The organism is Enterobacter sp. RIT637, assembly GCF_019718755.1.
Lineage (GTDB): Bacteria > Pseudomonadota > Gammaproteobacteria > Enterobacterales > Enterobacteriaceae > Enterobacter.
Genome location: NZ_JAIHAZ010000018.1, coordinates 1 through 95,467, shown reverse-complemented (window position 1 = coordinate 95,467; position 95,467 = coordinate 1). Strand labels below are relative to the sequence as shown.

85 protein-coding genes, 1 tRNA gene, 1 pseudogene and 1 riboswitch are annotated in these 95,467 nt (G+C 55.2%); of the genes and pseudogenes, 45 read left to right on the top strand and 42 right to left on the bottom strand.

What is annotated here, in order from left to right:
* Positions 1–204 precede the first annotated feature (204 nt).
* The gene (locus tag K5E19_RS20260; protein ID WP_221552789.1) at positions 205–753 is read left to right on the top strand and encodes a recombinase family protein; all 549 of its coding nucleotides are present in this window, start codon (positions 205–207) and stop codon (positions 751–753) included.
* 48 nt (positions 754–801) lie between these two features.
* Here K5E19_RS20260 and K5E19_RS20255 read toward each other — a convergent pair whose 3' ends face one another.
* Positions 802–1,068, bottom strand: coding sequence for a DinI family protein (locus K5E19_RS20255; RefSeq protein ID WP_020690100.1), 267 nt, complete (start codon positions 1,066–1,068; stop codon positions 802–804).
* Positions 1,069–1,168: 100 nt separating this feature from the next.
* On the opposite strand from K5E19_RS20255, the gene K5E19_RS20250 reads away from it, so the two are divergent.
* Both K5E19_RS20250 and K5E19_RS20245 read left to right on the top strand, forming a co-directional pair.
* Complete coding sequence (locus tag K5E19_RS20250; RefSeq protein WP_032623296.1) at positions 1,169–1,408, top strand: hypothetical protein; 240 nt, start codon at positions 1,169–1,171, stop codon at positions 1,406–1,408.
* A complete protein-coding gene (locus K5E19_RS20245) occupies positions 1,408–1,728 on the top strand; it encodes a hypothetical protein (RefSeq protein WP_054829880.1) in 321 nt (106 codons plus the stop codon). Before K5E19_RS20250 ends, K5E19_RS20245 begins: the two co-directional genes overlap by 1 nt.
* A 105-nt stretch (positions 1,729–1,833) precedes the next feature.
* Here the strand turns inward: K5E19_RS20245 and K5E19_RS20240 are convergent.
* The 3 genes from K5E19_RS20240 to K5E19_RS20230 form a co-directional block, all read right to left on the bottom strand.
* Positions 1,834–1,910: transfer RNA gene (locus K5E19_RS20240), tRNA-Pro, on the bottom strand.
* Between the two features lie 73 nt (positions 1,911–1,983).
* Positions 1,984–3,741 carry an LPS biosynthesis-modulating metalloenzyme YejM gene (gene yejM, locus K5E19_RS20235; protein WP_221552782.1) on the bottom strand — a complete coding sequence of 586 codons (1,758 nt, stop codon included), beginning with the start codon at positions 3,739–3,741 and terminating at the stop codon, positions 1,984–1,986.
* 19 nt (positions 3,742–3,760) lie between these two features.
* Positions 3,761–3,988, bottom strand: a complete 228-nt coding sequence (locus tag K5E19_RS20230; protein ID WP_001135586.1) for a YejL family protein — start codon at positions 3,986–3,988, stop codon at positions 3,761–3,763.
* Between the two features lie 134 nt (positions 3,989–4,122).
* Between K5E19_RS20230 and yejK the strand changes: the two genes are divergently transcribed.
* Positions 4,123–5,130: a nucleoid-associated protein YejK gene (yejK, locus tag K5E19_RS20225; protein ID WP_008500957.1), complete on the top strand. Its 1,008-nt coding sequence runs from the start codon at positions 4,123–4,125 to the stop codon at positions 5,128–5,130.
* Between the two features lie 52 nt (positions 5,131–5,182).
* On the opposite strand, the gene rplY is transcribed toward yejK, so the two are convergent.
* Together rplY and K5E19_RS20215 are read right to left on the bottom strand one after the other, a co-directional pair.
* Entirely contained in the window at positions 5,183–5,467 is a 285-nt protein-coding gene (gene rplY, locus K5E19_RS20220) for a 50S ribosomal protein L25 (RefSeq protein ID WP_010433464.1), read from the bottom strand.
* A 125-nt stretch (positions 5,468–5,592) separates the two neighbouring features.
* Entirely contained in the window at positions 5,593–7,353 is a 1,761-nt protein-coding gene (locus K5E19_RS20215) for a DEAD/DEAH box helicase (RefSeq protein WP_221552781.1), read from the bottom strand.
* Between the two features lie 280 nt (positions 7,354–7,633).
* Between K5E19_RS20215 and rsuA the strand changes: the two genes are divergently transcribed.
* The 3 genes from rsuA to K5E19_RS20200 all read left to right on the top strand — a co-directional run bounded on the left by rsuA (position 7,634) and on the right by K5E19_RS20200 (position 10,178).
* A complete protein-coding gene (rsuA, locus tag K5E19_RS20210) occupies positions 7,634–8,341 on the top strand; it encodes a 16S rRNA pseudouridine(516) synthase RsuA (protein ID WP_108416614.1) in 708 nt (235 codons plus the stop codon).
* 16 nt (positions 8,342–8,357) lie between these two features.
* Positions 8,358–9,554 carry a Bcr/CflA family multidrug efflux MFS transporter gene (locus K5E19_RS20205; RefSeq protein ID WP_042714271.1) on the top strand — a complete coding sequence of 399 codons (1,197 nt, stop codon included), beginning with the start codon at positions 8,358–8,360 and terminating at the stop codon, positions 9,552–9,554.
* Between the two features lie 279 nt (positions 9,555–9,833).
* Positions 9,834–10,178 (top strand): YejG family protein, encoded by a 345-nt coding sequence (locus K5E19_RS20200; protein WP_010433471.1) that lies wholly within the window; start codon positions 9,834–9,836, stop codon positions 10,176–10,178.
* Positions 10,179–10,181: 3 nt separating this feature from the next.
* Here K5E19_RS20200 and yejF read toward each other — a convergent pair whose 3' ends face one another.
* The 9 genes from yejF to K5E19_RS20155 all read right to left on the bottom strand — a co-directional run bounded on the left by yejF (position 10,182) and on the right by K5E19_RS20155 (position 21,762).
* The gene (gene yejF, locus K5E19_RS20195) at positions 10,182–11,771 is read right to left on the bottom strand and encodes a microcin C ABC transporter ATP-binding protein YejF (RefSeq protein ID WP_221552780.1); all 1,590 of its coding nucleotides are present in this window, start codon (positions 11,769–11,771) and stop codon (positions 10,182–10,184) included.
* Positions 11,772–12,797, bottom strand: a complete 1,026-nt coding sequence (locus K5E19_RS20190) for an ABC transporter permease (protein WP_211449031.1) — start codon at positions 12,795–12,797, stop codon at positions 11,772–11,774.
* The gene (locus K5E19_RS20185) at positions 12,797–13,891 is read right to left on the bottom strand and encodes a microcin C ABC transporter permease YejB (protein ID WP_221552779.1); all 1,095 of its coding nucleotides are present in this window, start codon (positions 13,889–13,891) and stop codon (positions 12,797–12,799) included. Before K5E19_RS20185 ends, K5E19_RS20190 begins: the two co-directional genes overlap by 1 nt.
* Positions 13,892–13,900: 9 nt before the next feature.
* Positions 13,901–15,706: an extracellular solute-binding protein gene (locus tag K5E19_RS20180; RefSeq protein WP_221552777.1), complete on the bottom strand. Its 1,806-nt coding sequence runs from the start codon at positions 15,704–15,706 to the stop codon at positions 13,901–13,903.
* 64 nt (positions 15,707–15,770) lie between these two features.
* Complete coding sequence (locus K5E19_RS20175; protein WP_221552776.1) at positions 15,771–17,324, bottom strand: cyclic di-GMP phosphodiesterase; 1,554 nt, start codon at positions 17,322–17,324, stop codon at positions 15,771–15,773.
* 127 nt (positions 17,325–17,451) lie between these two features.
* Positions 17,452–18,021, bottom strand: a complete 570-nt coding sequence (mepS, locus tag K5E19_RS20170) for a bifunctional murein DD-endopeptidase/murein LD-carboxypeptidase (protein WP_010433488.1) — start codon at positions 18,019–18,021, stop codon at positions 17,452–17,454.
* 434 nt (positions 18,022–18,455) lie between these two features.
* The gene (locus K5E19_RS20165; RefSeq protein ID WP_221552775.1) at positions 18,456–19,151 is read right to left on the bottom strand and encodes a phosphatase PAP2 family protein; all 696 of its coding nucleotides are present in this window, start codon (positions 19,149–19,151) and stop codon (positions 18,456–18,458) included.
* A 33-nt stretch (positions 19,152–19,184) separates the two neighbouring features.
* Complete coding sequence (locus tag K5E19_RS20160) at positions 19,185–20,171, bottom strand: GTP-binding protein (RefSeq protein WP_221552774.1); 987 nt, start codon at positions 20,169–20,171, stop codon at positions 19,185–19,187.
* A 124-nt stretch (positions 20,172–20,295) separates the two neighbouring features.
* Positions 20,296–21,762, bottom strand: a complete 1,467-nt coding sequence (locus tag K5E19_RS20155; RefSeq protein ID WP_221552773.1) for a mannitol dehydrogenase family protein — start codon at positions 21,760–21,762, stop codon at positions 20,296–20,298.
* 205 nt (positions 21,763–21,967) lie between these two features.
* Here K5E19_RS20155 and uxuA point away from each other — a divergent pair, with 205 nt between their 5' ends.
* Complete coding sequence (gene uxuA, locus K5E19_RS20150) at positions 21,968–23,158, top strand: mannonate dehydratase (protein WP_221552772.1); 1,191 nt, start codon at positions 21,968–21,970, stop codon at positions 23,156–23,158.
* 117 nt (positions 23,159–23,275) lie between these two features.
* On the opposite strand, the gene yeiP is transcribed toward uxuA, so the two are convergent.
* A complete protein-coding gene (yeiP, locus tag K5E19_RS20145; RefSeq protein ID WP_008500940.1) occupies positions 23,276–23,848 on the bottom strand; it encodes an elongation factor P-like protein YeiP in 573 nt (190 codons plus the stop codon).
* Positions 23,849–24,012: 164 nt separating this feature from the next.
* Between yeiP and K5E19_RS20140 the strand changes: the two genes are divergently transcribed.
* A complete protein-coding gene (locus K5E19_RS20140) occupies positions 24,013–24,267 on the top strand; it encodes a YkgJ family cysteine cluster protein (protein ID WP_221552771.1) in 255 nt (84 codons plus the stop codon).
* Here K5E19_RS20140 and setB read toward each other — a convergent pair.
* Complete coding sequence (setB, locus tag K5E19_RS20135) at positions 24,264–25,445, bottom strand: sugar efflux transporter SetB (RefSeq protein ID WP_221552770.1); 1,182 nt, start codon at positions 25,443–25,445, stop codon at positions 24,264–24,266. The two genes, K5E19_RS20140 and setB, sit on opposite strands and share 4 nt — an antisense overlap.
* A 365-nt stretch (positions 25,446–25,810) precedes the next feature.
* Between setB and fruB the strand changes: the two genes are divergently transcribed.
* Genes fruB through fruA form a run of 3 tightly spaced genes read left to right on the top strand, consistent with a single transcriptional unit; the run spans position 25,811 to position 29,587 of the window.
* Positions 25,811–26,941 (top strand): fused PTS fructose transporter subunit IIA/HPr protein, encoded by a 1,131-nt coding sequence (fruB, locus tag K5E19_RS20130; RefSeq protein ID WP_221552769.1) that lies wholly within the window; start codon positions 25,811–25,813, stop codon positions 26,939–26,941.
* Positions 26,941–27,879 (top strand): 1-phosphofructokinase, encoded by a 939-nt coding sequence (fruK, locus tag K5E19_RS20125; RefSeq protein ID WP_010433510.1) that lies wholly within the window; start codon positions 26,941–26,943, stop codon positions 27,877–27,879. Before fruB ends, fruK begins: the two co-directional genes overlap by 1 nt.
* Before the next feature lie 16 nt (positions 27,880–27,895).
* Complete coding sequence (gene fruA / locus K5E19_RS20120; RefSeq protein WP_221552767.1) at positions 27,896–29,587, top strand: PTS fructose transporter subunit IIBC; 1,692 nt, start codon at positions 27,896–27,898, stop codon at positions 29,585–29,587.
* 74 nt (positions 29,588–29,661) lie between these two features.
* Here the strand turns inward: fruA and nfo are convergent, their stop codons facing one another.
* Both nfo and K5E19_RS20110 read right to left on the bottom strand, forming a co-directional pair.
* Positions 29,662–30,519 (bottom strand): deoxyribonuclease IV, encoded by an 858-nt coding sequence (nfo, locus tag K5E19_RS20115; protein ID WP_221552766.1) that lies wholly within the window; start codon positions 30,517–30,519, stop codon positions 29,662–29,664.
* A gap of 64 nt (positions 30,520–30,583) precedes the next feature.
* On the bottom strand, positions 30,584–31,630 hold the full coding sequence (locus tag K5E19_RS20110; RefSeq protein WP_221552764.1) for a YeiH family protein: 1,047 nt from the start codon (positions 31,628–31,630) through the stop codon (positions 30,584–30,586).
* A 98-nt stretch (positions 31,631–31,728) separates the two neighbouring features.
* On the opposite strand from K5E19_RS20110, the gene yieE reads away from it, so the two are divergent.
* The 3 genes from yieE to cirA all read left to right on the top strand — a co-directional run bounded on the left by yieE (position 31,729) and on the right by cirA (position 36,441).
* Positions 31,729–32,595 carry a DNA-binding transcriptional regulator YeiE gene (gene yieE / locus K5E19_RS20105; RefSeq protein ID WP_126817496.1) on the top strand — a complete coding sequence of 289 codons (867 nt, stop codon included), beginning with the start codon at positions 31,729–31,731 and terminating at the stop codon, positions 32,593–32,595.
* 180 nt (positions 32,596–32,775) lie between these two features.
* Positions 32,776–34,245 carry an amino acid permease gene (locus tag K5E19_RS20100; RefSeq protein ID WP_221552762.1) on the top strand — a complete coding sequence of 490 codons (1,470 nt, stop codon included), beginning with the start codon at positions 32,776–32,778 and terminating at the stop codon, positions 34,243–34,245.
* 225 nt (positions 34,246–34,470) lie between these two features.
* Positions 34,471–36,441: a catecholate siderophore receptor CirA gene (gene cirA, locus K5E19_RS20095; RefSeq protein WP_221552760.1), complete on the top strand. Its 1,971-nt coding sequence runs from the start codon at positions 34,471–34,473 to the stop codon at positions 36,439–36,441.
* Between the two features lie 98 nt (positions 36,442–36,539).
* Here cirA and fghA read toward each other — a convergent pair whose 3' ends face one another.
* Positions 36,540–37,367 (bottom strand): S-formylglutathione hydrolase, encoded by an 828-nt coding sequence (fghA, locus tag K5E19_RS20090; protein ID WP_221552758.1) that lies wholly within the window; start codon positions 37,365–37,367, stop codon positions 36,540–36,542.
* 138 nt (positions 37,368–37,505) lie between these two features.
* On the opposite strand from fghA, the gene K5E19_RS20085 reads away from it, so the two are divergent.
* From K5E19_RS20085 to mglC, 7 genes are all read left to right on the top strand, one after another.
* Complete coding sequence (locus K5E19_RS20085; RefSeq protein WP_221552757.1) at positions 37,506–38,654, top strand: YbfB/YjiJ family MFS transporter; 1,149 nt, start codon at positions 37,506–37,508, stop codon at positions 38,652–38,654.
* Positions 38,655–38,756: 102 nt separating this feature from the next.
* Positions 38,757–39,425 carry a GTP cyclohydrolase I FolE gene (gene folE / locus K5E19_RS20080; RefSeq protein ID WP_108416598.1) on the top strand — a complete coding sequence of 223 codons (669 nt, stop codon included), beginning with the start codon at positions 38,757–38,759 and terminating at the stop codon, positions 39,423–39,425.
* 18 nt (positions 39,426–39,443) lie between these two features.
* Complete coding sequence (yeiB, locus tag K5E19_RS20075) at positions 39,444–40,601, top strand: DUF418 domain-containing protein YeiB (RefSeq protein ID WP_221552756.1); 1,158 nt, start codon at positions 39,444–39,446, stop codon at positions 40,599–40,601.
* 155 nt (positions 40,602–40,756) lie between these two features.
* The gene (gene galS / locus K5E19_RS20070) at positions 40,757–41,779 is read left to right on the top strand and encodes an HTH-type transcriptional regulator GalS (protein WP_010433539.1); all 1,023 of its coding nucleotides are present in this window, start codon (positions 40,757–40,759) and stop codon (positions 41,777–41,779) included.
* Between the two features lie 295 nt (positions 41,780–42,074).
* Positions 42,075–43,073, top strand: a complete 999-nt coding sequence (gene mglB / locus K5E19_RS20065) for a galactose/glucose ABC transporter substrate-binding protein MglB (protein WP_010433541.1) — start codon at positions 42,075–42,077, stop codon at positions 43,071–43,073.
* Positions 43,074–43,152: 79 nt separating this feature from the next.
* Positions 43,153–44,673, top strand: a complete 1,521-nt coding sequence (gene mglA / locus K5E19_RS20060; RefSeq protein WP_221552755.1) for a galactose/methyl galactoside ABC transporter ATP-binding protein MglA — start codon at positions 43,153–43,155, stop codon at positions 44,671–44,673.
* A gap of 15 nt (positions 44,674–44,688) precedes the next feature.
* Positions 44,689–45,699, top strand: coding sequence for a galactose/methyl galactoside ABC transporter permease MglC (gene mglC, locus K5E19_RS20055; protein ID WP_010433547.1), 1,011 nt, complete (start codon positions 44,689–44,691; stop codon positions 45,697–45,699).
* A gap of 46 nt (positions 45,700–45,745) precedes the next feature.
* Here the strand turns inward: mglC and K5E19_RS20050 are convergent, their stop codons facing one another.
* The 5 genes from K5E19_RS20050 to K5E19_RS20030 form a co-directional block, all read right to left on the bottom strand.
* A complete protein-coding gene (locus tag K5E19_RS20050) occupies positions 45,746–47,134 on the bottom strand; it encodes a glutamine synthetase family protein (protein WP_221552754.1) in 1,389 nt (462 codons plus the stop codon).
* Between the two features lie 120 nt (positions 47,135–47,254).
* Positions 47,255–47,974: an outer membrane permeability protein SanA gene (gene sanA / locus K5E19_RS20045; RefSeq protein ID WP_010433553.1), complete on the bottom strand. Its 720-nt coding sequence runs from the start codon at positions 47,972–47,974 to the stop codon at positions 47,255–47,257.
* Positions 47,975–48,100: 126 nt separating this feature from the next.
* Positions 48,101–48,985: a cytidine deaminase gene (gene cdd, locus K5E19_RS20040; RefSeq protein WP_221552753.1), complete on the bottom strand. Its 885-nt coding sequence runs from the start codon at positions 48,983–48,985 to the stop codon at positions 48,101–48,103.
* Between the two features lie 129 nt (positions 48,986–49,114).
* The gene (locus tag K5E19_RS20035) at positions 49,115–49,810 is read right to left on the bottom strand and encodes a CidB/LrgB family autolysis modulator (protein WP_042715955.1); all 696 of its coding nucleotides are present in this window, start codon (positions 49,808–49,810) and stop codon (positions 49,115–49,117) included.
* The gene (locus K5E19_RS20030) at positions 49,807–50,202 is read right to left on the bottom strand and encodes a CidA/LrgA family protein (protein ID WP_042715956.1); all 396 of its coding nucleotides are present in this window, start codon (positions 50,200–50,202) and stop codon (positions 49,807–49,809) included. The genes K5E19_RS20035 and K5E19_RS20030 overlap by 4 nt, the downstream gene beginning before the upstream one ends.
* Before the next feature lie 167 nt (positions 50,203–50,369).
* Here K5E19_RS20030 and dusC point away from each other — a divergent pair, with 167 nt between their 5' ends.
* The 7 genes and pseudogenes from dusC to K5E19_RS19995 all read left to right on the top strand — a co-directional run bounded on the left by dusC (position 50,370) and on the right by K5E19_RS19995 (position 59,897).
* Positions 50,370–51,302 (top strand): tRNA dihydrouridine(16) synthase DusC, encoded by a 933-nt coding sequence (dusC, locus tag K5E19_RS20025; RefSeq protein WP_221552752.1) that lies wholly within the window; start codon positions 50,370–50,372, stop codon positions 51,300–51,302.
* Between the two features lie 339 nt (positions 51,303–51,641).
* Entirely contained in the window at positions 51,642–52,949 is a 1,308-nt protein-coding gene (locus K5E19_RS20020; RefSeq protein WP_409334610.1) for a carbohydrate porin, read from the top strand.
* A 155-nt stretch (positions 52,950–53,104) separates the two neighbouring features.
* Positions 53,105–53,938 carry a transcriptional antiterminator BglG gene (bglG, locus tag K5E19_RS20015; protein WP_221552749.1) on the top strand — a complete coding sequence of 278 codons (834 nt, stop codon included), beginning with the start codon at positions 53,105–53,107 and terminating at the stop codon, positions 53,936–53,938.
* Positions 53,939–53,962: 24 nt separating this feature from the next.
* Positions 53,963–55,929: pseudogene (gene bglF / locus K5E19_RS20010) on the top strand (PTS beta-glucoside transporter subunit IIABC).
* A 12-nt stretch (positions 55,930–55,941) separates the two neighbouring features.
* Positions 55,942–57,336 (top strand): glycoside hydrolase family 1 protein, encoded by a 1,395-nt coding sequence (locus K5E19_RS20005; RefSeq protein ID WP_221552748.1) that lies wholly within the window; start codon positions 55,942–55,944, stop codon positions 57,334–57,336.
* A gap of 327 nt (positions 57,337–57,663) precedes the next feature.
* Positions 57,664–59,082, top strand: a complete 1,419-nt coding sequence (gene mdtQ, locus K5E19_RS20000) for a multidrug resistance outer membrane protein MdtQ (protein WP_221552747.1) — start codon at positions 57,664–57,666, stop codon at positions 59,080–59,082.
* A 50-nt stretch (positions 59,083–59,132) separates the two neighbouring features.
* Positions 59,133–59,897: an SDR family oxidoreductase gene (locus K5E19_RS19995; RefSeq protein ID WP_221552746.1), complete on the top strand. Its 765-nt coding sequence runs from the start codon at positions 59,133–59,135 to the stop codon at positions 59,895–59,897.
* Positions 59,898–60,002: 105 nt separating this feature from the next.
* Here the strand turns inward: K5E19_RS19995 and K5E19_RS19990 are convergent, their stop codons facing one another.
* Positions 60,003–60,575 carry a DedA family protein gene (locus K5E19_RS19990; protein ID WP_221552745.1) on the bottom strand — a complete coding sequence of 191 codons (573 nt, stop codon included), beginning with the start codon at positions 60,573–60,575 and terminating at the stop codon, positions 60,003–60,005.
* A gap of 157 nt (positions 60,576–60,732) precedes the next feature.
* Between K5E19_RS19990 and K5E19_RS19985 the strand changes: the two genes are divergently transcribed.
* The gene (locus K5E19_RS19985; protein ID WP_010433589.1) at positions 60,733–61,320 is read left to right on the top strand and encodes a Yip1 family protein; all 588 of its coding nucleotides are present in this window, start codon (positions 60,733–60,735) and stop codon (positions 61,318–61,320) included.
* Positions 61,321–61,487: 167 nt separating this feature from the next.
* Entirely contained in the window at positions 61,488–62,411 is a 924-nt protein-coding gene (pbpG, locus tag K5E19_RS19980) for a D-alanyl-D-alanine endopeptidase (RefSeq protein ID WP_010433590.1), read from the top strand.
* A 91-nt stretch (positions 62,412–62,502) separates the two neighbouring features.
* Here the strand turns inward: pbpG and K5E19_RS19975 are convergent, their stop codons facing one another.
* Together K5E19_RS19975 and dld are read right to left on the bottom strand one after the other, a co-directional pair.
* Positions 62,503–63,057 carry a GNAT family N-acetyltransferase gene (locus tag K5E19_RS19975; RefSeq protein WP_221552744.1) on the bottom strand — a complete coding sequence of 185 codons (555 nt, stop codon included), beginning with the start codon at positions 63,055–63,057 and terminating at the stop codon, positions 62,503–62,505.
* Between the two features lie 112 nt (positions 63,058–63,169).
* On the bottom strand, positions 63,170–64,918 hold the full coding sequence (gene dld, locus K5E19_RS19970; RefSeq protein WP_221552743.1) for a D-lactate dehydrogenase: 1,749 nt from the start codon (positions 64,916–64,918) through the stop codon (positions 63,170–63,172).
* Positions 64,919–65,107: 189 nt separating this feature from the next.
* Between dld and bglX the strand changes: the two genes are divergently transcribed.
* The 5 genes from bglX (at position 65,108) to K5E19_RS19945 (ending at position 71,303) form a co-directional block, all read left to right on the top strand.
* On the top strand, positions 65,108–67,405 hold the full coding sequence (gene bglX, locus K5E19_RS19965; RefSeq protein WP_221552741.1) for a beta-glucosidase BglX: 2,298 nt from the start codon (positions 65,108–65,110) through the stop codon (positions 67,403–67,405).
* Between the two features lie 146 nt (positions 67,406–67,551).
* Positions 67,552–68,469: an ABC transporter substrate-binding protein gene (locus K5E19_RS19960; RefSeq protein WP_221552739.1), complete on the top strand. Its 918-nt coding sequence runs from the start codon at positions 67,552–67,554 to the stop codon at positions 68,467–68,469.
* A 12-nt stretch (positions 68,470–68,481) separates the two neighbouring features.
* Positions 68,482–69,639 (top strand): ABC transporter permease, encoded by a 1,158-nt coding sequence (locus K5E19_RS19955; RefSeq protein WP_221552738.1) that lies wholly within the window; start codon positions 68,482–68,484, stop codon positions 69,637–69,639.
* On the top strand, positions 69,632–70,582 hold the full coding sequence (locus K5E19_RS19950) for an ABC transporter ATP-binding protein (protein ID WP_221552737.1): 951 nt from the start codon (positions 69,632–69,634) through the stop codon (positions 70,580–70,582). Before K5E19_RS19955 ends, K5E19_RS19950 begins: the two co-directional genes overlap by 8 nt.
* On the top strand, positions 70,566–71,303 hold the full coding sequence (locus tag K5E19_RS19945; protein ID WP_221552736.1) for an ABC transporter permease: 738 nt from the start codon (positions 70,566–70,568) through the stop codon (positions 71,301–71,303). The genes K5E19_RS19950 and K5E19_RS19945 overlap by 17 nt, the downstream gene beginning before the upstream one ends.
* On the opposite strand, the gene K5E19_RS19940 is transcribed toward K5E19_RS19945, so the two are convergent.
* A complete protein-coding gene (locus tag K5E19_RS19940; protein WP_010433613.1) occupies positions 71,278–71,391 on the bottom strand; it encodes a protein YohO in 114 nt (37 codons plus the stop codon). The genes K5E19_RS19945 and K5E19_RS19940 overlap by 26 nt on opposite strands.
* A 69-nt stretch (positions 71,392–71,460) precedes the next feature.
* The gene (mlrA, locus tag K5E19_RS19935; protein ID WP_221552735.1) at positions 71,461–72,201 is read right to left on the bottom strand and encodes an HTH-type transcriptional regulator MlrA; all 741 of its coding nucleotides are present in this window, start codon (positions 72,199–72,201) and stop codon (positions 71,461–71,463) included.
* A 217-nt stretch (positions 72,202–72,418) separates the two neighbouring features.
* Between mlrA and K5E19_RS19930 the strand changes: the two genes are divergently transcribed.
* The 3 genes from K5E19_RS19930 to K5E19_RS19920 are packed head-to-tail and all read left to right on the top strand — an operon-like array spanning position 72,419 to position 75,334.
* A complete protein-coding gene (locus tag K5E19_RS19930) occupies positions 72,419–74,104 on the top strand; it encodes a sensor histidine kinase (RefSeq protein ID WP_221552734.1) in 1,686 nt (561 codons plus the stop codon).
* A complete protein-coding gene (btsR, locus tag K5E19_RS19925; protein WP_221552733.1) occupies positions 74,098–74,817 on the top strand; it encodes a two-component system response regulator BtsR in 720 nt (239 codons plus the stop codon). Before K5E19_RS19930 ends, btsR begins: the two co-directional genes overlap by 7 nt.
* 46 nt (positions 74,818–74,863) lie before the next feature.
* Positions 74,864–75,334 (top strand): DUF1456 family protein, encoded by a 471-nt coding sequence (locus K5E19_RS19920; RefSeq protein ID WP_014884542.1) that lies wholly within the window; start codon positions 74,864–74,866, stop codon positions 75,332–75,334.
* Between the two features lie 107 nt (positions 75,335–75,441).
* Here K5E19_RS19920 and metG read toward each other — a convergent pair whose 3' ends face one another.
* Positions 75,442–77,475, bottom strand: a complete 2,034-nt coding sequence (gene metG, locus K5E19_RS19915; protein ID WP_221552731.1) for a methionine--tRNA ligase — start codon at positions 77,473–77,475, stop codon at positions 75,442–75,444.
* Positions 77,476–77,612: 137 nt separating this feature from the next.
* Between metG and apbC the strand changes: the two genes are divergently transcribed.
* Positions 77,613–78,722, top strand: coding sequence for an iron-sulfur cluster carrier protein ApbC (gene apbC / locus K5E19_RS19910; RefSeq protein WP_221552730.1), 1,110 nt, complete (start codon positions 77,613–77,615; stop codon positions 78,720–78,722).
* A 95-nt stretch (positions 78,723–78,817) separates the two neighbouring features.
* Here the strand turns inward: apbC and K5E19_RS19905 are convergent, their stop codons facing one another.
* Both K5E19_RS19905 and K5E19_RS19900 read right to left on the bottom strand, forming a co-directional pair.
* Positions 78,818–79,297: a GNAT family N-acetyltransferase gene (locus tag K5E19_RS19905; RefSeq protein ID WP_221552729.1), complete on the bottom strand. Its 480-nt coding sequence runs from the start codon at positions 79,295–79,297 to the stop codon at positions 78,818–78,820.
* A complete protein-coding gene (locus tag K5E19_RS19900; RefSeq protein ID WP_126544445.1) occupies positions 79,248–79,580 on the bottom strand; it encodes an RcnB family protein in 333 nt (110 codons plus the stop codon). The genes K5E19_RS19905 and K5E19_RS19900 overlap by 50 nt, the downstream gene beginning before the upstream one ends.
* A 490-nt stretch (positions 79,581–80,070) precedes the next feature.
* Here K5E19_RS19900 and K5E19_RS19895 point away from each other — a divergent pair, with 490 nt between their 5' ends.
* From K5E19_RS19895 to K5E19_RS19885, 3 genes are read left to right on the top strand one after another with little or no spacing between them, the layout of a single operon-like run.
* Positions 80,071–81,210, top strand: coding sequence for a polysaccharide export protein (locus K5E19_RS19895; protein WP_221552728.1), 1,140 nt, complete (start codon positions 80,071–80,073; stop codon positions 81,208–81,210).
* Entirely contained in the window at positions 81,210–81,659 is a 450-nt protein-coding gene (locus tag K5E19_RS19890) for a protein tyrosine phosphatase (protein WP_311775524.1), read from the top strand. The genes K5E19_RS19895 and K5E19_RS19890 overlap by 1 nt, the downstream gene beginning before the upstream one ends.
* Positions 81,659–83,857 carry a polysaccharide biosynthesis tyrosine autokinase gene (locus K5E19_RS19885; RefSeq protein WP_221552726.1) on the top strand — a complete coding sequence of 733 codons (2,199 nt, stop codon included), beginning with the start codon at positions 81,659–81,661 and terminating at the stop codon, positions 83,855–83,857. Before K5E19_RS19890 ends, K5E19_RS19885 begins: the two co-directional genes overlap by 1 nt.
* Here K5E19_RS19885 and K5E19_RS19880 read toward each other — a convergent pair.
* Together K5E19_RS19880 and K5E19_RS19875 are read right to left on the bottom strand one after the other, a co-directional pair.
* Positions 83,854–85,197: an NCS2 family permease gene (locus tag K5E19_RS19880; RefSeq protein ID WP_221552724.1), complete on the bottom strand. Its 1,344-nt coding sequence runs from the start codon at positions 85,195–85,197 to the stop codon at positions 83,854–83,856. The genes K5E19_RS19885 and K5E19_RS19880 overlap by 4 nt on opposite strands.
* Before the next feature lie 20 nt (positions 85,198–85,217).
* Positions 85,218–86,996, bottom strand: a complete 1,779-nt coding sequence (locus K5E19_RS19875; RefSeq protein ID WP_221552723.1) for an adenine deaminase — start codon at positions 86,994–86,996, stop codon at positions 85,218–85,220.
* A gap of 122 nt (positions 86,997–87,118) precedes the next feature.
* Here K5E19_RS19875 and K5E19_RS19870 point away from each other — a divergent pair, with 122 nt between their 5' ends.
* Positions 87,119–88,039, top strand: a complete 921-nt coding sequence (locus tag K5E19_RS19870; protein WP_221552722.1) for a LysR family transcriptional regulator — start codon at positions 87,119–87,121, stop codon at positions 88,037–88,039.
* Between the two features lie 51 nt (positions 88,040–88,090).
* Here K5E19_RS19870 and K5E19_RS19865 read toward each other — a convergent pair whose 3' ends face one another.
* The 5 genes from K5E19_RS19865 to K5E19_RS19845 all read right to left on the bottom strand — a co-directional run bounded on the left by K5E19_RS19865 (position 88,091) and on the right by K5E19_RS19845 (position 94,041).
* Complete coding sequence (locus K5E19_RS19865; RefSeq protein WP_221552721.1) at positions 88,091–89,557, bottom strand: aspartate aminotransferase family protein; 1,467 nt, start codon at positions 89,555–89,557, stop codon at positions 88,091–88,093.
* A gap of 18 nt (positions 89,558–89,575) precedes the next feature.
* Positions 89,576–90,952, bottom strand: coding sequence for a diaminobutyrate--2-oxoglutarate transaminase (locus K5E19_RS19860; RefSeq protein WP_014884533.1), 1,377 nt, complete (start codon positions 90,950–90,952; stop codon positions 89,576–89,578).
* A 313-nt stretch (positions 90,953–91,265) separates the two neighbouring features.
* Positions 91,266–91,700, bottom strand: coding sequence for a hypothetical protein (locus tag K5E19_RS19855; RefSeq protein WP_221552720.1), 435 nt, complete (start codon positions 91,698–91,700; stop codon positions 91,266–91,268).
* Positions 91,701–92,378: 678 nt separating this feature from the next.
* On the bottom strand, positions 92,379–92,885 hold the full coding sequence (locus tag K5E19_RS19850) for a YrhA family protein (RefSeq protein WP_221552783.1): 507 nt from the start codon (positions 92,883–92,885) through the stop codon (positions 92,379–92,381).
* A gap of 10 nt (positions 92,886–92,895) precedes the next feature.
* Positions 92,896–94,041 (bottom strand): HNH endonuclease signature motif containing protein, encoded by a 1,146-nt coding sequence (locus K5E19_RS19845; protein WP_221552719.1) that lies wholly within the window; start codon positions 94,039–94,041, stop codon positions 92,896–92,898.
* Between the two features lie 199 nt (positions 94,042–94,240).
* Here K5E19_RS19845 and K5E19_RS19840 point away from each other — a divergent pair, with 199 nt between their 5' ends.
* Positions 94,241–94,447: a hypothetical protein gene (locus K5E19_RS19840; RefSeq protein WP_221552718.1), complete on the top strand. Its 207-nt coding sequence runs from the start codon at positions 94,241–94,243 to the stop codon at positions 94,445–94,447.
* Positions 94,448–94,455: 8 nt separating this feature from the next.
* On the opposite strand, the gene K5E19_RS24260 is transcribed toward K5E19_RS19840, so the two are convergent.
* Positions 94,456–94,632, bottom strand: coding sequence for a hypothetical protein (locus tag K5E19_RS24260; protein ID WP_260411872.1), 177 nt, complete (start codon positions 94,630–94,632; stop codon positions 94,456–94,458).
* A 37-nt stretch (positions 94,633–94,669) separates the two neighbouring features.
* Positions 94,670–95,089, bottom strand: coding sequence for a hypothetical protein (locus K5E19_RS19835; RefSeq protein WP_260411871.1), 420 nt, complete (start codon positions 95,087–95,089; stop codon positions 94,670–94,672).
* Positions 95,090–95,276: 187 nt separating this feature from the next.
* A riboswitch (TPP riboswitch) is annotated at positions 95,277–95,374 on the top strand.
* The last annotated feature ends 93 nt before the right edge of the window (positions 95,375–95,467 follow it).

Sequence of the window (95,467 nt, the reverse complement as noted above, 5' to 3'; positions counted from 1 at the left end):
CACAGGATTCGCGCGTCATAGTCGTTAGTGCCAAGAAAATGGAAATCAACGAAGCTTGCAGAAGAGGCTTTCTTCGCTCCAATTTCGAGGCTTCCAAAGTTGGCTGTGACGCTATCTCCTAAACCGACGTTTTATAGATCGCTCATGAGCGGCCTGGCTGATAACTTCACCTGATTTTTTTGCAGAAATAACTGGGTGAAAAATATGCAAATTGGCTATGTAAGGGTGTCAACAAATGACCAAAATACTGATCTTCAGCGGCAAGCACTCGAACGCGCAGGATGTGAACAGATTTTCGAAGAAAAAATGAGCGGAACAGTGGCAAACCGGCCAGCACTCAAAAAGCTTCTTAGGGCATTGAATGAGGGGGATACGCTGGTGGTCTGGAAGCTGGATCGCCTTGGGCGCAGCATGCGAAATCTGGTGCTGCTGGTGGACGAACTCCGGCAACGCGGTATCCACTTTAAGAGCCTCACGGACAGTATCGATACATCAAGCCCGATGGGGCGCTTCATCTTTCATATCATGTCAGCCCTGGCGGAAATGGAGAGGGAGTTGATTGTGGAGCGCACCCGCGCGGGTCTGGCTGCAGCGCGGGAGAAAGGGCGAATCGGTGGCAGGCGTCCGAAGCTCACCGAGGAACAATGGGCGCAGGCAGGTCGGTTGATAGCGAATGGTGTGGACAGAAAGCAGGTGGCGATAATTTATGACGTTGCAGTATGCACGCTTTATAAAAAATTTCCTGTGGGATAAATCAGCCATGGTCGGGCAGTCAGCTAATACTGTCACTGCCCGGCCATATTAGAGCCCAGCCTGGCGAACTGTCGGAAATTCAGAAACTAGCCACATATCGGCCTCTTCAAACATCTCCTCCAGCATGCGGTTCAACTTTTCCCGATCGCTTTTGCTGGCATCACTATTCAAGCCGTTCGCCTGCATTGGCTTCACCTTCACTTCTGCATCAGGAAAAATCTGGTGCACTCGCTTTGTTAGCTCGGCCAAGATGATCTCTCTGGCCCCCTGGAGCCCTTCAACATTTCGCTTGTCATAAACCAGTTCAACAAACATACCGATCCTCTTATAAGTGAAAAATTGCCTGTGCTTGATCTGTTTTTATAAAAATACTACTGTATATGTATACAGTCAATAAGTGAGTGAGGGTGTGTTCATGCCCCGTCAACCGGATATTCGTGCTGCTTTTATTGCGGCCATACAGCAAAACCCGAAGGGCTATCTCTGTCTGCATACAGACAAATTCATCGCTGAACTGCAGGAGAGGCACTGGCATTTCAGCCAAGCGGATGCAAATTCATGGATCGAGCGATACCAGCCGGACTTCGCCGATAAGACGACAAACGGAAGTGAGAACCGATACTGGATCCTGCGTAACATGGGGAGGGTTTTCTAATGGGATTTCCATCGCCAGCCATGGATTACCAGGAGCAGCGCATGACGATAGATGTTATCTGCGGTGTAGATAACAACTGCCGGGTTATTGAAACTTCATGCGGCTGGGCCGTTATTAACGTCAGTCTGAAGCCAGAAGGAGGGGATACGTTGCTGGTTAGCATGGACGGGAGAAACCAGTTCGTGAAGCTAATGGGCCACGCGCTGATCACTCAAGATGGTGAAGCGATAGAAGGGGAAGCTCTGAATGACGTAACGGTACATGGCGTTCTTACACATACACTTAACCAAGTTAAAGACGATAAATCGCCTGTAATATAGCGTGTAAATGTCGGGGGTTATTCCCCCATTTTTCCCCAATGCTTCCCCGTACAAATTTTAAACATGAAAAAACCAGCCGTAAGAGGCTGGTTTTCAATGTGTTTTTGGTCGGCACGAGAGGATTTGAACCTCCGACCCCCGACACCCCATGACGGTGCGCTACCAGGCTGCGCTACGTGCCGACGCATTAAAGGAATACTACTCGATTCCTTTCTGAATGCAAGGGGAAGAACGCGCTAACTGGTTTATTATTAATCAGTTAGCGATAAACCGTTTCTCGTCCGTCAGAACCTGCAACAGCAGGCTGAGCTGCGGTTTTTGGTCCTTCAGCTTCTCGCCCTTCAGGTTATAGGTCTGATAACTTCCGTTACTGTTCAGTACCAACGTCAGCTCAGGCGTCGTGACCGCCAGCGTATTGCCACCTGCGGCAGTCACCCAGTTGTGACGACGAGTGGCGCTAAAGAGATCTTGCCCCTGAGAGTACTCGTTAGCCGGCGTGCTGACGTGCAACAGGCGCTGCATCAATGTGGTCATCACATCTTTATGGTCGGTAAGCATATTGATGCGCTGCGCAGGGGTACCCGGCCAGTGAATGATCAGAGGCACATGCAGGTTCGGACGTGACCAGTCCATGCTCTCCATCTCGTCGCCCAGCGGTACGCCATGGCCCGCAGTGATAATCACCACCGTATTGTCCAGCTTACCCGAGTCGTTCAGGGCGGTCAGCACGCGCGCAATTTGTGCATCAACATCACCTGCCGCACGCGTGTAACGACGGGTGAAGCCTTTCTGATTGCTGTCATCCGTTGTGCCGTTAAACGCAACCCAGGAGAACCAGCGGTTATCTTCCTGAGCGTAGCGCTGCAGCCAGTTAATCCACTGATTTGCCGTCTGGGTGTCAGACTGGCTCTGCGCGGCAGGCAGTGAGAAATCAGAGAGCAGAGCCTGACGGTACAGCGAACTGTTGAAGCCATCGGACGCGAACAGCCCCAGCTGATACCCTTGCTGGTTAAGCCCGGTAATCAATGCTGCTGGCGTGCGCGAAGAGAGTACGCCATCCATGTAGCTCGGCGATATCCCATAGAACAGGCCGAAAATACCCGCGTCGGTTGAGTTGCCCGAGCTCATATGCTGCGTAAAGGTAATGTTCTTATCCGCGAACGCCGCCAGTGCGGGCATCTGCTTCTCGTAGCGCGAATAGTTGAGACCATCCACGGTGATTAGCAGAACGTTTTGCCCGCGGCCCATGTCGCGATAGCGCAAATCGCTCAGCGGATACTGCACGCTGACCGCTTCCGGATTACCTTGCTCGACCAGGCGACGCTGATACTCCTGCGCGTCCAGCAGACCGTGTTTCTCAAGGAAACGACGTGCCGTCATTGGATACGAGAGCGGCAGGTTTGCGCGCTGCATGGTGATAGGACGATAGAAGTTCGCATCCGCCCAGATATACATGAGGTGCGAACTGATGAATGAGATGAAAAAGAGCGCGGCAACGGGCTTCGCGTAATGACGCCGCCGGGTGAGGCTTCGCAGTTTCTGCCAGCTCCAGGTGGCGAACAGCATCTCAATCAGAAGAATAATGGGCACGCTGATAAACATCAGCTGCCAGTCACGTGCGGTCTCGTTCTGATCGGGGTTAATGACCAGCTCCCAGACAATAGGGTTGAGATGCAGGTGGAAACGGGTAAAGACTTCGCTGTCGATCAGCAAAAGCGTCATACCCGCGGTCGCAAGGATAGCGGACAAGAACCGCATCAGACGCTGCGACATGACGATAAACGTCAGAGGGAACAGGATGAGCAGATAGGTGGCGAATACCAGAAAACTAAAGTGACCGACCAGGCTAATCCAGGAGTAAACACGTCCGATTAGCGTGGTTGGCCAGTCCGCCACAAACAGATAACGGCAGCCGAGAACCATCGCCAACAGAATGTTGAACAGAGCAAACCAGTGCCCCCAACTGACCATCTGGGAGACTTTTTCACGGTAGCGCTGACGATTCGTCACCATAAACTGTTGTTCGTATCCCTTAGTGTGCCTGGTCGTCGCTAACCGAGGACTGCAGTGCCTGGGCGAAAGATTTGGCGATCGCCTGACGTTGAGCCGGAGCAACGCTGGTGTTGATAAGGTTGGTAACCATATTTCCCAAAACCATCAGGGAGAGATCGGTTGGCGTTTTATGTTTTTCCAGTACGTTGACCAGCTCACTGAGCAGTTGTTCAACGTGTTCGTCACTGTAGCGGGAATGTTGTGGCATAAATCAAAATCAGTTTGTTGAGAGAAGGGCGACATATTACCGTAGCAACAGCTTTTTTTCCCCTTTTTTATCTTCTGTTGCACACATGCGCTGGTGGTGGTTGAATACCGCCCGGTCTAAAAGGAGAGTTTATCATGAGTCTGGAAATCAACCAGATTGCCTTGCACCAGCTTATCAAGCGTGATGAGCAAACCCTTGAAGTGGTGCTGCGCGATTCGTTACTTGAACCCACGGCGACCGTTGTGGAAATGATGGCGGAGTTGCACCGCGTCTACAGTGCTAAAAATAAAGCCTATGGTCTGTTCAGCGAAGAGAGCGAACTGGCGGATAGCCTGCGTCTTCAGCGTCAGGGCGAAGAGGATTTCCTGGCATTCAGCCGTGCCGCAACCGGGCGTCTGCGTGACGAGCTGGCAAAATATCCGTTCGCCGATGGCGGTATCGTCCTGTTCTGCCATTACCGTTACCTGGCGGTGGAATATCTGCTGGTGACCGTGCTGAACAACTTAAGCAGCATGCGCGTCAACGAGCAGCTGGACATCAGCTCGACGCACTACCTGGATATCAACCATGCGGATATCGTGGCGCGTATCGATTTGACCGAGTGGGAAACCAATCCGGAATCGACCCGCTATCTGACTTTCCTGAAAGGGCGCGTGGGGCGCAAAGTCGCCGATTTCTTTATGGACTTCCTCGGCGCCAGCGAAGGTCTCAACGCCAAAGCGCAGAACAAAGGTTTGCTGCAGGCGGTTGATGATTTTACGGCGGAAGCGCAGCTCGATAAATCCGAGCGTCAGACCGTGCGCCAGCAGGTTTACAGCTACTGCAACGAGCAGCTGCAGGCAGGCGAAGAGATTGAGCTGGAGTCGCTGTCTAAAGAGCTGGCAGGTGTGAGCGAAGTCAGCTTCCAGGAATTTACGGCTGAAAAAGGCTATGAACTGGAAGAGAGCTTCCCGGCGGACCGCAGTACGCTGCGTCAGCTCACTAAATTTGCCGGCAGCGGCGGCGGATTAACCATCAACTTTGATGCCATGCTGTTGGGGGAACGCATCTTCTGGGATCCGGCCACCGACACGCTGACCATCAAAGGCACGCCGCCGAACCTGCGCGATCAGCTTCAGCGCCGCACCTCTGGCGGTAAATAGCAGCCATAAAAAAACCCCGCAGAAGCGGGGTTTTTATTCGACGAGTTTGCGATTACGCGCGAACGAAGTCGATGTGAGACAGTTTTGGCTTGAACGGGTGACGCTGAACAGCCTGAACCTTCACTTTTTCTTCTTTACCGCCAACAACGATGGTCAGAACTTCGCTGTAGAATTCAGCTTTGGTCTGCAGGTTCCATACTTTGTCGTGGTCCAGTTCGATTGCAACTGGAGCAGCTTCGCCACCGTAAACGATAGCTGGGAACTTGTTGGCGTTACGCAGGCGGCGGCTCGCACCCTTACCCTGCACGTTACGTACTTCTGCTTCGATAGTGAACATTGATTTCTCTCTGTATTTAAAACCCTACTACAGGCGACCCAGCAGCAGGTGAGTGTTCTGCCTCACGGATGTGAAGCGGGCGGCATTTTATACTCAAATGCCCCTCACATCAACGAAAAGTCCCGCTAACCGCGCAATTCATTTGCCCGGCGGAAGCGCCCTTCATAGTCAAAGACCTTCTCACGCACCTGCCAGAATTGGCCTTTTCGGCGGGCGACGACGAAATCAGGATGGCGCAAGAGCGCCTGCTGATGGACGATGTCAGCAACGGTTATCCAGCGTAGCGGTACGCCCGGGGTGCGGGTGTGCGGGCGGATAAAGAGCTGCTCGAAAGCCGTTCTCTGCGCCGGCGTGTGCACCCGGAAACGCTCGCTGACGTCTGCGCCATCCTCATCGTAGTAGGTGATTTTCAGCCACTCGCCTTTTTCATCCGCACCGGGCTGCAGCGCCATGCCGGAACAGCGAAGCACCAGCGCATCTTTCAGCTTCAGCGCAGCCTTAAGCATGTCATCAGGGTCGACCAGGATCGTGTCACACTCCCGGCAGCGGCGGGCGGCAATATCGTTTTCGGCGTTGCACTGCGGACAGTTTTTAAAGCGGAAACGAAAATCACACTGCTCGCGATGCCCCTCATCATCTTCAAACCAGCCCTGACAGCGGCGGCCAAAGTGTTCGATCAGCGTACCGTCAGCGGTCGTTTTCCCCCAAAAGGTATTGGCAAACCCGCAGGCGGGACAAAACACCTGGACCGGCACGTTGTCACTTTTGCCTTTCGGTGTGCCGACCTCAGGGGAGTATAGATCGTGCGGATTCCCGGCGTAATCCAGAATCAGGCAGTCGGTTTTGCCCGGCGAGAGGCGCAGGCCGCGGCCGACAATCTGCTGATAGAGACTCACCGATTCGGTCGGACGTAAAATAGCAATCAGGTCAACGTGGGGCGCATCAAACCCGGTGGTTAACACCGACACGTTGACCAGATAGCGAAACCGCTGCGCTTTGAAGGCCTCGATCAGGCTGTCGCGCTCCGGACCGGGCGTTTCGCCGGTGATCAGCGCCGCGTCGTCGGTGGGCAGCAACCCGGTAATTTCTCGGGCATGCTCAACGGTGGCCGCAAAAATCATCACCCCTTTGCGCGTCTGCGCAAACTCTTCAATCTGGCTGACGATGTGCGGGGTAATGCGCTTTTGCTTTTTCAGCTCCTGATTAAGATCGGCCTCGCTGAACAACCCATTGCTTTGCGCCTGCAGACGGCTGAAGTCGTACTGAACGACCGGCATATCCAGCCGCTCCGGCGGCGTCAGATAGCCGTGCTTAATCATGTAGCGCAGCGGAAGCTCATAAATGCAGTCGCTGAACAGGGCTTTCGCATCTCCGCGCACCATACCGTGATAATGGAAGTGATAAATCCAGCCTTTACCCAGACGAAACGGCGTGGCCGTCAGGCCAAGAAGCCGTATGTGAGGATTCACCTCTTTCAAATGCGTCAGGATTTGCTGATACTGGCTGTCGTCGTCATCGCTAATGCGGTGGCACTCGTCGATAATCAACAGTGAAAATTCGCTGCGAAACAGATCCAGGTTGCGGGCAACCGACTGCACGCTGCCGAACACCACTTTGCCGTGACTCTCTTTGCGCTTCAGCCCGGCGGCGAAAATATCTGCCTCGAGTCCAAGCGCACAATATTTGGCATGGTTTTGCGCCACCAGCTCTTTAACGTGCGCCAGCACCAGCACGCGTCCGCGCGCCAGACGCGCCAGCTCGGCGATGACAAGGCTTTTGCCTGCACCCGTCGGGAGCACGATGGCTGCCGGTTCCCGATGTTTACGGAACCAGGCGAGGGTGGCGTCGACGGCTTCTTGCTGATAGGGGCGAAGTGTAAAAGTCATAGGGTCTCGGTTTCATTATTCCGCACATATACCCGTCATACTTCAAGTTGCCTGTGCGTTGGCTGCACTCGTTCACCCCGGTCACTTACTTATGTAAGCTCCCGGGGATTCACTCCTTTGCCGCCTTTATGCAACTCGAATTATTTAGGGTATAGATAGTATGCCACGAAACTTTTTCCCTTGAGTGGCGCAACCAGACCATTATACTGAACCGTTCTTGACTGCTTCTTTTTCGGGCGCGTTGTCCGACTTCCAGCACCATTAAGGCTAAAAAGATTTCATGCGACTTGATAAGTTTATCGCTCAGCAACTCGGCGTAAGCCGCGCTATTGCCGGGCGCGAAATTCGCGCCAGCCGCGTTACCGTGGATGGCGACATTGTGAAAGACACCGCTTTCAAACTCCAGCCAGAACATCAGGTTGAGTATGATGGCAATCCGCTGACCCAGCAGCATGGTCCGCGCTATTTCATGCTCAACAAACCGGAAGGCTACGTCTGTTCAACGGACGACCCGGATCACCCGACGGTGCTCTATTTCCTCGATGAGCCAGTGGCGCACAAACTGCACGCCGCGGGCCGTCTGGATATCGATACCACCGGCCTGGTGCTGATGACCGACGACGGTCAGTGGTCGCACCGCATCACCTCACCACGTCACCACTGCGAGAAAACCTATCTGGTCACGCTGGAGTCGCCGGTGTCGGATGACACGGCAGAGCAATTCACCAAAGGCGTTCAGCTGCATAATGAAAAAGATCTGACCAAACCGGCGGTGCTTGAAGTCATCACCCCGACGGAAGTGCGTCTGACCATCAGCGAAGGTCGCTATCACCAGGTGAAACGGATGTTCGCCGCAGTGGGCAACCACGTTGTGGGCCTGCATCGTGAACGTATTGGTGCGATTGAGCTTGACCCGGAACTCGAGCCAGGCGAATACCGCCCGTTAACGGAAGAAGAGATCGCCAGCGTCGGTCTGCCTTCACGCTAAATTTCAGGAGAACTCTGTGACCACCAGGCCACACTCGTCTTTCAAGATCGTTTTCATCCTTGGCCTGCTGGCGATGCTGATGCCGCTCTCCATCGATATGTATCTGCCCGCGCTGCCGGTGATTTCCGCGCAGTTTGGCGTACCGGCGGGCAGCGCGCAGATGACGCTCAGCACCTATATTCTCGGTTTTGCTATCGGTCAGCTTCTGTATGGGCCGATGGCGGATAGCCTTGGGCGCAAGCCTGTTATCCTGGGCGGAACGCTGGTCTTTGCGGGCGCAGCCGTCGCCTGTGCGCTGGCGCAGAGTATCGATCAGCTGATTATCATGCGCTTCTTCCACGGTCTGGCCGCCGCCGCCGCGAGCGTGGTGATCAACGCCCTGATGCGCGATGTCTACCCGAAAGAAGAGTTCTCCCGCATGATGTCGTTCGTCATGCTGGTCACCACCATTGCGCCGCTGGTGGCCCCGATGGTCGGTGGTGCCGTGCTGGTGTGGTTCAGCTGGCACGCCATTTTCTGGATCCTGGCGGTTGCCGCGCTGCTGGCCTCGGCGATGATTTTCTTCTTTATTGATGAAACGCTGCCCGTCGAGCGTCGGCAGAAATTCCACATTCGTACCACTATGGGGAATTTCGCCTCGCTGTTTCGCCATAAGCGCGTGCTGAGCTACATGCTGGCGAGCGGCTTCAGCTTTGCCGGGATGTTCTCCTTCCTGAGCGCCGGGCCGTTTGTGTATATCGAACTGAACCACGTTTCGCCGCAGCACTTTGGCTATTACTTTGCGCTGAACATCGTGTTCCTGTTTGTTATGACCATCATCAACAGCCGCTTTGTTCGGCGGGTAGGGGCGATCAATATGTTCCGCGCCGGGTTGTGGATCCAGTTCGTTATGGCTATCTGGATGGTGGTGAGCGCGTTCCTGGGGATTGGCTTCTGGGCGCTGGTGGTGGGCGTGGCGGCGTTTGTCGGCTGCGTGTCGATGATCTCTTCCAACGCGATGGCGGTAATCCTTGACGAATTCCCGCATATGGCAGGCACGGCGTCGTCACTGGCGGGGACGTTCCGCTTCGGGATCGGCGCTGTCGTTGGGGCGCTGCTCTCGATGGCCACGTTTAACACCGCGTGGCCGATGCTGTGGGCTATCGCTTTCTGCGCAACCAGCTCCATTCTCTTCTATCTGTATGCCAGTCGGCCGCGTAAAGCCGCTCACTAAAGCACGCTAAAGGCCCGAATCGGGCCTTTTTGTTGATGCATATCAACCAAAACGCTGTTCGTTTACCCCGTGTTTGTTTCTTTTATGTAAAATCTATTTATGTAAAAAGTCACATCATTGTATTTAAAAAGGTTGAGTTAGATCGCAGAAACGGGTACATATAGCGCCCACGCGAGCCTGCAATGCCTATAAAAACCGCTAAATAGTGCAGGTTTGCAATCATGTGTTACTATAAATGTAAATAAATTGTGAAGTAATTTTTGCTTCCGGGGAACGAACGTGAATACATTACAACTCTCCATTGTCCATCGCTTGCCCCAGAGCTATCGCTGGTCGGCGGGTTTTGCAGGTTCGAAAGTTGAACCGATTCCGCAAAGCGGCGCAGGGTGCGAGAATTGTCTGGTTGCGCTGAAACTGCTGAGTCCGAGCGACGAAAATGCATGGCCGGTCATGGAGCGCCTCAGCCAGGCGCTGACGGATATCGAAGTGGATAGCTCCGTGCTGGAATGCGAAGGCGAGCCTTGCCTGTTTGTGAACAGCCAGGATGAATTCGCTGCCACCTGCCGTCTGAAAAACTTCGGCGTGGCGATTGCCGAGCCTTTCTCTGGTCAATATCCTTTCTGAGCGCTAGTCTGCTGACAGTAGCTGGCGCGTGTAGCTCTGCGTCGGCGCAGTGAATACGCGCTGGCACTCTCCCTGTTCGACGACTTCTCCCTGCCGCAACACAATCACCTGATGGCACAACGCCCGCACCACCTGCAAATCGTGGCTGATGAAGATATAGGCCAGCCGATGCTTTTCCTGTAACCCTTTTAACAGCGTCAGGATCTGCGCCTGTACGGTTCTGTCCAGTGAAGAGGTGGGTTCATCAAGAATGATCAACTCAGGTTTCAGGATCAGCGCGCGGGCAATCGCGATGCGCTGGCGCTGACCGCCGGAAAATTCCGCAGGATAGCGGTGACGCGTGGCGGGATCTAAACCCACTTCAGCCATGACGAGCATCACCTCTTCTTCACGTTGCTGAGCGCTCAGCGTGGGCTGATGAACGCGTAAACCCTCTTCAACAATCTGCAAAATACTCAGTCTTGGGTTAAGCGAGGAGTTGGGATCCTGAAAAACAACCTGCATGCGTGGACGCACGGGCAGCATCTGGCGACGGTTCCGGGTGTGCAGCGGCATGCCGTCAAAGAGGATCTCACCCTGCGAGGCGATTAAGCGCAGCAGCGCCAGACCGGTGGTGCTTTTGCCAGAACCCGACTCACCAACCAGCCCCAGCGACTCGCCAGGACGAAGAGAGAAGCGGATATCTTTCAGAACCGTGTTCCGATCGACAACGCGCCGTAAAATGCCTTTACGAACGGGAAATGAAACGCTCAGCCCCTCAACGCGCAGCAGCGGCTCGCTGTCGGCATCCAGGGGAACGGGATCGCCTGAGGGTTCGCTGTTGAGCAGGCGCTGCGTATAGGGGTGTTGAGGTGCCGTCAGCAGCGAGGCTGCCGTATTTTGCTCAACACATCGTCCGTTTTGCATCACCGCCACGCTGTCAGCCAGCTTTCTCACGATGCTCAGGTTGTGCGTAATAAACAGCAGGCTCATGTTCAGCTCGTCACGCAGTTCCCGCAGCAGTGTCAATATCTGCGCCTGAACCGTCACGTCCAGTGCGGTCGTCGGTTCATCGGCGATCAGCAGTTCAGGACGCGTCAGCAGCGCCATGGCGATCATCACGCGCTGACGTTCCCCGCCGGAGAGCTGGTGCGGAAAATCGGTCAGCCGTTTGGCGGCATTGCGTATGCCCGTGCGCTCAAGGCAATCGAGAATTTCACCCCGCGCCGCCTCTTTGCGCATGCCCCGGTGGAGTGACAGCACTTCGTAGAGCTGTTTTTCCAGCGTATGTAGCGGGTTGAGCGAGACCATCGGCTCCTGAAATATCATGGCAATCTTATTGCCGCGGATCCCGCGCAGGGTTTGTTCATCCGCGTGCAGCAGCGAACTGCCATGGAACAGAATGTCACCCTGCGGATAGCTGACCGGCGGGGAAGGGAGCAGACGCAGAATGGAGAGGGCCGAGACGCTCTTACCGGAACCCGATTCCCCCACCAGCGCCAGCGTTTCGCCGCGCTGGATCTGCAGTGACAGGTCATTCACCACCGTGCGGGTCTCGCCCTGCTTCGAAAAGGCGATAGACATGTTTTCAATGCTCAGAAGAGGTTGCGTCATCTATACCGCCTTGTCGGGATCAAAGGCATCGCGCACGGCTTCGCCAATAAAGATCAGCAGCGAAAGCAGCACGGCCACTGAGAGAAACGCAGTGATGCCAAGCCACGGCGCCTGAAGATTGTTTTTGCCTTGCAGCAACAGTTCGCCGAGCGATGGCGAGCCGAGCGGCAGCCCAAAGCCGAGGAAATCGAGCGAGGTGAGGGTGGTGATCGAGCTGCACAAAATAAAGGGCAGAAAGGTCAGGGTTGCGACCACGGCGTTGGGGAGCATATGGCGGAAAATAATCGCCCGATCGCTGACCCCCAGCGCCTGTGCGGCACGGATATAGTCAAAGTTCCGCGTGCGCAGAAATTCCGCGCGCACCACGCCCACCAGCGCCATCCAGCCAAACAGAACGGTGATCCCCAGCAGCCACCAGAAGCCAGGCTGCACGACGCTGGAAAGCAGGATGATCAGAAACAGCGTTGGCATACCCGACCAGACTTCAATGATGCGTTGCCCCCAGAGATCGAGCTTTCCGCCGTAATAGCCCTGAACGGCCCCCGCGACGACGCCCATCACGCTGGAAAAAAGCGTCAGCATCAGCCCGAAGAGCAGCGAGATCCGCGTGCCGTAGAGAATGCGTGCCAGCACGTCACCGCCGTTCGCGTCGGTTCCCAGCCAGTTCTGCGCGGAGGGAGGCGAAGGGAAGGGGGTTGAGGTGGCAAAGTTTATGCTATTTGCGCCAAACCGAATGGGGGCCCAGAGCGCCCAGCCGTGCGTGTCGATTTGATCGCGAAGCCACGGATCCTGATATTCAGCCGGGGTCGCAAACGGGCCGCCAAAATCACTCTCGCTGTAGTTGTTCAACACAGGCACATACCAGCGATCGTTAAAATGCACCAGCAGCGGCTTATCGTTCGCAATCAGCTCGGCGCACATACTTAAGATAAACAGCACAGCGAAGATCCACAGCGACCAGTAGCCGCGGCGGTTGTGGCGAAAGCGTGCCCAGCGGGCCTGGTTGACGGGGCTTAAACGCGGCATCAGCGGCCCTCAAAATCGATTCGGGGATCGACCAGCGTATAGCTGATATCACTGATGATATTCAGCAGCAGGCCAATCAGGGTGAAAATATAGAGTGTGCCAAACATGACCGGGTAATCGCGCGAGACGGTGGCCTCATAGCCCAGCAGTCCCAGGCCGTTCAGGGAGAACATCACCTCTATCAGCAGCGAGCCGGTAAAAAACATGCTGATGAAGGTGGCCGGGAATCCGGCGATCACCAGCAGCATCGCGTTGCGGAAAACGTGCTTCCACATGATCTGTTTTTCACCCACGCCCTTTGCCCGCGCGGTGACAACATACTGCTTGCGGATTTCATCAAGAAAGGCATTTTTGGTCAGCATCGTCAGCGCTGCAAAACCGCCAATGACCGTCGCGAGCACCGGCAGCGTGATGTGCCAGAAATAAGCGGTGATTTTTTGATACCACGGCAGGGTGCTGAAATCAGCTGACACCAACCCCCGGAGCGGGAAAATATCGAAATAGCTCCCCCCGGCGAAAAAGACGATAAGCAGAACCGCAAACAGAAACGACGGAATCGCATAGCCGATGATGATGAACGTACTGCTCCAGATATCAAAGCGGCTGCCATTGTAGACCGCTTTTCGAATGCCCAACGGAATGGAGACCAGATAGATAATCAACGTTCCCCACAGGCCAAGGGTGACGGAAACCGGCAGGCTTTGCTTAATTAACGTCAGTACGGATGCGCTGCGAAACAGACTATCGCCAAAATCAAAGCGCACGTAATCCCAGAGCATCTTGAAATAACGCTCATGCAGCGGTTTATCAAAGCCGTAGCGATGGGTGATCTCGGCGATCACCTCGGGATCCAGCCCGCGCCCGCCGCGGTAGTGGCTTTCGCTGATATTGCCCACGCCGGTCCTTGCATGGCTCGCGCCCATTCCTTCACCGCCGCCGCCGGGTATCCCCCCGCTATGGCCAAATTCCACAGCGGCGATAGCCTGATCCACCGGCCCGCCAGGGGCAATCTGGACGATGAAAAAGTTAATCGTGATGATGGCCCACAGCGTTGGGATAACCAGCAGCAAGCGGCGGATCAGATAAGCACCCATCGTTATTCCTTAACGCCGCTCTGCGGGCAGTTTGGCGGCTTTGTTCACGTCATACCACCAGGTATCGAAACCCAGCGTATAGACAGGGCGTACAGAGGGCAGCGAGAATTTGTCCCAGCGGGCGAGGCGATCTTCGCCCATGTACCACATTGGCAGCATGTAGTAGTTCCAGGTTAACACCCTGTCGAGCGCGCGGCCGAGCGGAAGCAATTTCTCTTTATCGCCCTGCGCGGCGGCGATTTTCGCAATCAGCGCATCGATAGCCGGACTCTTAACGCCGGGGGCATTGTAGGAGGAGTCGATATAGCTGGAGGCCCATGAAATCTGGAGATCTGAGCTGGGCCACGGCTGCGCGGCCCACAGGCTTTGCATCATATCGTAATCCCGGCTGCGCTTGCGGTTGGTGAGCTGCGCAATATCCACCTGGCGGATGTTCAGGGTGATCCCCAGCCGAGCGAGATTCTGCTTAAACGGCAATACCCACTGGTCATTCGCCCCTGAAGCGAGCAGGAGCTCGAAACTCAGCGGCTTGCCCGTTTGCACGTTCACCCGTTTTTGATTTTTCAGGTGCCATCCCGCCTCATCCAGCAGCGCGCTGGCTTTCAGAAGGTTGTCACGGTCAAAGCCCTTACCGTCGGATTTAGGCGGTTCAAACACGCTCGTAAAGACCTCCGGCGGGAGTTCCGCCTTCAGCGGAGCCAGCAAGACCAGCTCATCGGCATCAGGATAGTCGCGAGCGGCATATTCAGTGTTCTGGAAATAGCTGTTAGCGCGGCTGTAGGCACCGTAAAACAGCGCCTTATTCATCCACTCGAAATCGAACGCCAGGGTAATCGCCTCGCGCACCCGACGGTCGCTGAATACCGGGCGCTGGATATTAAACGCCAGCCAGCGGGTATCCTGGGCAGATTCATTTTTATGCTCGTCTTTAACGATATAACCGTTGGCAAAGTTTTTCCCGATATAGCGCGTAGCCCAGTTTTTGGCACTGCTCTCCACGCGCAAATCAAACGCTCCCGCCTTGAACGCCTCAAACGCCACGTTATCGTCAAGGTAATAATCATAGCGAAGGGTGTCAAAGTTCCAGCGTCCACGGTTTACCGGAAGATTTGCAGCCCAGTAATCTTTGACGCGGGAATAGACCACATACTGCCCCATTCGCCAGTCGGTAATGCGATACGGTCCGCCCGCCAGCGGCGGCGTGGAGAGCGGGTCGCTCAGCTTGTGGTTTTTCCAGAAGGATTCAGGCATGACGGGCAAGGAGAACAGGCTCAGCATATTCTCTTTGTTTGGTTCACTCAGTTCGATACGCACGGTCAGCGGGGCGATGGCTTTCACGGTGGTGCCTCTGTACACCAGACGGAACTGTGGGACCCCTTCGGTCATAAACTTGTGAAACGTGAAGGCTACGTCGCGGGCGCGAACCGGCGTGCCATCATGAAAACGCGCCTGCGGGTTAAGTGAAATTTCGGCCCACGCGAAGTTATCCGCGTAACGTACGTTCTCCGCCACCAGCGGGTAGTAACTGCCCGGCTCATCGTCTGACGTCACGAACAGCGTGTCATAGAGCGACTCCGTTCGCGCCGCCGCCACGCCGCGCAGGGCAAAGCGGTTAAAGTTATCGAAGGTGCCCGTGGCTGAAAGCGTTACGTTTCCGCCTTTAGGCGCGGCGGTGTTAACGTAATCGTAGTGGGTAAAATTAACCGCGTACTTAGGTTCGCCAATCACCGCGAATGCCGTGCTCTCGTTGATGGTTTGCGCCTGACTGGACAGGCTCACCACTGCCATTAACATCACTACGACGCGCATAAACATCTCGTGGCGGATCCTTCGTTCACAATAAAACTGAATAATAAGTGACGTCGCCGCCATTGTGAAATTATTCACCGGACATCATATCGGGTTGCCATGTGCGAAACTGTGCCAGCGGCATAGGGCGGCTGATCCAGTATCCCTGCAGGAAGTTAACGCCATGCTCGCGCAACCAGGCCGCCTGCTCAGGCGTTTCCACCCCTTCGGCGACGGTGGACATGTTCAGTCGCCTTGCGAGGGTCAATACGGCATCAAGTACGGGCGATGTAACGGTTTCGGTTCCAATGGCGTTGACAAAACCCCGGTCGATTTTGATGTAGTCCATTGTGAAATGCTCGAGATAAATCAGGGCGCTGTGTCCGGTCCCGAAATCATCAATCGCGATTTCAAAACCTTCATTGTGTAGCCATTCAAAAAGCTGGTTGGCCTCGCGCTGATTAATCATGTCGCGCTCGGTGATTTCCAGTACCGTCTGGAAATGATCGGGCGGCAGCGAGGCGTTGAAGCTTTGCATATCTTCTTTAAAACTCTCCGCATGCAAATGCCCGGGCGCAATGTTTATCCCCAGCTTGGCTCCCGCAGGCAATACGCTCTGTAATACGTGTGCGTCACGAATAATGAGATCAAAAAGATGCAGCGTCAGAGGAACAATCAGCTTTTGCGCTTCAGCAAAGTTAATAAACGCGTCCGGCGGGATTTCGCCCATCGTCGGGTGTTTCCAGCGCATCAGCACTTCCACGCCGCGCATTTTCAGCTCTTTAGCATCGACCACAGGCTGATACACCACATAGAACTGATTGTGCTTAATGGCGGTTAAAATTTCCTTACCCGGATTCAGGCGTATGGTCAGGATATAAAAATTGAGCGTTCCGGCGGCTATGCCGCACACCAGCCCGAAGAAGAGGGCGAAGAGGATTTCCTCGCTGGTCCAGGCTTCGGCATAGATCTTGATGGTCAGAGGAATGTCTTTCAGCGTGGCGGTGCGGGCGGCGGTTTCATGGAGATCTCCCGCCTTGACCAGCGAGCTGGACATCGTCGACAACGCGTTGTCGCCAATGATGATGGCAATACCCGCGAACTCGTCCTGACGCGCGGCATAGAGCAGGTACGGTGTCAGATTGAGATTCACCGAGGTAAAGACGCCGCCGTCCTTAACCAACGGATTACGGTACCAGATGGCAATGGCCGGTTTATTCGGCAGCATGGGCGTGCCGGACAACAGGGCAATATCGATCGGCTTATTGATGTGCAACTCGGGGATAAGCGCTTCCATCGGGGAGTTCATCGGCCCCGTGGCGGAAGAGCAGAACGCTATTTTGTCTCTGACCAGCAGGAAGGCGCGCACATTAATACTGAAGGCCGCGCGTGAAGTCAGTTCAGCGTTAACGTCATGGCAATTGTTCAGCGTCAGCGGCTGGAGCAGATCGATAGACTCTTTTAGCTCACCGAAGTAGCTCTCCATGTAGATGCTCACATCTTCAATCAGGGTATCGAATCTGACTTCCCGCTTGTGGTTACTCCAGAAAAACTGCAATGAGCCCAGGAGCAGGGCGACAATAAGCCCTGTGACAATACTGAGAAACAGTATCTTGCGATGACTGGAAAAGTAGCGGGTGAACATAGAGATCGTGATTCCTGAGTAGCCGCTGAATGTATTCAGTGTAACGGGCAAAAAAAAACACCGCCGAAGCAGTGCTTTTTTTTATTATATCGCCAGCCAAGGGATAACCAACGATACAATCATCATATTAACTGCGGGTCAAAACTCGGCGCGCTTCGTTGTAGCGCTTCTTCCAGTACGGTTCATTCATGCTGGAAATGGTCACACCGCTGCTGGTGGAAGCATGAACGAACTGGTCGTTGCCAATGTAGATGCCAACATGTCGACCCGTAGAACCCGCACGGAACAGAACTAAATCACCGGTACGCAGTTTGGAACGTGAAATCGACTTGCCCGTCTCCTGCTGTTCATAGGTTGAACGCGGAAGATCTAACCCAAATTGTTCGCGGAAGGTTCGTTGTACGAAACTGGAACAATCAATGCCTTTTTTCGTGCTGCCGCCAAGACGATAACGCACGCCTTTCCAGTCAGCATACTGGTCCATAATACGGGACTTAACGTCCAGATTACGCACCATATTCTCAAATTCATCCTGAGAGGCTTGCAGTGACGAGGAATCTTCTGTTCCCACAACACGCGTCTCAGGATGCATATTCTTAGCGGTGTTCGATGTACTACATGCCGAAAGCAGAACCGCTACTGCTATCGCCGGGATCCCCCGCATGAAATATCTCAAAATCGGTTGAGATTTGACCATTTTGTTTATTTTCCCTTGAAGTCCTTAACGATAAATATCGTTATAAAAATGCCAAACGTGACGAGACTAATTATCTGTTCACATTGAGACAATTCTTTCTGGTCAGATTTGTGGCGCAGTGCACAAATTTATTCACCATGATAATAATTATCTCAGTGGGGCAAAACGAGTTCGAGATTAACCGATTGCAAGGGGCATTGCGAGCAAAAAAGTCCGATTTTTTATAAGAAAATGTGATACCAGGAGTAAAAAAACGTAAATGCCCCAAAATGCCGTCAGAAGCGGCTCCAACTCATGCAATTGCTTCATTTTCAACATGAATGAGATGACAAGAATATGACGGCGCGGGGCAACGGAAGAGAGGGGACTATCAGGGAACGAAATGATCCCCGATAGTTTGCGTTAATTACGATGGGTTATTTGTTTAGAACTTGTTACTTATCGCCGGGCAGGTAACGATTAAAAATGGCTATTAATCGATCGCTTAACGGCGTCATCAGCACCCACGGCAAACCAATCAGCACCGCAGAGAGCGAGCCCACAACAATATCCGTCAGCCAGTGAGCGCCGATCATCACGCGCGGGAAAGCAAACACCACCACAATTACCAGCGCCGTCGCGAAGGCTTTCTTGCCAAAATAGCGCAACATGAATGCTGCAAAAATAAGCAGCATCATACCGTGATCGCCGGGGAAACTGTCCTTTGACGCATCTTTAGTCGGGATATGCAGTAATTCGCTGACGCGGTGAATATCCGGGAAATAGAGCGAAGGACTTGCGCGTTTAACCGGCATCAAATGTTGCGCCAGCTGGTTAATCACCACCGCAGTCAGCAGCATGACCAGACCTGTAATCACAATGCGGCGACGTCCTGTTTTATCTTCTTTCAGCCAGAAAGAGAGCATCAGGCAGCCCATGGCCAGCAGTGAACAGCCGTCGAAGGCGCGGTTGTTGGTAATCGCAACCAGCCACAGGAAGGTTTCACTCTTCGCCAGCGCCTGGTTGAAGAAGTGGAAAATACCGGAATCCAGCGGGAACCAGAAACCATGGTTCACCGGCAGATACCAGGATAAAAAGAGTGCCAGACCGGCAGCATTCAGCAGCAGTATTAAGGGAAATCGAGTCGTCATAACGTTCAGCATCGTTTGAAATCTGGGGCAACGTTAGCCGTCTGAACTTAAACGAAGCTTCAACAGGCTGGCCTGCAGCGTGTTCCAGTCGGTGTTAACCGCACTAATTAACTCTATCCGGCTGTCCGGGGGGGCAACATTTTGCGTTTCGATAAAGAAATCTGCGCCCTGACGATTGATGCGTACCAGCCCGTCCGGGGTTCGCATAATTCCTTTGACGCGATCGACCGGAGCAAGTCTGGCCCATTCCAGAATACCGATGGTGTCGAAAACCGTATCGGCATCAAAGATCCATCCGCAGGCCTGGTGGCCCTGACCGCTGTTGAGATTACGACGCCAGCGCTGATGTTCCGGCAGGCTCAGGGCTGCCAGACCCTGCTTCACCGCGTGGCTATGGGCGTGTTCCGCGCTGACGGGCAGTTCCGCCAGGTTCTGACGGGGGAGATCGAGCAGAGCATTATCAATTTTGCCCTGAGTGGCGTTAACCCGTTGACGATCGCCGCCGAAGCGTTGCCACCAGGCATCGAACGCGGCCTGGCTTTCAGCCGTTGCGCGATCCTCTTTGTTCGCCACGATGATATCAGCCGCGGCGAGCTGATCGCGGAAGTTTTCATTGGCCACGGCCTTCTCGTCCAGAAGCTGGCGCGGATCCAGAAGACACAGCGTGGCGCGCAGGTCGATCCACGGCTCGTAAACCGGTGCGGTCAGCAAATCGAGGATCTGCCTGGGGTGGCCCAGCCCGGTCGGTTCTATCAGCAGACGGTCCGGTTTACCCTGGCGCAGCAGCGTGTTCAGTCCGACCTGCATGGGTAAACCATTTACGCAGCACATACAGCCGCCCGGGATCTCTTTGATCATCGCCCCGCTGTCAGACAGCAATGCGCCGTCGATGCCCACTTCGCCGAATTCGTTGACCAGTACGGCCCACTTTTCTGCCGGATCTTTATTCGCGAGCAGGTGCAAAATTGAGGTGGTTTTTCCGCTGCCGAGAAAACCGGTAATGAGGTTGGTTTTGGTCACATGCGCTCCGATGACTTACTGTGATGCTATAACAATTAGCCATCATCCTGGCGAAAAAAAAGCGTCATGAGAAGGGGGAAGAGCGAACGGAGAGGTTTTCCGTTCGCCTTAACGGCAAGAATGGCTAAATATTTAACGTTTCAATAACAGCCTGACGCGCACCGCAGCGGGTGAGGCGCTGATATGCTTCGTTTACCGCATTTACAAAGACGCTGTTGTGAGGCAGATCCTGACCAAAGACTTCACTCAGCGTCAGCAGGGCGTTTACGCGATCCGCTTCGCTGCTGGACTTGACGACTGACTGGATTTTATCAATTAGCGGGTCGCGCACATCAATCTCATCACCACGCTCATCCGTGCCGCTGACGTAGCGGATCCAGCCGGCGACACCCAGCGCCAGAAGCGGCCAGGCGCTGTTACGCTCAAGATGTACGCGTATCCCGTCCAGCATGCGCTGAGGCAACTTCTGACTGCCGTCCATCGCGATTTGCCAGGTTCGATGCTGCAATGCGGGATTCGCAAAACGGTCGATCAGGCTATCGGCATAGGCCGTGAGATCCACATCTGTGATGCGCAAGGTCGGCGCCTGCTCGTTCAGCATTAAGCGGCGGGCGGCTTCGCGGAAGCTCGCGTCCTCCATGCATTCATTGATATGCGCGTATCCCGCGAGATACCCCAGATAAGCCAGAAAAGAGTGGCTACCGTTGAGCATCCGCAATTTCATTTGTTCCCACGGCAGAACATCCTTCACCATCTGCACGCCCGCAGCCTCCCACTCAGGGCGTCCGGCGACAAAGTTATCTTCGACCACCCACTGAATAAACGGCTCGCAGCTGATGGCGCAGGGATCTTCAACGCCAAGTTCCCGGGTGATTTCCGCAAGCGATGCCTCCGTTGCGGCGGGGACAATTCTGTCGACCATCGTGCCCGGAAAACTCACGTGAGTATCAATCCACCCGGCCAGCTCAGCGGAACGTTTTTGCGCCATCCCGAGCACGGCGTTTTTTACGACGTGGCCGTTGTCCGGGATATTGTCGCAGGAGAGAACGGTAAACGGCGTAAGGCCGCGTTCGCGACGGCGGTGAAGGGCTTCAACCAGGATCCCCGGCGCGGAATGCGGCTCGGTCGGGTTTTCCAGATCGTGCAGGATGCGGGTGTTGTGCATATCCAGCTTGCCGGTCGCGGGATCGATGCAATAACCTTTTTCCGTGATGGTCAGGGAGACAATCGCGACCTGCGGCTCGCAAAATTTCTCGATAATAGCCGCCAGCGAATCGAGTTTGGCATTCAGACATTCATGTACCGCGCCGACGACAATAGCCTGGTTCCCCTCCGCACCTTTCTGCATCACGGTAAAGAGATGATCCTGCGCGCGCAGCTGGCTCATCAGCACATCGCCGCTGAAAAGGCTGATTTCACAAATACCCCAGTCGCCTCCTTTTTCAGTCAGCACCCGGTTTGTTAACAACGCCTGATGCGCGCGGTGAAATGCGCCGAAGCCAAAATGGACAATGCGCGAGCGTAATTGCTGGCGATCGTAGCGAGGCTGCTGCACGCGGGCAGGAAGCGAGGTGGAGGCAATTGTCTTCATGAAATACACACCTGATTAACCATTAATTAACAATGCCAGTGTAAAGTTATATGACAACAAATTGAATTGGTAAGCCGTAAATATCCCCGTTCTGTGAGTTTGATCAATCAATGTGTGGCGCTGTGTTGACCCTTTGCGGTAAACATGTATGGTAGTCGTCATTGCAGTAACCCATATTGGTATAACAACTTGAGAGGATGAGGCAATGGAACAAACCTGGCGTTGGTACGGGCCGAACGATCCGGTTTCTCTTGATGATGTACGTCAGGCAGGCGCAACGGGCGTTGTCACGGCACTGCATCATATTCCTAACGGTCAGGTCTGGCCGGTAGAGGAAATTCAAAAGCGTCAGGCGTTGCTGGCGGAGAAGGGGTTAACCTGGTCAGTCGTGGAAAGTATTCCGGTCCACGAGGATATCAAAACCCATTCGGGTGAATACCAGACCTGGATTGCCAACTATCAGCAGAGCATCCGTAATCTGGCGGCCTGCGGCATTGATACGGTCTGCTATAACTTTATGCCTATCCTGGACTGGACGCGTACCGATCTTGAATACCAGATGGCGGATGGTTCAAAAGCGCTGCGTTTCGACCAGATCGCCTTTGCGGCGTTTGAACTGCACATTCTGAAGCGTCCTGGTGCTGAAGCGGATTACACCCCAGAAGAGCAGCAGCAGGCGCTCGCGTGGTTCAATGCGGCCAGTGCTGCCGACATCGAAAAGCTTACCTGCAACATTATTGCCGGGCTGCCGGGTGCTGAAGAAGGCTATACACTGGACCAGTTCCGCGCACGTCTGGCGGAATACGGTGATATCGATAAAAACCAGCTTCGCGAAAACATGGCGTACTTCCTGCGCGCAATTGTACCGGTGGCAGAAGAGTCGGGCGTTCGTCTGGCCGTACACCCGGACGATCCTCCGCGTCCTATCCTCGGCCTGCCGCGTATCGTGTCGACGATTGAAGATATGCAGTGGCTGAAAGAGACGGTAGACAGCATCTATAACGGCTTTACGATGTGTACCGGTTCTTACGGCGTGCGGGCGGATAACGACCTGGTACGGATGATTGAAACCTTTGGCGATCGTATTCACTTCACGCATTTGCGTGCAACCTGCCGCGAAGAGAACCCGAAAACCTTCCACGAAGCCGCGCATCTGAACGGTGACGTGAATATGGTGGCGGTGGTGGACGCCATTCTTGCGGAAGAAGTGCGCCGTAAGCACGCGGGCGATGTGCGTCCTATTCCGTTCCGTCCGGATCACGGGCACCAGATGCTGGACGATCTGCGTAAGAAAACCAACCCGGGCTATTCGGCGATTGGTCGCCTGAAAGGGATGGCGGAAGTGCGCGGCGTTGAGCTGGCGCTGAAGATGACGAAGTATCCGGAGCTTCTGTAACCGGAATTGCCGGGTGGCGGCTTCGCCTTACCCGGCCTACAAAAACACAAAAACCGGCTTCAGGGCCGGTTTTTTCGTAGGTCGGGTAAGCGTAGCGCCACCCGACAAACGCCGCAATCAGTCGGCACGACCCATATAGCGTTTTTCTTCGATATGGATGCGGATCTTCTCGCCAGCAGACAGGTATTCTGGCACCTGCACAACCAGACCGGTGGTCAGGGTAGCCGGTTTGTTACGCGCACTCGCAGACGCGCCTTTGATGCCCGGTGCGGTCTCCACGATTTCCAGATCGACGGTCTGAGGCAGCTCCAGCGCCAGCAGCACGCCGTCCCAGGTCAGCACCTGCATATCCGGCATACCGCCTTCAGGGATAAACAGCAGCTCTTCTTCGATCTGATCTTTAGTGAAGATGTACGGGGTGTAATCTTCTTTGTCCATGAACACATATTCGTTGCCGTCGATGTAGGAGAAATCAACATAGCGACGGGTCAGGGTCACGGTATCGACGATATCGTCACCTTTAAAGCGTTCTTCCACTTTCAGGCCGGTACGCACATCGGCGAAACGCATTTTATACAGCGTCGCTGCGCCACGGGCGCTAGGTGCCTGAATATCGATATCTTTCACAATCAGCAGCTTGCCGTTGTAATTCAGTACCATACCTTTCTTAATTTCGTTCGCTCTTGGCATTGCAGTAATCCTGTTTACGGGAGGTAAAAAATATCGCGCCAAATTACTCGCGCGCGGCCTTTCAGGCAAGCGGAATTCGTGGCTTTTGCTATCAATACAAAAAAGGTGTTACTGTGCGCCCGATGCCCGACTGAGCGGGCGTTCATCACTGACTGAGAGCATTTATGGATTGTCGTCCAGATTGTGGCGCGTGCTGTACTGCACCGTCCATTTCAAGCCCCATTCCAGGAATGCCGGAGGGCAAGCCTGCCAACACCCGCTGCGTTCAGCTTTCTGAGGCGAATCTCTGTATGATCTTTGGATCGCCCCTTCGCCCGAAGGTGTGCTCCGGGCTTCAGCCATCCGCGGACATGTGCGGCAGTACGCGAGCGCAGGCGATGACGTACCTGCTTGAGCTGGAAGCGCTCACCGCGCCCTAAACGTCTTTGATCCGCGTCAGACAGGTAATCGTCAGGACGCACATCACCAGGGCAATCCAGAATACCGTGTGGTAGTACCAGATCTCCGCCACGACGCCGGCCATCGAGCCCGCAATAATCCAGCCCACGCGGGTGGTATTAGTATAAAGGGTGGTGGCAGAGCCTGCCTGACCCGGCATTAAATCCTGGAAGTAGAGCATGCCAATCCCGGCGAGAATGCCGATGTAGATGGCGTTCAGCAGCTGTAAGGCCAGCAGCAGCGCGGGCGTATGCACCGTCAGCATCCCGACATAGAACAGCAGCCCGGCGACCGCCGCGATGCGCATCAAAAAACGTTTCCCAAAGCGCTTTGCGTAATAGCCAGCAATCAGCATGGTCGGGATCTCAAGGCCAGCGGCCATCCCCATCATGATGCCCGCCAGCTTCTCCGGCAGGTGCAGTTCATCAATAATAAACAGCGGCATGTTGATGATATAAAGGCTGTTTGTGCCCCACATCAGCGTACAGATAATAAAGAGGAGCAGGGCATCGCGGCGGTTACGACGCGGTGCTTCCAGCGCGCCTGTCGCCAGTTTCGGCTCTTTACGCATTGAGGGCAGGAAGAACCACACCATTGTGCCGCACACGACAAAGGCCACCGCCGCGCTCAGATACATCACCGTAAAGCCAAAGCCCATCGCCAGCGCGTATGCCAGCGGCGGACCAATAACCCATGCCAGCGATACCTGAGCGCGCAGGATTGAGCTGAACATCACCGCCTCGCGTCCGGTCTGGTCGGCATGCTCGCGGGCAAGGGCAAACATCTGCGGGTTGGCGGTAGAGCCAAAGCTGCTCAGAAACACCCCTACAAACAGCAAAATGAAATAGTTACGGTTCCAGGCAAACAGCACGCAGGCGAATACCCCCAGCAGGCAGCAAAAGACAATCAGGCTTTTGCGATCGCCCTTTCTGTCGGAACGTCCTGCCAGAAACTGGCTGACCAGGATGCCGATGATGGCGCTGCCGGTAAAGAAGAAGCCGACCATCGCCGGGCGGACGTGGACTTCATTGGTCAGAAATAAACTCAGCGTAGGCGTTTGTAAGGCCCCGGCGATCCCGGTAAGGAAAGCAACGATCAAAAACGCCGTTGACGTCAAATCAAGGGGCTTTGGTGAGGCGGCAGCGGGGGTGTTATGCATGTTTTCGTATCAGGATCAGCGTGGGTCAGAAAGACGCGGAGTTTACGCCGCCAGTCATTAAATAAACAGAGGGTGCGGTCACTTTTGCTACAAAAAATCAAAATGGCATTTCAATTTGGAAGCGCGTGCTGAACTTAGCTGAAACTGATGTGCTGAACGTCAGCAATATTCAGCTGAAGAAAGGAGAAATGTGCTGTAACTCTAAATTCTGAACAGCCAAATGTAACTTTCCTTGCAACGCTTTGCAGAAAGAGCAAGACTTTTTGAAACGTTTCAGCGCTATCTTGTTTTAACTGACGGAGCAGGTTAGCGCATTTTTTCTCATTAAGGCTGAAACGATTCAAGTTCAGCAGGAGAGGAGAACCATGTTCCAGTTATCTGTTCAGGATATTCACCCGGGCGCACAGGCCGGGACGAAAGAAGAGGCTATTCGCCAGGTTGCCGCTGCCCTCGTGCAGGCCGGTAACGTGGCAGAGGGTTACGTTGACGGCATGCTGGCCCGCGAGCAGCAGACCTCAACGTTCCTCGGCAATGGCATCGCTATTCCACACGGCACTACCGACACCCGTGATCAGGTGCTGAAAACGGGCGTGCAGGTTTATCAGTTCCCACAGGGTGTGCTCTGGGGTGACGGTCAGGTGGCCTATGTGGCTATCGGTATCGCGGCCAGCAGCGACGAACACCTGGGCCTGCTGCGCCAGCTTACGCATGTGCTGAGCGATGACTCGGTGGCTGAACAGCTGAAGTCTGTCACCACGGCTGAAGAGCTGCGCGCCTTGCTGATGGGTGAAAAACAGAGCGAAGCGCTGAAACTGGATAATGAAACCCTGACGCTGGATGTTGCAGCCTCTGACCTTGTGACCCTGCAAGCGCTGAACGCGGGTCGCCTGAAGGAAGCCGGTGCGGCCGATGCGACATTCGTGACGCGCGCTATCAATGATAAGCCGCTGAATCTGGGGCAGGGCGTCTGGCTGAACGACAGTGCTGAAGGCAATCTGCGCAGCGCAGTTGCCGTCAGCCGCGCCGCGAGTGCGTTTGACGTAGACGGTGACCGCGCCGCGATGCTGGTAACCGTGGCAATGGTCGATGACCAGCCGGTTTCCGTGCTGAAGCGCCTGAGCGACCTGCTGCTTAACAACAAAGCTGAAAAACTGCTGAACGCGGATGCGGCCACTGTGCTTGCGCTGCTGACCAGCGACGATGCGCTGACCGATGACGTGCTGAACGCAGAGTTCGTGGTGCGTAATGAACACGGCCTGCACGCTCGTCCGGGCACCATGCTGGTGAACACCATTAAACAATTTGAAAGCGAGATTACCGTGACCAACCTGGACGGTTCTGGCAAACCGGCGAATGGCCGTAGCCTGATGAAAGTTGTCGCGCTGGGCGTGAAGAAAGGCCACCGTCTGCGCTTCACCGCGCAGGGTGCCGATGCTGAACAGGCGCTGAAAGCGATTGGCGATGCCATCGCGGCAGGTCTGGGGGAGGGCGCATAATGAGCAGACGTGTTGCGACTATTACGCTGAACCCGGCTTACGATCTGGTGGGCTTTTGCCCGGAAATTGAACGCGGCGAAGTGAACCTCGTACGTACCACTGGCCTGCATGCGGCGGGTAAAGGGATTAACGTCGCGAAAGTGCTCAAAGATCTCGGCATCGACGTCACCGTTGGCGGCTTCCTCGGTAAAGATAACCAGGACGGTTTCCAGCAACTGTTCAGCGAGCTGGGCATTGCCAACCGTTTCCAGGTGGTTCAGGGCCGTACCCGTATCAACGTTAAACTGACGGAGAAAGACGGCGAAGTCACCGATCTCAACTTCTCTGGCTTCGAAGTGACGCCTGCTGACTGGGAACGCTTCGTCACTGATTCCCTGACCTGGCTGGGCCAGTTCGACATGGTGTGCGTCAGCGGCAGCCTGCCGTCCGGCGTGAGCCCGGAAGCCTTCACCGACTGGATGACGCGCCTGCGCAGCCAGTGCCCGTGCATTATTTTTGACAGCAGCCGCGATGCGCTGGTGGCGGGTCTGAAAGCCTCTCCGTGGCTGGTGAAGCCAAATCGTCGCGAACTGGAGATCTGGGCAGGCCGTAAGCTGCCAGAATTAAAGGATGTGATTGAAGCAGCTCATGCGCTGCGCGAGCAGGGCATCGCTCACGTGGTGATTTCGCTGGGTGCAGAAGGGGCGTTGTGGGTTAACGCTTCAGGTGAATGGATTGCCAAACCGCCGTCAATGGAAGTTGTCAGCACCGTTGGCGCGGGGGATTCCATGGTTGGCGGCCTTATCTACGGTCTGCTGATGCGTGAATCCAGTGAACATACGTTACGTCTTGCCACCGCCGTTGCTGCCCTGGCCGTGAGCCAGAGCAATGTCGGTATTACCGATCGTACCCAGTTAGCCGCGATGATGGCGCGCGTTGACTTAAAACCTTTTAACTAACAGCAGGAGAGGAATAATGAAAACGCTGCTGATCATTGACTCCGGTCTCGGACAGGCTCGCGCCTACATGGCGAAGACCCTGCTGGGCGCGGCGGCACAAAAAGCACACCTGGACATCATTGATAACCCGGGTGATGCCGAACTGGCGATTGTCCTGGGCGATAAAATCCCCGCAGACAGCGCGCTGAACGGCAAAAAAGTGTGGCTGGGCGATATTAATCGCGCGGTGGCACATCCTGAGCTGTTCCTGAGCGAAGCGAAAGATCACGCCGCTGTCTACAGCGCACCTGTTGCGGCGGCTCCGGCTCCGGCTGCGGCTTCCGGTCCGAAACGCGTTGTTGCGGTTACGGCTTGCCCAACAGGCGTGGCGCATACCTTTATGGCGGCTGAAGCCATTGAAACCGAAGCGAAAAAACGCGGCTGGTGGGTGAAAGTTGAAACGCGCGGCTCCGTTGGCGCGGGCAATGCGATTACCCCTGAAGAAGTGGCGGAAGCCGATCTGGTGATCGTCGCGGCTGACATCGAAGTGGATCTGGCAAAATTTGCCGGTAAGCCGATGTACCGCACCTCTACCGGCCTGGCGCTGAAAAAGACCGCACAGGAATTTGATAAGGCGCTGGTGGAAGCCAAGCCGTATCAGGCGACCGGTGCAGCGAAAACCCCGTCCGAAGGGAAGAAAGAGTCTGCGGGCGCATATCGTCACCTGCTGACCGGCGTGTCCTACATGCTGCCGATGGTGGTGGCAGGCGGTCTGTGTATCGCGCTCTCCTTCGCGTTTGGTATTACCGCGTTTAAAGAAGAAGGCACTCTGGCGGCTGCGTTAATGCAGATCGGCGGCGGCTCCGCGTTCGCATTGATGGTACCGGTACTGGCAGGCTTTATCGCCTTCTCCATTGCTGACCGTCCGGGTCTGACCCCGGGTCTTATCGGCGGTATGCTGGCGGTGAGCACCGGCTCTGGCTTTATCGGCGGTATCATTGCCGGTTTCCTGGCAGGTTACGTCGCGAAGCTGATTAGCTCTAAGCTGAAGCTGCCGCAGAGTATGGAAGCGCTGAAGCCGATCCTGATTATCCCGCTGATCTCCAGCCTGGTGGTCGGTCTGGCGATGATTTACCTGATTGGTAAGCCGGTTGCGGGCATTCTGGCGGGTCTGACCCACTGGCTGCAAACCATGGGCACTGCTAACGCGGTTCTGCTGGGCGCAATCCTCGGCGGCATGATGTGTACCGACATGGGCGGCCCGGTGAACAAAGCGGCATACGCCTTTGGCGTTGGCCTGCTGAGTACCCAGACCTACGCGCCGATGGCGGCAATCATGGCGGCAGGTATGGTGCCACCGCTGGCGCTCGGTCTGGCAACGATTATTGCCCGTCGTAAGTTCGATAAAGCGCAGCAGGAAGGCGGTAAAGCGGCGCTGGTTCTGGGCCTCTGCTTCATTACCGAAGGCGCAATTCCGTTCGCGGCGCGTGACCCAATGCGCGTTCTGCCATGCTGTATCGTTGGTGGCGCGGTAACGGGCGCAATCTCTATGGCGATTGGCGCGAAGCTGATGGCACCACACGGCGGTCTGTTCGTCCTGCTGATCCCTGGCGCCATCACGCCGGTACTGGGTTATCTGCTGGCGATTATTGCCGGTACGCTGGTGGCGGGTCTGTCTTATGCGGTGCTGAAGCGTCCGGAAGCGGAAGTTGTGGCAAAAGCCGCGTAAAAAAGGTGTCGGGTGGCGGCTTCGCCTTACCCGACCTACAAAAAAGCCGGGTTGCATTATGCACCCGGCTTTTTTTATGCCGCCTGTTCAGCGGTTTGCTGCGCCTTCAGCCAGGCAATTTCTTCCGCCCAGATATCCGGGTTGATGGTTTCGAGCACCATCGGAATACCGTCGAAGCGGGCGTCCTGCATGATAAAGCGGAACGCATCGTGGCCGATGTTGCCTTCGCCCAGGCTGTGGTGGCGGTCAACGCGGCTGCCGAACGCGCTTTTCGCATCGTTCAGGTGCATGCCGCGCAGGTACTGAAAGCCCACGATGCGCTCGAACTCTTCGAAGGTGTTTTTCGTTGCTTCGGTGGTGCGCAGGTCATACCCGGCCGCAAACGCATGGCAGGTATCAATGCACACACCCACGCGGGATTTATCTTCCACGCCGTCAATAATCGCCGCCAGATGTTCGAACCTGAAGCCGAGGTTGCTGCCCTGACCGGCGGTGTTCTCAATTACCGCGGTGACGCCTTTGGTCTTGTCCAGCGTGATGTTGATGGACTCGGCAATGCGCGCCAGGCAGGCATCTTCATCAATTTGCATCAAATGACTGCCCGGATGGAAGTTCAGCAGCGTCAGCCCCAGCTGTTCGCAGCGCTGCACTTCATCAAGGAACGCCTCGCGTGATTTTTCCAGCGCTTCCTGAACCGGATGACCGAGGTTAATCAGGTAGCTGTCGTGGGGGAGAATTTGGCCGGGCCCGTAGCGGTATTTCTCGCAGGCGGCTTTGAAGTCATCAATCACGTCAGTAGTGAGCGGTGCGGCGCGCCACTGGCGCTGGTTTTTGGTGAACAGGGCGAAAGCGGTCGCCTCGATTTCGGCGGCGCGAATGGCGGCATTCGCAAGGCCACCGGCGGCGCTAACGTGCGCTCCAACGTATTTCATAAAAAAACTCCTGCTAACCCGAAACGCTTATGATAGCGGGTTAGCAGGAGAAGGACGAGATGGTTTATGCCATCAGGCTGTGTACGGCGAGGTTAATCGCACCGCCGCCGACAATCAGCCAGATGAAGAGCACCAGCGCCATCAGCAGCGGTTTCGCACCGGCCTTTTTCAGCGCGCTGACGTGAGTGGTCACACCCAGCGCCGCCATTGCCATCGCCAGCAGCACGGTGTCCAGCGTCACCAGCATATCCACTACCGCTTTCGGCAGCAGGTGGAAGGAGTTAAAGATAGCGACCACGATGAACAGGATCGCAAACCACGGAATAGTGATTTTGCTCTTCTCGCTGCCGCCAGCCGGAGCCAGCTGTTTAACCCGCGCGGCCAGGAAAATCAGGAACGGGGCCAGCATCATGACGCGCAGCATTTTGGCAATCACCGCCGCGTTTTCGGCTTCCGGGTTAATGGCGTGTCCTGCTGCGACGACCTGAGCCACTTCGTGCATGGTCGAACCGATATAAATGCCGTAGGTTTCCGGGCTAAACCAGTGGGCGACCAGGGGATACATCGCCGGGTAGAGGAAGATCGCCAGCGTACCGAAGATCACCACCGTCGCCACCGCCACGGTCACCTTGCTGGCTTCGGCCTTAACGACGGGTTCTGTTGCCAGCACCGCTGCTGCCCCACAGATACTGCTCCCGGCACCAATCAGCCAGCTGGTGTGCTTGTCCAGGCCAAAGACTTTCTGGCCGATAAAGCAGGCCAGTAAAAAGGTGCTGGTCAGGGTCAGGACGTCGATGGCAATCCCGCTCACACCCACGTCCGCTATCTGCGAAAAGGTGAGGCGAAAGCCGTAAAGAATGATCCCGAGGCGCAGCAGATGCTGCTTGGCGAAAATCACGCCGCCATCGCAGGATTTCCAGATGTGCGGGTATAGGGTATTCCCGACCACCATGCCGAGCAAAATTGCCAGCGTTAGGGCGCTGAAACCTGCGCCTGCGATAGCCGGGATGCTGCCGCCCCATAATGCAGCGCCGGTTATCACGGCGCTGAGCGCAAGACCCGGCACGAAGTGCCACACTGTACGATGATGTTCTAAGGTGAGTTCTGACATAACCTTCTCCTTTGTCTGGCTTAAAGGTTACGGCGTGCTGGCTTAAAAATAAAATTGATTATATATTTATAATTAATCTATATAAGTGGTAAACAACCATGCACATTACATTGCGTCAACTGGAAGTCTTCGCTGAAGTGCTGAAGAGTGGATCGACGACCCAGGCCTCACAGATGCTGGCGCTCTCGCAGTCTGCGGTCAGCGCGGCGCTGACCGATCTCGAAGGACAGCTGGGCGTGCAGCTGTTCGACAGGGTAGGGAAGCGGCTGGTGGTCAACGAACATGGCCGTCTGCTTTACCCACGCGCGTTGGCATTGCTGGAACAGGCCATCGAAATTGAACAGCTGTTCCGCGAAGACAACGGCGCGATCCGCGTGTTTGCCAGCAGCACCATTGGTAACTACATCCTGCCGGAGGTGATTGCCCGCTACCGCCGTGATTTCCCGACGCTGCCTCTGGAGATGAGCGTGGGCAATAGCCAGGACGTGATTAACGCGGTGATCGATTTCCGCGTCGATATCGGCCTGATTGAAGGGCCGTGCCACAACGTGGATATCATTGCCGAACCCTGGCTGGAAGATGAACTGGTGGTGTTTGCCTCCCCGGCCTCTTCTTTATTACAGGGCGAGGTGACGCTGGAACGTCTGGCGCAGGCGCAGTGGATCCTGCGCGAGCAGGGTTCTGGCACGCGTGAAATCGTCGATTACCTGCTGCTCTCCCATCTGCCGCAGTTCCAGCTGGGGATGGAGCTGGGCAACTCAGAGGCCATCAAGCACGCGGTGCGTCATGGACTGGGCATCAGCTGCCTTTCGCGGCGCGTGATTGCTGAACAGCTCGAGGTCGGATCGCTGGTCGAAATTCCCATTCCTCTGCCGAAGCTGGTGCGCACGCTGTGGTGCATTCATCACCGCCAGAAACACCTTTCCAGTTCGCTTCAGCGTTTTCTGCGCTACTGCGCCATTTAACCTTCCCCGGTGGCGCTTCGCTTACCGGGGCTACGCGCGCCTGTCACCTAACATTTTTATGCTTTACTTATAATCCTGGCCGAGTCATGAAGCTCTCTTATAACTGGGTATTTCTGCCGGAAGGAACGGAGATCGTCTGCTACAATCGCGCCTCATTTAATAAATGGACAGCATTTTCACATGGTTTCAGAAACTAAAACCACAGAAGCGCCCGCGCTACGTCGCGAACTTAAGGCGCGTCACCTGACGATGATCGCTATCGGCGGTTCCATCGGTACAGGTCTTTTCGTTGCCTCTGGCGCAACGATTTCAGCAGCAGGCCCGGGTGGGGCACTCTTCTCTTATATCCTGATTGGCCTGATGGTCTACTTCCTGATGACCAGTCTGGGCGAACTGGCGGCTTACATGCCGGTGTCCGGCTCGTTTTCAACCTACGGGCAAAAATACGTTGAAGAAGGCTTCGGCTTCGCGCTGGGCTGGAACTACTGGTACAACTGGGCGGTCACTATCGCCGTTGACCTGGTCGCCGCGCAACTGGTGATGAACTGGTGGTTCCCGGATACGCCGGGCTGGATCTGGAGCGCCCTGTTCCTGGCCGTCATCTTCCTGCTGAACTACATCTCTGTGCGCGGTTTCGGCGAAGCAGAATACTGGTTCTCTTTAATTAAAGTGGCTACCGTCATCATCTTTATCGTTGTCGGCGTGGCGATGATCGTGGGTATTTTTAAAGGCGCTGAACCTGCCGGATGGAGTAACTGGACGATAGGCGATGCGCCGTTTGCCGGGGGCTTCTCGGCGATGATTGGCGTGGCAATGATTGTCGGCTTCTCCTTCCAGGGGACCGAGCTTATCGGTATTGCGGCCGGTGAGTCTGAAAACCCGGAGAAGAACATTCCGCGCGCGGTGCGTCAGGTGTTCTGGCGTATCCTGCTGTTCTATGTGTTCGCTATTCTGATTATCAGCCTGATTATTCCGTATACCGACCCGAGCCTGCTGCGTAACGATGTCAAAGACATCAGCGTCAGCCCGTTCACGCTGGTCTTCCAGCACGCGGGTCTGCTCTCGGCGGCGGCGGTGATGAACGCGGTGATCCTGACGGCGGTGCTGTCTGCGGGTAACTCCGGTATGTACGCATCCACCCGTATGCTGTACACCCTGGCCTGCGACGGTAAAGCTCCGCGTGTTTTCGCCAAACTGTCACGTGGCGGCGTACCGCGTAATGCGCTCTATGCAACCACGGTGATTGCCGGTCTGTGCTTCCTGACCTCGATGTTTGGCAACCAGACGGTCTACCTGTGGCTGCTGAATACCTCCGGGATGACGGGCTTTATCGCCTGGCTGGGGATTGCCATCAGCCACTACCGCTTCCGTCGCGGCTACGTGATGCAGGGCCATGACCTGAACAACCTGCCGTACCGTTCAGGGTTCTTCCCGCTGGGGCCGATTTTCGCCTTCATTCTGTGCCTGATTATTACGCTGGGGCAGAACTATGAAGCCTTCCTTGCGGATTCCATTGACTGGGGCGCCGTCACGGCCACCTACATCGGTATTCCGCTGTTCCTGATCATCTGGTTTGGCTACAAACTGACGAAAGGAACCCACTTCGTTCGCTACAGTGAAATGGATTTCCCGGAACGATTTAAACAATAACCGCACTTCCTCTCCTTTAGCCCGCTCACCTGAGCGGGCTTTTTTATCTCCACAATATGCAGAACGGATATAATTTTTAACAATTGAATTGATAATAATTATCGTTTGCTTTATCGTTACGAAATAATAAGTAAAACACCGACCCGCCGAAGATGTGGGCGGAGTGTAAAGCGTTGTGAGCAATAATTAGTTGATTTAGTTGTATTTACCTCATGGAGATATGGAATGTTTAGGTTGAATCCTTTCGTCAGGGGAGGACTTTGTGCGTCCGCAATGTCCCTGGCACTGCCTGTCATCGCTGCGGAATCTGGCGACACACTGGTTGTAACGGCATCAGCGACCGAGCAAAACCTGAAGGACGCACCGGCGAGCATCAGCGTCATTACCCAGGAAGACTTGAAGCGTAAGCCCGTTCAGAATCTTAAAGATGTGTTACAGGATGTGCCGGGCGTACAGCTCACAAACGAAGGGGACAACCGCAAAGGAGTCAGTATTCGCGGTCTGGACAGCAGCTACACGCTGATTCTGGTCGACGGCAAGCGCGTCAGCTCCCGCAACGCGGTATTCCGCCACAACGATTTTGACCTGAACTGGGTGCCTGTCGATGCCATCGAGCGGATCGAAGTGGTGCGCGGTCCGATGTCTTCCCTCTACGGTTCCGATGCGCTGGGTGGCGTGGTCAACATCATCACCAAAAAAATCGGTCAGAAATGGACCGGAACCCTGAGCGCGGATTCAACCATTCAGGAACACCGCGATCGCGGTGACACCAACAACGGTCAGTTCTACACCAGCGGCCCGCTGGTGGACGGCGTGCTGGGGCTTAAAGCCTACGGCAGCGTGTCTAAACGTGAAAAAGACGATCAGCAACAATCCTCTACCTCCGCGAGCGGTGAAACGCCGCGTATCGAAGGCTTCACCAGCCGCGACGCCAACGTCGAATTCGCCTGGACGCCGACGGAAAATCATGACTTTACCGCGGGATACGGTTTCGACCGTCAGGATCGCGACTCAGACTCCCTCGACAAAAACCGCCTTGAGCGCCAGAACTACTCCCTCAGCCACAACGGCCGCTGGGGCGTGGGCAACAGTGAACTGAAGGTGTACGGCGAGAAGGTCGACAACAAAAACCCGGGCAACAGCAGTCCGATTACCTCCGAAAGCAACGCGGTTGATGGGAAGTACGTGCTGCCGCTGGGCGAAATCAATCAGCTGCTGACCTTCGGCGGCGAGTGGCGTCACGACAAGCTGAAAGATCCAGTCAACCTGACGGGTAGCTCCAGCAGCACGACCTCGGCAAGCCAGTACGCGCTGTTCCTTGAAGACGAATGGCGTATCTTCGAGCCGCTGGCGCTGACCACCGGCATTCGTATGGATGACCATGAAACCTATGGCGACCACTGGAGCCCGCGTGCCTATCTGGTCTACAGCGCGACCGACACCGTCACGGTGAAAGGGGGCTGGGCCACCGCGTTTAAAGCGCCATCGCTGCTGCAGCTCAGCCCGGACTGGATCACCGGTTCCTGCCGTGGCGCCTGCGAGATTGTCGGTAACCCGGACCTGAAGCCGGAAACCAGCGAAAGCTTCGAGCTGGGTCTCTACTACAGCGGGGAAGAGGGCTGGTTAGAAGGCGTGCAGGCCAGCATCACTACCTTCCAGAACGACGTGGACGACCGCATCAGCATCAGCCGTACGGCTAACGTGAACCAGGCGCAAAGCTACCCGAACTATGTTGGGCTGAACGCCGACGGCGAACCCATTTTCCGCTATTACAACGTCAACAAGGCGCGTATCCGTGGGGTAGAAACCGAGCTGAAGTTCCCGATTGCGGAAGACTGGAAAGTCACGCTGAACTACACCTACAACGATGGTCGTGACATCAGCAACGGCGGCAACAAACCGCTCTCCGAACTGCCGTTCCACACCGCTAACGGAACCGTTGACTGGAAGGCAACTCAGGACTGGTCGTTCTATGTGCAGGGTAACTATAAAGGCGAGAAACGCGCGCTCACCAGCGGTGAACCTACGCCGGGCGGCTACGTCATCTGGAACACCGGTGCGGCATGGCAGGCAACGAAAGCCGTCAAGCTGCGCGCAGGCGTGCAGAACTTGCTGGATAAAGACCTGAGCCGTGACGATTACAGCTATACGGAAGATGGTCGTCGCTACTTTGTCGGTGTGGATTATACGTTCTGATGTAACCTTTATGCCCGGTGGCGCTTCGCTTACCGGGCCTACAAAAACCACGAACGTAGGCCGGGCAAGGCGAAGCCGCCACCCGGCAATCGCACGCACTATGCAAACAAATGCTCCGCATGGAAGCGAAGATGATCCTCAATAAAGGACTCGATGAAGTAATAGCTGTGGTCATACCCCGGCTGAATGCGCAGCGTCAGCGGCCAGTCCTTCTGGCGAGCCGCTTCGGCCAGCACCGCAGGTTGTAGCTGTCCGGCGAGGAACTGATCCGCATCGCCCTGATCGATAAGCGTTGGGATCGCGTCTTCTGCCTGGCTTGCCAGCATCAGCGCGCAGCTGTCCCATTCCTGCCAGGTTTCTGCGTTATCGCCCAGATAGTGCGTAAAGGCTTTTTGCCCCCACGGCACCTGCGTTGGGTTCACAATCGGCGCAAAGGCCGACACGCTGGTATATTTCCCGGGGTTTTTCAGCGCCATGATAAGCGCACCGTGACCCCCCATCGAGTGCCCGCTGATGGCGCAACGGTCATTCACTGCAAACTCTGCCTGAATCAGCGCAGGTAGCTCGTCACGAATGTAGTCATACATGCGGTAGTGGCTCGCCCACGGCTGCTCGGTCGCGTTCAGATAAAACCCGGCGCCTTTGCCTAAATCGTATCCGGCATCGTCGGCGACCTCATCCCCACGCGGGCTGGTGTCTGGCATCACCAGCGCTATGCCAAGCTCGGCCGCAATACGCTGCGCGCCCGCTTTGGTGGTGAAGTTTTCGTCGTTGCAGGTCAGGCCTGAAAGCCAGAACAGAACCGGCGGTTTTTCCGTCGGCGGCAGGAAAATGCTGAACGTCATCGCACAGTTCAGTACGGTGGAGTCGTGCCGCCAGCGCTGCTGTCGACCTTCAAAACAACGGTGCTCTTCGAGCAGTTCCATGCAAGGCTCCTTAATGAGAATACGTATTCATAAAATCCATAATACAGAGTTTTCATTGACCTGTGAGCAACTTTCACTTTCCCCTTGCGCTCAGATACTGCATCATAAATTTACTTTTCTTTAACAATCGGAGCGGTCATGGCGCTGCGTATCGCGCTCAGCGGATTTGTGGTTTTGGTGGTGGCAATGGGGATCGGGCGCTTTGCCTTTACGCCTCAGGTTCCGCTGATGATTGCCGCCGGGCAACTCACGCTGACCAGTGCGGGTCTGGTGGCGGCGATGAACTACCTGGGCTATCTGGTGGGGGCGTGGGATGCCATGCGCGCCCATCGCTTTGTGGAAACACGCCTGTGGCTGGGCATCACTGGCGCGGTTGCGCTGACGCTGCTCTCGGCTGCGGCGGATAACGCCGTGGTTCATGGCTTACTGCGCTTCGTGATTGGCTGCATGAGCGGCTGGTCTATGGTGCTGATAGCCGCCTGGACCAACGAGCGGCTGGGTCAGTTGGGCAAACCGGGGCTTAGCGCCGCTGTCTTTGCCGGGCCGGGCGCAGGCATAGCCCTGAGCGGGCTGCTCGCGGTCTATATTCAGGCGAAGGCGCTCTCTGCCGGGGCGGCATGGCAGATTTACGGCGTGCTGGCGCTGGTGCTCATTGCGCTGGTGGCACGATATCTGCCGCGTGCGGGCCAGCTTCATCGGCCAGGAACCGCACCGGAGCCGCTGGTGCTGACGTCGGATTTAAAGCGCCTGGTCTGGAGCTACAGCCTCGCGGGGTTTGGCTATATCCTCCCGGCGACCTTCCTGTCGCAAATGGCGGCGGTGCGTTTTCCCGGCAGCCTGTTTGCCCAGTTTGTCTGGCCGATTTTCGGTTTCGCTGCCGTCATCGGCATCGTGCTCAGTATCTTACTGCGCCATACATCCACGGCAAACCGCAGGCTGGCGATTGTTTTGTGGTTACAGGGCGCAGGCGTGCTGGCCGCCTGGCTGCTGCCGGGGATTGGCGGTTTGCTGACGGGCGGTCTGCTGGTCGGCGGCGGGTTCTTGTGTGCCGTGCAGCTTTCTCTGCTCTACGGTCGCGAGCTGGCACCGAACCACACGCGCTATATGGCGGGACTGCTTACCACCGGCTATGCCATCGGCCAGCTGATTGGCCCTGTGACGTCCGCGCTATCCACCTGGTTGACGCACCGGCTGGAGCCTGCGCTGGGGCTGGCAGGCATCGCACTGTTCATCGGCGGGGCGCTGGTCTGGAACCGTCAGGCTGAAAGGCAGCAGCAATTGCAATAATTATCGTCGTGAATACTGGATTATGTGCGCCGCCTCACGCACAATGAGCGCACACTTTTGCCACAACGAGGGCAAAAGACGCCACACCTGCAGGAGAAAAGAATGTCATCACTCAGTAAAGAAGCTGCTCTGGTCCATGAAGCCCTGGTTGCGCGCGGCCTTGAAACGCCACTGCGTCCACCGGTTCAGGAACTGGATAATGAAACCCGTAAACGTCTGATTTCCGGGCATATGACCGAGATCATGCAACTGCTTAATCTCGATCTGAGCGATGACAGCCTGATGGAAACGCCTCAGCGCATCGCGAAAATGTACGTAGACGAGATCTTCTCTGGTCTTGATTACGCCAATTTCCCGAAAATCACCGTCATTGAAAACAAAATGAAGGTCGATGAGATGGTGACGGTGCGCGATATCACGCTCACCAGTACCTGCGAGCACCACTTCGTGACCATCGATGGCAAAGCGACCGTGGCGTATATTCCAAAAGATACGGTCATTGGCCTGTCCAAAATCAACCGTATCGTGCGGTTCTTCTCCCAGCGTCCGCAGGTGCAGGAGCGTCTGACGCAGCAGATCCTGACCGCGCTGCAAACGCTGTTGGGCACCAATAACGTGGCGGTCTCCATCGACGCGGTGCACTATTGCGTGAAAGCGCGTGGCGTGCGTGATGCGACCAGCGCAACCACCACCACGTCGCTGGGCGGTCTGTTTAAATCGAGCCAGAACACCCGCCAGGAGTTCCTGCGCGCCGTGCGTCACCACAATTAATCAGACAGGGCAGGGACCATGGAGCGAAACGTCACGCTCGATTTTGTTCGCGGCGTCGCCATTCTCGGTATCCTGCTGCTCAATATTAGCGCCTTCGGCTTGCCGAAGGCCGCTTATCTCAATCCCGCCTGGTACGGCGATATCACCCGAAGCGATGCCTGGACATGGGCGATCCTCGATCTCTTTGCGCAGGTTAAATTCCTGACGCTGTTTGCGCTGCTTTTTGGCGCAGGTTTGCAGCTTCTGCTCAAACGCGGCACGCGCTGGATCCAGTCTCGTTTAACGCTGCTGGCGATCCTCGGCTTTATTCACGGTTTGTTCTTCTGGGATGGCGACATTCTGCTCGCCTACGGCCTGGTCGGGCTCATCTGCTGGCGACTTATCCGCGATGCGCCCAGCGTAAAAAGCCTGTTCAACACCGGCGTGATGCTCTATGTCATGGGGCTCTGCGTACTGTTTCTGCTGGGCGTTATCTCTGGCGATTCAACAAACCGCTCGTGGATCCCCGACGCGGCCAACCTGCAGTATGAGCAGTTCTGGAAGCTGAAAGGGGGGGCTGAGGCGATAGGTAATCGGGCCGATATGCTCGGTGATAATCTCCTTGCGCTGGGCGCGCAGTACGGCTGGCAGCTGGCAGGGATGATGCTGATGGGCGCGTCACTCATGCGTACCGGCTGGCTGAAGGGCGAATTCAGCCTGCGCCACTATCGCCGCACGGGCGCGGGTCTGGTCCTGCTCGGCGTGCTGTTTAATCTCCCGGCGGTGATCATGCAGTGGCATCTTCACTGGGATTACCGCTGGTGCGCCTTCCTGCTTCAGGTGCCGCGTGAGCTTAGCGCCCCGTTCCAGACCATTGGCTACGCGGCGCTGATCTATGGTTTCTGGCCGCAGCTTTCCCGCCTGTGGATTGTCAGCGCCGTGGCCTGCGTTGGCCGCATGGCGTTAAGCAATTACATCCTGCAAACGCTGATCTGCACCACGCTGTTCTACCGATTTGGCCTGTTTATGAAATTCGATCGACTCACGCTACTGGCGTTTGTTATTCCGGTCTGGATGGTTAACGTGGCGTTTTCCGTTATCTGGCTGCGTTATTTCCGCCAGGGGCCGCTGGAGTGGGTCTGGCGAAAATTAACCGCACATGCTTCGGGTGTATCATTGCGTAATACATCCGGATAACGATCTGGATCACAATCATTAACAAAACGGATGTAAGCGTTTTCATCTGTGTGAGCTTCTTCACGTAGTCCCCTTTCTCTCGCTGCCAAAATAGCCTCCTTGCTAAACACAGGGGGTGTCTGTGAGTTGCTGCAATCCTTTGAAGGATGGTGAACATGATCACCATTCGTGACGTCGCCCGCCTGGCGGGCGTTTCCGTGGCTACCGTCTCTCGCGTGCTGAACAACAGCGCGCTGGTCAGCCCTGAAACCCGTGAAACCGTAATGAAAGCCGTGACCCAGCTAGGGTACCGGCCAAACGCCAACGCGCAGGCGCTGGCGACTCAGGTGAGCGATACCATTGGCGTCGTGGTGATGGATGTGTCGGATGCCTTCTTTGGCGCGCTGGTTAAGGCGGTGGACGTTGTCGCCCAGCAGCACCAGAAGTACGTGCTGATTGGCAACAGCTATCACGAGGCGGAAAAAGAGCGTCATGCCATTGAGGTGCTGATACGCCAGCGCTGTAACGCCCTGATTGTGCATTCAAAAGCGTTAAGCGACGAAGAGCTGGCCGGGTTTATGGAGCAGATCCCCGGCATGGTATTAATCAACCGTATTGTGCCAGGCTACGCGCACCGCTGCGTTGGGTTGGATAACGTCAGCGGCGCGATGATGGCGACGCGGATGCTCATCAGCAACGGCCATCAGCGCATCGGGTATCTTGCTTCCAGCCACCAGATTGAAGACGACGGAATGCGTCGGGAAGGGTGGCAGAACGCGTTGAAAGAGCACGGCATTGTCCCGCTGGAAAGCTGGGTAGGAACCGGTACGCCGGATATGCAGGGCGGGGAAGCCGCGATGGTTGAGCTGCTGGGCCGTAATCTGCAGCTTTCCGCCGTGTTTGCCTATAACGACAGCATGGCGGCGGGAGCGCTGACTGCGCTGAAGGACAACGGAATTGCGGTGCCACAGCATTTGTCGCTGATTGGCTTCGATGATATCCCGATTGCCCGTTACACCGACCCGCAGTTAACCACTGTGCGTTACCCCATTGCCTCGATGGCGAAACTGGCGACAGAACTGGCGTTACAGGGCGCTGCAGGCCTGCTGGATCCTGACGCAACGCACTGTTTCATGCCAACTTTAGTCAGGCGGCACTCTGTATCTATTCGGCAAACTGTGGCTCCGATCACTAACTAATTATGTGGCGTGATGTAACCGTTTTCAATCTGTGAGTAAATTCACAGTATCTTAACAAGCCGCTGACTATGATGTCAGCGTTTTAGAGGCTGAAACGCTATGTAACGGTGATTAATCATTTTCACTATAGCCAGCGAGCCGAAAACAACGAATAAAACGCATTTCTGGAGCGTTACCGAACACGGAAGATAGAAATTTTATAAGTGAACTTCGGCGATCAGTAACGTTTTATTAACACCTGCCCGCCGACCGTTATTCACAAGAACTACCCTGCATAAAAAAAACCGGAGATACCATGAATAAGAAGGTGTTGACTCTGTCTGCTGTAATGGCAAGCATGCTTTTTGGTGCAGCAGCGCACGCTGCGGATACCCGTATTGGCGTGACCATCTATAAATACGACGACAACTTCATGTCCGTTGTGCGTAAAGCGATTGAGAAAGATGCGAAAGCAGCGCCAGACGTTCAGCTGCTGATGAACGACTCCCAGAATGACCAGTCCAAACAGAACGACCAGATCGACGTTCTGCTGGCGAAAGGCGTGAAAGCCCTGGCGATCAACCTGGTTGACCCGGCTGCAGCAGGCACGGTTATCGAGAAAGCGCGTGGCCAGAACGTGCCAATCGTCTTCTTCAACAAAGAACCTTCCCGTAAGGCGCTGGATAGCTACGACAAAGCGTTTTACGTCGGTACTGACTCCAAAGAGTCCGGCATTATTCAGGGCGATCTGATCGCGAAGCACTGGGCTGCGAACCCGAACTGGGACCTGAACAAAGACGGTCAAATTCAGTTCGTTCTGCTGAAAGGCGAGCCAGGCCACCCGGATGCTGAAGCCCGTACCACCTACGTTATCAAAGAGCTGAACGACAAGGGCCTGAAAACCCAGCAGCTGGCGTTAGATACCGCGATGTGGGATACCGCTCAGGCGAAAGATAAGATGGACGCGTGGCTCTCTGGCCCGAACGCCAACAAAATCGAAGTCGTGATCGCGAACAACGATGCGATGGCGATGGGTGCCGTTGAAGCGCTGAAAGCACACAACAAATCCTCCATTCCTGTATTCGGCGTAGATGCGCTGCCAGAAGCGCTGGCGCTGGTTAAATCCGGTGCGATGGCCGGTACCGTTCTGAACGATGCCAACAACCAGGCGAAAGCCACCTTCGACCTGGCGAAAAACCTGGCCGACGGTAAAGGTGCCGCTGACGGCACGACCTGGAAAATTGAAAACAAAATCGTTCGCGTGCCATACGTGGGCGTAGACCAGTCCAACCTGGCTGAGTTTATCGGTAAATAAGATCTTTGTTTTGTCTTCACTGGGCGCAATTCGTTGCGCCCTTTTATAACGCGATATGCGAGGCCAACAAGGTATAATTATGGTCAGCACAACTACTCAGTCGTCCGGTGAATACTTGTTGGAAATGACCGGTGTTAACAAGTCTTTTCCCGGTGTTAAGGCACTCGATAATGTTAATTTAAAAGTGCGTCCTCACTCTATTCATGCTTTGATGGGGGAGAACGGTGCGGGTAAATCAACGTTATTAAAATGTCTTTTTGGGATCTATCAAAAAGATTCTGGCAGCATTCTTTTTCAGGGGAAAGAGATCGATTTCCATTCAGCGAAAGAAGCGCTGGAAAACGGTATCTCGATGGTTCACCAGGAATTAAACCTGGTACTGCAACGCTCGGTAATGGATAACATGTGGTTGGGACGTTACCCAACTAAAGGTGTGTTTGTCGATCAGGATAAAATGTATCGCGACACCAAAGCGATTTTCGATGAGCTGGATATTGATATCGATCCGCGCGCCCGCGTGGGGACATTATCTGTTTCCCAGATGCAGATGATCGAAATTGCCAAAGCGTTCTCCTATGATGCGAAAATCGTCATCATGGACGAACCCACGTCGTCATTAACGGAAAAAGAGGTTAATCACCTTTTTACCATTATTCGCAAACTGAAAGATCGCGGCTGCGGCATTGTCTATATCTCGCATAAAATGGAAGAGATCTTCCAGCTGTGCGATGAAATTACTATCCTGCGCGACGGCCAGTGGATTGCCACTCAGCCGCTGGAAGGGCTGGACATGGACAAGATCATCGCCATGATGGTGGGCCGTTCCCTGAACCAGCGCTTCCCGGACAAAGAAAACAAGCCGGGCGAAGTGATTCTGGAAGTGCGCAATCTCACCTCGCTGCGCCAGCCGTCCATTCGCGACGTCTCCTTCGACCTGCACAAAGGCGAAATTCTGGGCATTGCCGGGCTGGTGGGGGCCAAACGTACCGATATCGTGGAAACCCTGTTTGGTATCCGGGAAAAATCGGGCGGCACCATTACGCTGCACGGTAAAAAAATTAACAACCATAATGCCAACGAAGCCATTAATAACGGTTTCGCGCTGGTGACGGAAGAGCGTCGCTCGACGGGTATTTATGCCTATCTCGATATTAACTTTAACTCGTTAATTTCGAACATTCGTAACTATAAAAGTAAAATCGGTCTGCTGGATAATTCCCGCATGAAGAGCGATACCCAGTGGGTAATTGACTCCATGCGCGTCAAAACACCAGGCCACCGCACGCAAATTGGTTCGCTCTCGGGTGGGAACCAGCAAAAAGTCATTATTGGCCGCTGGTTATTGACCCAGCCAGAAATTCTGATGCTGGATGAACCGACCCGCGGTATCGATGTGGGTGCAAAATTCGAAATTTATCAGTTGATTGCTGAGCTGGCTAAAAAGAATAAAGGGATCATTATTATTTCTTCCGAAATGCCGGAACTGTTAGGGATCACAGACCGTATTCTGGTTATGAGCAATGGTCTCGTTGCCGGTATTGTTGACACCAAAACGACAACGCAAAATGAAATTTTGCGTCTTGCGTCTTTGCACCTTTAAGATCAGGGGCTCCTCATGAGTGCGTTAAATAAGAAAAGTTTTCTCACTTATCTGAAAGAAGGCGGTATTTACGTTGTTCTTTTAGTATTACTGGCCATTATTATCTTCCAGGACCCAACGTTCTTAAGCCTGCTGAACCTGAGTAACATCCTGACTCAGTCCTCCGTGCGTATCATCATCGCGCTTGGCGTGGCCGGTTTGATTGTCACCCAGGGGACTGACCTGTCAGCAGGACGTCAGGTAGGGCTGGCGGCGGTTATAGCGGCAACACTGCTGCAGTCGATGGAAAACGCCAACAAGGTGTTCCCGGAAATGGCAACCATGCCGATTTTCGTGGTGATCCTGATCGTCTGCGCCATCGGTGCGGTGATCGGCCTGATCAACGGCATCATCATTGCTTACCTGAACGTGACGCCATTTATCACCACGCTGGGTACGATGATCATCGTTTACGGTATCAACTCCCTGTACTACGACTTCGTAGGCGCGTCGCCAATCTCGGGCTTTGACAGCGGCTTCTCGACCTTTACGCAAGGGTTTATCGCGCTGGGCAGCTTCCGCCTGTCCTATATCACCTTCTATGCGCTGATTGCGGTGGCCTTCGTTTGGGTGCTGTGGAACAAAACCCGCTTCGGTAAAAACATTTTTGCCATCGGCGGTAACCCGGAAGCGGCGAAAGTCTCCGGCGTTAACGTTGCCCTGAACCTGCTGATGATTTATGCGCTGTCCGGTGTGTTCTACGCCTTCGGCGGGATGCTGGAAGCGGGCCGTATCGGCTCAGCCACCAACAACCTTGGCTTCATGTACGAGCTGGATGCGATTGCGGCCTGCGTGGTGGGCGGCGTCTCCTTCAGCGGCGGCGTAGGTACCGTGCTCGGCGTGGTCACCGGTGTGATCATCTTTACCGTCATTAACTACGGTCTGACCTATATCGGCGTCAACCCGTACTGGCAGTACATCATCAAAGGCGCCATCATCATCTTCGCGGTTGCGCTGGACTCGCTGAAATACGCGCGTAAGAAATAATTGCACCTCGCATTATCCGGCCCGCTCGTTGAGCGGGCTTTTTTTTTTACGCGAGCGTGGATTCCTGCCCGGTGACAATGCTCTCGAACCAGTCAAGCTCGGAAAGCTTGCAGGCTACCCACTGTTCTGAAAAGGCTTCGCCTAAGCTGTCGGTGAGATACTGGCAGCGGGAAAATGCCTCGATTGCCTGCTGCTGGAACAGGGGCAGCTCAGGCTCATCACGCTGCGGTTCTGGTAAATCACCCTCATCGAAATTTTCCAGACCGTATAACATGCCTGTCAGGATGGTTGCCGCAACGAGATACGGGTTGGCATCAGCGCCCGCCAGGCGGTACTCAATGCGGCGGTTGTTCTCATCCGAGCAGGGGATACGCAGCGCGGCGGTGCGGGTGTTATAACCCCATGAATGGAATAACGGCTCTCTGAGGTTTTTACGAAGACGCCGGAAAGCGTTAACGCCGGGGGCCAGAATGGCGACAGAGGCGGGCATCAGCGCCAGCTGGCCTGCGATGCATAAGCGCATCATGCTATTGAGTTCATCTGCCGGTGAGGCAAATGCGTTATCACCGTGAATATCATTCAGGCTGAAATGAAAATGCAGGCCGCTGCCGGACAAGCGGCTGAACGGCTTGGCCATAAAGTTAGCCTGAAGGCCGTGCTTTTCAGCGGCAAACCGCGTTAACCGACGCAGTGCAAGGATATTGTCACATACCTCCACGATCCGATGGCTGTGCTTCAGGTTTAACTCGAACTGACCTGATTCGGCCTCTGCCACAATGCCGGTCAGCGGAATTTGCTGCTGATGCGCCAGCTGTTCCAGCTCGTCAAAGAGCGCAGCGTGAGCTGACGACGTATCCATATGAAAGCAGCCCTGATTCTGAAGATCCTGAGTGCCAGGCCCTGTCAGGTAGAACTCAATTTCCGGCGCCATTACCGGATACAGCCCGTGCTGATGAAAACGCGCCAGAACGTTCTGCAATATGACGCGTGGTTCAAGGGGACAAGGTTGCCCGTCGCTATCCTTCATCGTCAGGAGGATCTGGGCGGTATGCAGCGGATCGTGCGAAGAGGGGCGGAGGGAACCGGCAACCGGCATGCAAAGTCGGTCTGGCTCATCGTCATGTGACGCGGCGACTTTCCCTTTTTGATCCATCGAATAGACCGAGAGAGGAAAATAGCAGCCTTTCTCCAGACTCTGCATGCTGTCTACGGAAAGTCGCTTACCGCGCATAATGCCGTTGATATCGTTGAGATAGACATCGATGTGTTTGGTTTGCGGATAGCGTTCGAGATAATCCGCCACATTCACCGACAGGCTCTGCAGCAGGGTGCCAGGCTTCTCCTCAAGATAGAGGCCGGAATTGAGCGCGGTCGGCAGCGATAAGCCCGGGAAATTAAAGTACGGGCGGATACTTTTCAGGAAAAACGCGTTCATTATCGAGTTCATAGTCAGTCTTCAATGAAGCCGTAGCGGCAGTGAACTCAGCGTAAAAGGTCAGGCGTAAAGAGGTGATAAAAAGCACGACGCCCGGCGTAAAGAAACTATAAACGGAGGCTATTTTTTCTCTTTTTTCTGCAGATCGAGCAGCTGCTCCGGCGTCACCGCCGGATAACCCTGCGCATCTTCCGGCACCTCGTGCATCGCCGGAATCGGCACCAGCGGGCCTAAAAAGCGCGGTTCACGTTTGAAGATGTAGAGATCGGCCAAGGCGCCAAAGCGGGCACCGAACTCGCGCACGCGCACGCTCAGCATGTCTTTTGGCGACGGGACGGCGTAGCACTGAGCCTGGATACCCATATGCAGCGCAATAAACAGCGCGCGCTCGCAGTGGAAGCGCTGGGTAATGATGATGAAATCGTTAGTGTCGAACACCTTGCGGGTGCGTACGATGGAGTCCAGGGTGCGGAACCCGGCGTAGTCGAGCACGATATCGGCCGGATCGACGCCTGCGGCAATCAGGTCTTTACGCATCGTCACCGGCTCGTTGTAGCTTTGCAGAGCGTTATCGCCGCTCAGCAGCAGGTAATTCACCTTGCCGCTGTTATAGGCGTTCAGCGCGCCCTGAATGCGGTAGCGGTAATACTGGTTGATCACGCCGGTGCGGTAATACTTAGCGGTACCGAGCACCACGCCGACCTGACGGTAGGGCAGGTCCTGGAGGTCGTCAAAAATGTAGGGGGCGGTTTTCCAGCTCATCCAGCGGTCGAGACCGAGCACGATCAACAGCAGTATGCCGACCAGGACAGACAGGCTGTAAAAAACGCGCTTTAACATGGAGATGGCTCGTTCGTGGATGAAAGTTCACTCAGGCTACTGTACCCGCCTGGTTAGCGCAAGAAACGGTGAATCAACTGAGGGCTTTTTCAGCAAACTGGCGGGCATTTCTGCCCGCCGGAAGGTTCAGGCAAGCAGCACGCGGTCAATTGTGGTGCAGCCCAACGCTTTCAGCGTTGCGGCGGTGGCATCCCACTGAATCAGCGGCGCGTCGGCTTTTTCTGCCAGAATGGCGCGCTGAATGTCCGGATAGTCATAGCCGTTCAGGCTAAGCAGGTTAAGCGCGCCCTGCAGCGGAGGCAGCGTCGGGTTGAACGCGGCATTTTCCGCATAGCTGCCGGTAAAGATACGACCATCGCGGCACTGCAGCGCCACGCCGCTCGGCGATTTGCTGTAAGGCGTATGGCTCTTGTTGGCCGCACGAATGGCCGCTTCGCTCAGGTCATCGCCGGACAGGGCGAAACCGTGATCCTGCTCGTCCATCAGCAGCGTTTTAATCTCGAGATCTTTCGGACCAAAGGCGTCCGGCAGGTAATCCCCCAGCGTATGCGGCGCGCGGCCTGGCAGGTTGATGCGCAGCTGCAGCCCGCTGTTCAGCTCGTTCATAAACTGACGGCAGTGACCGCAGGGGGTGTAGTTAACGGTGATGGCGCTCAATGCTTTTTCACCGCGTAGCCAGGCGTGGCTGATGGCGCTCTGCTCGGCGTGGACAGTTTGCTGCATGGTCGCGCCGAGGAACTCCATGTTACCACCGAAATACCAGGTTCCGCTGACGCCGCGCGCAATGGCGCCGACGTTGAAGTGGGAAAGGTCGGCACGCGCGCAGGCAGCAGCCAGGGGCAGCAGTGCGAAAGCCAGCGCGTCTTCATCCAGTCCCGTTGCCTGTTTCAGCGTCGTGACCTGCTCCGCCGTCAGCAGGGCGGGGAAATGCGTATCCGCCAGAACCGGAGCCAGGGCTGATTGCAAATTCTCTGCAAGCTGGGCGAAAGCAGCTTGAAAACGTGGGTGCATGGCGTTTGCCTCATAAAGGTTAATGGATCGGTAGTGTACGGAGCCGCTGGGGCTTTATATGTGATCCACTTCTCATTATGTATGCAACTTATGAAAACAAAATGAAAATTGCGCGACGCATCGCAAATTTTAGCCCATCACCGCCAGAATAATCGGGAAGACAAAGGGGGCAATCAGGGAGGTGATAATCCCGCAGATCACCAGCGCCAGCGAGCTAAACGCCCCTTCCTGATAGTCCACTTCGGCGCAGCGCGCGGTGCCCAGGGCGTGAGACGCGGTCCCCATCGCCAGACCACGTGCCGCTTTGGTGCGGATCTTCATCAGATTCAGCAGGGTATGGCCAAACACCGCGCCCAGGATCCCGACGAAAATTACGCACATGGCGCTGATGGCCGGAATGCCACCGATGCTGCCGCCAACCGCCATCGCAATCGGTGTGGTGACGGACTTCGGCAGAATAGAGGCGGCAATCTGCGGCGAAGCCCCCATTAGCAGGGCCACCGAGGTACCGGTGATCATCGCCACCAGGCTACCGATAAAACAGATGGTGATGATGGACTTCCAGCGGGCGCGGATCTGGTGCAGCTGTTCATATAAAGGAAACGCCAGTGCAACAACGGCAGGCTGCAGCAGATCGTTTAAAATTTTGCTCCCTGCGAAGTAACGTTCGTAGGGAATGCCGGTGAGTAGCAGGAAAGGAATAATCACCACCATCGCCACCAGCAGCGGGTTGAGCAACGGCATTTTGAAGCGTACGGCAAGTTTACGTGCAGCGAAGAACACCGCCAGGGTTAACGGCAGCGACCACCAGATATTGGCCATCATTTTTTTGTTTTCTCCCCGACCACTTTACGTTCGCCATGCACGATGTGCGAACTCCAGCTCACCACCAGGAACACCACCAGCGTACTGACCGCGCAGGAGACGACAATCGGGCCGAACTGCGCTTTGAGCACGTCGTAATATTGCATGACGCCTACGCCGATGGGCACGAACAGCAGCGCCATGTAGCGGATAAGCACGAAGCAGCCAGGGTTGACCCACTTCGCGGGCAGCACCTGTAAAGCCAGCAGGACAAACAGGATCAGCATCCCGATAATGCTGCCGGGAATGACGATCGGCAGCAGCGAGGCGATGAAAATCCCGGCGTACAGGCAGGCGTAAATCAGGACGAATGCGCGCAGATACTGCCAGATTGTATTCAGTGATTTGCTCATGGTGAAAGTCCTTGATGAAACGCATTCATCATACAATTAAACCCAGAAATGTGCCACGGATCACATCATGAATTTTGAGCATACCAGACATTCCAGAATGGAACGCCGTGCTTTCCTCAACCATACAGAGCAGATACTATAGCGCGTCTTTTTTCACAGGTACTGCTATGCGTGTTTTACTGGCCCCTATGGAAGGCGTGCTCGACTCCCTCGTGCGCGAGCTTCTGACCGAGGTGAACGATTACGATCTCTGCGTGACGGAGTTTCTGCGCGTGGTCGATATGCTGTTGCCGGTAAAATCCTTCTACCGTCTGTGCCCCGAGCTGCACAACCAGAGTCGGACGACCTCCGGTACGCTGGTGCGCATTCAGCTGCTGGGGCAGTACCCTGAATGGCTGGCGGAGAACGCCGCCCGCGCGGTTGAGCTGGGCTCTTACGGGGTCGATCTCAACTGCGGCTGTCCGTCGAAGATGGTGAACGGCAGCGGGGGTGGGGCGACGCTGTTGAAAGATCCTGATCTCATTTATCGCGGCGCGAAGGCGATGCGTGAGGCCGTGCCGTCGCATCTGCCGGTGACGGTAAAGGTGCGCCTGGGCTGGGACAGCGACGCGCGGCAGTTTGAAATTGCCGATGCGGTGCAGCAGGCCGGAGCCACCGAGCTGGTGGTGCACGGGCGTACTAAAGAGGACGGCTACAAAGCGGACCGCATTAACTGGCAGGCAATCGGTGAGATCCGCAAACGCCTCAGCATTCCGGTTATCGCCAACGGCGAAATCTGGGACTACGAAAGTGCGCAGGCGTGCATGAAGGAGACGGGCTGTGATGCGGTGATGATAGGCCGCGGCGCGCTGAACGTGCCGAACCTCAGCCGGGTGGTGAAATATAATGAACCGCGTATGCCGTGGGCAGACGTGGTCACGCTTCTGCAAAAATACAGCCGTCTGGAAAAGCAGGGCGACACCGGTTTGTATCACGTTGCGCGTATTAAGCAGTGGCTCAGTTATTTGCGCAAGGAATATAGCGAAGCGTTAGGCTTATTTCAGGAGATCCGTACGCTACAGACCTCTGCGGATATTGCGCGCGTGATCCAGTCAAAATAATAAGCGTTAATTTGCTCACACTTTTTTAAAATATAAAACGATGCAGGTTTTCAAGGTGGCGCGACGGTGTTAAGGTGCCACTGTTTTCAACGCAGGATTGTTACTGGTTAACAGGCAAAACCTAAGCGTTTCACAGCATTAACCGCTGTGGAGCGCTTAGGTTTTTTTTTGCCTGTCATTCACGCAGGAGAACCATTTGGCCTAACGCTTTTTGCTGGAAAGAATAATGAAAACACGACGGGAAATAGAAAAATTTCCTGCGAATGGTTACGCACTAATACTCAGCTACAGGTTGCTATTATGACAAATAAAAATAATCTCTGTGCACTCGCTTTATTGATGATATCCCCTTTAACAATGGCGCAGGAGTGGAATGGAACGGTATTAGGGTTCGAAGCCCCGCCGGAGCCTGTTCTGGGCGAAATGCTCGGCATACGTAAAATCCTTAACGATAACGGTTTTACCTATAACCTCGGATACCTGAATGAAATTGGCTGGAACGGTGGTGGCGGATATAACCACGACTCCCACGTGGCCTATATTGACCAGTTCGCGCTAACCTTCAACCAGGATCTCGAGCGCTGGACGGGCATCCCGGATGCGCGTATTGAGGGGAACATCGTCAACCGCAACCACAATGACGACCTCACGACCAAGCGCGTGCAGGATCCGCGCGTGAACTTCAACGATCTGACCCAGGAGAGCTGGGGCGGACAGTCCATTACCCGTCTGGGCTGGCTGACGTTTGCCCGCAGCTTTGACGACCGACGCCTCACCTGGCGTATCGGGATGATGAACAAGGTGCAGACCTTCGATCAAATCATCCCGTGCGACTTCCAGCTGCTCTCCCAGTGCGGCGGGAAATCGGCCAACTCGCTGACCTGGAACAACTGGAACGTTCACACCTGGGGCACCACGCTGGAGTATAAGCTCACGTCAGCCGTCACGTTAAAAGGCGGCGTGATGGAGCAAAACCCGGACGCCTCCAGCCGCAGCCACGCGTGGAGCTGGTCGACGAAGGGCAGCAAAGGGGTCTTGCTCCCGGTCGAAATCGAAGCGCGTCCGCTGGTTAACGGCCAGCCGGGCGCCTATAACCTCGGCGTGGTGTTTACCAACGCCCCGCAAACCGATCTCTATCGTGGTGCATCGGGCGGAGCGGGCGCGAGCGATCCGGACGGTTACGAAAAGCATAGCCGCACGTGGTTTATGTACGCCGGGCTGAACCAGCAGATCACGCAGCACAGGGACGACCCGAATCGCGGATTGAGCACCTCGTTCAGCATGAGTCTTGCGGATCAGCGCACCAACTATATGCATCAGGTCTACGCCGCCTCGCTGCGCTACCGCGGGCTGTTTGACGCCCGGCCGGAAGACTGGATTGGCTTCGGGCTAACCTGGATTGATATGAGCAGCCAGTACGCCCGCAATCAGCGCTATATGAACAGCCTGAGCGGCGTGTCGGACTATAACGATCCGGCGTATCATCCGGTGCCGGGCCACTCTCTGAACGGTGAGTTTTACTATCGCTTCCGTCCGCTGTCGTGGCTGGAGCTGCAGCCGGGCATTCAGTACTGGCACCATCCGGGCGGCGTATCCCGGACGCAGGATGCCTGGGTGACGGAGCTGAAAACCGTCGTGACGTTCTAGCAATGTCGATCTGCGTCACGTTTTTTACCCATGATGCATTCAGGCTACGAATGAAACTGATAGAGTGCCAGAACTGGATTGTTACTGCTTCGGCAGGCAAAACCTGATTTTCTGGCTTCTGCCGGAGGTCAGGTTTTTTTGTTTCTGGGGTTCCGATGAAAATCGCCAAGATACTCAATAATAACGTGGTGGTTGTTCAGGATGAGCGCGGGCGCGAACAGGTGGTGATGGGCCGCGGGCTGGGCTTTCAGAGGCGCGCGGGTGACGCGCTGGATACCGCGTTGGTTGAAAAGGTGTTTGCGCTACAGAGCGATGAGCTGGTGCAGCGTCTCGGTGAGCTGCTAAGCCAGATCCCGCTGGAGGTGATGACCACCTGCGACCGTATCATCGGGCTGGCGGCGCAGCGGCTGGGGAAATTGCAGGAAAGTTTGTATATCACCCTGACCGACCACTGCTACTTCGCGATTGAGCGCCAGAAGAACGGGCTGGCGATCAAAAACGTGCTGCTGTGGGACATCAAGCGCCTCTATCCGAAGGAGTTTGAGCTGGGGCAGGAGGCGAGGGCCATTATCGCCAAACGCCTGCACGTCGAGCTGGCTGAGGACGAAGCGGGATTTATCGCGTTGCATCTGGTCACCGCGCAGCTGAACAGCGAAATGCCGGAAGTGATGCACGTGACAAGGGTGATGCAGGAGATCCTTCAGCTGGTGAAGTATCAGCTGCAGCTGGAATACGACGAAGAGTCGCTCAGCTATCAGCGTTTTGTCACGCATCTGAAGTTTTTTGCCCAGCGGATGCTGACCCGCACCGTGGTGGACGATGACGACGTCTCGCTGCATACCGCGGTAAAGGACAACTACGCGAAGGCGTGGAAATGCGCCGAGAAAATCGCGCAGCACCTGAACAAAAGCTATCAGCGCGAGCTGACGACAGAAGAAATTATGTTCCTCGCCATTCATATTGAACGGGTGAGAAAAGAGGGGCGTTAAGCCTCAAATCTGGATTGTTACTGCATAACGCAGGCAAAACCTGGGCGCGGCCTTCGAAAGGAGGACGTTCTCGGGTTTTTTTTATTTTTATACTCAGTCAACAGGTGCCTGCGGGCATCGGATGTAAGGAAATCGAGATGGAATACCAGGCTTTAGCGACGGATATTCTCGGCCACGTTGGCGGAAAAGAGAACATTGTTAGCCTCGTGCACTGCGCGACCCGGCTTCGCTTTAAACTGAAAGATAACCAGAAAGCGGATGCCGACGGGCTGAAGAAAAATCCGGGCGTGATTATGGTGGTCGAAAGCGGCGGCCAGTTCCAGGTGGTGATTGGCAACCACGTGCATGACGTCTGGCAGGCGGTGCGCAAAGAGGCCGGGCTCACTGACGATACGCCCGTCGTGGAAGAGAAGGGCGACAAGGGCAGCCTGCTGGGCCGCCTGATCGACATCGTCTCCGGGATTTTCACCCCATTTATCGGCATTCTGGCAGCCTCCGGTATTCTGAAAGGGCTGCTGGCGCTGGCGGTTGTGTGCGGCTGGCTCACCACCGAAAGCGGCACCTATAAAATCTGGTTCGCGGCCAGCGACGCGCTGTTCTTCTTCTTCCCGCTGGTACTGGGCTATACCGCGGGCAAGAAATTCGGCGGCAACCCCTTTATTACCATGGTGATCGGTGGGGCACTCACCCACCCGATGATGATTGCGGCGTTTAACGCCAGCCAGCAGCCGGGGGCGGTTCCCGAGGCGTTTCTCGGCATTCCTGTCACCTGGTTCAACTACAGTTCGTCGGTGATCCCGATCATTCTTGCCGCGTGGGTCAGCTGCTGGCTGGAAAAACAGAGCACCAGGCTGCTGCCGTCCTCGATGAAAAACTTCTTCGCGCCGCTGATCTGCTTAGGCGTGACCGTGCCGCTGACCTTTCTGGTGATTGGCCCGCTTGCGACCTGGCTCAGCCAGCTGCTGGCCAACGGCTACCAGTGGATTTACGTTATGGCCCCGTGGCTGGCGGGCGCGGCGATGGGCGCGCTGTGGCAGGTCTGTGTCATCTTCGGTCTGCACTGGGGGCTGGTGCCGCTGATGATCAACAACCTGGCGGTGCTGGGGCATGATTCCATGCTGCCGATGCTTTTGCCTGCGGTGTTCGGCCAGGTGGGGGCGGCGCTGGGGATCTTCCTGCGCACCCGCGATGCGCGTCAGAAAATGCTGGCCGGATCGTCCGTGACGGCAGGGATTTTCGGCATCACCGAGCCGGCGGTCTATGGCGTAAACCTTCCGCTACGCAGACCCTTTATTTTCGGCTGCGTGGCGGGGGCCATCGGCGGGGCGATTGTCGGCTTCAGCGACACCCACGTGTACTCCTTTGGCTTTGCCAACGTCTTTACTATCGCCCAGATGATCCCGCCGGGTGGCGTGGACGCCACGCTGTGGGGCGGCATTATCGGCACCGCGGTGGCGCTGGTGCTGAGCTGCGGCCTGACGCTGGCGGCGGGCGTGCCAGCACGCTCAGCGCCCGAAGCGGTTGCGCCAGCGGGTGAAAACGATGTGCTGGCACCGATGACCGGTACCGTGCTGGCGCTCGACCAGGTGCCGGATACCACCTTTGCCAGCGGTCTGCTGGGCAGCGGGGCCGCCATCATTCCCTCCGACAACCGGGTGGTTGCCCCGTTTGCGGGCGTTGTTGCCTCTCTTTTCCAGACCAAACACGCCATCGGCCTGCTCAGCGACAGCGGTATTGAAGTGTTAATCCACGTCGGGATCGACACCGTGAAGCTCGACGGCAGGCCGTTTACCGCCCACGTGAAGGTGGGCGACAGGGTGCAGCCGGGCGACCTGCTGCTGGAGTTTGATCGTCAGGCGATTATCGATGCCGGATACGACCTGGCGACGCCGATCATTATCAGTAACAGCGACGAGTATCGCGAGGTGGCGACCGTGGCGGCAACGTCCGTCAACGCCGGTGCACCGCTGCTCAGCGTAAGCCATCAATAACAGGAGAACGTGATGAAAACTTTCCCGGACGATTTTTTATGGGGCGGCGCGGTTGCCGCGAACCAGGTAGAAGGCGCTTATCTCGAGGATGGCAAAGGGCTGTCCACCTCAGATGTTCAGCCGCAGGGGGTGTTTGGCCCGGTGGTGGAGCGCGTGGAGGGCGACAGCGGCATTAAGGATGTCGCCATCGACTTCTATCACCGCTACCCGGAAGACATCAAGCTCTTTGCCGAAATGGGCTTTAGCTGCCTGCGCGTCTCTATTGCCTGGACGCGTATCTTCCCGAACGGCGACGAGCAGGCGCCCAACGAAGCGGGTCTGGCGTTTTACGACAGGCTGTTTGACGAGCTGGCCGCGCACAGCATCACGCCGCTGGTGACGCTGTCGCATTACGAAATGCCGTGGGGGCTGGTGAAGCAGTACGGCGGCTGGGGCAGCCGTCAGACGATTACCTTCTTTGAGCGCTACGCCCGCACCGTCTTTGCGCGCTACGGGGAGAAGGTGAAGCTGTGGCTGACCTTCAACGAAATCAATATGTCCCTGCATGCGCCGATGACCGGCGTGGGCCTGCCCGAAACCAGCAGCAAAGGGGAAGTGTATCAGGCGATCCACCATCAGCTGGTGGCCAGCGCGCTGGCGGTGAAAGCCTGCCACGAGATTATCCCGGATGCAAAAATTGGCAACATGCTGCTGGGCGGCCTGATGTACCCGCTGACCTGCAGGCCGGAAGACGTGCTGGAAGCGCTGCAGGAGAACCGCGCCTGGCAGTTCTTTGGCGACGTGCAGTGCCGCGGGGCGTACCCAGGCTATATGCTGCGCTTCTTCCGCGACAGCGGCATCCAGATTGATATCACCGACGCCGACCGCGAGGTGCTGAAATCCACCGTCGATTTTATCTCGTTCAGCTATTACATGACTGGCTGCGTGACAACCGATGAAGAGTTAAACCAGCAGGCGCGGGGCAACATCCTGAGCATGGTGCCAAACCCGCATCTGGCAAGCTCCGAGTGGGGCTGGCAGATTGACCCGGTGGGCCTACGCACGCTGCTGAACGTGCTCTGGGATCGCTATCAAAAGCCATTGTTTATTGTGGAAAACGGCCTTGGCGCGAAGGACACACCGGACGCCGACGGCGTGGTGCAGGATGATTACCGCATCAGCTACCTTAACGACCACCTGGTGCAGTTGCGCGAGGCCATTGACGATGGCGTCGAGGTGATGGGGTATACCAGCTGGGGGCCGATCGATCTGGTGAGCGCGTCTAAAGCGGAACTGTCCAAACGCTACGGCTTTATTTACGTGGACCGCGACGACAGCGGTAAAGGCACCCTGGCGCGCAGCCGTAAAAAGAGTTTTTACTGGTATAAAGAGGTGATTGCCACGAAGGGGGCATCGCTGAAAGCCTGAGATCAATAACATCGCCCGGCGCAGTGCCGGGCAAATAGATCAGAAAATCATTTTGAATACGCCGGTAACCACCAACAGCCCTATCAAAAATATAATTAAAATAACCCACAGTAATATTTTCATTCGCTTCTCCTGCCCTTGTATGACAATGAATAAGTGTAGCAGCCAATACATCATTGACATGAATATATTGAATTTACTCATTGTGCTTGGAAATAAATTGCCGAATATGAAAATGTATGACAATTTGCGGATTGCCACGCGTTACTAAAAAACAGAGCGGCATCAAGCGTAATTTGCGCCTTTAATTTTTTGAGTTATGGCGTAATGAAACGTTCTCTTATTTTATCTCTGAGTGCTCCTCTTGTCTTAATGCTGGCTGCCTGCGCGCCGGAACATGCCAGCGTGTCGCCGATTAAAACGCAAGCCGCTGCGGCGTCGGTGAATACACGGCTAAGTCAAACCAGCTGGCCGAAAAACGAATGGTGGAAAGACTATAACGATCCGCAGCTTAATTCGCTGATTGCGAAGGCGCTAAATGATGCGCCGGATATGCAACTCGCCCGACAGCGTATTACGCTCGCGGAAGCACAGGCGAAAGCCACCATGGCGGCAGACGGCCCACAGATTGATTTCTCCGCCGATGCGGAACGACAAAAAATGTCTGCGGAAGGGTTGATGGGACCCTTCGCCATTACCGATCCGGCCGCGGGCACCACCGGGCCGTGGTACACCAACGGAACATTTGGCCTGACAGCGGGGTGGGATCTCGATTTGTGGGGCAAAAACCGCGCGCAGGTTGAAGCCCGCATCGGCAAGGTCAACGCCCAAAAAGCCGAGATGGAGCAGACCCGTCAGCTGTTGGCCAGCAGCGTCGCGCGGCTTTACTGGGAGTGGCAGACTCAGGCCGCGGTGGGGGATGTCCTCGTGCAGATTAAACACGAGCAGGAAAATATCATCGGTGCCGACCGGGAGCTGTATCAGCACGGGATCACCTCTTCGGTAGAAGGTGTCGAAACCGATATTAATGCCAGTAAAACCGAAGAGCAGCTTGCCGGGGTAAAAGGCAAAATGAAAGCCGTTGAGGCACGTCTGCAGGCCCTGACCAACACCTCTTCAATGAAACTGACTCGCCATGCTTTACCGACAGCGGAAGCGGCGTTGCCCGCCACGCTGGGATACGAGCTGCTGGCTCGCCGTCCGGATCTGCAGGAGGCGCACTGGTACATTGAAGCTTCCCTGAACGAAGTGGATGCCGCCAAAGCCGCTTTCTATCCTGACGTGAACCTGATGGCATTCCTGCAGCAGGATGCCCTGCATCTGAGCGATCTGTTCCGCTCCTCCGCCCAGCAAATGGGCGTCACCGCCGGGCTGACGCTGCCGATCTTCGACAGCGGCAGGCTGAATGCGAATCTGGATATCGCCCAGGCGCAGAACAATCTTTCGGTGGCGAACTACAACAAGGCGGTGGTCGATGCCGTTAACCAGGTGGCGCGCACGGCCAGTGAAGTTGAAACCCTGACCGCCAAAAACCAGCAACAGCGGCAGGTCGAGAAAGATGCCGCGCGCGTGGTGGCACTGGCACAGGCGCGCTTCAGCGCCGGGATCATTGCCGGTTCCCGCGTCAGCGAGGCCAAAATTCCGGCCCTTAAGGAACATATCGCTACGCTCACCCTGAAAGGGCAGTACGTGGATGCCACGCTACAGCTGACGTCCGCGCTGGGCGGTGGCTATCATCACGGCTAAAAAAGGTCATTATCTATACTTACCTCTTTGCACATTTTCAGGAGGTGAGTATGACCCGAGTAGCAATTGTAACGGCATCGGATTCCGGTATCGGTAAAACCACCGCGCTGATGCTGGCGGAACGCGGGTTTGATATCGGCGTCACCTGGCATTCCGATGAAAGCGGCGCGCGGGAAACCTGCCGCGAGGTTGAGGCTAGGGGGCAACGTGCAGAGGCCATCCAGCTTGATCTGAGCACGTTGCCGGACGGCGCAAAGGCCATTGATACGCTGATTGCGCGTTTCGGTCGGCTTGATGTACTGGTCAACAATGCCGGGGCGATGACCAAAGCGCCATTCCTTGAGATGCCGTTTGACGACTGGCGGAACATTTTCACCGTCGACGTGGACGGCGCGTTTCTTTGTTCGCAGATTGCCGCACGGCAGATGGTGAAGCAGGGGGAAGGGGGGCGAATCGTGAACATCACCTCGGTGCATGAACACACGCCGCTGCCTGACGCCAGCGCCTACACTGCGGCAAAACATGCGCTGGGTGGCTTAACCAAATCCATGGCGCTGGAGCTGATTAAGCACAAGATTCTGGTGAACGCCGTTGCGCCCGGTGCGATAGCCACGCCGATGAACGACATGGACGATAGCGAAGTGAAAGAAGGCTCAATGCCGGAAATCCCGCTGGCAAGGCCGGGGCATACCAAAGAGATCGCCAGCCTGGTGGCGTGGCTGTGCGACAGCGACGCCAGCTACACGACCGGGCAATCCTTTATCGTTGACGGCGGATTTATGCTGGCGAATCCGCAGTTTAAGCCGGAGGGGTAGTTTTCCCCTCACCCCGGCCCTCTCCCCAAAGGGGCGAGGGTGTAAAAAGTCCCCTCTCCCCTTTGGGGAGAGGGTTAGGGTGAGGGGGCAACCGACCGCACTAAGCTACTCCTCATCCCGCCTCTTCTCCCTGTGCCGCATCCACAGCCTGACCCCAATCACTGCCACAACCACCAGAATCAGCCACGCCCAGTGTTTAATATGCTGGTCGAGATTATGCAGCCACGGCCCAATCACCTCCCCGCCGAGGTAGCCGAGCGTGGTGAAGATCAGCGCCCAGGCAATCGCGCCCACAATATTGAGCGGCAGAAATATTTTGGGCGGGAGACGGCTGGCACCGATCAGAATCGGCCCGATAATGCGAAAGCCGTACATAAAGCGGGTGCCAATGACGAACAGGTAGGGATGACGCTGAATGAGGCGCTGAGCGCGGCGGATTTTCTTTTGATGCTTTGCGAAACGCTTAAGCAGCGTCGGTCCGAAGCGCAGCCCCAAAAAGTAGAGCAGCTGATCGCCAATCATGCCGCCCAGTGCCACGGCAGCCACCACCAGCGGGAATTTCAGCAATCCCTGATGCGCCGCAACGCCGCCTAACAGCGTGATGGTTTCGCCTTCTGCCACGCTACCGATGACCAGCGCGGCATATCCATATTGTTCAATGAGTCCGTTGATATCCATTACGTCTGAGGTGTCTCCCTGTTCGTGCCTGCATTAATCATATACCCCCAGCATCAACCGCGCGGCAATCAACGGAAATTTCCCACTGTACATAAAATAATCTAAAGCCTGCATTATACTTAGGGTATCGCTGACGGGCCGACAACAAGGGGGCGCTATGAACCATGTCTGGGGACTCTTCTCCCATCCCGATCGTGAAATGCACGTAATCAGAAGCGAGAACGAAACGGTCGCGCATCATTACACGCACCATGTGCTGCTGATGGCAGCGGTGCCGGTAATCTGTGCGTTTATAGGCACAACACAAATCGGCTGGAACTTTGGTGATGGCACCGTGGTTCAGCTCTCCTGGTTTACCGGGCTGTATCTCGCCGTCATCTTTTACGGCCTGATGCTGGCGGGGGTGGCGGTGATGGGGCGCGTTATTCACTGGATGGCGCGAAACTACCCGCAGCGTCCGTCGCTGGCCCACTGTATGGTCTTTGCCGGATACGTCGCGACCCCGCTGTTTTTAAGCGGTATTGTTGCGCTCTATCCACTGGTCTGGCTGTGCGCGCTGATCGGTACTGTTGCCCTCTTTTACACCGGTTATCTGCTGTATGTGGGGGTGCCAACCTTCCTGAATATCAATAAAGAAGAGGGCCTGAGCTTCTCCAGCTCCACGCTTGCCATCGGGGTTCTGGTCCTGGAGGCGTTACTGGCCCTGACGGTTATTCTGTGGGGTTATGGATACCGTCTCTTTTAAGCTCACTGCATTGCTGGCGTAAATGCCAGCAATGCAGCATCTGTTCACGATTCTCCGCTGGCGACAACGCACGGTGACCGCTATGATGCCGATGCCAGCCTGCGTTTATCCGTTAATGCAGGCGGTGTACGTCATAACGTGCGTGAATAATTATCAGAAGTCTCACCATGCTGAAATTCCGAGTTTCATTACTGAGCCTGGCGCTGCTGCTGGGGGCGTCCGCTGCCGCGCCAGCGATCGCCAAAACGCCTGCGGTGACCTCCGCGGCGGCACAACCGCAAATTGCCTCTGGCAGCGCGATGATCGTCGATCTCAACACCAACAAAGTGATCTATGCCAGCCACCCTGATCTGGTGCGTCCGATCGCCTCCATTACCAAATTAATGACCGCGATGGTGGTGCTTGATGCACGACTGCCGCTGGATGAAAAACTGAAGGTCGATATCAGCCACACGCCGGAAATGAAAGGCGTCTACTCCCGCGTGCGTCTGAACAGTGAAATCAGCCGTAAGGACATGCTGCTGCTGGCGCTGATGTCGTCCGAAAACCGCGCGGCAGCCAGCCTGGCGCACCACTATCCGGGCGGCTATGATGCGTTTATTCGCGCGATGAATGCCAAAGCCAAATCGCTCGGCATGACCAACACCCGCTACGTGGAGCCCACCGGGCTGTCGATTCACAACGTCTCAACGGCGCGCGATCTGACGAAGATGCTGATTGCCAGCAAGCAGTACCCGCTGCTCGGCCAGCTCAGCACTACGCGGGAGGACATGGCGACGTTCTCTAACCCGTCCTACACGCTGCCGTTCCGCAACACTAACCATCTGGTGTATCGCGAGAACTGGAATATTCAGTTAACCAAAACCGGGTTTACCAATGCGGCAGGCCACTGTCTGGTGATGCGCACCGTGTTTAACGGTAAGCCGGTTGCGCTGGTGGTGATGGATGCCTTCGGCAAATATACCCACTTCGCGGATGCCAGCCGCCTGCGTACGTGGATTGAAACCGGGAAAGTGCAGCCGGTTCCGGCCGCAGCGCTGACGTATAAAAAGCAGAAAGCGGAACAGATGGCGACGGCGCAGAACGATTAGGTAAATGCAAAACGGTAACCCAGGTTACCGTTTTTTATGTTTTCTCCCTCTCCCCGTGGGCCGGGGTGAGGGCACCAGACCGCACCGCGTTTTATTCCGGCAGCGTCCAGTCACCGTCGTTGAGCGAGCGCTGCATGATTAGCGTATCCCGCCAGTCGCCTTTCTTATACCCAACGCTTCGCAATTGACCCACGACATCAAAACCGTGCTTTTTATGTAAGCGCAGCGAACCTGAATTGTTATTCCCGTCACCCACAACGGCAATCATCTGCCGCCACGGGCCCTGCTCGCAGCGTGCGATCAAGGCGCTCAGCAGCGTCGTGCCAAATCCACGGCCCGTGGTGCTGGCATCCACATAGATTGATTCTTCCAGCGTGTAGCGATAAGCCTGTCGCGGACGATACGGTGTGGCATAGCAATAGCCAATGACGATACCGCGATACAGCGCGACCAGCCACGGCAACCCGCCGTCGGTAACGTTTTTCATGCGCTTACGCATTTCGTCTACGGTGGGGGGAACTTCTTCGAAGGATGCGCGGCCATGGAGTACATGCCATGCATAAATGGCCGAGATGGCATGCGCATCGTCTGGAAGGGCATCACGCACCTCCAGTTCGGTTTCGTATAAAATATCTACAGCCGACATGATGTGCCTGCTCCTCATCGTAGAATGCCGGAGAAACGTCTCTCCGGCGACAGATCGCTACTCTAGTACGATTAAGGAGCGCTTAACAATCTCTCAAATATGGCTGTATGAATTAATCAGATGCTTGCGTTATGGGCTGCTCCGCATCTGCCTCTTCTTTCCAGTATTTCTTCCGCGTTGTCTTTCCAATGCCGGGATTCATGCTGTTTGTAGGGTCATTAGCGCGATAAAACTGCTTAAGTGCGTCAGGGGCCTTATAAAGATGCCCGACGTTATGTTCTGCAGGATATTGTGCGCCACGTTCATGTAACAGGGCGAGCATCTGCTCTTTCAGCGCATGCGCGTCGACGCCTTTTTTAACAATGTAATCCTGATGGAAGACGTAGCACATAAAGTGGCCGTAATAGAGCTTGTGCACCAGCTTGCTGTCGATCTCGGGCGGCAGGTGCTCAAACCATTCGGTATCGTTGCGTCGCAGGGCGATATCCAGCGCCAGAATATCCTCCACCTCTTCGGAATGCACCGCCTGATAGCGGATGGCGGCACCCGCCGCGGCGAAACGGTGCAGGAAAGCTTTGCTGCCTTCTTCCGGCGTGCAGGCAAAGAAATCACCCTCAGCCGTCCTGAAGAACTCGGTCAGCCAGCTCTGCGCTTCGGCAATACCGTCCCCGGCCATCTTCAGCAGCAGGTGGTGTTCGTACTTATCGCGCCAGGTTTTCATGCGCTCCGGTAAGTGCGCCGGGAAAACGTTGCCCAGCTTCTGCATAAAGCGGTCGGTGAAGTGCGGTTTGAACAGCGACACTTTATCGAGCATCGCGTCGGTGCGGCCCTTCATGGTGAAGAAGAACGGCATTTTGTCGGTGCCGAGCTTGTCGATCATCAGGAAGGTGTCTTTCCCGTAGCGCTCAGCGATGTCGTAAATATCCCGGTGCATATATTCGCCCGCGACTGGCAGGTGGGTAAATTCCCCCAGAATATGACGACGGATTTCGGTCAAAACCTCAGGCTGATTGGTGCCGATGTAAAACACCTGCTGCTTTTTCTCTGCCGGGAAGGTATCGAGGCGTACGGCAAAAACAGCGAGCTTGCCCGCGCAGCCGGAGGATTCAAACAGGCGGTCCGGGTCAGCGTTATAGCGCGCCGGGGTGTCGGCGTCGATATCCCGTACGCGGGTGACGTAATCATGATCGTGCGCGTGGCGGCCATCGTGCTGCACGTCTTCGTCCTTCACACGGTCATCGTCAAGCTTGCTCAGGATCTGCTCCGGCGTCACGCCGAGATCGATACCCAGATGGTTGACCAGCGTCAGCTTGCCGTTTTCGTCGATGCGGGCATACAGCGACATCTCGGTATACGCCGGGCCGCGCTGCACCAGCGACCCGCCGGAGTTGTTGCAGATCCCGCCGATCACCGACGCGCCAATACAGGAGGAGCCGATCACCGAGTGCGGCTCGCGTCCCAGCGGCTTAAGCGCTTTTTCGAGGGAGTAGAGCGTGGTGCCGGGGAAGGCAAGCACCTGTTCGCCTTTGTCCAGCAGGTGGAGTTTGTCGAGGCGCAGGGTGCTGATAATCACGATGTCACGATCGTAATCATTGCCGTTCGGCGTGGAGCCTTCGGTCAGGCCGGTGTTGGCGGCCTGCATTAAAATAATCTTGTCGGCGGCGACGCAGGCGCTCAGCACGCGCCACAGCTCAAGCAGCGTGCCGGGGAAGACCACCGCCAGCGCGTCGCCCTGACCGGAACGGAAACCCTTGCGGTAGCGGGCGGTTTTAGCCGGGTCAGTAAGCAGGTGAGAGTGACCAACCAGGCGCGACAGTTCGTTAATAAAAGTATTGTTATCGTCAGTTCGAACAGAAGACATCTTCCACTCCTTGTGGTGGGGCAAATTTCTCGCTGTAAAGCATAGCGCGATTAACTGTTAAGCGGTCGAGTATTCACGAGAAAAATCAGAGAATAACCCTGCAAGGTTTAAAGGGTTTGTGGCACACTGCGCTTTTCGCACGGTATGGCCGAGATCGTCCGGCGGTTATTGATGAGAGAGTATAACGACATGAAATGGCTATGTTCTGTAGGTGTCGCCGTCAGCCTGGCGCTGCAACCTGCGCTCGCAGAGGATTTGTTTGGTAATCATCCGCTCACGCCTGAAGCCCGCGACGCGTTTGTCACGGAATTGCTCAAAAAGATGACGGTTGATGAGAAAATCGGTCAGCTGCGTCTTATCAGCGTCGGCCCGGATAACCCGAAAGAGGCCATCCGTGAGATGATCAAAGAGAGCCAGGTGGGGGCGATTTTTAACACCGTCACCCGCCAGGATATCCGTAAAATGCAGGATCAGGTGATGGAGCTCAGCCGCCTGAAGATCCCTCTCTTCTTCGCCTACGACGTGCTGCACGGCCAGCGTACCGTCTTCCCGATTAGCCTCGGGTTAGCCTCCTCCTTTAACCTCGACGCGGTGAAAACCGTCGGGCGCGTGTCGGCGTATGAAGCGGCGGACGACGGCCTGAACATGACCTGGGCGCCGATGGTCGATGTCTCCCGCGATCCGCGCTGGGGCCGTGCGTCGGAAGGCTTCGGTGAAGATACGTATTTAACGGCCACAATGGGTAAAACCATGGTGGAAGCGATGCAGGGCAAAAGTCCGGCAGACCGCTACTCGGTGATGACCAGCGTGAAGCACTTCGCCGCGTATGGCGCGGTTGAAGGCGGGAAAGAGTACAACACCGTGGACATGAGCCCGCAGCGTCTGTTCAACGACTATATGCCGCCGTACAAGGCAGGGCTGGATGCGGGCAGCGGCGCGGTGATGGTGGCGCTGAACTCGCTGAACGGCACGCCAGCTACCTCCGATTCCTGGCTGCTGAAAGACGTGCTGCGCGACCAGTGGGGCTTTAAGGGCATTACCGTCTCTGACCACGGCGCGATTAAAGAGCTGATTAAACACGGCACGGCGTCCGATCCGGAAGATGCGGTGCGCGTGGCGCTCAAGTCCGGCATCAACATGAGCATGAGCGACGAATACTACAGCAAATACCTGCCGGGGCTGGTGAAGAGCGGCAAGGTGACGATGGCGGAGCTGGACGATGCAACGCGCCACGTGCTGAACGTGAAATATGACATGGGGCTGTTCAACGATCCGTACAGCCATCTGGGCCCGAAAGAATCTGACCCGGCTGACACCAATGCCGAAAGCCGCCTGCACCGCAAAGAGGCGCGTGAAGTGGCGCGCGAAAGCCTGGTGCTTCTGAAAAACCGCCTCGACACGCTGCCGCTGAAAAAATCCGGCACCATCGCCGTGGTCGGCCCGCTGGCCGACAGCAAACGCGACGTGATGGGCAGCTGGTCTGCCGCGGGCGTGGCCGATCAGTCCGTGACCGTGCTGACCGGCATTAAGAGCGCCGTCGGTGAAAACGCAAAAGTGGTGTACGCCAAAGGGGCGAACGTCACTGACGACAAAGACATCGTTACCTTCCTCAATCAGTACGAGGAAGCGGTGAAGGTGGATCCGCGTACGCCGAAAGAGATGATTGACGAAGCGGTTAACGCGGCGAAGCAGTCCGATGTGGTTGTCGCGGTCGTGGGTGAAGCGCAGGGGATGGCGCACGAGGCCTCCAGCCGTACCGATATCACCATTCCGCAAAGCCAGCGCGATCTGATCGCCGCCCTGAAAGCGACCGGCAAACCGCTGGTGCTGGTGCTGATGAACGGGCGTCCGCTGGCGCTGGTGAAAGAAGACCAGCAGGCTGACGCTATTCTGGAAACCTGGTTCGCCGGTACCGAAGGCGGTAACGCCATCGCCGACGTGCTGTTTGGCGATTACAACCCGTCGGGCAAGCTGCCGATGTCCTTCCCGCGCTCCGTCGGGCAGATCCCGGTGTACTACAGCCATCTGAACACAGGTCGTCCGTACAACGCCGATAAGCCGAACAAGTACACGTCTCGTTACTTCGACGAAGCTAACGGCCCGCTGTATCCGTTTGGTTACGGTCTGAGCTACACCACCTTTAAGGTCTCTGAAGTGAAAATGTCAGCGCCAACGATGAAGCGTGACGGCAAGGTGACCGCCAGCGTGGACGTGACCAACACCGGCAAGCGCGAAGGCGCGACGGTGATTCAGATGTACGTTCAGGATGTTACCGCGTCCATGAGCCGTCCGGTGAAGCAGCTGCGCGGATTTGAAAAGGTCAACCTGAAGCCGGGCGAAACCAAAACCGTTAGCTTCCCGATCGACGTCGATGCGCTGAAGTTCTGGAACCAGCAGATGAAATACGTTGTGGAACCGGGCAAGTTTAACGTGTTCATCGGCGTGGATTCCGCCCGCGTGAATAAAGGCGAGTTCGAACTGCAGTAATCTTCCCTTCCTTCGCATCCCCCACCTCACGGGGGATGCGTCTTACCTTATGCTAAAAAGGCATTTTGACGGGTAAACACGCCGTTTTAAGCTACGCTTTTCTCTCAAGCCTCTGAAAAAGGCGATAAAAAAATGAGGACAGCGGAATGACGATTAAAAAGGGGATGTTTGGCTCTGCGGTGCTGCTGGCCGCGCTTAGCCTGCCGCTTCAGGCGGCTGAGCCTGTCAAAGTGGGATCAAAGATTGATACCGAAGGGGCGCTGCTCGGCAATATTATTTTGCAGGTGCTTGAGAGCCACGGGGTCAAAACGGTCAATAAAGTTCAGCTCGGTACAACGCCCGTCGTGCGCGGCGCTATTACCTCCGGCGAGCTGGATATCTACCCGGAATACACCGGTAACGGCGCATTCTTCTTCAAAGATGAGAACGATCCGGCCTGGAAAAACGCCAGCGCCGGGTATGAAAAAGTCAAAAAACTGGACGCGGATCAGAACAAACTGGTCTGGTTGACGCCTGCGCCTGCGAACAATACCTGGACCATCGCGGTGCGCAAGGACGTGGCGGAGAAGGGCAAGCTGACCTCGCTCGCGGATCTCAGCCGCTACCTGAAAGAGAAGGGTGATTTCAAACTCGCTGCGTCGGCTGAATTTATCGAACGTCCTGATGCGCTGCCTGCTTTCGAAAAAGCCTACGGCTTCAAGCTTGACCAGGCGCAGCTGCTCTCGCTGGCGGGCGGTGATACGGCAGTGACCATTAAGGCCGCGGCGCAGCAAACCTCCGGCGTGAATGCCGCGATGGCCTACGGCACCGACGGCCCGGTAGCGGCCCTTGGGCTGCAAACCCTGTCCGACCCGAAAGGCGTCCAGCCGATTTACGCCCCGACCCCGGTGGTGCGCGAAGCGGTGCTGAAAGCCTACCCGGATATTGCAGAATGGCTCAAACCGGTCTTCGAAAAGCTGGATGAAAAAACGCTGCAGCAGCTGAACGCCAGTATTGCCGTTGAGGGACTGGATGCCAAAAATGTGGCGGCCGATTTCCTGAAACAACAAGGGCTTGTGAAGTAACAGGATAAAGCTGTGCCAATACAATGTCATAACCGCGTGCTGCTGCTGTTGGCCTGCGTGGCCATCGCGGCGGTCGCGTTACCCTTTGTGAACGTCGCGCCTAACCGGCTGATGTCGGGTGAAGGGCGCGCACTCTGGCAGATCTGGTCGTTTTCGCCCGTGCTGCTGGCGGTGGCGCTGGGCGCGGCCGTCGTCCTGTCGCTCTGGTCAGGACGTGCCGCGCACTGGCTGACGCTGCTCCTCTGTGAAGCCCTTTTTTTAGGGCTGTTCTGGAGCGCAGGGCAGTCGGCGACGCTCATGATTTCTGCGGAAAGCCCGCTGGCGCGTACGTCCATCGGCAGTGGTCTGTGGCTGTGGCTGGCGCTCTGCCTGCTGGCCTGTAGCGATGCCATTCGCCGCCTGACACCAGTACCCGTCTGGCGTTGGCTGCTGAACGCGCAAATCTGGCTCATCCCGCTGGTCCTCCTGTTCAGCGGTGAGCTGAATAATCTCTCGCTGTTAAAAGAGTACGCCAATCGTCAGGAGGTCTTTGACGATGCGCTCTCGCAACATCTGACGATCCTCTTCGGCACGCTTTTCCCGGCGCTGCTTCTGGGCGTTCCGCTGGGCATCTGGTGCTACCGCCATCCGGCGCGTCAGGGGAGCGTGTTCACCGTCCTCAACGTCATTCAGACGGTCCCCTCCGTGGCCCTGTTTGGATTGCTCATTGCTCCGCTGGCCGGTCTGGCGAGGTCATTTCCCGCGTTGGGGGAAATCGGCATTGCCGGTACCGGACTCACGCCCGCGCTCATCGCGCTGGTGCTGTACGCGCTGCTGCCGCTGGTGCGCGGGGTGGTGGCGGGCTTAAGCCAGGTTGCGCCGGACGTGCTGGAAAGCGCCCATGCGATGGGGATGAGCGCGCGGCAGTGCTTCTGGAAAATACAGTTACCCCTTGCGCTTCCGCTGTTAATTCGCAGCCTGCGGGTGGTGACAGTGCAAACCGTGGGTATGGCGGTGATTGCAGCGCTCATCGGCGCGGGCGGATTTGGCGCGCTGGTATTCCAGGGGCTGCTCAGCAGCGCACTGGACCTGGTCTTATTGGGCGTGGTGCCCACTATCGCGCTGGCGGTTGTTTTGGATGCGTTGTTTGCCCTGTGGCTCGCGCTGCTCGGGAGAAGAGCCAATGATTGAATTTCATGATGTCAGTAAAACTTTTGCCGGTCGTCCGGCAGCAAGCCACCTGAACCTGCATTTTGCCGAAGGGGCGTTTTCGGTATTGATCGGCACATCGGGGTCGGGAAAATCCACCACCCTGAAGATGATCAACCGGCTGGTGGAGCACGACAGCGGGATGATTCGCTTTGCGGGGGAAGAGATCCGCAGCCTGCCGGTGCTGGAGCTGCGCCGTCGTATGGGCTATGCCATTCAGTCCATCGGGCTGTTCCCCCACTGGACGGTGGCGCAGAACATCGCCACCGTGCTGCAGCTGGAGAAATGGTCGCGGGCTAAAATCGCTGACCGCGTTGATGAACTCATGTCTCTGCTGGGGCTGGAGCCCGCGCTGCGTGACCGCTACCCGCATCAGCTTTCCGGCGGACAGCAGCAGCGGGTTGGGGTCGCGCGCGCGCTGGCGGCCAATCCGCAGGTGCTGCTGATGGATGAACCTTTTGGCGCGCTGGATCCGGTCACACGCGGTGCGCTGCAGGCGGAGATGACCCGCATCCACCGCATTCTGGGGCGCACCATTATCCTTGTGACGCACGACATTGATGAGGCGCTGCGCCTGGCCGACCATCTTGTGCTGATGGATCACGGTGAGGTGGTGCAGCAGGGTACGCCGCTTGCGCTGTTGAGCCAGCCGAAGAACGACTTTGTGCGCGAATTTTTTGGTCGAAGCGAGCTGGGCGTCAGGCTGCTCTCTTTGCGCACGGTTGGCGATTACATGCGCCCACAGGATGCACCGCTAAGCGGTGAACCGTTACAGGAGCAGATGAGCCTGCGGGATGCGCTGTCTGCTTTTGTCGCCAGACAATGTGAGATCCTGCCGGTGACCAACAGCCAGGGGATAGCCTGTGGTGCATTACACTTTCGCGATCTGCTGGCCGGGGAGGTGACGCGTGAAGGTGATGCGTGATCCGCTGCTCTGGCTGGCGCTGCTCTTCGTCGGCCTGCTCTTTCTGATGCCGCACAGCGCGGCGCTGTTCAGTTCGCTCTTTCCAGGCCTGCCGCGACCGGTCTATCAGCAGGAAAGTTTTATTAACCTTGCGCTGGCGCACGCCTGGCTGGTGGCGATCTCAAGCGCCATTGCCATCGTCCTCGGCGTGGGGGCAGGGATCGCGGTAACACGGCCATCGGGACGCGAGTTTCGTCCGCTGGTGGAGACGATTGCGGCGATCGGCCAGACATTTCCGCCGGTGGCGGTGCTGGCGATAGCGGTACCGGTTATTGGCTTTGGGCAGCAGCCGGCGATTATTGCGCTGATTTTGTACGGGGTGTTGCCGATACTTCAGGGAACCCTGGCCGGTATTGCGGCGGTGCCCGCATCGGTGCTGAGCGTAGCAGAAGGGATGGGGATGAGCGCCTGGCAGCGGTTGCGCAAGGTTGAACTGCCGCTCGCGGCACCGGTCATTATCGCCGGGATCCGCACGTCGGTAATCATCAACATCGGTACGGCAACAATCGCCTCGACGGTGGGGGCAAACACGCTGGGGACGCCGATTATTATCGGCTTAAGCGGATTTAATACGGCCTACATTATTCAGGGTGCGCTACTGGTTGCGCTGGCGGCGATTGTGGTCGATCGCCTTTTCGAGCGCCTGGCGCTGTATCTCAGCCGACACCGCCACGGACGATAAACGAGTAACCCGCCAGCATCACGCCGCCGATACCGCTTACGGCCATCAGGACAAAAAGGGTAATTACCGCCAGTTTAGTTGCCTTCATCATGTGCTCCTGTTGTTAACGGAACAATTATACGGTGAAGCGCAGCTGTTAATGAACCATTAAATGCCGTTATGGCTCATCCGGACCCAGGGAATAAACCGGATAGCCATTCTCGCGCCATTCCGTCAGCAGCTGTTGCTGCGTGGCGGACGGCACTTCGCCACACCAGACCAGCAGGGTCTGGCCGTCAAAAAACTCGGGCCGTAGCTGGGCGAGCGAGTGGGCGAGCACATCCACGCGCCAGCCTTTTTGGGTGGCAATCCAGGCTTCCAGCCACAGACGCGTGGTGTCGTGCACGTTCCAGCCAACCACCAGCGCATCTTTTCCGGCCTTGTTCTTCGCCGAGGCAAGGCAGACGGCAATATAGTTGATCAGCACCCCGTCGAGCATGCTGAGCAGCGCCTGCAGGGTAGACTGCTGGCACTGGAGTCGTCGACGGAGCGGAATGAAAAGATGGGTGATCAGCGTTTGCGCGGGATAATCACGCCCTTGATCTTTTATCCACGCGCGCAGGCGCTGCAGATTACCCGCCTGCAGGAGCCGCAGCAGGGTTTCCTGTTGCTCACGCCAGAGATGCTGGGTGTCCGGATCGTCATGGCTAAGCAAGGATTTCACTTTGCCGACCTGCACACCGTTGTCGATCCAGCTTTTTATCTCGCGGATCCGGTCGATATCGGCCTCGTTGAACAGTCGATGCCCACCGTCCGTTCTCTGCGGTTTAAGTAATCCATACCGTCGCTGCCACGCCCGTAGGGTAACGGGATTGATATCACAAAGGAGTGCCACTTCACCTATTGTGTAAAGCGCCATATTCGCCCCCTGGCTTACGCGTCCCCAGCTTAACTGTAGACCCACTTTGCCGAACCAGGAAGAGTTGATCGTTTTTTGAACAAATAATGCGAAGCATGCACGATGTTCGGCAAACGCTGTGATGACGGACACGATTTACAGCTTTTTTGGCGCGCTTCAAAGAAAGTTTACCTGCATCAGTGTATGTTACGCGTTTTTAGAATGTGCGGTTTTTTGTATGTACGAGTTTAATCTGGTGCTGTTGTTGCTTCAGCAGATGTGTGTGTTTCTTGTCATCGCCTGGTTGATGAGTAAAACGCGCCTGTTCATTCCGCTGATGCAGGTCACCGTCCGTCTGCCGCACAAGCTGCTTTGCTACGTGACCTTCTCCATTTTCTGCATTATGGGGACCTACTTTGGCCTCCATATCGAAGATTCCATTGCCAATACGCGCGCCATCGGTGCGGTGATGGGCGGCCTGCTTGGCGGCCCGGTTGTCGGCGGCCTTGTTGGGCTTACCGGCGGTCTGCACCGCTATTCCATGGGCGGGATGACGGCGCTGAGCTGTATGATCTCCACGATCGTCGAAGGGTTGCTCGGCGGGCTGGTGCACAGCTATATGATCAAACGCGGCCGCCCGGACAAGGTATTTAGCCCGCTTACCGCCGGTGCCATTACCTTCGTGGCGGAAATGGCGCAAATGGCGATCATTCTGCTCATTGCCCGTCCGTTTGACGATGCGCTGCACCTGGTGAGCAATATTGCTGCTCCGATGATGGTGACCAATACCGTGGGCGCGGCGCTGTTTATGCGTATTCTGCTCGACAAGCGCGCCATGTTTGAGAAATACACCTCGGCGTTTTCCGCGACGGCCCTGAAAGTTGCAGCCTCAACGGAGGGGATCCTGCGTCAGGGATTCAACGAAGAATACAGCATGAAGGTGGCACAGGTGCTCTACAAGGAGCTGGATATTGGTGCCGTCGCCATTACCGACCGCGAAAAGCTGCTGGCGTTTACCGGTACCGGAGACGACCACCATCTGCCGGGCAAACCTATTTCATCGACCTACACCCTGCGCGCCATTGAAACCGGTGAAGTGGTGTATGCGGACGGGAATGAGATCCCCTACCGCTGTTCGCTCCATCCGCAGTGCAAGCTTGGCTCGACGCTGGTGATCCCGCTACGCGGTGAAAATCAGCGTGTGATGGGGACGATTAAGCTCTACGAAGCGAAAAACCGCCTGTTCAGCTCGATCAACCGCACGCTGGGGGAGGGGATAGCCCAGCTGCTTTCCGCGCAAATTCTGGCGGGGCAGTATGAGCGGCAGAAAGCGCTGCTGACGCAGTCTGAGATCAAACTCCTGCACGCCCAGGTCAATCCGCATTTCCTGTTTAACGCGCTTAATACACTGAAGGCGGTGATCCGCCGCGACAGCGATCAGGCCGCGCAGCTGGTGCAGTTCCTGTCGACCTTTTTCCGCAAGAACCTTAAACGGCCTTCTGAGATCGTGACCCTCGCCGACGAGATTGAGCACGTGAATGCCTATCTGCAGATTGAGCAGGCCCGTTTTCAGTCGCGCCTGCAGGTGACGCTCTCCGTTCCTGACGCGCTGGCGTATCAGCATCTTCCGGCCTTTACGCTGCAGCCTATCGTGGAAAATGCCATTAAACACGGTACATCCCAACTGCTGGGCATCGGGGAGATCGCTATTTCTGCTACCCAGTTTAACCACCATCTGGTGCTGGATATTGAAGATAACGCCGGACTCTACGTCCCTTCCGCCTCGGGTGGGTTAGGGATGAGCCTGGTGGATAAACGCCTGCGTGCGCATTTCGGTGACGACTGTGGCATTACCGTCGCCTGCGAACCCGACCGATTTACCCGTATTACCTTACGACTGCCGCTGGAGAAAAACGCATGCTGAGAGTGCTGATTGTGGATGACGAGCCGCTGGCACGGGAAAACCTGCGCGTGCTATTGCAGGAGCAGAGTGATATCGAGGTGGTGGGCGAGTGTGCAAATGCCATTGAGGCCATTGGTGCGGTGCACAAACTGCGTCCGGACGTGCTGTTCCTCGACATTCAGATGCCGCGCATCAGCGGTCTGGAGATGGTCGGGATGCTTGATCCTGAACACCGCCCCTATATTGTCTTTCTGACAGCGTTTGATGAATATGCCGTGAAGGCATTTGAAGAGCATGCCTTTGATTATCTGCTGAAACCAATTGAAGAGAAGCGGCTGGACAAAACGCTCAACCGTTTACGCCAGCAGCGCACCGTGCAGGATATGACGCTGCTGCCGGAAAACCAGCAGCCGCTGAAGTTTATCCCCTGCACCGGGCACAGCCGAATCTATCTTCTGCAGATGGATGATGTGGCGTTTGTCAGCAGCCGCCTGAGCGGGGTGTTTGTCACCAGCGCGGAGGGAAATGAAGGCTTTACCGAGCTGACCCTGCGCACGCTGGAGAGCCGCACGCCGCTGATCCGCTGCCATCGTCAGTATCTGGTGAACATGGCGCACCTGAAGGAGATCCGCCTGGAAGATAACGGCCAGGCCGAGCTGGTGCTGCGTGCCGGGCAAACGGTGCCCGTCAGCCGTCGCTATCTGAAGAGTTTGAAAGAGGCGATTGGCCTGTAAAACTGGTACACTGCGCGCCATTGCATCATCGACATTCGAAGGCTCTATGCTAAGTAACGACATTCTTCGTAGCCTGCGCTACACCCTGAAAGCAAACAACAACGACATGGTGCGCATTCTTGCGCTGTCCGACATGGAGTCCACGTCTGCGGGTTTCGATACCTGGATGACCAAAGAAGATGAAGAGGGCTTCGTTCGCTGCCCAGACATTATTCTGTCGGGTTTTCTGAACGGCCTGATTTACGACAAACGTGGCAAAGATGAGTCTGCGCCCGAGCTGGCGCTGGAGCGTCGCGTGAACAACAACACGGTGCTGAAAAAGCTGCGCATCGCGTTCTCGCTCAAAACGGACGATATTGTGGCGATCATGACCGAGCAAAAATACCGCGTATCCGTGCCGGAAGTGACCGCCATGATGCGCGCACCGGATCATAAAAACTACCGCGAGTGCGGCGACCAGTTTTTGCGTAATTTCCTGCGCGGGCTGACCCACCGGGTTCATCACCCGAAGGCGTGATTGCGGAATGGGTGCGGCCTGATGCCCTCACCCTGACCCTCTCCCACGGGGAGAGGGAGAAAACAATATGCCATAAAAAAAGCCGGAGACACTCTCCGGCTTTTTTGTTATTTCACCTGCTGACCCGGCTTCGCGCCTTCGTCTGGGCTTAACAGGAAGATATCTTTCCCGCCAGGGCCAGCGGCCATCACCATCCCTTCCGAGATGCCGAAGCGCATTTTGCGCGGCGCCAGGTTCGCCACCATCACGGTCTGACGACCGATCAGCACCTGCGGGTCCGGATACGCAGAGCGGATGCCGGAGAAGACATTACGCTTCTCGCCGCCCAGGTCCAGCGTCAGGCGCAGCAGTTTGTCAGAACCTTCCACGAACTCCGCGTTCTCGATCAGCGCCACGCGCAGGTCGACTTTCGCGAAATCATCAAAGGTGATGGTTTCCTGAATCGGATCGTCTGCCAGCGGGCCGGTGACCGGTGCCGCAGCAGCCTTAACTTCTTCTTTGGATGCTTCTACCAGAGCTTCAACCTGCTTCATTTCGATGCGGTTATACAGCGCTTTGAAGGTGTTCACCTTGTGGCCGAGCAGCGGCTGCGCCATGGCATCCCAGGTCAGTTCGGTGTTCAGGAACGCTTCAGCGCGGGCAGCCAGCTGCGGCAGAACCGGCTTCAGGTAGGTCATCAGCACGCGGAACAGGTTGATGCCCATGGAGCAGATGGCCTGAAGGTCAGCATCGCGACCTTCCTGTTTCGCGACAACCCACGGCGCCTGCTCGTCGACATAACGGTTCGCCAGGTCGGCCAGGGACATAATTTCACGTACCGCTTTGCCGAACTCGCGCGCTTCCCAGGCTTCGCCAATGGTTGCAGCCGCGTCGATAAAGGTTTGGTACAGGGCTGGGTCCGCCAGTTCAGCGGCCATCACGCCGTCAAAACGCTTGGCAATAAAGCCCGCGTTACGGGACGCCAGGTTCACCACCTTGTTGACGATGTCCGCATTCACGCGCTGCACGAAATCTTCCAGGTTCAGGTCGATATCGTCGATGCGGGAAGAGAGCTTCGCGGTGTAGTAGTAGCGCAGGCTGTCCGCGTCGAAGTGGTTCAGCCAGGTGCTGGCTTTGATGAACGTCCCGCGGGACTTGGACATCTTCGCGCCGTTCACCGTCACGTAGCCGTGTACGAACAGGTTGGTTGGCTTGCGGAAGTTGCTGCCTTCCAGCATCGCCGGCCAGAACAGGCTGTGGAAGTAAACAATGTCTTTACCGATGAAGTGATACAGCTCGGCCGTGGAATCTTTCTTCCAGTATTCGTCGAAGCTAACGGTATCGCCACGCTTGTCGCACAGGTTTTTGAAGGAGCCCATGTAGCCGATTGGCGCGTCCAGCCAGACGTAGAAGTATTTGCCCGGCGCGTTCGGGATTTCAAAGCCGAAGTACGGCGCATCGCGGGAGATATCCCACTGCTGCAGGCCGGATTCGAACCACTCCTGCATCTTATTCGCCACCTGCTCCTGCAGCGCGCCGCTGCGGGTCCACGCCTGCAGCATTTCGCTGAAGGACGGCAGGTCGAAGAAGAAGTGCTCGGAGTCACGCATCACAGGCGTTGCACCGGATACCACGGACTTCGGCTCGATAAGCTCGGTCGGGCTGTAGGTCGCGCCGCACACTTCGCAGTTATCGCCGTACTGGTCCGGGGATTTACATTTCGGACAGGTGCCTTTGACGAAGCGGTCCGGCAGGAACATGCCTTTTTCCGGATCGTACAGCTGAGAGATGGTGCGGTTTTTGATAAAACCGTTCTCTTTCAGACGGGTGTAGATCAGCTCCGACAGCTCGCGGTTTTCGTCGCTGTGCGTGGAGTGATAGTTGTCATAGCTGATGTCAAAGCCAGCAAAATCAGTCTGATGCTCCTGACTCATTTCGGTAATCATCTGCTCCGGGGAAATCCCCAGTTGCTGCGCTTTCAGCATGATCGGCGTGCCGTGGGCATCGTCCGCACAGATGAAGTTAACCTCGTGGCCGCGCATTCGCTGGTAACGGACCCAGACATCAGCCTGGATATGCTCCAGCATGTGGCCGAGGTGGATTGAGCCGTTGGCGTACGGCAGGGCGCACGTTACCAGAATTTTTTTCGCGACTTGAGTCATAGTAGGCATTACTTCTTTTAACTGTGAAAAGGGTTTTCGATATTACCAAAAGGGGCATTATTAAGTAAGCACAAACCGCGCCCTTTCAGGTAAACTTGTTCATCTAAGGTCTTATTCACAAGAACAAAGGAGTCGGGATGAGTTCTCAATCCCAGGCCAAATCACCGGAAGCCTTACGAGCAATGGTCGCCGGGACGCTGGCTAACTTTCAGCATCCAACCCTGAAGCACAATCTTACGACGCTGAAAGCGTTACACCACGTTGCCTGGCTGGACGATACGCTGCACATTGAGCTGCAGATGCCGTTCGTCTGGACCAGCGCTTTCGACGCGCTGAAAGAGCAAACCAGCTCGGAGCTGCTGCGCATTACCGGTGCGAAAGCGATCGACTGGAAGCTGAGTCACAGCGTCGCCACGCTGAAGCGCGTGAAAAACCAACCTGGCGTGAACGGCGTGAAAAACATCATCGCTGTCAGCTCTGGCAAGGGTGGGGTGGGTAAATCCTCCACGGCTGTAAACCTGGCGCTTGCGCTGGCAGCGGAAGGGGCAAAGGTCGGTATTCTGGATGCGGACATTTATGGCCCGTCCATTCCAAACATGCTGGGCGCGGAAAACCAGCGTCCAACCTCGCCGGACGGCACCCACATGGCACCAATCATGGCGCACGGTCTGGCAACCAACTCGATTGGTTATCTGGTAACCGACGATAACGCGATGGTCTGGCGCGGCCCGATGGCCAGCAAGGCGCTGATGCAGATGCTGCAGGAAACCATGTGGCCAGATCTGGATTATCTGGTGCTGGACATGCCGCCGGGCACGGGTGACATCCAGCTGACGCTGGCGCAGAACATTCCGGTAACGGGGGCGGTCGTCGTGACCACGCCGCAGGATATCGCGCTGATCGACGCCAAAAAGGGCATCGTGATGTTCGAAAAAGTGGAAGTACCGGTGCTGGGTATCGTTGAGAACATGAGCATGCATATCTGCAGCAACTGCGGACACCATGAGCCTATCTTCGGTACCGGCGGGGCAGAAAAACTGGCCGCACAGTATCACACTCAGCTGCTGGGTCAGATGCCGCTGCACATTACTCTGCGTGAAGATCTGGACAGCGGGAAACCAACAGTTGTTAGCCGTCCGGAAAGCGAGTTTGCGGAAATGTATCGCCAGCTGGCCGGGCGCGTTGCGGCGCAGCTCTACTGGCAGGGCGAAGTCATCCCGAGCGAAATCGCGTTCCGCGCGGTGTAATTCCTCAGCTCCGAATTGCCGGGTGGCGCTTCGCTTACCCGGCCTACAAATAGCACCATCACGTAGGTCGGGTAAGGCGAAGCCACCACCCGACTTTACCCAAGCCGATAGTGCATCAAATAATACTCTCCTTCCGGAGAATCACCCGTCGCCTCGATGTGCCAGCCGTGTCGCTGGTAAAACGCAACAGCTCGCGCATTCTTGACCAGACACTTCAGCGCCCCTGTACTGGTAAACGTCTTCTGTACCTGCTCCAGCAACACGCGCCCGACGCCCAGGCTCTGATACTGCGGGTCAACAAACAGGTTGTGCAGAAAGTTATCGTTCATCCAGACGGACGCAAATCCCAGACGGTGGCCATTCTGTACAGCGACCCAAATCTGTTCGTCGCGCGTTGCGGCGTCAAAGTCCTCAAGCTGCCATTCTGCACCGTTCAACCATGGCCAGGCGTCGCGCCGGGCATGCAGGTAAATCGTGCGCAGGAAAGGACGATCGCTCTCCTGCCAGGCGCGAACCAGGATCGTATTAGCGGTGATAGAAGATATCTCCATTGTAGGCTTTATGGATTTTTCCATCGGCGTCGCCAATCAGCACGTAGTTCTCACCCATGTAGGTCCAGTGTGTTCCGGCATCCGGCGCTGGCAGGTTACGCAGCTGGTACTGTTTGATGGTGTACTCGGGCGTTTGATACTGCGCTGGCGCCGTGTCGCCAATCTTGAATTTTGTGAAGTCAGCGATGAACTCTTGTTCTTCGTAGGCTTTGATGCCTGAAGGTGCTGCAGCCGGTTGCGGAGCTGAAAATGCGGAACCCGCCAGAGACAGTAGTACACCCAGAAGCAGCAATTTACGCTTAGCCATTTTTTCTCCAGTGATATCGTTACAGATACATTTCGTCTGCGGGTTTCAGTATGCGCGGCAGACGGTCCATTTTAAGTATCAAAACATGGTGTGTTTGAAAAAAAATGTAACAAAACTGGACGGTTTTGTGTAGTCGCAACACGGAAGAGATATTACGCCAGTGAATGCTATTTGTATTTTATATTTAATGTGTTTATTGATTTATTAATTAATTCTGAAAACGCATTACTACTTCAAAATTGGACCGTTAAGCGAATGCTTTCCCACGGTAGAACATTTAATATCGGCCCCGCACGACATGTTATGACGTCTGATTACCGGCTCGATATTGCGGGTCGGTTTAGACGATTCAGTACCTTGTTACTGTTCGGGAAATACGCTTTATTTACACTTTGCAATTCATTTAACGCAATGAATTATATGGTTATTTTTGTTAAATAAAATTGTCGTTCGTACGATAAGCACAACGATAAAAGATATGTTTATATAAATGAAAAACACAACGGCATTTTCCTTTTTATTTCTTGCAATAAGCCAGTTAACAGGCTGTGTATTTTCACCGGGTCAGGATTTAGCCATGACCGGTAAAAATGTTATTGCAACAGAAGATAAAGATTATCAGCTTGATAAACACGTGGAAATTTATCCACTGACCCCAGTGCTGATTGAACGATTGCGCCCGCCCGTATCGAAATCTCAGGCAAATCCTAATCTGGATGAGCAGGTGAAAAACTGGGAATACCGAATCGGCACCGGTGACATTCTTACGGTCACTGTCTGGGATCACCCTGAGTTAACGACACCTGCCGGGCAGTACCGTAGCGCGAGTGACGCGGGAAACTGGGTCAACGCGGACGGTACGCTCTTTTATCCCTACGTTGGGAAACTGCATGTCGCGGGCAAAACGGTTTCGCAGGTGCGCGAAGAGATCACCGCACGGCTGGATAAATTCATCGAGAGCCCGCAGGTGGACGTCAGCGTGGCCGCTTTCCGTTCTCAGAAAGCCTACGTAACGGGCGAAGTCGCCAAATCAGGCCAACAGCCGATCACCAACATACCGTTGACGGTAATGGATGCGGTCAATGCTGCCGGCGGCCTTTCTGCGGATGCTGACTGGCGCAATGTTGTTCTCACGCATAACGGCCAGGATTCGCGCCTTTCCCTCTATGCGCTGATGCAGCACGGCGACTTAACGCAAAATAAACTGCTCTATCCCGGCGACATCCTTTTTGTTCCGCGCAACGATGCGCTGAAAGTCTTCGTGATGGGGGAAGTCATCAAGCAGAGCACGCTGAAGATGGATCGAAGCGGCATGACGCTGGCGGAGGCGCTGGGGAACGCGGGTGGAATGGATCAGAGTATGGCCGATGCAACCGGTATTTTTGTTATCCGTTCGGTCATTGGAAAAGGCAAGACGGATAAAATTGCCAATATTTTTCAGCTCAATGCAAAAGATGCCTCAGCCATGGTACTAGGCACGGAATTCCAGCTTCAGCCGTACGACATTGTTTATGTCACTACGGCACCGTTATCACGCTGGAATCGCGTCATCACACAGCTAGTGCCGACCATCAGCGGTGTTCACGATCTGACCGAAACGGTGCGTTACATCCGATCCTGGCCGCAATAATGTTTAACTCAATCTTAGTAGTTTGCACCGGCAACATTTGCCGCTCACCGATAGGAGAGCGGCTGTTGCGTCAGCAGTTACCCGGAAAAGTCGTGACATCGGCCGGTATTTTTGGGCTTGAAGGGTGCCCGGCAGATGCGGTTGCACAGGATGTTGCCTGGCAGCATGGTGTTTCGCTTGACGACCACGTAGCACGCAAGCTGACGCGCAGTTTGCTGCAAAAATCCGATTTGATTCTGGTCATGGAGCCGGAGCATCTTCGTTTTATTGCCGCAATGTCGCCGGAATACCGGGGTAAATCCCTGCTTTATGGACAGTGGCTGGAGACAAAAGATATTCCCGACCCCTACCGAAAAAGTCGAGATGCTTTCGAATACGTTTTCGGGCAGTTGGGAAAAGCCAGCCAGGAGTGGGCTCGTCGATTGAGCCAAAAAGGAATGAAGCTGTAATGTCGTCTTACACCACGGACAAATATGGTGCTACAGCACCGCAAACGCATGAAGTCGATCTTCTTCAGCTGCTCGCTGAATTGTTTGATCACTGGATAACGATCGCCATGGTAACGCTCCTGTTGACGGTTTGCGCGGGACTCTACGCGTTTTCTGCCACACCGGTCTACCAGGCGGATGCCCTTGTGCAGATAGAAGCGAAACAGGACAACTCCTTACTGAAAAGCTTAAGCCAGTTCGGATCCGACCTTTCGCCTGATGTCGCTCCGGAATTGCTGTTGCTTAAATCGCGGATGATTCTGGGGAAAACCGTTGATCAATTGGGGCTGACGTATCAAGTCAAGCAGCATGTTATGCCCGTTGTAGGCCCGCTGTGGATGCGCCTTCGGGGCAGTACGCCGGGTAGGATGACAATCGGGAAACTTCACGCTTCCCTCCTGGAAGGCAAACCGCAAGAGTGGGTGCTGACCGTTCAGGAGCAGGGGCGGTATCACCTTGAGGGAGAAAGGCTCGAGGCCGACGGTATCGTTGGAAAAACGCTGCTCAAAGAAGGTGTTTCCCTTCTGGTGACCTCGCTGAATGCGGCACCCGGAACCCGATTTTCGCTCAAGGCTATTACCAGACTGGAAGCCATCAATGCGCTTCAGAAAAGGTTTACCGTCGCGGAATCGGCAAAACAGAGCGGAATGATCGCGTTAACGATCGCGGGTGAAGATCCTGACAAGATGGCCGTGGTGCTCAATACGATTGCTGACAATTTTCTGAGTCAAAATATTGCGCGTCAGGAGGCCCAGGATTCTCGCAGCCTGACCTTTTTACAGCATCAGCTACCTAAAATCAGCCGCGAACTGGATGAGGCCGAAGCGCGCCTGAATTCCTACCGCGAGCAGCGCGATTCCGTCGATTTATCTCTTGAGGCGAAGTCAGTTCTCGATCAGGTTGTGAATGTGGAAAATCAGCTCAACGAGCTAACCTTCCGTGAAGCGGAGATCTCGCAGCTTTTCAAAAAGGAACATCCGACCTATCGCGCATTACGTGAAAAACGGCAAACGCTTGAGAAGGAGCGCGCGCGTCTCAATAGCCGCGTGTCGACGATGCCTTCCACGCAGCAGGAGATATTACGCCTGAGTCGGGACGTCGAATCCGGACGCACGATCTACCTGCAGCTGTTGACGCGGCAGCAAGAGCTTAATATCTCGCGCTCCAGCGCAATCGGAAACGTGCGGATCATCGACGCTGCGGTGACGCAACCTGACCCCATAAAGCCGCGGAAAGCGCTCATTATTGCGCTTGGTGCTCTACTGGGGCTTATGCTCTCTTCAGGCTGCGTGCTGGCCCGCTCAGCGTTTAAACGGGGAATGACATCGTCTGAGCAACTCGAAGTGGAGGGGATGCCGGTCCTGGCGACGTTGCCGCGCTCTGAATGGCTCTGGAAAAAAACACATCTGCGCAGGCGCAATCTCTTCGCTTCACGCTGGACGCACAGAACGTTGGATGTGCCCTTCCTGCCGATCGAAAGGCCAGCAGATATGTTTATCGAAGCGATGCGCGGGCTGCGCACCAGTCTGCACTTCACCATGATGGACGCCTCGAACCGGATTATCGTTTTTTCTGGCCCCACACAGGATTGCGGCAAAACGCTGGTCAGTACGTCACTGGCCGCACTGGCGGCGCAGGCCGGACAGCGGGTCCTCTTTGTGGACGCCGATATGCGAAAGGGCTATGTCCACAATGTGTTTGAGCTGAGTAACCACTGCGGATTGTCCTCCGTCCTTGAGGGATGCCTGGCGTGGCAAAATGCAATTCAGCACTTCGAAAAGGGTGGGTTCGATGTTCTCACTTGCGGTCCGCAACCTTCACATCCCGCGGAGCTGCTCATGGGGGAAGGCTTCCAGGCGGTCATGGCGGAGATAAACGAGCGATACGATCTCGTTATTGTTGATACGCCTCCGGTCCTTGCCGTTACGGATGCCCTGTTGATTGCACGAGCGGCGGCGACAACTCTGCTGGTTGCCCGCTTTGGGAAGACGAGCGTGAAAGAGATAGAGAACTGTCTAAAGCGTCTGCAGCAAATGGGTGTGCAGGTGAAGGGCGCAATTCTTAATGATATCGTGAAGTCCGCCTCACTCTATTACAACTCGGGGTACAGCCATTACGACTACGGCTATACCCCGAAGGAAAAGCGGCGTGAGGGTTAGTGCTTCACCAGCGTAGCGAAGTAGTAGACCAGGGGAATGGCGAGGATCCACAGACCAACGGGGATTTCGCGCCATTTCCCGGCAATCGCTTTGATCACGATGTAAAACAGCAATCCGCCAGCAATTCCCGTTCCGAAGCTGTTGGCAATCAGCGTTATCATGACCATCATCAGCACCGGCAAGCCGTCGGTGAAGTTCGCCAGATCAACCTTACGTAAGCCGCTAAACATATTCAGTCCAATGAGGATCAGCGCAGGCGCGGTGGCTTCTTTCGGGATCATCAGTGCAACAGGCGTAAACAGCAACATCAGCAGGAACATCACCGCAGCAGCCAGAGCCGTCATGCCCGTTTTACCGCCCGCTTCAGCAGCAGCCGACGATTCGATCAGCGCCGTCGCGGCAGGAATACCGACCCATGGACCTACCGCAGCGGCAATGGAGTCCACCATAAACGGACGATTGATATGCGGCATGTTGCCTTCGTCATCCAGTAATCCCGCCTCACCACCAACAGCCAGCGTGGTGCCCATGGTGGAGAAAAATTCCGACGCAAAGAAGACAAACAGGAATGGCAGGAAGGCAATGTTCAGCGCCCCGAGCATATCAATGTGGCCGATAACCGGGGCCAGAGAATGCGGCATATCTATAAAATGACCGGGCAGTTTTGTCACGCCAAGCGGAATACCGACCAGGGTGGCAAACAGAATGGCCCACAGTATTGCCCCTGGAATGCGGCGCGCCTGTAACGCAATGGCCAGGAAGAGACCCGCTAACGCGACCAGCGCTTCCGGTGACAGGAAATCCCCCAGCATCAGGGCATTCGTTTTCGCGTTTGCCAACACCAGCCCGGCGTTACGAAAGCCGAGCACGGCAACAAACAGGCCAATGGAGGCCGTCAACCCCAGCTTGATGGACTGCGGGACCGAACGGGTGACGACTTCACGCAGCCCAAAGCGGGTCAGCAGAAAGAACAAAATCCCTGACCAGCAGGCGATGCCGAGACCAATTTGCCAGCCAATCCCTTCGCTGCCCGCAAGCGTGACGCCGACGAGGACCGAACCGCCAATACCGGGCCCGACGATAAAGGGCAGGTTGGCATAGAACGCCATCAGCAGCGTTCCGGCAACGAAGACCAGAATAGTGCCCGTCGTTGCCGCGCCTTTATCCATTCCTCCGACCGCCAGCAGACCCGGGATCACTACCAGTAAATAGGCGGCGGCGAGAAAACCGGTGATGCCAGCCAGGCACTCGGTGCGTACGGTGCTGCCACGCGCATGCAGTGCAAAACGGCGTTCTAGCCAGCTCCCTGGTGCTGGCGAATTAACGGTGTTGTCGGCCATTATCCGGCTCTCCTTCGGCATTATTGTGTGTTGTCCGGGGTTTCCCGGTAAGAAATTAACGGATCGACAATCTGGCGCGTGGTGCCATCGGTCAGTCCAAGATCGGTCAAATGCGGCCCGGCGTTGCAGGCAAGACAGGTGCCCTCTATTGCTTTAAAGACGCGATAGGGCGGCTCCCAGTCGGCAATCAAATTGCTACGCTCGCGCAGTTCCCTGAACTGGCGAGCCAGCTCATCAGGCGGCAGTTCCGAAAGCATCCCCGCAATCGGCATAGCGACGTGGGCGATGACGTCGCCATTTTGTACCAGCGCCATACCACCGCCGCTCTGGATAAGCATGTTGGCAGCCAGCGCCATATCGTGCGGATCGCGGCCCAGCACCACCAGATTGTGAGAGTCGTGAGAATAGCTGGTGGCAATTGCCCCACGCAGCTCCCCCCAGCCTTCGAGCAGGGCGAGTTGCGGTTTCGCCGCGTGGCGCGCGTGGCGATGCTGGACCCAGATCAGGCTAAAGCCATCCGGGATCGCCACTACGCCGTGACGTACCTGCGCGTCCACTTCACCCCACCGCGTGAAGCGTGCGCCGCTGATATGGCGCAGGCGCGCCACGCCGTGTTTCGCGTTGTCGATTTTCATACGGAAATCATCGTCTGCCAGCGCAGACAGCCGCACGGTATCACGCGGGAGCGGGGCTATCGTGTCAACGATGGGTTCAATCATTGCCCCGTCGCGCGCGATCAGCTTTCCGGCGACGTAAACCTGACGAGCCGTCAGCTTTTCAAGAGAGTCAAACGCCACCAGATCCGCGCGACGCCCGGCGGCAATCAGCCCCAGATCGTTACGCTGCAGGCGAATGGCGGCGTTCAGCGTGGCGAAACGCAGGGCGTGAGTTGCCGGTAATCCATGTTCAATCAGCAGGTTCAGCAGCGCAACGATCCCCCCTTTTTCCAGCAGCATGTCGGGCGGGACATCGTCGGTGCAGACCGTGATTTGTGAAGAAAGGTGGGGCAGGGATTTCAGGGCGCTCACGATATCGGGTAGCAGATAAGGATGCGAACCCCGAATTTCCAGCGTCAGCCCGGCGCGCAGCTTTTCCAGCGCGTCGTCTGCGGAGGTCAACTCGTGATCGGAGGTCACGCCTGCGGCGAGATAAGCCTGTAAATCCGCACCGTGAAGCCCGCGCGCGTGGCCTTCAATCAGCTTTCCGCTGTCCAGCCCGGCCTGCATAATTTCCAGCATCCGCTGGCTGCCGTTGAGCACGCCGTGCATATCCATCACTTCCGCCACGCCGCGCACTTCCGGCCAGCCGAGCAGGGTATTCATCTCTTCTCCGGCGAAGTCTGCGCCAGACATCTCCAGCCCCGGAGTCGATGGCACGCTTGATGGCGCAGCGACCATCACCTGCAGCGGCAGGTTACGGCTGGCCTCAATGGCAAAACGTACCCCTGCAATGCCCAGCACATTCGCCAGCTCATGCGGATCCCAGAATACGGCGGTGGTGCCCTGTGCCAGCACAATCTCTGCATAGCGAGCGGGAAGCAGGTGTGAACTCTCCAGATGCACATGCGTATCCATCAGTCCCGGGGAGAGATACTGGTTGTTCAGATCGTGCGTCTCACGCGCATCGCTCCGGCTGCCGCGCGGATGAACGCTGGCGATAAGGTCGCCCACAATGCCGACATCAGCTTCGCGGATCTCACCGGTAGCCATATCAACAATGCGGGTGTGCGTAAGCAGCAGATCGAACGGCACTTCACCGCGTGCAGCCTGGACGGCGCGGCGTCGGGTTTCGGCACTCATGTAATTAACGGTTCCAGCATGAAAATAATGACGTTACTCTATGCATACGGCAAACGTTTGCCCAGCTGATAAAATTTATCACCCGATAACCCCGGCTTATTCTCCGACGCGTGTAAACGATAATGACGATGGAACCCTGGCAGCGCTTGCCCGCGCTCTCACTGCGACAGCTACAGTATTTTGTCACCCTGGCGCAGCTGCGTCATTTCACCGACACCGCCAGCAAGCTGGCGATCAGCCAGCCTGCGCTCAGCAGCGCATTGCGGCAAATCGAAACGGTGCTCGGCGGTAAGCTGGTGAACCGCACCGCCTCAGCGGTGACGCTGACGGAGCTGGGCAACGCCATCCTGCCGCACGCGCAGCGGGTGCTCAGCGTGGCTCAGCTTGCCTTCGACGATATGCAGCAGATTGTGCAGGCAGGCGGTGACGGCACGGTGCGCATCGGGCTGGTGCCATCCGTCAGCTCGCTCTTGTTCCCGCAACTGCCCCAAACGCTGGCGCAGGCTTTTCCGCGTCTTAAGGTAGAGTTTCACGATCAAACCAATGATGCGCTGGTGGCGCAGTTGCTGAAAGGGCAGATTGATTTTGGCATTGGCGCGCTGGACAATTCTGTGCCGGAACAGCTGTCCGTCTTCCCGCTGCAGGAAGATCCTTTTGTTGCTGTGATTCATTGTGACGATCCGCTGGCGGCGTCGGCGCATTTACCCTGGAAGCAGCTTGTGGGGCGAGATATCGCCGTGTTCTCAAAAGGTAACATCCAACGCCTGGTCGGGGCGCTCGCTGAAAGCCACCGTTTGTCGTTGCAGACACGTTATCAGGTGGATTATATCGAAACGCTGTACGGCCTGGTGCGTTCCCGGCTGGCCGTGGCGATACTGCCGCAACTCTATACCACGCATCTTCAGGATCCACAGCTCAAGGTGGTTCATCTTCAGCAACCGGCACTTGCCCGAACAGTGGCATTGATGCGTGCACCACAGCCATTACCGACGCTTATCGAATCTTGCTTTACGCTAATGGTTGAAACCTTGAGGACACACTGAGGGGATAGGGCAGGGGAAAATACCCTCTCCCGAGCGGGAGAGGGATAAGCATTACTTAGCCAGAACTTCCTGAGCGGTACGCTCAACCAGAGACAGCAGAACTTTTACGTCCTCCAGCGTCACGGTTGGGTTCAGCAGGGTCAGCTTCAGGCAGGTGATACCGTTATGCTCGGTCACGCCGACGTTAGCACGGCCAGATTCCAGCAGCGCATCACCAATCTTCTGGTTCAGCAGGGCGATACCTGCATCATCCATCTGCGCCTGAGGACGGAAGCGGAACAGCACGCTTGCCAGCTGTGGCTGCATCACCAGTTCCAGAGCAGACTGCTCTTTCACGTAGGCTGCAACCTGCTGTGCCAGGGTCACACCGTGATCGATGATCGCCGCGTACTGCTCCTGGCCCAGCGCTTCCAGGCTCATCCACAGCTTCAGCGCGTCGAAACGACGGGTGGTCTGCAGAGATTTGGACACCAGGTTAGGCACGCCCGCCTCTTCGTCGAACTCAGAGTTCAGGTAGGCCGCCTGATAGCGCATCAGCTCATAGTGACGTGCTTCTTTCAGCAGGAACGCGCCGCAGCTGATGGTCTGGAAGAACTGTTTGTGGAAGTCCAGGGTAATGGAATCCACCAGCTCAATGCCGTCCAGGTAGTGACGATACTGCTGGGACATCAGCAGTGCGCCGCCCCATGCTGCATCAACGTGTACCCAGATGTTCTGCTTCGCCGCCAGCTCAGCAATGGCACGCAGCGGGTCGATAGCACCGGCATCGGTGGTACCTGCCGTCGCAACGATCGCCAGAATCTGCTCGCCGTTCGCGTTGCACTGCTCAATTTTCGCCGCCAGATCGGTCAGATCCATGCGTGAGAATTCGTCCGTTTTCACCTGCACCACGGACTGGTAGCCCAGACCCATCAGCGCCATGTTTTTCTGCACGGAGAAGTGTGCGTTCTCGGAGCACAGCACGCGAATTTTGCGCAGATCGCCTACCAGGCCATCCTGCTGAACGGAGTGACCCTGGCGTGCGAAGAACGCATCGCGCGCCAGCATCAGGCCCATCAGGTTGCTCTGGGTGCCGCCGCTGGTGAAGACACCTGCGTCGCCAGCCTGATAACCCACGCGGGTACGCAGCCACTCGATCAGTTTGATCTCAATGATGGTTGCGGACGGGCTTTGATCCCAGGAGTCCATACTCTGGTTAGTGGCGTTGATCAGCACTTCCGCCGCCTGGCTTACGACCAGGCTTGGGCAGTGCAGGTGCGCCACACACTGCGGGTGATGAACGGACAAACTGTCTTTCAGGAAGAACTCAACGGCGCGTTCAATCGCCGCTTCGTTGCCCAGCCCTTTCGGGTTGAAATCCAGCTTAATACGGTCGCGCAGTTCCGCGACCGTTTTGCCCTGGTACATCTCAGGCTGTTTCAGCCACTGCATCACAGCCTGAGTGCTTTGTTCAATCGCCTGCTGGTAAGCTTCAATGCTCTGCGCAGAGGAGAACAAAATTGGGTTTGAATCAGACATCGTAATCAACAACTCCGGTTACGCCGGGCGAACGCCCGCAGCAAGCAGTGCCTGCTCGAATTTATCCAGGAAGATTTTCAGCTCTTCATCGCTGATCAGCAGAGATGGCAGCAGACGCAGAACGATACCGTTACGGCCACCGCGCTCCAGAATCAGACCGGCTTCGAAGCACTTCTTCTGAATCAGCGCAGACAGCTCGCCGTCGCCCGGGAAGCAGCCCATGTGGTCAGCGGCTTCGTGTGGCTTAACGATCTCAATACCGATCATCATGCCCAGACCGCGAACGTGGCCGATGACCGGATAGCGTTTCGCCATCTCTTTCAGCTGGCCTTTCAGCCATTCGCCCTGCGCAGCAACTTTGCCAGCGATGTTCTGGTCTTTCAGGATTTTCAGCGTCGTCAGGCCGGTTGCCATCGCCAGCTGGTTGCCGCGGAAGGTACCGGTGTGGTGACCTGGCGCCCATGCATCGAACTGCTTTTTGATACCCAGCACGGCCAGCGGCAGACCGCCACCCACTGCTTTAGACATCACGATGATGTCTGGCTCAATGCCCGCGTGTTCGAAGGCGAAGAATTTACCGGTACGGGCAAAGCCAGCCTGAACTTCGTCGAGGATCAGCAGAATGCCGTGTTCCTGAGTCACTTTACGGATGCGCTGCAGCCACTCAGCCGGAGCCGGGTTCACGCCGCCTTCGCCCTGAACGGCTTCCAGGATCACCGCAGCAGGTTTACGCACGCCGCTTTCAACGTCGTTGATCAGGTTATCGAAGTAGTAGGTCAGCGCTTTCACGCCCGCTTCACCACCGATACCCAGCGGGCAACGGTACTCGTGCGGATAAGGCATGAACTGAACTTCTGGCATCATGCCGTCAACCGCTTCTTTCGGAGACAGGTTGCCGGTCACGGACAGCGCGCCGTGGGTCATACCGTGGTAACCACCAGAGAAGCTGATGATACCGCTACGACCGGTCACTTTTTTCGCCAGCTTCAGCGCCGCTTCAACGGCGTCCGCACCGGATGGACCGGTGAACTGCAGGCAGTACTCTTTGCCCTGACCAGGCAGCAGAGAGAGCAGGTATTCAGAAAACGCGTCTTTCAGAGGCGTAGTCAGATCCAGGGTATGTAACGGCAAGCCGCTGGTAATGACATTTTGGATGCTTTTCAGCACATCAGGATGGTTATGGCCAAGCGCAAGTGTCCCCGCGCCTGCTAAACAGTCAAGGTATTCTTTATTATCTGCATCGGTGATCCACACGCCTTCTGCTTTAGTGATAGCTAAAGGCAGTTTGCGCGGATAACTCCTGACGTTAGATTCAAACTCGGCCTGACGGGCCAGATAGGTTTCGTTGCTTTTGTGGGCATCTACGGTGTCAATACGGACTTTATCCGTCATCATATCACTCCTACAACCGCCGCTTCGTTATGAGCCACGATTGAATAAAAAGTTAAAAAACAGATGGGGGCCTGAAAAAAACGCCGCCAATATAGAGCCTTTTGCCACGGGGCTCAATGGTTAATTTGTTTACTGTTTTGTGACAGAGGGCACAGGGGGAAGGTTAACCCCGTTTCCTCAAAGAAAATTGCAGTTTATGAACAATAAAAACAGCGGCTTACGATGGGTTTGTCAGAACTGTAAAAGGAAAGAAAAGAGTGTGACAAATCGTGCTTTTCGCTGATGAAAAAGGAGGCGCATAGCCTCCTTGAGCGCGTTATTTCTGCCTAACCTGCAAAATGCCGTGGTCGCGACCTTTCGTCTTATTCCATGAGGCATCCGTAATACCGTTCTCATCAAGGCTAAACGATATAACAAAGCCTTCGCCGTGAATCTCATAGAAAGACGCATTCAGACGTTTTACGGTCGCTTTCTTGCCGTTAAGGGTAGCGCTAAAAAATCCGTTAGAAATCGTGGCGTTAACCATATCGGACGAAAATGAAGCTTCACGCATCGGATCATGAACGGTTTTCGTTTGTTCGTGTTGCGCCGCGTTTTCCGCTTTGGTTTTGTTGATATCGCAAGAACCATCGCCATCGCTAATTTGGGTGCATCCGGAACGCTCCAGCTGCGCGCGATAGTGAGCGTTAATGGCGTAGGCCGGAGCCGCCGCTACAGTCGCGCTAATAACAATCATCATTAACTTCTTCATTTTATTGCCTTATAAATTACAAAAATAATACGATACGTACATTACGCCGATCCACACTCCGACAGAAATAAGCATCAGGTATAAAGCGGCAGAGAAAAAAATATATTTGAACATGCTGACATTCATATATTGAAAATGAAAACCGCTCGTAGGTGGTTTTCTGTCTGATTGTGAGAAATAACTGTGATGGACTATCCAGTAAGGTAACAATTGAAACTTTGATTAAGATCACTTAAAGCACAAAAGATTAAAGTGGTCGGATGTTAAAATCTTTAATGTAAACATTAACTTATGTTTTGATGTGTACGACGTCCGCTTTCATTCAAAAGGTCTTTCTCTATCAGGGAACAGTCTGTTTCAGTGCCATGCTGCTGAAAATACGGATTTGACAGCTGTTATTATTTAAAAAATTTACAACGATAGGTTGGAGCGGAACCAGCCTGAAATGATACGAATATTATTATGGACTCTTTGAAGAGGAATGACGTGAAAGGGCTAATAATGAGTCAAACGACTATGCGGGATACTTACAAAGGCTTTAGATGCCAGATAAAAATATTTGTATTAAAAATTTATTCAAGAATGTATCTAGCTTTGATTGCTATAAATTAGTAGGAGAATTGTTATAGAATAGGGAGTGTTTAGAAGAGAGGGACTATTAAGCCCCTCAATGACAGACTATGCGACAGTATCAAGGATCTCTCTTAAGAAATCAGTGAAGCTATCAAATGAACCAAAAACATTTTCTGTACCAACATTATCTCTAATTTCAAAGAGATTAGATTTAGTATCATAGGTGAATAACGAAATACTATCTTCTCCGATCACTAATCTTTGAGCAAGATCAGGGTTAATATAGTCATCATTATCTCTATAAAAATCGTTCATAACAAATAAGTTTCTAATTAATGGTTCAGGTATAGAAAGACTGAATAAGATTAATCCGTTATATTCAAATCCATCCATAAACTTTAAAAAACTTACATAATCAGGTTGATTTGTAAATAACAAGTCAATTTCATCACCTAGAATCTGTAACATAGGATGTAGAGTATTGCTAGACTCTCTATTTTTTATGCTTTCAAGAAATGAATCTTTGATAGGGGCTTCTACTGGATACTCCCATTTATCCATCATCCCTTTTAATTCGATAAGAATTTCATTTATGTTATTTTCCATCATTATTCCTTTCAAATCATTTAAGTGGATAAATAGAACCAGTAGGCATAGCCCACGGAGTTATCTTACTTTCACCTGCTATCATACCTCTTGTTACGGATGTTTGCATATTACTGAAGATTTTATGATATGGTTCGTTCTCTATCAATGTTAGATTATCAAAAGCATTTGTACCACCATCATCTAGGGGGAATTTATGGTGTACACTCCATCCTTTAGGTAAACCACCTTCTGACATTCTCATTAGATCCGCAGGATTAAAGGTATTAGCTGCATCTTTAGTGTTTGCTGAATTATTTAGGAAATTCTTCCTTACTGTGTTGTTAAATTCTTTTCTTAGTATTGCCGCTTCCATCGGATTTCTTTTAACATAGTTAATATCTTGTACCGTGATGCCGTTAACTATTTTTGATTCACCTCTAAGTTTTCCTATATAACTATTAATTTCAACGTAACTATCTGAATTTGGTCTTTTAGCCATCAAAATAGAGGCTGCTGCTATTGTTGTACCTGCTGTTTTTTCATTTAATACCTGGTCATAACCCTGTATAGCTTCACCGCCTAATTGTTCTGCTGTTTTCCTGAATCCTTCAATGTTTCCATTATAAACCCCGCCAGCGGCTAATAAACGTCCTGCTGCTTTGCTATTGATGGTTTTAGCTGATTGAGCATGTTGTATAGGGGCGTCTGAATAATGAATTTTTTGTGTAGGTGCTGGTTTCCTTCCTTGATAATCATCTAAGCATTTTCGGTAAGCATCCCTAACTTGCATTTCAAACCATGAATGCCAATGCTCCATAAAGCAATCATAGATAAGATCACCGTTTTCATCAAAATAAAATGGATGTTTAAAATAATCCCATTGTTCAGATTCATCTATTCCAATAAACCAGCCAATATCTATATTATGCTGTGTGTGATCATAAGCACCGTCGTACATACCATTACGTTTACGATCATACTTAGCTGAAAAGGGATTTATAAACCCACTCTTTCTATTTGGCATTTGCTGGAGGCTAAAATAAGAATAGTTGTCAGAATCAAGATCGTAGTAGATTCTTGCTCTTTCAAAAGCGACTTCAGGCCTCAGTATGTATTGAAAATCTTCGGGGTTTAGCTCTCTTGCTGCATCCCATATCATGAACAATCTAAAATCGTGCATGGAGATCCCTCTCTATATAAAAGGTTTATGTTATCAGCTAATATTACATAATCAATTATTTATGTTCCGAATGAAATCATAAAAATACATTCATTGAATTAATGTGAAACGCAAGCTCTAAGTAATGATCATCGGGGTGTATTAATCAACGGGGAGCAGGTCACCCCGTTGCTGGCGAGGCAAAGGAAAGGAGATATACATGAAATTAGCTTTGATCGGTACTGGCAACATGCCGCTGATGCAGTGGATCCTAGATGACAAGGGCGATGATGCGATTATCAACATGTCAGCGCTGGCGCGTCGGCTCGGCTGTAGTCGTTCCAGCCTACTTGATCGCATCCATACGTATGGACTCGACAGCGCTATCAGATACTATCTCAGCGAACAGCGACAACTGAAAACATGAGAGCCTGGTTAATCCCGGCTTTTTTTATGTACTTTGCTGAAGTCAAAAAGATTGTCAAATTTAATGATATCTAATCCAGAGATAGCGTGATTAACATCTTTCATCATTGCGCCATGTTCATCATAAGCGTTACGTATTGCCATGAATTCTTCTGGTGTTATCTGTTCTTTAAGCAAAGCCTGCATGATGAGAGTCATCAGTTTTGAGATGGCTATTTGCGTATTACCAGAAGATCGAAGAAGGGGCGTTGAATGGCTCCCAGGAAACCTTTTTAATCAGAACATTATAATGACGTAACTTGATGAAAGAGCTACCAATGCGAAAGGTATTTTCCGTCATATCTTTCAAGGATTCTTGAATATGATAATAGCTTTCTTCGTCGGCTCTTTGTCCTGATTTCGCCAGTGTGTCGAGAAAAGTCATAATGCGGTTTAAGTCAAAGCGCATACGATTGTAACGGCTTCTGGTGCCATCAATTTCTTCTTTGAGAGCGATTGCTGAATCTATTGCCCGCTCCATTTTTCTCGTCTTCACAATCTCCTGAAGTTTAATCCCTCCGAAGATGACGCCGCCAACCACACTCAACGCTGTTACAGCATTCGAAGCGATAGAGATAATGTTATCCCATGCTTGTAAATCCATCACGACCTCTTTTTTTTATGCGGTAGTTGACGACTTAAGAGCATTCTACATGGCATACATTGTGTGACTCAACCTGTCACACATTGCCCAAAAGGGCCGCTTTTGCCGTTTACAAGACTTCCCGCTGGCATTACTATCTTGATCAGTGATTAATAAGGAGCATTAATCGCAAGCTTTTGATTTTGTTTTATTTGACTCGGGGTGCCCTTCTTCGTTGAAGGCTGAGAAATACCCGTATTACCTGATCTGGATAATGCCAGCGTAGGGAAGTCAGATGCCTTCCCGGTCATCGCTTCTTCACGCAAGGCAGGAGCGAACCCATGCAGCCTGACCTGCTCGATTTACACGTTTTACACCAGTTCCGAACCCGTTCCCCGC

Bases quoted from the DNA above. Each gene is read 5' to 3' on its own strand.
- sanA (WP_010433553.1), bottom strand. From the start codon at position 47,974: ATGTTAAAGCGCGTTTTTTACAGCCTGTCTGTCCTGGTCGGCATACTG.
- K5E19_RS20230 (WP_001135586.1), bottom strand. From the start codon at position 3,988: ATGCCACAACATTCCCGCTACAGTGACGAACACGTTGAACAACTGCTC.
- K5E19_RS19875 (WP_221552723.1), bottom strand. From the start codon at position 86,996: ATGAGTGCCGAAACCCGACGCCGCGCCGTCCAGGCTGCACGCGGTGAA.
- K5E19_RS20250 (WP_032623296.1), top strand. From the start codon at position 1,169: ATGCCCCGTCAACCGGATATTCGTGCTGCTTTTATTGCGGCCATACAG.
- setB (WP_221552770.1), bottom strand. From the start codon at position 25,445: ATGCATAACACCCCCGCTGCCGCCTCACCAAAGCCCCTTGATTTGACG.
- pbpG (WP_010433590.1), top strand. From the start codon at position 61,488: ATGCTGAAATTCCGAGTTTCATTACTGAGCCTGGCGCTGCTGCTGGGG.
- cirA (WP_221552760.1), top strand. From the start codon at position 34,471: ATGTTTAGGTTGAATCCTTTCGTCAGGGGAGGACTTTGTGCGTCCGCA.
- K5E19_RS20005 (WP_221552748.1), top strand. From the start codon at position 55,942: ATGAAAACTTTCCCGGACGATTTTTTATGGGGCGGCGCGGTTGCCGCG.
- galS (WP_010433539.1), top strand. From the start codon at position 40,757: ATGATCACCATTCGTGACGTCGCCCGCCTGGCGGGCGTTTCCGTGGCT.
- K5E19_RS19890 (WP_311775524.1), top strand. From the start codon at position 81,210: ATGTTTAACTCAATCTTAGTAGTTTGCACCGGCAACATTTGCCGCTCA.
- K5E19_RS19840 (WP_221552718.1), top strand. From the start codon at position 94,241: ATGAAATTAGCTTTGATCGGTACTGGCAACATGCCGCTGATGCAGTGG.
- K5E19_RS20215 (WP_221552781.1), bottom strand. From the start codon at position 7,353: ATGACTTTTACACTTCGCCCCTATCAGCAAGAAGCCGTCGACGCCACC.
- K5E19_RS20050 (WP_221552754.1), bottom strand. From the start codon at position 47,134: ATGAACGCGTTTTTCCTGAAAAGTATCCGCCCGTACTTTAATTTCCCG.
- mglC (WP_010433547.1), top strand. From the start codon at position 44,689: ATGAGTGCGTTAAATAAGAAAAGTTTTCTCACTTATCTGAAAGAAGGC.
- K5E19_RS20155 (WP_221552773.1), bottom strand. From the start codon at position 21,762: ATGAAGACAATTGCCTCCACCTCGCTTCCTGCCCGCGTGCAGCAGCCT.
- K5E19_RS20110 (WP_221552764.1), bottom strand. From the start codon at position 31,630: ATGTCAGAACTCACCTTAGAACATCATCGTACAGTGTGGCACTTCGTG.
- cdd (WP_221552753.1), bottom strand. From the start codon at position 48,985: ATGCACCCACGTTTTCAAGCTGCTTTCGCCCAGCTTGCAGAGAATTTG.
- K5E19_RS19920 (WP_014884542.1), top strand. From the start codon at position 74,864: ATGCTAAGTAACGACATTCTTCGTAGCCTGCGCTACACCCTGAAAGCA.
- metG (WP_221552731.1), bottom strand. From the start codon at position 77,475: ATGACTCAAGTCGCGAAAAAAATTCTGGTAACGTGCGCCCTGCCGTAC.
- uxuA (WP_221552772.1), top strand. From the start codon at position 21,968: ATGGAACAAACCTGGCGTTGGTACGGGCCGAACGATCCGGTTTCTCTT.
- K5E19_RS19870 (WP_221552722.1), top strand. From the start codon at position 87,119: ATGACGATGGAACCCTGGCAGCGCTTGCCCGCGCTCTCACTGCGACAG.
- K5E19_RS20140 (WP_221552771.1), top strand. From the start codon at position 24,013: ATGGATTGTCGTCCAGATTGTGGCGCGTGCTGTACTGCACCGTCCATT.
- K5E19_RS19855 (WP_221552720.1), bottom strand. From the start codon at position 91,700: ATGAAGAAGTTAATGATGATTGTTATTAGCGCGACTGTAGCGGCGGCT.
- K5E19_RS19940 (WP_010433613.1), bottom strand. From the start codon at position 71,391: ATGAAGGCAACTAAACTGGCGGTAATTACCCTTTTTGTCCTGATGGCC.
- yejK (WP_008500957.1), top strand. From the start codon at position 4,123: ATGAGTCTGGAAATCAACCAGATTGCCTTGCACCAGCTTATCAAGCGT.
- K5E19_RS19835 (WP_260411871.1), bottom strand. From the start codon at position 95,089: ATGGATTTACAAGCATGGGATAACATTATCTCTATCGCTTCGAATGCT.
- K5E19_RS20100 (WP_221552762.1), top strand. From the start codon at position 32,776: ATGGTTTCAGAAACTAAAACCACAGAAGCGCCCGCGCTACGTCGCGAA.
- rplY (WP_010433464.1), bottom strand. From the start codon at position 5,467: ATGTTCACTATCGAAGCAGAAGTACGTAACGTGCAGGGTAAGGGTGCG.
- K5E19_RS20030 (WP_042715956.1), bottom strand. From the start codon at position 50,202: ATGAGCAAATCACTGAATACAATCTGGCAGTATCTGCGCGCATTCGTC.
- yeiP (WP_008500940.1), bottom strand. From the start codon at position 23,848: ATGCCAAGAGCGAACGAAATTAAGAAAGGTATGGTACTGAATTACAAC.
- mglA (WP_221552755.1), top strand. From the start codon at position 43,153: ATGGTCAGCACAACTACTCAGTCGTCCGGTGAATACTTGTTGGAAATG.
- K5E19_RS20190 (WP_211449031.1), bottom strand. From the start codon at position 12,797: ATGCCGCGTTTAAGCCCCGTCAACCAGGCCCGCTGGGCACGCTTTCGC.
- K5E19_RS19995 (WP_221552746.1), top strand. From the start codon at position 59,133: ATGACCCGAGTAGCAATTGTAACGGCATCGGATTCCGGTATCGGTAAA.
- dusC (WP_221552752.1), top strand. From the start codon at position 50,370: ATGCGTGTTTTACTGGCCCCTATGGAAGGCGTGCTCGACTCCCTCGTG.
- K5E19_RS20255 (WP_020690100.1), bottom strand. From the start codon at position 1,068: ATGTTTGTTGAACTGGTTTATGACAAGCGAAATGTTGAAGGGCTCCAG.
- K5E19_RS19930 (WP_221552734.1), top strand. From the start codon at position 72,419: ATGTACGAGTTTAATCTGGTGCTGTTGTTGCTTCAGCAGATGTGTGTG.
- K5E19_RS20180 (WP_221552777.1), bottom strand. From the start codon at position 15,706: ATGTTTATGCGCGTCGTAGTGATGTTAATGGCAGTGGTGAGCCTGTCC.
- K5E19_RS24260 (WP_260411872.1), bottom strand. From the start codon at position 94,632: ATGCAGGCTTTGCTTAAAGAACAGATAACACCAGAAGAATTCATGGCA.
- rsuA (WP_108416614.1), top strand. From the start codon at position 7,634: ATGCGACTTGATAAGTTTATCGCTCAGCAACTCGGCGTAAGCCGCGCT.
- K5E19_RS20185 (WP_221552779.1), bottom strand. From the start codon at position 13,891: ATGGGTGCTTATCTGATCCGCCGCTTGCTGCTGGTTATCCCAACGCTG.
- bglX (WP_221552741.1), top strand. From the start codon at position 65,108: ATGAAATGGCTATGTTCTGTAGGTGTCGCCGTCAGCCTGGCGCTGCAA.
- folE (WP_108416598.1), top strand. From the start codon at position 38,757: ATGTCATCACTCAGTAAAGAAGCTGCTCTGGTCCATGAAGCCCTGGTT.
- K5E19_RS20260 (WP_221552789.1), top strand. From the start codon at position 205: ATGCAAATTGGCTATGTAAGGGTGTCAACAAATGACCAAAATACTGAT.
- K5E19_RS19985 (WP_010433589.1), top strand. From the start codon at position 60,733: ATGAACCATGTCTGGGGACTCTTCTCCCATCCCGATCGTGAAATGCAC.
- K5E19_RS20085 (WP_221552757.1), top strand. From the start codon at position 37,506: ATGGCGCTGCGTATCGCGCTCAGCGGATTTGTGGTTTTGGTGGTGGCA.
- K5E19_RS19845 (WP_221552719.1), bottom strand. From the start codon at position 94,041: ATGCACGATTTTAGATTGTTCATGATATGGGATGCAGCAAGAGAGCTA.
- K5E19_RS19860 (WP_014884533.1), bottom strand. From the start codon at position 90,952: ATGATGACGGATAAAGTCCGTATTGACACCGTAGATGCCCACAAAAGC.
- fruB (WP_221552769.1), top strand. From the start codon at position 25,811: ATGTTCCAGTTATCTGTTCAGGATATTCACCCGGGCGCACAGGCCGGG.
- K5E19_RS19990 (WP_221552745.1), bottom strand. From the start codon at position 60,575: ATGGATATCAACGGACTCATTGAACAATATGGATATGCCGCGCTGGTC.
- K5E19_RS19900 (WP_126544445.1), bottom strand. From the start codon at position 79,580: ATGGCTAAGCGTAAATTGCTGCTTCTGGGTGTACTACTGTCTCTGGCG.
- mglB (WP_010433541.1), top strand. From the start codon at position 42,075: ATGAATAAGAAGGTGTTGACTCTGTCTGCTGTAATGGCAAGCATGCTT.
- mepS (WP_010433488.1), bottom strand. From the start codon at position 18,021: ATGGTCAAATCTCAACCGATTTTGAGATATTTCATGCGGGGGATCCCG.
- apbC (WP_221552730.1), top strand. From the start codon at position 77,613: ATGAGTTCTCAATCCCAGGCCAAATCACCGGAAGCCTTACGAGCAATG.
- K5E19_RS20165 (WP_221552775.1), bottom strand. From the start codon at position 19,151: ATGACGACTCGATTTCCCTTAATACTGCTGCTGAATGCTGCCGGTCTG.
- mlrA (WP_221552735.1), bottom strand. From the start codon at position 72,201: ATGGCGCTTTACACAATAGGTGAAGTGGCACTCCTTTGTGATATCAAT.
- nfo (WP_221552766.1), bottom strand. From the start codon at position 30,519: ATGAAATACGTTGGAGCGCACGTTAGCGCCGCCGGTGGCCTTGCGAAT.
- K5E19_RS20035 (WP_042715955.1), bottom strand. From the start codon at position 49,810: ATGATGGCCAATATCTGGTGGTCGCTGCCGTTAACCCTGGCGGTGTTC.
- K5E19_RS19905 (WP_221552729.1), bottom strand. From the start codon at position 79,297: ATGGAAAAATCCATAAAGCCTACAATGGAGATATCTTCTATCACCGCT.
- K5E19_RS19960 (WP_221552739.1), top strand. From the start codon at position 67,552: ATGACGATTAAAAAGGGGATGTTTGGCTCTGCGGTGCTGCTGGCCGCG.
- yeiB (WP_221552756.1), top strand. From the start codon at position 39,444: ATGGAGCGAAACGTCACGCTCGATTTTGTTCGCGGCGTCGCCATTCTC.
- fghA (WP_221552758.1), bottom strand. From the start codon at position 37,367: ATGGAACTGCTCGAAGAGCACCGTTGTTTTGAAGGTCGACAGCAGCGC.
- K5E19_RS20175 (WP_221552776.1), bottom strand. From the start codon at position 17,324: ATGTTCACCCGCTACTTTTCCAGTCATCGCAAGATACTGTTTCTCAGT.
- K5E19_RS19885 (WP_221552726.1), top strand. From the start codon at position 81,659: ATGTCGTCTTACACCACGGACAAATATGGTGCTACAGCACCGCAAACG.
- K5E19_RS19880 (WP_221552724.1), bottom strand. From the start codon at position 85,197: ATGGCCGACAACACCGTTAATTCGCCAGCACCAGGGAGCTGGCTAGAA.
- mdtQ (WP_221552747.1), top strand. From the start codon at position 57,664: ATGAAACGTTCTCTTATTTTATCTCTGAGTGCTCCTCTTGTCTTAATG.
- yejM (WP_221552782.1), bottom strand. From the start codon at position 3,741: ATGGTGACGAATCGTCAGCGCTACCGTGAAAAAGTCTCCCAGATGGTC.
- fruA (WP_221552767.1), top strand. From the start codon at position 27,896: ATGAAAACGCTGCTGATCATTGACTCCGGTCTCGGACAGGCTCGCGCC.
- K5E19_RS19950 (WP_221552737.1), top strand. From the start codon at position 69,632: ATGATTGAATTTCATGATGTCAGTAAAACTTTTGCCGGTCGTCCGGCA.
- dld (WP_221552743.1), bottom strand. From the start codon at position 64,918: ATGTCTTCTGTTCGAACTGACGATAACAATACTTTTATTAACGAACTG.
- K5E19_RS19865 (WP_221552721.1), bottom strand. From the start codon at position 89,557: ATGTCTGATTCAAACCCAATTTTGTTCTCCTCTGCGCAGAGCATTGAA.
- K5E19_RS19895 (WP_221552728.1), top strand. From the start codon at position 80,071: ATGAAAAACACAACGGCATTTTCCTTTTTATTTCTTGCAATAAGCCAG.
- yieE (WP_126817496.1), top strand. From the start codon at position 31,729: ATGCACATTACATTGCGTCAACTGGAAGTCTTCGCTGAAGTGCTGAAG.
- bglG (WP_221552749.1), top strand. From the start codon at position 53,105: ATGAAAATCGCCAAGATACTCAATAATAACGTGGTGGTTGTTCAGGAT.
- yejF (WP_221552780.1), bottom strand. From the start codon at position 11,771: ATGACGCAACCTCTTCTGAGCATTGAAAACATGTCTATCGCCTTTTCG.
- btsR (WP_221552733.1), top strand. From the start codon at position 74,098: ATGCTGAGAGTGCTGATTGTGGATGACGAGCCGCTGGCACGGGAAAAC.
- K5E19_RS20245 (WP_054829880.1), top strand. From the start codon at position 1,408: ATGGGATTTCCATCGCCAGCCATGGATTACCAGGAGCAGCGCATGACG.
- K5E19_RS20020 (WP_409334610.1), top strand. From the start codon at position 51,642: ATGATATCCCCTTTAACAATGGCGCAGGAGTGGAATGGAACGGTATTA.
- K5E19_RS19975 (WP_221552744.1), bottom strand. From the start codon at position 63,057: ATGTCGGCTGTAGATATTTTATACGAAACCGAACTGGAGGTGCGTGAT.
- fruK (WP_010433510.1), top strand. From the start codon at position 26,941: ATGAGCAGACGTGTTGCGACTATTACGCTGAACCCGGCTTACGATCTG.